Below are 112694 nucleotides of genomic sequence, written 5' to 3' on the forward strand. Positions count from 1 at the left end.
GGACGACAGTGGGCTCCCCCGCGCGCCGACGCCGCGCGGGCGGGAGGGGGACGACCATCAAGCCTCGCACGCCCGCGCGGCGTCGGCGCGCGGGGGAGCCCACTGTCGTCCGGTGTTCATCCGCGGAGTGGAGCACCGGCACGTCCGGGTCGCCGTGCCGGTCCTCCGAGCAGGCGCGGCGCCGGCTACCACAGCGCCGCCCGCCCGTGCACGGGGTGGCCCCGGAGGCGCGGCTCGCCTGGGATGGAGGGGAGCGGCCCGATCCGGGTGCCGCGGACGGAGGAGCCATGCCCGACCAGTACACGTTCACGAACCCCGCCACCCGGTACCCGGATGTGACTCCGCCGGTCCAGCAGCAGCCCGAGCCCGGGCTGCAGTCGCGGATGACCCCGGTGCCGGACCTCGGCGAGGAGAGCTACCGCGGCACCGGCCGGCTCGCGGGCCGCCGCACGCTCATCACGGGAGCCGACTCCGGGATCGGCGCCGCCGTGGCCATCGCCTTCGCCCGCGAGGGGGCCGACGTCGCCCTCGCCTACCTCCCGAGCGAGGAGGAGGACGCGCAGCACGTGATCGGGCTGATCCGTGCGGAGGGACGCACCGCCGTGCCGATCCCCGGCGATCTCACGAGTGCCGAGTACTGCACGCGGCTCGTGGCGGAGGCGGTCGAGGGCCTCGGCGGGCTCGACGCGGTGGTCAACGTAGCCGGGAAGCAGATATGGAAGGAAGATCTGCTCGACATCACCGACGAGCAGTTCGAGGCGACCTTCGCGGTCAACGTCTTCGCTCCGTCCCGGATCATCCGCGCGGCCCTCCCGCACCTGCCCGCGGGCGCCACCATCATCAACACGGCGTCGGCGGAGGCGCACAAGCCCGCCCCCGACCGCCTCGACTACGCGATGACGAAGGGCGCGATCAACAACCTCTCGAAGGGCCTGGCGCAGCAGCTCGCCGCGAAGGGCATCCGCGTGAACGTCGTGGCGCCCGGCCCGACGTGGACCGCCCTGCAGGTCAGCGGCGGCGTCGACCCCGAGAGCCTGCCCGACTTCGGCTCCAGCGAATCGCCGATGGGCCGTGCCGCGCAGCCCGCCGAGCAGGCCCCGGCCTACGTGTTCCTCGCGTCCGCCGAGTCGAGCTTCGTCGCCGGCGAGACCCTCAACGTGAACGGCGGCATGGTCTCGCCCTGACCCGCCGCGGCGCCGTCGCTCGCTGCTGGACCGCCGAGACGCCTTGGTCCTGCTCGAGACACGGGCTCGCGTCAACCCTCTCCCGAGCGGCGGGGGGCGCGAGGTGCCATGGAGGGACCACCACGAAGGAGCACCATGAGCACCACGACCGTCCTCCCCATCGAGACCTACTCCGACGAGCAGGGCTGGCACAACCGCATCGCCCACGCCCGGGTCCCGCTGAGCCACCACGAGTCGCGCCAGGAGGCGGAGGAGGTCGGCGAGGAGATCGCCGAGCAGCGCGGCGGGGAGCACGTCGTCCTCGGCTAGCGGCCGGCGCGGGGCGCGGCATGCGGTGCCCGATCGCGGAACGCCGCCGGCCCGCGGAACGCGCCCGGCCCCCTCCTCCCTAGCGTGGCCCGTCGTGCTCGCTCCCGAGCGCGCGACGAGAGGACGACATGGCCACCACGAGCGACGCCCCCGCGACCGGAGAGGCCGGCGGCACCTCCCTGCGCCGCCGCATCACCGGCCCGCTGCTCTACTTCTTCATCCTCGGCGACGTCCTCGGCGCGGGCATCTACGCCCTCATGGGTACGCTCTCGGCGGAGGTCGGCGGCGCCGTCTGGATGCCCCTCCTGCTCGCGCTCGGCCTCGCGCTGCTGACCGCCGGCTCCTATGCCGAGCTGGTGACCAAGTACCCGAAGGCGGGAGGCGCGGCGGTGTTCGCGCAGCGGGCCTTCAAGCGCCCGATCGTCTCGTTCCTGGTCGGCTTCGCCATGCTCGCGGCCGGTGTGACCAGCGCGGCCGGTCTGTCGCTCGCGTTCGCCGGCGACTACCTCGGCACCTTCCTCGACGTGCCGACCGTGCCGACGGCCATCGTCTTCCTGATCCTCGTCGCGTGCCTCAACGCGCGGGGCGTCGCGGAGTCGCTGCTCAGCAACACGGTGATGACCGTGATCGAGGTCGGCGGCCTGCTGATCGTGATCGGATGCGTCGCGCTGCTGGTGGCGGGCGGAGGCGGCGACCTCTCCCGCACGGTCGAGCTCAGCTCCGAGCAGGCGCCGGCGCTGGCGGTGCTCGGCGCGGCGATCATCGCGTACTACTCCTTCGTCGGCTTCGAGACCTCGGCCAACATCGCCGAGGAGATCCGCGACCCCAGCCGCGTCTACCCGCGCGCGCTGTTCGGCTCGCTGCTGACGGCCGGCGCGGTGTACGTCCTGGTCGGCCTCGCGAGCTCGATCGCGCTGCCCGCCGACGAGCTGTCCGGATCCTCCGCCCCGCTGCTCGACGTCGTGACGGCGAGCGGAGCCGGGGTGCCGGCATGGCTGTTCAGCCTGATCGCGCTCGTCGCGGTCGCCAACGGAGCGCTGCTGACCATGATCATGGCGAGCCGCGTCACCTACGGCATGGCGAAGGACGGCCTCCTCCCGGACGTGCTCGGCCGCGTGCTGCCGAAGCGCCGGACGCCGTGGGTGGCCATCGCGGTGACCACGCTGGCGGCGTGCCTCCTGACTCTGGTCGGCGATCTGGCGACCCTCGCCGAGACCGTGGTGCTGCTCCTCCTGCTGGTGTTCATCAGCACGAACGTCTCGGTGCTCGTGCTGCGGCGCGACAAGGTCGAGCACGACCACTTCCGCGTGTGGACGGCGATCCCCGTGCTCGGCGTCGCCTCGTGCGTGCTGCTCCTCAGCCAGCAGGACCCGATCGTCTGGCTCTACGCGGGGATCCTCCTCGTGGTCGGAGTCCTCGTGCACCTGGCGACCCGCCGCTCCTCCCGCCGCACCGCCTGATCCGCTGACGGTCCCGGCGGGGCCGCCGCTCCGCCGGACCGTCCCTCCCGACCGCCGCGCTCGCCCCGCGACCGGTCAAGCCCCTGGGCGGACGGCCGTCCGGGGCGTGGGATGGGGGGAACGGAAGGAGCACGAATGACCGACACACCCTCCCGCGAGGAGCTGCCGCTCCCCGACTGGAACGACATCCCGCTCGGCACGCTCGCGGAGCGCATCCGCCCGCTCGACGAGGCCGGCCTCGTCGTGCTGCTCGCCTACGAGGAGGCGCACGGGCACCGCCTGCCGGTGACGACGATCCTGCACTCGCGCCTCGAGCAGCTGCGCGGGGGAGCGGAGCCGGCAGGCAGCGTGCCGGAGTCGCTGCCCGAGGTGTCCCGCTCGTCGTCCGGATCGCCGGTCTCACCGGCGACGTCCGGTCCGCCGGTCAACCCGCCCTCGCGCGGAGTGCCGACGAACCCGGCTCAGCCGCGCTGACGGCGGCGGGCGGAGTCGCGGTCGCGGCGGCTCCGCCCCCGTCGCGTGCTGCCCAGGGCCTGCCCAGCGCGCACGGGCAGACTGTCCGGAGCCGATGACGGCGACCGGACGAGGGAGCAGTACCCGGAACGCGACAAGACTGACTCGTAGGAGCTGTCATGTCCTGGATCGTCCTCATCCTCTCCGGTGTCCTCGAGGCCGTGTGGGCCACCGCCCTCGGCAAGTCGGAGGGGTTCACCCGGCTCGGCCCGTCGGTCGTCTTCGGCGTCGGCGTCGTCGCGAGCATGGCCGGCCTCGCCTACGCGATGCGCGAGCTGCCCACCGGCACCGCGTACGCGGTCTGGGTCGGGATCGGCGCTTCGCTGACCGTGCTCTACGGCATGTTCTTCGGCGGCGAGGGCTTCTCGCTCGTGCGCACGCTGCTGGTCCTCGGGATCGTCGGCTGCGTCGTCGGCCTGAAGCTCGTGCACTGAACCGAGGCCCCGTCCTCTCCTCCGCGAGGCCGCTCCCGTGCGCGACACGCCGACGGAGGCGCACCGGACTGGCATCTCGCCGAGGGTCCGAGGCCGGTGGTTGCAGGACGCCGCGCGTTCCACCTAGGCTCGGCACATCAGGGGAGAACGATCGTTCTTCGGTTCTCCCCGCCCCCCAAGGAGGACTCATGCCCACTCGTACCGCACGCACCGCCTGGAACGGCTCGCTCGAGACCGGCGAGGGCCAGGTCGAGCTCTCGAGCTCGAAGATCGGCACCTACGACGTCTCGTTCCCCAAGCGCGCCGCCGACGACGCCAACGGCTCGACCAGCCCCGAGGAGCTCCTCGCGGCCGCCCACTCCGCCTGCTACGCGATGCAGTTCTCGGCCGTCCTCGGCCAGGCCGGCGGCACCGTCGAGGCGCTCGACGTCCGCGCCGACGTCTCGCTCGGCCCGGACTCGGCCGGCGGATTCAAGCTCACCGGCATCAAGCTCATCGTGAGCGGCGAGGTCTCCGGCATCGATGAGGCCGCCTTCCTCAAGGCCGCCGACGAGGCCAAGGAGACCTGCCCCGTCAGCAAGGCGCTCACCGGAGTCGACATCACGCTCGACGCCACCTTCGAGGGCTGAGCCCCTCCGCACGTCCCGAGTACCCCGTCGCGCATCGCGGCGGGGTGCTCGTGCGTCCGGCGCGGCCGCGGACCGGCCTGTGGAGACCCCCGCCCCCACCGGCCGCCCGGCGCCCCCTGTCGTCAGACCGCCGCCGGCGCGTAGCGGAAGCCGGCGCCGAGGTGCTCCTCCGGCAGCCGGTCGCCGCGGCCGTGCAGCTTCTGGCGGAGGCTGCCCTCGACGTACTCCTCCGGGTACGCGCCGCGGCTGCGCAGCTCCGGCACGATGAACTCCACCACGTCCTCGAAGGTGCCGGGCGTGATCGCGTAGGCGAGGTTGAACCCGTCCACGTCGGTCTCCTCGACCCACTCCTGGAGGTGGTCGGCGACCTCCGCGGGCGAGCCGACGACGAACGGGCCGAGCCCGCCGATCACGCTGAGCTTGGCGATGTCGCGGACCTTCCACTCCGAGCCGTCCTCGTTCGCCTCCTGGAAGTTGGCGACGGCCGACTGGATCGCGTTGCTCTTCACGTTGCCGATCGGCTCGTCGAGGTCGTACTGCGACAGATCGATGCCCATCCAGCCCGACATGAAGACCAGCGCCCCCTCCTCGCTCCCGTAGGAGAGGTAGTCGCGGTGCTTCTCGTGCGCGGCCTCGCTGGTCTCGGCGGTGATGATCGTCAGCAGCGTGTAGATCTTCGCGGAGTAGCGGTCGCGGCCGGCCGCCTCGAGGGCGTCGCGGATGCGCGAGACGGTCGCCTTCAGGCCGGCCTTCGTCGAGGACGCGACGAAGATCGCCTCCGCGTTGCCCGCCGCGAAGCGGATGCCGCGCGGCGACGCTCCCGCCTGGTAGATGACGGGGGTCCGCTGCACCGACGGCTCCGAGAGGTGGATGCCGGGGACGGTGAAGTTCTTGCCGCGGTGCCCGATCTCGTGCACCTTCGCCGGGTCGGTGAAGACGCCCGACTCGCGGTCGCGGACGACCGCGTCGTCCTCCCACGACCCCTCCCACAGCTTGTAGAGCACCTCGAGGTACTCGTCGGCGACGTCGTAGCGGTCGTCGTGCTCGAGCTGGTCCTCGTGGCCCATGTTGCGGGCGGCGCTGGGGAGGTAGCCGGTGACGACGTTCCAGCCCACGCGGCCTTTCGTCAGGTGGTCGAGCGTCGACATGCGCCGCGCGAACGGGTACGGGTGCTCGTAGGCGGTGCCCGCGGTGATGCCGAAGCCGAGGTGCTCGGTCGCGGCGGCCATCGCCGAGACGAGGAGGATCGGGTCGTTGACGGGGACCTGCGCGCCGTGGCGGATCGCCGCCTCGTTCGAGCCGCCGTAGACGTCGTAGGTGCCGAGCACGTCGGCGATGAAGATGCCGTCGAACGTGCCGCGCTCGAGCAGCTTCGCCAGGTCGGTCCAGTACGAGAGGTCCTTGTAGCGCCAGGACTGGTCCTGGGGGTGGCGCCACATGCCCGAGGACTGATGGGCGACGCAGTTCATGTCGAAGGCGTTGAAGCGGATCTGGCGGGTCATGGAGTCGATAGTGCCCAGAAGAGCAGCGAACGGGTACCGAGCGCGACGCACGGCGTCACAATGCGACGCCCGTCGAGGTGCCCGGCGGGTCTGGGAAGTCGGCGACGTCCTCGACGAGCTGGCCGACCTCGAGGACCGCATCGGCAGCGCGATGATCGAGAGTCGGAACGGGTGATGTGCCGGGGCGCACCGCCCCCGTCCGCCGACCGGGCGGCTCCTCCTCCTACGCCAGCTCGCGCCCCAGGAAGCGCACGTGCTCGCCGATCTGGAACGCCTCGCCGCCCTCGTGGCCGTTGAAGGGGTAGACGCGGATCTCGCGGGGTCCGGCATAGCGGTTGTAGGAGGCGTAGACGGTGGACGGCGGGCAGATGTCGTCGCGGAGCGCCACCGAGAACAGCGCGGGGGACTGCGCGTAGGGGGCGAAGGAGGTGCCGTCGAAGTACGAGAGGGTGTCGAACACGCGCGCCTCGGCGCCGCGGTGGGTGTGCAGGTACTGCACGATCTCGCCGTACGGCATCGTGTCGACCAGCCGCACGGCGTGCGGGATGTGGGAGAGGAACGGCACGTCGACGATCGCGGCGCGCGCCGACTCCGACTCGCCGAGCAGGCCCAGGATCCCGGTGACGGCGAGAGCGATCCCGCCTCCCTGGCTGCCGCCCGAGACGGCCACGCGGGAGGCGTCGACCGCGGGGTGCGCGCGCAGCACGTCGAGCGCGCGGACGGCGTCGGTGAAGACGCGGCGGTAGAAGTGCTCCGCGGGCGACTCGATGCCCTGCGTCATGAAGCCGGAGACGTGCGGCCCGCTGCCCACCGGGTCGGGCGTCGCTCCGGAGCGGTGCCCGGACCCCTGGCCGCGGGTGTCCATGACCAGGTGCGCGTAGCCGGCGGCCGACATCGCGGTCCACTCCGCGAGCTGCCCGCGGCCGCCTCCGTAGCCGATGAAGGTCACGAGCCCGGGGAGGGGGCCCTCGACGCCGCGGGGGAGGATCAGCCACGCGCGGATCGGGTGGCCGCCGAAGCCGGAGTAGGTGACGTCGAAGGTGTCGAGCAGTCCGAAGCCGGCGTCGACCCGCTCGAGGCGCGGCTCGGTCGCGACGGCCCTCGCCTCGGCGATCGTGTCGCGCCAGAACTCGGCGAACCCGGCGGGCTCGGCGATCTCGGGGGCGTACTGCTCGAGGAGGTCGAGCGGGAGGTCGTACTGCGGCATCACGGACTCCTTCTCGGGCAGCGGCGCCCGAGGATCGAGGCTACTGGAGGCACGGGCCCACCTGGGTGCGGCGTGGGAGAACGCCGCAGAGCGGAATGCCCGGGCACCCTCCGCGTTCTCCTCAGCATGACGACGTACGGAATCATCGGAGCAGGCAACATCGGCAGCCAGGTCGCACGGGCGGTCATCGCCCTCGGGGACGAGGTGGTCATCGCGAACTCGCGCGGCCCCGAGACCCTCGCCGACCTCATCGCGGAGCTCGGCCCGAAGGCCCGCGCCGCCACGGCACAGGAGGCAGCCGAGGCCGCCGAGATCGCCGTGGTGACGGTGCCGCTGAAGAACCTCGAGGAGGTGCCGGTCGCCCCGCTCGCCGGCAAGATCGTCCTCGACACGAACAACTACTACTTCGAGCGCGACGGCCGCATCGAGGCGCTCGACAAGGGCGAGACCACGACCAGCGAGATGCTCCAGCAGCACCTCCCGGAGTCGAAGGTCGTCAAGGCGTTCAACCACATCATGGCCGCCGACATCACCACCGACGGCACCCCGGTCGGCACGCCCGACCGCCGTGCCCTCGCGACGTCGAGCGACTACCCCGAGGCGATCCACTTCGTGACCGACCTCTACGACCGGATCGGCTTCGACACCGTCGCGATCACGCCGCTGAGCGAGTCGTGGCGCGTCGAGCGCGACCGCCCCGCCTACGTGGTGCGGCAGAACCGCGAGGAGCTCGAGGCCAACCTCGCGAAGGCCCCCCGCACGGTCTGATCCAGCCACTCGGAGGGGAGCGGAGCTGCGGCGCCGCTCCCCTTCTGCATGTCCGGACGGCGTCGGAGGCGCGCCCGGGACGGCTCCCTCGGCGCTCGCCGCCGCCGGGCCTGCGATAGTCGAGAGGACCAGCCACGCACCAGAGAGCCCCGATCGGGCTCCGAGAGGAGAGGCCTGCCATGCCCTCGACACCCCGTTCCGTCCCCTCCCGCTCCGGGCTCTCGCGCCGCAGCGTCGTGATCGGCGGTCTCGCGGTGCTCCCGCTGCTCAGCGCCTGCACGCCCGACTCCTCCGCTCCGGACGACGCCCAGCAGGAGGCGCCCCGCACCCGCACCGCGGCTCCGAGCGGGCCGGTGGCGCTCGCCCCGGACGCGCTCGCCGCGAGTGCGGCCCTGTTCGCCGCGGCTCCGCTGGTCGTCCTGGTCGAGGACGTCGCGGAGTCCCGCCTGCGCGCCGCCCAGGTGAGCATCGCCTGGGGCGTGCCGCTGCTGGTCGGCTCGGCGGGATCCGGAGCGACGGCCGCCCCGACCGCGGACGCCGCGGCCGCGGGATCCACGGCTTCCGAGACGCCGTCCGATCCGGGGGGCCCGTCCGACTCCGCGCCCGGATCCGCCACCCCGTCCGCCGCTCCGTCCTCCGCCGCTCCGACCTCCGACGCCCTCGCCGCCGAGTTCGCCCGCCTCGGCGTGACCCGCGTGCTCGCGATCGGCGACGTCACCGCGCCCGAGGGCGTCGACGTCGTCGCCTCCGCCTCCGACGCGGCCGCCCTCAGCGCTGCGTCCGGCCTGACCGTGACCGACCTGGCGCTCGCCGACCTCGCCGCCGCCGCGCCGTCCACCGCCTCCGACGCCCCCTTCGGCGCCCTCCCGGCCCGAGCCGACGCCCTGACCGGCCTGCACGCCCTCGCCCGCGCGCAGGACGCCGACGTCGCCGCACTGGCGACCGCCCGCGGGGCCGGCGTGCCCGTCACCGTGGTCGACGGCGACGACCTGCTCGCCTCGGGCCTAGCCGTGACCGCGATCGCCGAGGCCGACGCCTCCTGCACGCTGCTGCTCGGCCCCGTGCTCGCCGCCCAGCCCGAGCCCGAGTGGGCCGTGCGCGCAGCCGCGAGCGGCTGGCAGCTGCCGCGCGGCGGCCAGCGGATGTTCGGCGGGCACCTCTTCGTCGCGATCTACGGCACTCCGGGCGCTCCCGTCCTCGGCGTGCTGGGGGAGCAGGGCCTCGAGCCCACGATCGCGCGGGCGGAGGCGGTGGCCGAGCCGTACCGGGCGCTCACCGACAAGCAGGTCGTGCCGAGCCTCGAGATCATCACCACGGTCGCGGCGGGCGACCCCGGCAAGGACGGCGACTACTCCAACGAGCTCGACGCCGCCGACATCCGCCCCTACATCGACGCGGCGCAGGCGGCGGGGATGTACGTGGTGCTCGACCTGCAGTCGGGGCTGACCGACTTCCTCACCCAGGCGAAGCAGTACGCGGACCTCCTGTCGCTGCCCAACGTCGGCCTCGCGCTCGACCCGGAGTGGCGCCTGCTGCCCGGCCAGAAGCCGCTGCAGCAGATCGGGCGCGTCTCGGCCGCCGAGGTCGACAGCGTGTCGGAGTGGCTGGCCGACCTGGTGCAGAGCGAGGGGCTGCCGCCGAAGATGTTCGTGCTGCACCAGTTCCGGCTGTCGATGCTGCAGGACCGCGACAGCATCCGCCGCGACCGGCCCGAGCTGGAGTTCCTCATCCACGTCGATGGCCAGGGCTCGCAGCCCGACAAGCAGGCGACCTGGGACGCGCTGCACGAGGGCGCCCCCGAGGGCATCGGCTGGGGCTGGAAGAACTTCTACGACGAGGACGCGCCCATGCTCACCCCCGCCGAGACCATGGCCGAGGTGCGCCCCCTCCCCGACCTCGTCACCTACCAGTAGGCGGATCCCGAGGGCGGGCGTCAGCGGCGCAAGAGCTCGCCGGAGACGACGCCCGCCTCGACCTCCTCGAGGGCGCGGCCGCGGGTCTCGGGCACGCGCTTCCAGATGAAGACGAGCGCGAGCAGGCCGACGGCGCCGAACAGGAAGAACGTTCCGGTGATGCCGACGCCGGAGACGAGGGTGGGGAAGAACAGGCCGAGCACCGCGTTCGTGATCCAGTGGCAGAAGATCGCGATGCCGACGCCGACGCCGCGGATCCGCAGCGGGAAGATCTCGGACAGCATCACCCAGGTGACGATGTTGAGGAACGTCTGCATGCTCCCCACGAACGCGACGACCAGCACCAGGATCACGTACGGCCGCGCCGGGTTCCCCACGGGGAGCGCGACGGAGGCGATGCCGATCAGGAAGTGCATCGCGGTGGTCAGGGAGTAGCCGAGCAGGAGGGTCGTGCGGCGGTTCATCGTCTGCATGAGCCGCAGCCCGATCAGGCCGCCGATCACGGCGATCGCCCCGGGTGCGATGTTGGCGACGAGCGCGCCGTCGTGGTCGAAGCCCGCCTCCTTCAGCACCGACTGGCCGTAGTACATGATCGAGTTGATGCCGGTGAGCTGCTGGGCGACTCCGATCCCGATGCCGACCAGCAGGATGCGCACCGCCCAGCGCTCGCGCAGCGCCTGCAGCAGGGGGATCCTCGGGCCGTCCTTCGCGCCGATCGAGCGGGCGATGGTCTCCGCCTCCGCATGGGCCCGGTCGGGCGTCCGGATGGTCGTGAGCACGTCGAGCGCCTCGTCGCGGCGGCCGTGCGCGATCAGCCAGCGCGGCGACTCCGGGACCCGGGTCATGCCGAGCAGGAGCGCGGCGGCGGGGAGCGCGGCGACGGCGAGCATGATCCGCCAGACGCCGGGCAGCTCGCCCCAGACGGTGCCGATGACGGCGTTGGCCACGAAGGCGGCGAGCTGGCCGATCACGATCATCAGCTCGTTGCGGCCGGCGAGCGAGCCGCGGATCTCGGAGGGGGAGATCTCGGAGAGGTAGATCGGCACGACCACCGAGGCGCCGCCGACGGCCAGTCCGAGGACCGCCCGCCCGAGGACCATCGCGCCGAAGCCCGGCGCCACCACGCAGACCAGGGCGCCGACGAGGAAGAGCACGGCGAGCAGGCGGATCGTGGTCCGCCTCCCGAGGGCGTCGGCGAGGCGTCCGCCCGAGATCGCGCCGATCGCGGCGGCGAAGAGGAGCGAGCTGGTGACGACCCCCTCGGTCAGCGCGGTGAGGCCCAGCTCGGTCGACATTGGCTCCAGGGCGCCGTTGATGACGCCGGTGTCGTAGCCGAAGAGGAGGCCGCCGAGGGTCGCGATGAGCGCGATGAGGCCGAGACGCTTAGTCGGCGCCTCCAGGGAGGTGGTGGTCATCCGCTTACTCTGACGCATGGCCGCGCGGTGAGCGAACCCTGGACCGTCGGGGGAACCCGGTGTAGCGGGTCCCCTCGACGGCCCGGGGCCCCTCGGCGGCAGGGAGGGGGGAGGGAGCGTGCGGAGGGGGTGCTCAGGAGGAGACGCGCGCGCCCTCGCGCAGGCCCTCCTCCTTGGCCTGCTGCACCAGGGCGGCGATGCGGCGGCGCGAGCGCGAGCGCCCGGCGAGCAGCGCCGCGAGGATGAGGGCGACCCCGAGGATCACGAGCAGCTGCGGGACCGGCACGGCGGCGACCGTGATCGACTCCGTCACGGGAGCGGTGGCGACCGGCTCCTGATCGGCGGCGGCGACGGTCGGTGCGATGGTCAGGTCGGCGCCGACCCCGAAGAGGGGCCAGATGCCGTCGAGCTGCACCGAGACGCTGCGCCGGTCGCCGGGCAGCAGCTCCTGCTGGGGCGCGTCGGCCGCGACGACGGGGGCGGTGGCGCCCTGGGCGCTCGCCGTGCCGTCGAGCAGCAGGCGCACGTTGCCAGTGTTCACCACGTCGGCGACGAGCGAGAGGGAGCCGGGCTGGAACGGGTTCCAGGAGAGGCGGTAGTCGCTGGCCAGGTCCTCGACGGAGAAGGAGGGGGTCACCTCGCCGGTCACGCGGGTCATCACGCGGAAGCCGATGCGGCTCTCCACTCCGACGTTCGCGCCTCCCGCCTCGGTGCCCTGCGAGAGCACGGAGGCGGCGATGCCGGCGGCGTGGTCGCCAGGGGTGGCGTTGTCGGGGACCGTCACGGTGAACGGCACCACGCCGCTGCTGCCCGGATCGACGGTCACGGTCTCGGGGGCGGAGATCCACAGCCCGGCGTCGACCGACTCCTGGTCCGAGTTGAGCATGTTGAAGCGGCCGGTGTCGGTGAAGTAGCCGTCGGCGCTGGTGATGCTGAAGGTCACGGGCTGGTCGCTGAGGTTCCGCACGACCGCCTCGTCCGAGGCGCTCGCGCCGGGGGCGAGCTCGAGCTCGACCCACGCGCGCTTGTCGGGGACGCCGTCGGTGGAGGGGCTGACCGCCCAGGTGATCGCTCCGTCGGCCGCGACGGCCGCCGGAGCGACTCCCGCGCCGAGGAGGGCGACGATCAGCGCGAGCAGCGCGGGGAGGAGCGGGCGGCGGGGAGCGGCGGAGCGGCGCGGAGCAGTCATCAGAACCTCATGGTCGCACGGGGGAAGCACGACGCGGCCGGGCGGGCGGGCCCGGCCGCGTCGGCCGTGGTGGGATCGCGGCCGAGGGAGTGCGTCCCCCGGCCGCGACGGGTCACTCGAAGAGCGACAGGGTGATGGTGGACGAGTACGCGCCGGCGTCCACGTTCACGGGGGTGCGGAGGAAGAGGTCGGCGTCGGCGCTCCAGGAGCCCTCGGGGTTGACCTGCTGGGAGTTGCTGGCGACGATCGCGAGCAGCTCCTTGCCCTTCAGGCCGACGCCGTTGGCGCCGCCGTCGATGGCGGTGCCGACCTCATCGCCCGCGGCGACCTCGCCGAGGTCTCCACCGTCGACCAGGTCCGGGGTCCAGCCGAGGTTCTCGGCGCCGATGGTCGATCCGTCGGCCGACGTGAAGTCGCTCGCCGTGCCGATGACGTACCACGCGGAGTCGGGGGAGACGTCCGCGGCGTCACGGGTGTCGGTGACCGTGACGGTGGGCAGGGTGCCGGTGAACTGGCGGCGGACGTTGTCCGAGCCGGTCTCGGTCAGCGTCGTCGAGTCCGCGGCGACGGTCATCGAGAGGGCACCGTTACCGGGGAGGTCGGCGATCTCGACGTTGATGTCGACGTCATCGTTGCCGTAGTTGACCTCGGCGGCGAACGCCGTTCCGGCGACTCCGAGCAGGAGGACGCCTCCGGCCAGTCCAGCGGCTCCGCGGATCAGAAGGGATCGGGTGTTCATGTCGGGTGTTCTCCGTTCTCCGGCCGGCGTCGTCGCCGGCTCGATCTCAATGGGTGTGGGTCGTGCCCGCGGATCAGCTGCAGCTGGCCGCGGAGTAGGGGGCGGTCGCGGAGGCCGTGGCCGGCTTCCCGCTGATGAACGCGGTCGCCGTGGCGGTCGCGGATCCGTCGGTCACACTCGTCGCCCGGGTGGTGAAGGCGGCCGAGACGGTGGCGCCGGGAGCGACGTCGGCGAAGCTCTTGGAGCCCCACGTCGTGCCGATCACGATCTTCGCGGCGAAGGCGTTCGGGTTCGTGGCGGTCGCGGTGACGACGATCTTCCCGGCGGCGCAGCGCGTCGTGGAGGTCGTGGTCACGGCGATCGCGGGTGCCGAGTCGGTCACGGGACCGACGGAGGCGGAGGCCGTCGCCGGCGTCCACTGCGGCTTCGCGGCGGTCACGGCCACCGAGATCGTCGCTCCGCGGTCGGCGGCGGTGAGCGTGTAGCTCGACGCCGTCGCCCCGCTGATCGCGGTCCCACCGCGCTTCCACTGGAAGCCGGTCGCCGTCCACGGGGAGGAGGCGGAGGCGGTCAGCGTGCTGCCCACCGTCGCCTTCCCCGTGATCGAGGCTGCGAGCGGCGCGGTGTCGACGATCGTCTGCGCGGCGACGCTGGTGAGGGTCGGGACGACCTTCTGCATGAGCCCGGTCGTCTTGTCGAAGGTCACCCGGTCGATCGTCGTCTCGCGGTGCTGGCCGTCTCCGCCGGGGATGGCGAAGCGGTGGTAGGCGATGTACCAGTCGTCCGTGCCGGGCACGTTGACGATCGAGTTGTGGCCCGTGGCGAGGATGCCCTGCGAGGTGTCCTTCTCGAGGACCACGCCGCGGTAGGTCCACGGTCCGTCGACGCTCGTCGAGGTGGCGTAGCCGACCTTGTAGTTCTCCGAGCCGGTGTCGTCGATCGAGTAGGTGAGGTGGTACAGACCGTCGCGGTAGTTCAGGAACGCACCCTCGCGGAAGTCGGTCAGACCGCTGATCTTCTTGATCGTGCCGGTCTTGATCGAGAGCATGTCGTCGGACAGCTCCCCGTAGAGCGGGTCGCCGTTGCCCCAGAAGAGGTAGCTCTTGCCGGTCTTCGGGTCGGTGAACGCGGCGGGGTCGATCGCCTGGCCGGACCGCACGGACTCGCCGTTGGTGATCATCGCGGTCGGCTGCGCCGTGAACGGGCCCATCGGGCTGTCCGAGACGGCGACTCCGATCGTCTTGCGGTTCAGCGAGGAGTTCTCGCCGGAGAAGTAGAAGTAGTACTTCCCGTTCTTCTCGATGATCGTCGGCGCCCAGGCGTTGCCGGTCGCCCACGGCACGTTGCCGTTCGCGCCGTCGAGCGTCAGGAAGGGCTGCTCCGAGCGGGTCCAGTCGATGAGGTTCTTCGAGGACCAGGCGTAGAAGGTCTTGCCGCCCCAGCCGGCGAAGCCGTCCGAGGTCGCGTACAGGTAGTAGGTGTCGCCGAAGACCGCGATGTTCGGGTCGGCGTTCAGGCCCGCGAGGACCGGGGACTTCATGACGACGGCCTTCAGGGTCCAGGTGGTCGCGGTGCCGCCGGCGGCGGGCGTGAGCACGACCGTCTGCGGGGTGGAGAGGTCGCGGACGGTGCCGGAGGCGGGGCTCGCCGTGACGCCGGCCGCGGTGGAGAAGGTCGGGGTGAGCTTCGTCAGGTCGGTCCCCGGCTTCACCGGGAAGGTGACCGTCCTGCTCGCCGAGTCGACGATCGGGGCCGTCTTCAGGACGTCGCCGCTGAGCGACAGGTCGACCAGGGCCGACGTGTTGCCGGAGGCGGCGAGCACCTCGGAGGCGCTGAGGGCCCGGTTGTAGACCGAGAACTCGCGGATCTGGCCGCGGAAGCGGTTGTCGGCGTCGTAGTTCGAGCGCCCGATGTAGTTCGCCGAGGTGGAGCCGCCGCCGATGTCCTTCGGGTCGGTCGTGACGGTGCCGCTGGCGACCTTCACTCCGTCGAGGTAGATCGTGCCGGTGGTGCCGGAGAGCGTGTACGTCAGGTGCGCCCAGGTGCCGCGGGGGAGGGCCGAGCCGCCGGCGACGGTCTGCTCGGTGGTGTAGTTCCCGGTCGCGATGCTGGTGCGGTAGTTGTTGCCCGAGGTGAAGAGGTAGCCGTCGCCGGCGCCGTTCGTGGTGTTGCCCAGGCCGTAGAGGAAGTAGGCGCCGCCCTGCGCGGGGTCGATCCAGACGTCGGACTGGATGGTGAGGTCCGTCACTCCGGCGAGCAGGTCGTTCGGCAGCTTGACGTAGTCGTCGGTGCCGTCGAGCTGCAGGGCGCCGTCCTTCCAGGTGCCGCCCGAGGGGAGCGTGCCGTTCTGGTTGTTGCCCGAGCTGTCGCGCACCGTGGTGCCCGAGCCGCCGTCGAAGGTGTAGCGGAGGATCTCGCCCGCCGCGTTGATCGGCTTCGCGGCGGGGCCGGTGCTGCTGGTGCCGTAGGCGGCCGTCAGGCGCGCCTCCTCGGCGCTCGAGAGGCGGAGCACCGAGCCGTGGCGGAAGGGCTTCGAGAACGAGTACGTGTTCGCGCCGGTGGTGCCGACGGGCAGGGCCGTGAACCGCATGTCCGCGAGGGTGTCGGTGACGTAGGCGGAGTAGCCGAACGAGTCGCCCATGACGACCCAGCGGCCGTCGGGCAGCTGGTAGACGGTGAGGCCCTCGAGGTGGTCGGAGAGGCCGCGGGACTTCTCCTCGCCGAAGCCGATCACGCGGGTCCACGGGCCAGCGAGGCTCGGGGCCTTGTCGACGACCGTGCGCCAGTCGGCGGTGGAGAAGCGGTAGTACGTGTCCCCCTCCTTCGCGATGGTCGTGTCGATGATGCTGCCGCGGCTCCCGCCGCCGGCGGCGGGGTTCTCGTCCAGCCAGACCTTCGGGGTGGAGAAGCCGACGAAGTCGCGCGTGGTCGAGACGTAGACGCGCTGGGCGGAGGCCCCGCCGGTCAGCGTCTTGTCGCGGGCGGCCCAGTAGACGTAGTACTGGCCGGTCGCGTCGTCCCAGATCGCCTCAGGAGCCCAGACGTTGCCCGCGTCGGGGAAGCCGGCGAAGACGATGCTCTGATCGCTCCAGTTCACGAGATCCGTCGAGCGCCAGACGACGAGGTTCTTGCTCGCGTTGGTCTGGTCCCAGGTGCCGCCGGGAGCGGTGCCCTCGGCGTGCAGGTCGGTGCCGATGATCCAGTACTCGTCGCCGGTGGGGGAGCGCACGAGGTGCGGGTCGCGGACGCCGAGGGTGCCGCCGAGGTTGGCGAGCACGGCCTTGTCGTTGTTGAGCTTCGACCAGTGCAGGCCGTCGGTGCTGGAGCCGAAGTAGATCTTCTCGTAGTCGGTCGAGGCGAAGTGGGTCCAGAGGTAGCCCGCGTCGTACTCGGTGTCGAGGTCCGCGGGAGCCGCGGTCACCGTGACGGGCAGCTGCCGGGTCGCGGTCGTGCCGGCGATCGTCGCGGTGAGTGTGACGGGCGTGGCGGCGGACCGGCGCTTCACGACGCCGGTCGTGCTGAGCACGGCCGAGTTCGAGGAGGCCCAGGCGACGTCGTAGGAGCCGGCCTTCGCGGGCAGCGTCACATTGCCGCGGACGTCGCCGGAGTTGACGATCGAGAGGGCGTCCAGCGCCTTCTGGGCGTCGGCGTTCACGTCCTTGGCGGGCACGGTGGCGGTGAAGGTGCGGGTGGCCGTGGCCGAGCCGCGGGTGGTCGTGGCGGTCAGCTCGACCGAGGCGACCCCGGTCGCGGGCGGCGTGACGACTCCGCTGGTCGAGACGACCGCGGAGTTGCTCGAGGCCCAGGCGATGGCGGAGCCGTTGGGGCCGGTCGTCGGGAGGGTGAGGTTCGCGGAGACCGAGGAGAGGCTCCCGAGGTCCAGGGCGGCGGAGTCGCGGGAGACGCGCGTGCTGTCCGGGGCCTGGAGGGTCGCGACGTCGGCCGCGCTGAGCGCCGTGCTGTAGACGCGGAAGTCGCGGACCGAGCCGGCGAGGGTCTTGTCCGCCGTGTAGACGGAGCGGCCGATCGCGTTCGCGGTGGTGGTGCCGTTGCCGATCGCGGCGGGAGTGATGGTCACTCCTGTCTGCTGCGCGACCTGGGTGCCGTCGAGGTAGAGGCGTGCGGTGTCGCTCGCGTCGTCGAGCGTGTAGGTGAGGGTCTTCCAGACGCTGCGCGCGAGGTTCGCGTTGGAGTTGACGGTCTGCTCGGTGGTCCAGTTGCCGGTGGCGATCGAGGCCTTGTAGCCGTTGCCCGTCGTGTAGAGGTAGCCGTTCCCGGCGCCGTTCGTCGTGTTGCCGAGGCCCCAGATGAAGTAGGGCGTGCCCTGGTTCGCGTTCACCAGGACCTCGGTGCTGACCGTGATCGAGTTCAGGCCCGCGAGCAGGTCGTCGGGCAGCTTGACGTAGTCGTCGGTCCCGTCGAGGGCGACGCCCGCGGCTCCGCGAGGAGCGGCTCCGTTGACGAGCGTGCCGGTGCGGCCCTTGCCCGAGCTGTCGGCGACGGTCGTGCCGCTCGTCTCGTCGAGCGCGTAGCGCAGGACGAGGCTGTCGGAGGGAGCTGCGCTCGCCGACTGGGCCGTCAGAAGGGGGACGGTGAGGGCCACGGCCGTCACGAGGACGAGTGGTCGCAGGAAAGGCTTCATCGCGCTTTGCTCCAGGGTCGGCACCATTGCTGAGGGGAGGGAGTGTGCCGGCTTCGTACGCGGCAATGTTCACGGTAACACTATGTTGACGACAACGTGAAGAGCCTAACCGGATCATTTCCCGACACTCCAGAGGAGAGGCGAACCGGTTCGACGAATCCCGGGTGCATCCTGGAGCGACGCGTACGCCGATGTCCGGTCGGATCAGCCGCGGTCGACGTCTCGCGAACGGCTCAGCGCGCGGTCCATCGCCCTCAGCGTCCGGAAGCCGGCCCGCTCGGCCACGGCCGCGCGAGCCGAGGGCGAGAGCGACGGGCTCGCGGCGAGCAGCGACGCGGCGAGGTGCACGCGCCGCTCGCGGAGGGTCGCGGCCACGGTCGTGCCCCGGCGGTGGAAGGCGCGGTCCAGCGTCGCCCGCGAGACGCGGAGCCGCATCGCGAGAACGCCGGCGGTGAAGTCCGCGTCACCCGCCTCCGCATCGATGACGGCGATCGCGCGGAGGAGGACGCCCTCGAGTCCGTCCTCCGGACGGGCGGGCGGCAGGCTCTGCTTGATCAGGGCCGACGCGGTCGCCTCGAGCGCCCGGCGCAGCTCGCTGAAGCCGGGATCGCCCGCCGCGAGGTCCGCGTTGAGGGTCGCGTTGACGAGGGAGACGAAGGCGCCGCTGTAGCTGTCGGCGGCGAGCAGGGTGCAGGACGGCCCGTCGGACTGTGCGCTCGTGAGGCCGAGCCTGCCCCACGACGTCCTCAGCGCCAGCCAGGCGGAGTCCTCCTCCGCCCGGAACCGAGCGGAGTCGTCGCGTCGGAGGAGGGCGAGCCCGCCGGGCCGCAGACGAGCGGCCTCGAGAGGGCCGTCGACGACGATCTCGCCGGCGACCGGGACGATGAGGTCGACCTCGGCCCGGTCGGGGGCGGGGAGGGGCGGGTCGGTCCGGAGCGTGCCGGGTGTGTGCCAGAGGCGGCTCAGCCGGAAGCCGTCGACGGCGAGCACGTCCCCGGCGAGGTGCAGGGGCGGAGCTCCGTCGCTCGCCCAGCCGAGGCTCCTCAGCCACGCCTCCACGCGGGGACCGCTCAGCTGCAGCGTCTCGACGAGACCGCGCGGGGCGGCCGGCTGCTCGGAAGCGGTCACCGGGCTCCTTCGCAGCGGGGACGGGGTGCGCGGGCGGTGACCACGTTAGGCCGGGGGAGGGGCGCCGAGACGGGGTGGCGCGTTCCTCCTCGGACGAGGCGCCCGTCCTCGGCGGGAGGGCGGAGGCGGCCCTCCTCGCCCGCGGTCCGGCAGGACGCGGGCGGAGAGGGCCGCCGGGCGCGGATCAGCGGCAGTCGGTTCTCGCCTTGATCCAGTGGGGGTTCAACGCGCCGTCTCCCTGGGCGGTGATCCCGGCCGCATCGGGGCCGGTGCTGGCACCGGAGCCGATCTTGGTCCACGTGTTCTGCGCCGTGCTGTAGTACCAGATGTCGCCGTTCGCCTTCACGGAGACGTTCCCATCCGCTCCCTGACCGTAGGTGCGGACGAACCCGGAGTTCTCCGGAACGGTCGCGAGCCGGGTGCCGTACTGCAGGACCCCGTCCTTGATCCAGTGGATCTCGAACGTCCCGCCCGGCCGCTGGGTCAGTCCGGCGGCGCTCGGCTCGGTGCTGGCTCCGGTGCCGACGAGGTCCCACACGTTGCCCTGCGGGGTGTACCGCCAGATGTCGCCGTTCGACTTCACGGCGATCGTGCCGCGGGTGCCGAGGCCGTAGACGCGGACGAATCCGGAGTTGGTCGGCACCGTGGCCGCTGCGGTGCCGTACTGCAGGACTCCGTTCTTGATCCAGTGGACGTTCAGGGTCCCGGCCGGGTTCGCGGAGATGCCGGCCGCGCTCGGCTCGGTGCTGGCGCCGGTGCCCAGAAGGGTCCACTCGTCGGCCTGGCGGTTGTAACGCCAGATGTCGCCGTTCGCCTTGACGGAGACGTTCCCGTCCGCGCCCTGACCGTAGGTGCGGACGAATCCGGAGTTGTTCGGAACGGTCGCGAGCGCCTTGCCGTACTGGAGGACTCCGTCCTTGATCCAGTGCGCGTTGTAGGTTCCGTCCGGCTGCTGCGTGAGCCCGGACGTGCTGGGCTCCGTGGAGGCGCCCGTGCCGAGCTTCTGCCAGCCGTCCGACCGCCGGTACTGCCAGATGTCGCCGTTCGCCTTGACGGAGACGTTGCCGTTCACACCCTGCGAGGAGGTGTGGATGAATCCGGAGTTGTCGGGAACAGTGGCGAGGCCCGTGCTGTACTGCAGGTCGCCGGTCTGGCGGACCGGGAACGGGGCGTTCGTCTTCGCCGAGCCGCCGAAGGCGAGGGCCGAGCCGGTCGAGGGGCCCGCGATGACGCCGCCGACCGGGATGGTGGCGACTCCGTTCGCGTCGGTCATGAAGGTGTCGGTCCCGCTCCCTCCGAAGCGGAAGCCGGGCGGGGTGTTCACCCGCACAGGGACGTTCGCGACGTTGCCGCCGGTGAGGGTCAGCGTGATCGGCGCCGTGTTGGGCATGCACGCGATCATGGTCGGGATGGAGCTGAACACGAGGGTCTGCGTGGCAGAGGCGGCGGCGGCCGGGGTGGCCGTCGCTGCGGCGATCACGGGCAGGGACCAGGTGGCGCCGGCGACGACGGTGCGTCGCCTCAGCGGACCCTGCTCAGCGGGAGAGTTGTCGGAAGTCACAGTGAAGCTCCTCGGTCTGTCTTCGCGCCGGCGGCCTGCTCGGAGGACGGTCGTCGTCCGCTCGGCCGCTTCGGCGGGTACGACGGGCGCCGTACCGCTGGGGAGTCTTCCCGCGGGCGGTCGGTCGGCCCAAGCGCTCGGGGGCAGGTGAGGAGGAAGTGGCGCCGCCGTGAGGAGGGAGTGGTGTGCTCCGGCGCCGTTCCGAGTCGCGATCGCCCTCCTGACCCGGTGATCCCGTCGGTCGCACGCTGCCGCCGGGGCGCCGCCGGCGCGGTGAGCGGGAGCGTCGCCGTCCGCTGTGACCGATCCGGTGACAAACGGAGCACGCGCGGGCTGCGAATCACTCCCGTGGTGAGGCGTCAGCGTGCCCGCGAGGAGGGGGCGCCCGATGAGGTCGAGATCGGCCGAGATGTACCGGCGGATGGCCGAGCACTGGAACGGCGTGGAGGCCCGTTCTGGACTGCGGGTCGAGGCGACGGGCTCGCTCGGCTTCGAGATCGCCAGACTGTGGATCCCCGGTGGCTGCGTTCTCGAGCAGAAGCCGCAGTCGCGCTGCCCGCCGGGCGCGCATCTGCTGCTGGTCGTCGAGGGCGGAGGACGCATCCGACAGGACGGACGGACGCTCGAGTGCGGCAGTGGTGATCTGGTGGTCATCGACGCGGAGCCGCGGACCGGGGCGCGCTTCCCCCGCTCGACCGTGATCTACGCCTGGGTGCTCGGCGAGCGGGCGCGGGAGCAGCGCTGGCTCACGGAGCGCTTCGGCGAGATCCTGCCCGTCGCCGGCTGCTTCCTGGCCCCGGCGCGGGCGCTGATGAACGGTCTCCTCGACGGCGACCCCGCTCTGGCGGAGCAGCCTGCCGTCGCCCGGGCGGGCGAGGCCTTCCTGAAGGAGCTGGTCGAGAGCTCCGCGCCGCGCAGACGTCCCCGCGCCGAGGAGGTCTACGGGGAGGCCATGGCCCTCATCGAGGAGCGCCACCGCGATCCCGCCCTCACCGCCGCCCGGCTCGCCCGCGAGCTCCTGGTGTCGGAGCTGACGCTGGCTCGCGCGTTCTCCTTCCTCGGACGCACGGCGGACGACGAGCTCGAGCGGCGCCGGGCGGGGACCCTCCTGCTCCTGATCGGCGGGCGGTCCCTGGCGATCGCCGACTTCGCGCGCGCAGCCGAGGAGGCGGGCTTCGCCTCCGTGGGGAGCGCTCACCGCGCGCTGCGGCGGCTCTCCCAGCGCTGCTGACCGGGACGGTCCCCGTGGCCGTCCTCCCGGTCCGGCGACGGCGTGCGGCCGGATTCCGAGCGCGAGGCGCGGAGGCCTGGGAGATCCGTGCGAACGTCCGGCGGTGATCGACAGATGAGGGATTCTGTTCGTTCGACGCGGAGGAGGCGGGAGATGGGGGCCGCAGAGGAGCGGATGCAGGCGTTCGCTCGCGCAGGGGACGAGCGCGGGACGGGCGCTCCCGGTCTGCGGATGGACGCAGCGGACGGACCGGGACTCGCGCTGACGCGGGTGTGGGGGCCGAACGGGATCAGGGTCGCCCTCTCGCCGTCGGTCGACAGGGCGGACAGGCCGGTGGGCGTTCACATCTCCCTGATCGTCGAGGGCGGGGGCGAGGTCGTCCTCGACGAGGGCGTGCTCGAGGCGACGCCGAACAGCGTCCTGCTCCTCGACGCCAGGGTCCCGGTGCGCATCGACTACCGGCGGCCCACCCTCTCGTACACCTGGAGCTTCGACGCCGCCGTGCTCGAGCACCGGTGGGTCCGCGAGCGGATCAACGAGGTCGTGCTGGTGCGCGAGTCGGTCTGGACGCCTGCCCGTGCCCTCGCCAACAGTCTGATCGAGGGCGATCCGGCCGTGCTCGGGGCCGCCGGCGTGAGGCGGGCGAGCGAACTGCTGCTGGAGGGGATCGTCGAGCACAGCGCTCCGCGGGTCCGGACCCGGAGCGCCGACCAGGTCTACGCGGAGGCGATCCCGGTGATCGAGGCGCGCCACCGCGACCCGGCGTTCTCCGCCGCGGTGCTCGCCCGGGAGCTGCTCGTCTGCCCCCGCATGCTCGCGCAGGCTTTCGCGTTCCTCGGCCGCACGCCGGCGGAGGAGATCGAGACGCGCCGGGCGGGCACCCTCCGGCGCCGGATCGGCCTGCGGCGGCGGGGCCCTGCCGACTTCGCCCGCCTCGCCGAGGAGTGCGGCTACGCCACCCGCGAGCAGGCCGCGCTGACGCTCAGCCGCTCCGCCTCCTGAGGCCGGCGGAGCGCCCCGGACACGACGGCGCCCCCTCGTCCGCGGAGGGACGAGGGGGCGCCGGGGGAGATCGGGCGGGAGCCCGGTCAGGTCTTGCTGCGGGCCATGACGGCGCGCTGGAGGAGGACGAAGACCAGGAGGATGCCTCCGGTGATGATCGTGGTCGCCTCCGGCGGGATGCCGCCGTCGCGGGTGATCAGGACGTTCATCAGTCCGAGCACCAGGGCGCCGACCACCGAGCCGAGCACGAACCCGACGCCGCCGGTGAGCAGCGTGCCGCCGATGACGGTCGCCGCGATGGCGTCGAGCTCCCAGCCGGTGCCGGTGATGTTCTGCGCGCTGCCGAGGCGGGCGGTGTAGACCACACCGGCGAGACCGGCGAGCGTGCCGCTGATGATGTAGATGAACAGCTTGGTCCGCACGACCGGGAGGCCCATCAGGGCCGCCGACTGCTCGGAGCCGCCCATCGCGTAGACCGTGCGGCCGAGGCGGGTGCGGTGGAGCACGAAGAACGCGCCGGCCACGACGAGGATCGCGATGATCACGCCGGGGCTGATGACGAAGTCGTTGACCTTGGGGCCGTCGATCAGCTTGATCGGCGTGGCCAGGCTCAGCACGGCCGAGTCCTCGGGGAGGCGCTCCGGGACGGTGCTCAGCATGGAGGCGAGACCGCGGGCCAGGAACATCATCGCGAGCGTCGCGATGAACGGCTGCACGTTGAAGTACTGGATCAGGACGCCGGAGATCACGCCGAACAGGGCGCCGATCACGACCATCAGGACCATCACGAGCCAGGGGTTCCAGCCGGCGTTGATCAGGAGCACGCCGCTCACGCTGCTGAACGCGATCACCGCGCCGACCGAGAGGTCGATGCCGCCGGTGAGGATCACGAAGGTGAGGCCCACGGCGAGGATGATCAGGTGCGCGTTGTTGACCAGCAGGTTCGAGATCGTGCTCGCCTGCAGGATCCGGCCGTAGGCGGCCTCGCCGTAGACGATCATCCCGAAGAAGATGATCAGCGCGGCCAGGGTGGGCAGCTTGTCCAGGTGCTGGCTCAGCCAGCCGCGCGCCCCGGAGGTGCGCTTGGTGCTCGCCGGAGGGGCGGAGCGGGTCATCACGGCACTCATGCGGGGATCGCCTCTTTCTGCGGGACGCTGCGGTGCGCCTCGCGACGGGACTTGAAGGCGGAGCGGACGCGCTCGGACTGCAGGAGGCAGAGCGCGACGATGACGATCGCCTTGAAGGCGGGCGTCGCGGAGGACGAGACTCCGAGGAACACGACGGTCTTGTCGAGGGTGGCGATCAGGATCGCGCCCACGGCGGCACCGGTGATGTTGAACTTGCCGCCGGCGAGCGAGGTGCCGCCGATGACGACCGCGAGGATCGCGTCGAGCTCGAGCTGGTAGCCGGTGCGCGAGACGTCGACCGTCATCACGCTCGCCGTGGCGAACACGCCCGCGACTCCGGCGAGGATGCCGCTGCCGATGTAGGCGGTCATCAGCAGGCCCCGGCGGTTGATGCCCGCGAGGCGGGCCGCCTTCGGGTCCATGCCGATGGCCTCGATCATCAGGCCGAGGGCGCTGCGGCGCACCAGGACTCCGACGACCACGACGATGGCGATGGCGAGGAGGAACACGACCGGGAGCCCGAAGACGTACCCGTTCGCGAGCCAGCGGAAGGGCTCGTTGGTGGCGGCGGTGTTCTGGCCGCCGGTGATGACCTTCGCCAGGCCGCGGCCCGCGAGCATCACGACGAGCGTGCTGATGAAGGGCTGGAGGCCCACCACCGAGACGAGGATGCCGTTCACGGCTCCGAGCACGGCGGCCACCAGGAGGGCGACCGCGAAGGCTCCCGCTGCGGCGCCGAGCGAGTCGGGCGCTCCCGCGGAGTTGAGGAACTCCATCGAGACGGCGCCGGCGACGACCATGATCGAGCCGACCGAGAGGTCGATGCCCCCGGTCGCGACGACCAGGCACATGCCGACGGCGATCATCAGGATCGGAGCGGCGGCGCGGGCGATGTCGATGACGTTGCCGACGAGGTAGCCGGTGGTGGGGCTGACCGAGACGGCCAGGTAGCCCGGGTCCTTGACGACGTTGACGAGGAGGAGCAGGGCGATCGCCACGACTCCCCAGAAGTACTGGCGGCGGATGATCCCGCCGAGGACTGATCCCCGGGCGGGTCGGGTGTCGCTGCTCATGATGCGGCCTCCTGCGTGGCGCTCTCGAGGACGACGACGTCCTCGTCGACGACTCCCTCTGCGGCGATGGTAGTGACGATCGACTCCGCAGTGACAGCGGGACCGTTGAGGATCTCCGCGATCACGCGGTGGTCCTTCAGGACGATGATGCGGTCGCTGAGGCGGACGACCTCGTCGAGCTCGGACGAGATGAAGACCACGGCGACGCCCTCGCCGGCGAGGGCGACGACCTTCTCCTGGATCTCGGCCTTCGCTCCGACGTCGATGCCGCGGGTCGGCTCGTCAAGGATGAGGATCTCGGGGGCGGTGGCGAGCCAGCGGCCGAGGAGGACCTTCTGCTGGTTGCCGCCGGAGAGCTTGCTGATCGGGCGGTCGGGGTCGGCCGGGCGCACGTTGAGCTCGACGAGGTACTTGCCGACGATCTCGTCCTTCTCCTTCTTGGAGAGGGGGCGGGCCCAGCCGCGCTTGGCCTGCACGCCGAGGATGAGGTTCTCGCGGACCGAGAGGTCGCGGATGATGCCCTCGTCGCGGCGGTTCTCGCTCGAGAACGCGATCTTGTGGGCGAGGCCGGCGGTCGGCGTCGGGACGTCGATCTTCTTGCCGTGCATCGTGATCTCGCCGGTGTCGGGCTTGTCGACGCCGTAGATCAGGCGCGCGAGCTCGGTGCGGCCGGAGCCGAGGAGCCCGGCGAAGCCGACGACCTCGCCGCGGTGCAGCGTCAGGTCGGTGCTCTCGATGGAGCCCTTCTTGCCGATGCCCTTCGCGGTGTAGAGCGGGGCGTCGCGGTAGAGGTGGTCCTGGCTCTCGCGCTCGGAGTCGAGGGAGCGCAGCGCCGCGATGTCCTTGCCGATCATCTTCGAGATCAGCGAGGTGCGGTCGAGCTCGTGGGTCAGGTACTCGCCGACGAAGGTGCCGTTGCGCAGCACCGTCAGGCGGTCGCTGATCGCGTAGACCTGGTCGAGGAAGTGCGAGACGAAGAGGATCGCGACGCCCTCCGCACGGAGGCGGCGGATGACGACGAAGAGGTTCTCGACCTCGTTCGCGTCCAGGCTCGAGGTCGGCTCGTCGAGGATGAGCACCTTGGAGTCGCTCACCGTCGAGCGGCTGATCGCGACCAGCTGCTGCATCGCGATCGAGAGCGAGGCGAGCGACTGGCGCGTGTTGAGGTGGCCGAGGCCGAGCTTCTCGAGCGCGACCTTCGCGGCCTGGTGTGTGGCCTTCCAGTTGATGCCGAAGGGTCCGCGGACCTCGTAGCCGAGCATCACGTTCTCTCCGATGGAGAGGTTCGTGACCAGGTTGACCTCCTGGTACACGGTGGAGATGCCCGCGGCCTGCGAGTCGGCGGTGCCGGTCAGGCGACGGGTCTCCCCGTCGATCACGATGTCTCCGCTGTCGATGCGGTAGACGCCGGTGAGGGCCTTGATGAGTGTGGACTTGCCGGCGCCGTTCTCACCCATGAGGGTGTGGACCTCGCCCGGGAACAGGCGGAAGTCGACGCCGTCGAGGGCTTTCACGCCGGGGAAGCTGATCGAGATGTTCTTCATCTCGACGATCGGAGGCGAACCTGTCATGTCGCGTCGTTCCGTTCTCGAGCGGGGCGCAGCCGAACAGGTGCGCCGAAGGGTCGGAGCGACCGGGGCCGGCGGGTGGGCCGGCCCCGGTCGCTCCGGGGGAGTGGTGCCGCGTCGAGGAGGACGCCGGGCGACCGGTGGTGCTGAGCGACTAGAACTTGCGGTCGGGCAGCGCGGTGGTGGCGGCCTCGGGCGAGTCGAAGGTCTCGCTCGGGACGACGATCGAGGACTCGACCGTCTCGCCGGCCAGGGTCTTCTCGACCGCGTCGAGGGCGGTCTCGCCGAACAGCGGGTTGTACTCGGCGACGAAGCTCAGCTCGCCGTCGGCCAGCGCCTGCAGGGCGTTCTTGGTGCCGTCGATCGTGGCGATCTTGACGTCGGTGCCGGGGGTGAGGCCGGCCTCCTGGACGGCCTGGACAGCGCCGAGGCCCATCTCGTCGTTCTGGGCGAAGACCAGCTGGACGTCGTTGTTGTTCGACTTCAGGACGGTCTCGAAGACGCTCTTGGCCTCTTCGGTGGACCAGTTCGCGGTCTGCGCGCCGATCTTGGTGAACTTCGAGTCGGCGCCGATGACCTCGTCCCAGCCTTCGTTGCGCTCGTTGACGACCGAGACGCCCGCGGGGCCCTCGAGCGTGAAGTACTTCGCGCCGCTCGGGAAGGTGGTCTTGGCCCAGTCGGCGACCGAGGTGCTGACCGCGATGTTGTCCGGCGCGATGCGGGTCACGTAGAGGTCGGTGTTGTCCGGCTCGATGCCGCGGTCGATCAGGATGACCGGGATCTCGGCCTCCTGGGCGCGCTCGAGCGAGTCCTCCCAGCCGGAGCCCTCCGTGGCGGAGAGCAGGATGATGTCGACGCCCTCGTCCACGAAGGAGGTGAAGGAGTCGATCTGCGACTTCTGGTCTCCGTTGGTGGCGGGTGCGTACTTCAGGTCGAAGCCGGCGTCCTTGGTGAACGTGTCCTCGATGTTGGTCTCGTTCGCCTGGCGCCACGCGCCCTCGGGGCCGACGGCCACGAAGCCGACGGTGGTGAGGTCACCGCTCGAGCCGGAGCCCGAATCGGTGCCGGAACCGCCCGAGCAGCCCGCGAGTCCGAACGCGAGTGCGCCGACTGCTGCGAAACCCAGGAACTGGCCGATACGCCTCGTCTTGGACATAGATCTCCTCCTTGAGATCGCGGGCACGAAGAGAGTGCCCGAGATGGTGGACCCCGAAGGGCCTCGAATGCGGGCCTAGCGGCCCGAGGTGCGGTGAGTGCAGGATGTGCAGTGGGCGCCGGCCGAAGCAGCGCCACGTCGAAATGTTACCGTGAACAATTCTTGTGACGCAACAGCACGGCGGTGCGCTTCGGTAACGATCCGGTCGCGGGGCCCGCAGGGCCCGATGGTAACCCTCTGCCCGGTGGTCGGGCCCGGGAGTAGCTTCCCTGGCCATGATGCTCCCTCGATCGCGCTCCGTCCCCGCGACGGCCGCGACGGCGGCCCTCGTGCTCGCGCTCTGCGGATGCTCCGCGGACGGCACGGCGGCCCGCCGCGCGGCCGACGCCTTCCTCTCCGCGCTCGCCGACGGCGACGGCCGCGCGGCGTGCGCGCTGCTCACCGATTCCGCCCGCGAGGCCGTGGAGGACCGGTAGGGCGACTGCCCCGGCGGCGTGCTGGAGCTCGGGATCGCGGAAGACGGAGCAGGGGACGCCGAGGTCTACGGCCGGGCGGCGATCGTGCGCTCCGGCGGCAGCGCGGTGTTCCTCACCCCGGGCGACGACGGCTGGCTGGTGCGCGCGGCGGGGTGCACGCCGGTGGCGGACGCGCCCTTCGACTGCGTCCTGGACGGGAGCTGACGTGCGCACCGCTTCCGCCCTGTACTACGCCGTGATCGTGCTCGGCCTGATCGGGTTCTTCGCCGTCGGGATCCTCGGGAGGTGAGCCGGATGCGCCGCTTCCCGCGCGAGAACGGACTCTCGCTGTTCTTCCTCGCGATCTTCCTGCTCGCTCTCCTCGGGCAGTCGTTCGCCGGGCTCGCCGCGTACAACGACACCCAGGTCGCGGAGGGGCTGCGGGAGGTCGGCTACTGGCGCTTCGTCACCTCCTCCGACTTCGCGATCGACGTCGCCGAGAACTGGCAGTCGGAGTACCTCCAGTTCTTCCTCTACATCGGCGCGACCGTCTGGCTCGTGCAGCGCGGCTCGCCCGAGTCGAAGCGGGTGGGCGAGGAGGGCCTCGAGACCGACGAGCAGCAGAAGGCGGGGGCGTCCGCGGAGGACGACTCGCCGCCCTCGGCGTCCGCCGGCGGCCTGCGGCAGGCGCTGTTCTCGCACTCGCTGCTGCTGGTGATGGGGGCGGTGTTCCTGCTGTCCTGGGCGGCGCAGTCGGTGACGGGCGTCGTGGCCTACAACGAGGAGCAGCTGACGAGCCTGGAGGCGCCCGTCGACTGGCTCGGCTACGTCTCCTCCGCCGACTTCTGGAACCGGACGCTCCAGAACTGGCAGTCGGAGTTCCTCGCGGCGGGCAGCATGGCGGCGCTCGCCGTGTTCCTGCGCGAGCGCGGGTCGAGCGAGTCGAAGAAGGTGGGCGATCCGCACGGACGGACGGGGATCTGAGTGGTCAGGGTGCGTCGGATCGGACGCGGATCTCGTCGCCCTCGAGGGCGAACCGCAGGGACGTGCCGATCGGGAACCGCTCGCGCAGGGCCTCCGGCGCCGCCGACGTCACGGTGAACTGCGCGACCGCGGGGAACGCTCCGGCCGTGCAGCCCTGGAAGAACAGGCCGTCCTGCGGCTCGGCGGTCCGCACGATGGAGAGGCACGAGCCGGCGCTCGAGGAGCGGCGCTGCCGGACGACGGTGAGCCCCGTGTCGGCGGGCAGGCTCTGCCGCACGACGGTGAGCCCGCCGAAGTCCTCGGTGGTGACCGATCCGTCGAACCCCAGTCCCTCCCAGCCGGGGAGGTCGGTGCCGTTCGACAGCGGCAGCACGGCGACCTCGCGGCCGGGCTGTCCGTCCTCGGCGGTGGCGAGGAGGGTGGCCCCCGCGGCGACGGCGGCCGTCGCGGCCAGCGCGGCGGGGAGGAGGAGGCCGCGCCGACGGGAGCGGCGGGGCGGGACGTGGCCGAGGGGGTCGGACGCCTCGTCGGCGGAGGCGTCCGCGGGAGGTGCCGCGTCCTCCGGCGCCGCGTCCCCGGAGTCCGCGGGAACCACCGCGCCCGGCAGTGCGGTGCCGAGGGCGGGACGGACGCGGGCCTCGAGCGCGGAGAGCCGGGCGAGCGCGCCGGGGTCCCGCTCGATGTCGGAGCCTCGGCCGTAGGCGCGCCGCTGCAGCTCCGCGAGCTCGTCCGGTCGCTGATCGTCCACCCCCGGATCCTCGCAGGCCCGGCGCCCGAGCGGGACCCGCCGGCGCGCCGAGGTCCTGGCGGTCGAGCAGCCCGGACGGCTCATCGAGACCCGGTGGACGGTGCGGCCGCTCGGCCGGCGGGGGAGGTCAGTCGTCGTCGTCGAGGTCGTCGTCGCGGTCGGCGGCGATCATCTCGACGATCGTGTCGACGGTGAGCCAGGGGCCGTTGCTGACCTCGCCGATCTTCTCGCGGTCCTTGAAGACGACGATGCGGTCGCTGAGGCGCACCACCTCCTCCAGCTCGGACGAGATGTAGACGACGGTCACCCCCTCCTTCGCGAGCTGCGCGATGTGCGCCTGGATCTCGACCTTCGACGCCACGTCGATCCCGCGCGCCGGCTCGTCGAGCACGAGCAGCCGCGGACGGGTCGCGAGCCACCGCGCGAGGACCACCTTCTGCTGGTTGCCTCCGGAGAGGTACTTCACCGGGATGTCCGGGTCGGCCGGCGAGATGTTCAGCGCCTCGACGTAGGTGCGCACCAGGGTGTCGGTCTCGGCAGCCGAGAGCGGGTGCGCCCAGCCGCGCAGAGCCTGCAGGCCCAGCACGAGGTTCTCGCGGAGGGAGAGGTCGCCGATGATCCCGTCCTCGCGGCGGTTCTCGCTCGAGTGGGCGATGCGGTGGCGCAGGCCCGACACCGGGTCGGAGATGTGCGCGGGCTGGCCGTCGATCAGCACCTCGCCGGTGTCCGGCTTCTCGACCCCGCTCACCAGCGACGCCAGCTCGGTGCGCCCCGAGCCGCGCAGGCCCGCGAAGCCCACGATCTCGCCGCGGTGCAGCTCCAGATCGGTCGGACCCACGGCGCCGCGGCGGCCGATCCCGTGCGCGCGGTAGATCGCCGGGCCGACCGGCTGGCGGCGGTGCTCGCGGCGGTCGGAGCCGATCTGCCGCAGCGCATCGATGTCCTTGCCGATCATCTTCGCGATCAGCTCGGCGCGGTCCATGGTGTGCGCCGGGTACTCGCCGACGGTGCCGCCGTCGCGGAGCACCGTCAGCCGGTCGCTGAGGGTGAGGACCTGCTCGAGGAAGTGCGAGACGAACAGGATCGCGACGCCCTGGTCGCGCAGCCTCCGCAGCACCGTGAAGAGGCGGGCCACGTCGCTGAGGTCGAGGCTGGAGGTGGGCTCGTCGAGCACGAGCACGCGCGGACGGTCGACCATCGCGCGGCTGATCGCGACCAGCTGGCGGATCGCCGGCGAGAGCGAGCGCAGCGGCAGGTGCGGATCGAGGTCCTCCAGGCCCAGCTCGGCGAGCATCTCGGCCGCGCGGTGGTGGGTGCGCGACCAGGAGATGCCGAAGCGGCCGCGGACCTCGTGGCCGAGCATCACGTTCTCGCCGATGCTGAGGTTGTCGGTGAGGCGCTCGTCCTGGAACACGGCCGTGATGCCCGCTGCCTTCGCCTCCGCCGGGCCGCTGAAGCGCCGGGCGACGCCGTCGACGAGGATCTCGCCCGCGTCGGGCTGGTGGATGCCGGTGAGCGTCTTGATCAGCGTGGACTTGCCCGCGCCGTTCTCGCCCATCAGCCCGTGGATCTCGCCCGGCACCAGCCGCAGGTTCCCGTCCGTCAGAGCGGGTCCGGAGGCGAAGGAGACGCGGATGCCGGTCATCTCGACGACGGGTGCCGCGGAGCTCCGGGTCGTCCTCGATGAGATCGCCACGTGCCGTCCTCGGTTCGTGTGCGGCGCGCCGTCAGGGTCCGGCGTGCCAGGGGCTGCCGCCGATGATACGCGAGCGCATGCGGCGGGACGGGAACAGGAGGGTCACGATCGGGGAGCGGCCGTGGAGGAGCGGATCACCAGCTCCGTGGGGATCCGGGTGCGCTGCGGGATCTCCTGGCCGCGGATCCTCGCGTGGATCACCTCGGCGACCGTCGTCCCGAGCTTGTCGAAGTCCTGGCGGACCGTCGTCAGCGGCGGGAGGAAGTGGCGGGCGGTGGGCAGGTCGTCGAAGCCGACGATGCTCATGTCCTCGGGCACGCGGATCCCGCGCTCGACGAGGCCGTGGATCACTCCGAGCGCCATCTCGTCGTTCGCGACGACCATCGCGGTGAAGTCGGGCACCGACTGCAGGCTCGCGGCGAAGTCGTACCCGGAGTCCGGGGTCCAGTCGCCGATGACGATGGGGCGCTCGTGCATCCCCCACGACTTCGCGCGGCTGTGGAAGGCGCGCTCGCGGGCGCGCGCGTCGAGCCAGTCGAGGGGGCCGGAGAGGTGCAGCACGTCGCGGTGGCCGAGGTTCCCCAGGTGGTCGACGGCCTGGAACATGCCGGCCTGCTGGTCGACCGAGACGGTGAGGAAGCTCGGATCCTTATCGCTCTTCACCACGAGCGTCGGCACGCCGATCTCGACGGTGCGGAGGGTCGCCACGGAGGAGGAGCGCGGCGCGATCACGCAGAGCGCGTCGATCCCGAGGCCCATCAGGTGGGCGATCGCGTCGGTGGGGGTCATCTCGAGGTCCGGCCGCAGCGCGACGGAGGTGATCGAGTACCCCTTCTCGCGGGCGGCGCGCTCGATCGCGCGGAGGGTGCTCGACGGCCCGTACTCGGCGCCGCTCTCGATCATCACGCCGATGCGGTCGGTGCGCTGCGTGACGAGGGAGCGGGCGGCGATGTTCGGCCTGTAGTTGAGCTCGTCGACCGCCTCGAGGACCTTCTGGCGGGTCGACTCCTTGATGTTGGGGTGCCCGCTGAGCACGCGCGACACGGTCATGTGCGAGACGCCCGCGACCGCCGCGACATGGCGGAGGTTCGGCCGATCGGCCATGAGAGGACCTCCTCCGCTCCCCGGGCGGGTGAGTCGCGCCACCCCGGCGCGGACGAGGCTCAGAGGGCTCGGCTGCCGGGGGTGGCACCAGCATAGTCAGGCGGGGCCGACCTCCCGGTGGGCGCCTCCTGAGCGGGCGGGCATCGTCCGATCCGCTGCGGCATCCGCCGTGGCGCGGGGCGGGCGGGACCGTCCCGGACGCGTCGCTCCCACTGCGGTCCTCGATGATCGAGGGGGGTCCGGGGCGTCGTGAGCCCTCGCCAGAACACGTCGTGCAGGGAATGCTCGGCGACGAGCTCCGGAAGGATCGGGGCCGCGTCCGCTCCTCGTAGGAGGATGTCGTCCAACGAAGCGATGACGTCCACGACCGAGCGCGGAGTGAACTGCCCGGCGAGACGTTTCGCCTTCGCACGGACGTTGTTGGGCGTGGGGCCCGCATCGATCACGGAGTGGTTCCAGAGCCGGCTGTGGTGAGCGCACCGGTTGCGCAGGTAGACGAGTGCGCGGACCCGGTAGGCGAAACCGGCTCGGGCGACTCCCAGACCGGACGCGACGTCCCCCCGCAAGCGATCCTCGTGCCCCTCGCTCGATGCATCTCGACAGAGTTCCGAAGGACCAGGCCTCGACGGCCGACCACACCGGTAGCTCGCCGAAGGCGGCCGCGCCCCTGCCGCCGGGGAGCTCCGTGAAGCGGAGGACATGCCGTTCCCTGCTGCGCTCGATGTCGCGGAGGCACGAATCGACTGTCGATTCCGCGTTCGGAGACTCGGAGTAGAAGCTCTTCTCGAGAGAGCACTCGTGCGGGCCGTCCTCACGAGCGATGACATGAGCCGTACGGCTGCGGAGAAGGATCTCGGCACGGGCCAGTCGAGCACGCAGGCTCTGCCGCAGCGCTTCATCTGCGTCGCAGACCGCTCGGACGTCCTCGAACGAGACTCCGTCCGCGAACGAGTCGTCCCCGTCGTGCGGAGCCTGCTGGAACTAGCGGGCGTACCCGGAGAAGCGGTAGTGGTTCTGCGCGGCCAGGTAGCTCGTGCAGGCCTCCCCGTCGGCGATGCCGAGCCCGCGGTCTCGGAGGAGCTGGACCTGCTGCTTCCACGACAGGCTCGGTTTCCGTGCCATCGCAGTACCTCGGTGCCGAAGAAAAAGGCCCCTCCCATGTGAGCATCGCGGAGAGGCTTGGGAGGGGGTCGATCGGATCGAATCTACCAGGCGTCCCTCAGCCGTGGTCCCTGCGGCGCCACTCGACCAGCAGGTGGCACGAGTGCTGATCGGACCATCGCCGCAGGACGGAGAGGGCCGACCGCCGCGGCGCCGAACGCTGCGGGTCTTCGAAGGCGCGGGGCGGGCGAGTACTCTCGGGAGCCTCATGGCACGCGACAACGAACCGACCGTCACCCTCACCGATCCGCTCGAGGAGCGCCTGCGCGCGCAGGTCGCCCGCGAGGGGGAGCGCAACGTCGCTCTGCGATCCGCGGCCCTGCTCACCGGCGGGTACGAGGGCGAGTCCTTCCTCCTCACCGTGGGCGGCGAGCACGCCGACGGGATCCTCAAGGGAGCGCCCTCCCTCTACTGGCCCGAGCTCTGGGGCGCGCGCGCGCTCCTCTACGTCTGGGACAACGACGCCGCCGACGCGGTGACCGCCGGACTCGCGAACCCCTCCTGGCGCGTCCGCGAGATGTGCGCCCGCGTCTGCGCCGAGCGCGTGCTGGGCGGGCAGAAGAAGCTGTCCCGCCTGACCACCGACGAGCACCCCCGGGTCCGCGCGGCCGGAGCGCGCGCTCTCGTGGCGGCCGCTCTGGCGGGGATCTCCTCCGGTCGCGACGCGAAGGGCGAGTTCGCGGCGAGCGTCGAGGCCGTCCTGACGGGCATGCTCCGCGACCCGGACCGCGACGTCCGCCGCGCCGCGCAGCAGTCGGCCGACGCGCTGCGGGACGCCCGCTCGGCCTGAGCGGACCGCCCGCCGGCGGTCGAGGCGTCGCGAAGGGCTGCCTCCCGGCTCCGATGACGACCGTTCGTGACGCCTCGGAGCCCCGGGGGCTCAGCCGACCAGGTGCGTCGCGCGCTCGAAGGCGCGCTTCAGCTCGTCGCGCTTGCGGGGCTGGCTCATCGCCCGCTGGCCGGGGCTCCACGAGTCGATGACGGTCGGGCCGTCGACCAGGTACGGCTCGATGTTCTTCTTCCAGCCGCTGGTCGGCGCGGTCCCGGCGTTGACGACGACCCGCAGGTCGGGGAGCAGCGGCAGGAGCCGGCGCAGCTCCATCGCGCCCTGCCGCACCTCGTCCGCGTCGGGGGCGCCGTCGAGCTGCCACGGCACGATGTTCCAGACCAGGGTGCGGGCGTGCAGTCCGACCTGGTCGCGGAGGGTCCAGGTCGAGGCGGCGGTCGCGTCGTCGTTGTCGACCGAGACGAAGCCGGAGCCGTCGGGGCCGGTCGACATCGGTCCCGGGGCCTCCAGCACGATGAGCGCGCGCGCCTCGACGCCGGCCTCGGCCGGGTCGAAGTCGGGCACCACGGCACCCGGATGCCTGCGCATGCGCCGGGCGAGGAGCTCCTCGCGGAACGCCCGGAGGGGCTGCACCGAGGGCTCGTCCTCGAGCAGGGCCCGGCGCTCGTCGAGGGCGGAGCGGTCGCGGAAGCCGTACGGCTCGGTCAGGAACACCCTCCGAGGCTAGTCGCGATCGGCGCCGCCGCGGGAGGCGGGCCTGCGGGCGCCCTCCTGGGTGACCCCGGCAGGGCCTGGCTCGTGCCGCCCCCGGCTCCTACGGTCTGACTGCAGTCGAGAATCTGGACCGGAGGGGGTCACCGTGTCGGACGAGCCGTCAGTGAGCATCGGGGTTCCGTACGTCGAAGGGGGGTCGTCGCTGCAGGTGCTGGACGTGTACAGCAGGTCGGTGTCCCCGGCCGAGGACGCCGCTCGGCCGGCCGTCGTGCTGATCCACGGCGGCGGGTGGTTCCGGGGGGACAAGAGCAAGGAGCGGGCGCTCGCGACGATGCTGGTCGACGCCGGCTACCTCGTGTTCGCGGCGGACTACCGCGAGGCTCCGGACTCGGTCTTCCCGGCCAGCAGGGACGACGTGCTCGCCGCGGAGCGGTGGGCGGTCGCGTCCGAGTGGGCGTTCGACCGGAGCAGACTGGCGTTCTTCGGCGGATCGGCGGGCGGGAACCTGGTCGTGGAGGCCGCGATCGCCACCGGCCGGCCCGCCGTCAGCTGGTCGGGGATGTTCGACCTCCTCGGCATCGTCGAGGCGACCGACGACCTCCCGGCCACGCCGACGACGCAGGACCTCGACGCCATGAAGAGCGCCGACATCAACCAGACCGGCCGGAACGACGCCTTCCTGCGCTGGACGATCCTCAACGAGGTCGGGGGCGACCGCGGGCTGCTCACCGCCGCCTCCACGACGCGCCACGCCTCCCCGGACGGCGGGCCGGTGTTCCTGGCCAACTCGCTCGGCGAGTTCGTCCCCGTGAGCGACGCGCACGCCATGCAGGCGGCGCTCTCCGCGGTCGGAGTCGCCAGCACGCTGCAGCTGATCCCGGGCACCCGTCACGCCGAGGGGTACACGGAGGCGGCCATCGGCCCCTCGCTCGCCTTCCTCCGCGACGCCCTCCCGCCGGCCCGAGCATGACGACGGAGTTCGCCGGAGTCGGAAACGTCTTCTACTTCGTCGACGACCTCGACGCCGCGATCGCCTGGTACTCGGCGCGGCTCGGGCGCGAGCCCGTCGTCCGCGGCGGGGCGCTCGTGGCCTACGACCTGGACGGCACCCGCCTGACGCTGCACGAGCGGGACGAGCTGAACCGGCCCGGACCCGACGGCACGAGCCCGTACTGGACGGTCCCCGACGTCGACGCCGTCGTCGCCGACTGGACGGCGAACGGCGCCGTCGCCCACCGCGGTCCGAAGACGGTGTTCACGGGGGAGCGGCTGTGCCAGCTGCTGGACCCGTTCGGCAACCTCTTCTCGGTGCGGCAGGCCGTGCCCCGTGACTGAGGACGTCGCTCCGGCTCCCGCTCCCGCCGCCCCGGCGCAGACGTCCGCGCCGGCGCAGCCGTCGGCCTGGGCGCCCATGGCGATCACCGCCTTCCGCGTGCTGTGGTTCGCCCAGCTGGGCAGCAACATCGGCACCTGGATGCAGACCGTCGGAGCCCAGTGGTACCTGGTCGAGGCGGCCGCGGGCGCGGCGGTCGTCGCGCTCGTGCAGACGGCGAGCCTGGCGCCCTCGATCCTCGTCGCCCTCCCCGCGGGCGTGCTGGCCGACTCGCTCGACCGGCGGCGGCTGCTCATCTGGGGGTCGTCGGCCAGCGCGCTGCTGGCGGCCGCTCTGACGGTCGTGGCGGCGGTCGGCGCGCTGACGCCGTGGACGATCCTGGCCTTCACCTTCCTGCTCGGCATCACCTCCACCCTGACCTCGCCGGCCTGGCAGGCGATCCAGCCGGAGCTCGTGCCCCGGAACCTGATCGCGGCGTCGTCGGCCCTCGGCGGGGTGACCGTGAACGGCGCCCGCGCGGTCGGCCCGGCCCTGGCGGGAGTCGTCCTCTCGGCGTTCGGCGCTCCGGTGGTCTTCGGCATCAACGCCCTGAGCTTCATCGGCGCCGTGCTCGCTCTGCTCTGGTGGAAGCGGCCGGCGCAGACCGGCCTCGACGACCGCGAGCAGTTCGGCGCCGCGCTGAAGGGAGGGATCCGGTACGTCGCCTCCGCCCACCTCGTCCGCCGGATCCTCCTCCGCTCCGCGCTCTTCGCCCTGCCGGCCAGTGCGCTCTGGGCGCTGCTGCCGCTCACCGCGAAGCGCCTCCAGCTCGACTCCAGCGGCTACGGCTTCCTCCTCGGGGCCCTCGGTGCCGGCGCCGTGCTCGGCGTCTTCGCCCTGCCGCTCGCCCGCCGGAAGCTCTCGGACGACGTCGTGATCGGGGCGAGCGCCCTGCTGTTCGCGGCGGGGACGCTCGCGGCGGCCTTCCTGCCCCTCGTCCCGGCGCTGCTGCTGCTGGTCCTCGCGGGGCTGGCCTGGATCGGCACCCTCACCGTGCTGAACGCGGCGCTGCAGCTCACGCTGCCGCAGTGGGTGCGGTCCCGCGGAGCCTCGATCTACATCCTGGTCTTCATGGGGACCATGGCGGTCGGCTCGATCGGCTGGGGCCTGGCCGCGCAGGTGCTCGGCACCGCGCCCGCGTACGCCGCGGCGGCCGCTCTGCTCCTCCTCGTGGCGGCCAGCGTGCGGGTGCTGCCCCTGCTGCCGGGGACGGGCACCGTCGACCGCAGCATCTCGATGTCGTGGCCCACGCCCACGCTGGTGTTCGAGCCGGAGCCGACGGACGGGCCGGTGATGGTGCAGATCTCGTGGACGGTCCGCCCCGACTCCCTCGCGGACTTCCGATCGGCCATGCGGCTGCTGGAGAGCTCCCGCCGCCGGACCGGCGCCTCGCGGTGGGCGCTCTACCGGAGCGGGGAGGAGGCCGACGTGCAGCTGGAGACGTTCATGGTGCCCTCGTGGGGCGAGTTCCGGCGGCAGGAGACCCAGCGGCTGACCGGCCGCGACCGCGAGATCCGCGCGGCGGCGCTGACGCACGCCGACGGCGATCCCGTCGAGCGGCACTTCTTCCCGAGCGCGACGCCCTCCTCCTGAGAGAGGGAGCGGCGGCGAGCCGTCCCCGTGGTCGTCGAGACGCCGGCGTGCGAGCGGTGTCTCGGCGGATGTCTCGCCCCGCGTCCCGGGCGCGAGGGCGGAGGTACGCCGCGGTCAGCCGCCGACGGTGGAGCCGAAGCCGGACTTGCCGGAGGAGCCGAAGCCGCCCGAGAGGGTCGCCTTCGAGCCGACGGTCGAGCCCGCCGGCGCGCGCTGCACGACGTCGGGCTGGGTCGCTCCGCGGGCCGCGAAGCCACCGGACGCGACGGGCGCCCAGCTGGTCGCCCGCGTCGAGTTCCAGCGCGAGGACGCGAAGATCAGCGGGCCGAGCCAGAAGCCGCCGGCGTAGTGCCCGCGGTACTCGTCGGTGGCCTCGCACAGCTGCTCGGGGTCGTCGCCGACCTCCTCGCCCTGCGCCTGGAGCTGGGCGATCTGCTCCCGCACGTCGGCGAGGCAGTCCTCACGGCTCGCGTAGACGGGGCGCTCGGCGTTCTCGGGGATGACGTAGTCCTGGCCGTCGGCTCCCGTGGCGACGACGCCGTCGGTCGAGGGGCCGCCGTTCGCGAGGGCCACAGCGAGGCCGACCGCGCCGACCGCGACCGCGCCGCCGATGAGCAGGCCGCGGCGGTTCTTCGCGATGCCGCTGATGCCGACGCTCCGGGAGCGGTGGGGAGCGGTGCGGGTGGAGCCGTCGCCGCGGCCGGTGCCGCCGCTCGAGCCGCCGCTCGGCGTGCCGGAGCCCGCCGCGGGCTCGCGGCTGCCCCAGTCGTTCCCGGAGCTCGGCGTCCCCGAATCGCCGGGGGTGCGGTCGTCGTCCGTCATCGGGTCTCCTCGTCCTGCGGGCGGGCCGCGCGGGTGTCCTGCGGCCGGTCGTGCTCGGGGGCGCCGTACTCGGGCGCGGGGGTGCCGGGCGCGGGAGCGCCGTAGGCGGGGGTGGCGCCGTGCTCGGGGCGGGAGGCGGCCGACGCGGCGTCCGCGTCCGTCGCGGCCCCGTCGCTCCGTCCGCCCTCGATGTAGTGGGGGACGAACTCCGCCAGGTCGCCGGTGATCAGGCCGCTCGTCTCGCGCACGTCGATGCCGGCCGGGGTCTCGCCGACGATCCAGCTGCCGATGACGACGGTCTTCCCGTCGACCCGGGCCAGCTCGGCGCGCTCCTGGTGGATGAAGCCCTCGGCGCCGTAGCTCCCGCCGTTCTCGGCGACGACCGAGCCGTCGGCGTCGAGGACCGTCACGTTGGCGCCCTCCCGGCCCAGGCGCGGCTTGCGCACCTGGGCGGTGCCGGGCAGCGGATGCACGGAGGCGGGCAGCAGGTTCGGGTGGCCGCGGAACATCTCCCACAGCACCACCAGCAGCTGCTTGTTGCTGAGCAGGAGCTTCCACGCCGGCTCGACCCAGCGGGTGCGCTCGCGCCGGTCGAGGAGGAGGCCGCCGAACTGCTCGCCGAGCATCCACTCCCACGGGTACAGCTTGAAGACGTGGCGGATCGGCTCGCCGTCGCCGTCGAGGAAGCCGGCGCCGTCGAGCTCGTAGCGGATGTCCTCGACGAAGATCAGCTTGGGGTCGAAGCCGGCCTGCGCCGCGGTCTCGGCCATGTAGGCGACGGTGTCGGCGTCCTCGACGATCAGCTCGCCGTCTCCGGAGTCGTGCAGCGACGCGAGGTGCAGCCGGGCGCCCTCGTCGAGGCTCCAGCGCTCGAGGCGGAGGTGGCGCCACTGCTCGACGAGCTGCTCGTGCAGGCTGTTGAACTGGTCGGCGTCGGGACCCTTCGTCTCGACGAGCCACTGCCACTGGGCCGCGGCGGTCTCGACCAGCGAGGTCGGGGTGTCGGCGTTGAACTCGAGCAGCTTCACCGCGCCCGCGCCGTCGTAGGCGAGATCGAAGCGGCCGTAGACCGTGGGGTCGTCCTCGTCCCACGAGGTGCGCACCAGCTCGTGGAAGCGGGGCGGGATGCCGAACTCGGCGAAGCGGCCCTTCCGCACCACGAGCTCGCACGCCTCCATGCAGAGGTCGAAGAGCTCCGAGGTCGTGCGCTCGAGCAGGTCGATCTCGGCGGGCTCGAAGGAGTACGCCGCGGACTCGTTCCAGTAGGGGCGGCCGCCCTCGGAGGGGAGGTCGTAGAAGCTGAAGCCGATCTCGTCGCAGCGGGCTCGCCAGTCCGGTCGCGGAGTGAGGGTGTGTCTGCGCATGATGTCCGGCAAGTGTAGGTCGGGCGTCCGCGTGAGGGCAGGGGGTGGCGCCGTCCTCCGCGCTAGCCTCGACGGGAGCGAAAGGCCGTGCCATGACAGCACCCCTCCCGCTCGCGGGCGTCCGCGTCCTCGAGCTCGGCAACTTCATCGCGGCGCCCACCGCGGGCCGGCTGCTCGCCGACTTCGGCGCCGAGGTGATCAAGGTGGAGCGGCCCGGCACGGGGGACGAGCTGCGCCGCTGGCGGCTGCACGAGGGGTCCGAGACCTCGCTCCTCTTCCACACGATCAACCGCAACAAGCGCTCGATCGCGCTCGACCTGCGCACGGACGAGGGGCGCGACGCCGTCCGCCGCCTGGTCGCCGAGTGCGACGTGGTGCTCGAGAACTTCCGGCCCGGCACGCTCGAGCGCTGGGGGATCGGGCCGGACGTGCTCGACGAGGCCCGGCACGGCATCGTGATCGGACGCATCTCCGCGTTCGGGCAGACCGGCCCGCTGTCGGCCCGGCCCGGATTCGCGGCGGTCGCGGAGGCGATGGGCGGGTTCCGCGAGCTGGTCGGCGACCCGGACCGGCCGCCCGTGCGCGTCGGCGTCTCGATCGGCGACTCGATCGCCGGGCTGTACGCGGGCTACGGAGTGATGATGGCGCTGTTCCAACGCGAGACCCGCCGCTCCGCCGGGCTGGATCCGGCACCGCTGGCGGAGCGGGTCGTCGACGTCGCGCTCCACGAGGCGATGTTCTCGATGACGGAGTCGCTGATCCCCGACTACCAGGCGCACGGCATCGTCCGGGAGCGCGTCGGCGGGCGGATGGAGGGCATCGCCCCGACCAACGCCTACACCTGCGCCGACGGGGCGAGCATCGTGATCGCGGGGAACGCGGACGCGATCTTCCAGCGGCTGATGGCGGTGATCGGCCGCGCCGACCTGGGCGAGGACCCGGCGCTCGCCTCGAACGAGCAGCGCTGGGCCCGGCGCGACGAGCTGGACGCGGCGATCGGCGCGTGGACGGCGGGCCGCACCGCCGCCGAGGCGCTCGCGGTCCTCGACGACGAGGGCGTCCCCTCCGGCCCGATCTACACGGCCGCCGACATCAGCGCGAGCGAGCAGTACGCGGCGCGCGACATGATCCAGGCCTTCGACGTCGAGGACGCCGGCGGCACCCTGCGCGGCGTGGGCTTCCCGGGGATCGTGCCGGTGCTCGGCGGCCGCTCCCTCCCCATCCGCTCGCTCGCGCCCGACCTGGGCCAGGACACCGAGGAGGTGCTGGGGATGCTCCGGCGCACCGGTCCCGCTGCTCCCTCCGCCGGCGGGGCTGCTGCTGCGGCTCCGGCCGCTGCTGCTGCTCCCTCCGCCGCCGCTGCCGAGGAGGCCGGCCGGTGACCGCGCTCGCCTCCGCGCGCCTGCGAGACGTCACCCTCCGCGACGGCCTGCAGCTCACCGGCAAGCTCCTGACGACCGAGCGCAAGGTCGACCTCGCGCGCACGCTGCTCGCCGCGGGAGTGCCCGAGCTCGAGATCGGCTCGCTCGCGCGCGGCGACCTCGTCCCTCCGATGGCCGACACCCTCGACGTGATCGCCGCGCTCACTCCCGAGGAGCTGGAGCGGTGCTGGGTGTGGGTCGCGACTCCGCGCCACGTCGAGCGTGCGGCCGCCGCGGGGGCGCGCCGCTTCCAGTACTGCTTCTCGGCGTCCGACTCGCACAACCTCGCCAACGTCGGCAGGCCGACCGAGGCGAGCCTGGCCGCGATGCCGGAGGCGGTCGCGCTCGCCGAGAGCGTCGGCGGGCGGATCCAGCTGTGCATCGCCACCTCCTTCACCTGCCCGTTCGAGGGCCCGGTCGACCCGGAGCGCGTGCTCGCGATCGCGCGCGACCCGCGGGCGGAGGGAGCGGCCGACGTGGTCGTCTGCGACACGCTCGGGCAGGCGCACGCCGGCCAGGTGGCGTCGCTCGTCTCGCGCGTGGCGGCGGAGACCCCGCCTCGCGAGATCGTGTTCCATGGGCACGACACCTGGGGCTCGGGCGTCGCGAACGCGATCGCCGCCGTGCAGGCCGGGGCCGCGGTGGTCGACGGCGCGCTCGGCGGCCTCGGCGGCTGCCCCTTCGCACCGGGCGCCAGCGGCAACACGGCGACCGAGGACCTCCTGTTCGCCCTGCGCCCCGACTGGTTCACGCCCGGCGCGCTCGCGGTCCTCGTCGGCGAGTCGGAGGCGCTGCTCGCCGAGCTCGGCGAGCCCGGCCGCTCGAAGGCCGCGCAGGGCGCCCGCTCGAACGCCCCCGCGTTCCCCTGGGCGCTCTGAGCGGATCGTCCCCCGCCCGCCGGTCCGAAGCGTCGCGAACGGCCGCCTCCCGCCGCGGAGGACGACCGTTCGCGACGCCTCGACAGCGTCGTGCGGGTCAGCGCGCGAGTAGCGCGCCGAGGCGTGCGCGCTCGGCGCGGAGGACGTCGACCAGGAGGGACCCCTCGGGCGCGGCGAGCCAGCGCTCCAGGGCGAGGTCGAAGAGGGCGGAGGCCGCGAGGGCGGCGAGGGCCGCGTCCTCCGGCGCGACTCCGGCGTCGACGATGGCGGCGCGCATGCTCTCGGCGAGGGCGGCCGACTTCAGGAGCTCGCGCTCGCGCAGCTGCGGCTCGGAGCGCACGACGGCACGACGGGCGGCGATCGGAGCGCGCCAGGTCTGGAGGTCGCCCGAGGCGGCCGCCTCGAGGCCGTGCATCACGAGGTCCATCGGCGCGAGGCCGGCGGGGGCGCCGGCGAGCAGGCGGCCGACGATCTCGGGGAACTCGCGCTCGCGGAGGAATAGGACGTCGCGCTTGTCGGCGAAGTGGCGGAAGAAGGTGCGGGTGGTGAGCCCGGCGCGCTCCGCGATCGCGGGGACGGTGGTGCCCGCGTAGCCGTGCTCGGCGAAGAGCTCCATCGCCGCCTGCTCGAGGCGGAGGGCGGCGTCGGGAGCCCAGCGTGACATCCGCCCAGGATAGCTGACGACACGACGTGTCATCAGGAGTAGAGTGACGACACGTCCTGCCATCACTTCCGACTGGAGCCGCCCGTGCCCGAGAACGCCGCCGCCCTGCTGACCGCCCCGCGGGCCGACCTCGTCGTCCGCCCCGCTCCGATGCCCGTCCCCGGTCCGGGGGAGGTCCTGCTGCGCAACCGCGCCCTGGCCGTGAACCCGGTCGACGAGATGAAGCAGTGGACGGGCGATCTGATGTTCCGGTGGGTGCCGTACCCGGCGGTGCTCGGGGAGGACGTGGCCGGAGTGGTCGAGGCGGTCGGCCCTGGAGCGACGCGCTTCGCCGTCGGCGACCGGGTCGTCGCGTACGCGGTCGGGATGGAGCGCGGGCAGCGGAACCGCGACGAGGGCGCCTTCCAGGAGTACACGGTCGTGCGCGAGGACCTGGCGGCGCCGATCCCCGACCGGCTGGGCTTCGAGGAGGTGGCGGTGCTGCCGCTCGCGGTCTCGACGGCGGCGACGGCGCTGTTCCAGCGGGACCACCTCGCCCTGCCGCACCCGAGCGTGCCGGTCCGGCCGACGGGCAGGACGGTCGTGGTCTGGGGTGGGACGACGAGCGTGGGGAGCAACGCGATCCAGCTCGCCGTCGCCTCCGGGCACCGCGTCGCGACGACCGCGTCGCCTCGCAACCACGATCGGATGCGCGAGCTGGGCGCCGAGATCGTGCTCGACTACCGCAGCCCCTCCGTCGTCGCCGACCTGGTGGCGGCGCTCGCGGGCCACGAGGTCGCGGGGGTGCTCGCGATCGGGACGGGTTCCGGTGCCCCGTCGGTGGCGGTGGCCGCGGGCACCGGAGCGCGACGGGTCGCCCTGGCCAGCCCCTCCGTCTCGTTCGGCTCGCTCCCGCGCCGGCGCGGTGTCAGCGCCGCCTTCGTGCGGACGATGCTGCGCGTGGTCAGCGGCACCGCGGCGCTGCAGATCGCGGCCCGGCGCCGCGGCATCCGCGCCCGCTTCGTCTGGGGCGGCTCGCTGATGACGAACGAGGTGGGGCCGATGCTGTGGCGCGACCACCTGCCGGCGGCGCTCGCCGAAGGCCGTCACGTCTGCGCCCCGGCGCCCGAGGTGGTGGGGGAGGGGCTCGCCGCGCTGCAGCCCGCCCTCGACCGGCTGCACGAGGGTGTGTCGGCGGTGAAGCTGGTCGTCCGGCTCTGAGGGGCGGGCCGCCGCCCGCCCAGGCCGTGCCGCGGACCGGCCGCTCCGCCCGCAGCCGCCCAGCCCGAGCCGTGCCGCGGAGTGGCCGCCGCGCAGGGTCCTCGGTATCGTGGCGCGCTCCGACGCGACCCGAGGAGATCCCGTGATCCGCCGCACCGGCCCCGGAGCCGCCGCGCTCCTCCTGCTCGCCCTGACCGGCTGCTCCGCCGGGTCGTCGCCCGCGGCGTCCCCGTCCGCCACTCCGGAGCCCGTCGGCGGCCTCGGGGTCGCCGTCTCGGCGCTCTGCGAGCCCGGCTCCGATCCGCAGTGCGTCCCTGTCGGCGGGCAGGACGTCCTCGTCGATCCCGAGGACTTCACCCGCGCGGGCGTCGCCGCGGTCGAGGCCGATCCGAGCACGGGGGTCGTCGACGTCCGGTTCGACGAGGCGGGCGCCGCCCTCCTGCGCCGCGGCTCGCAGGCGGCCATCGACGAGGGGGCCGACGCCCGGCTCCTCCTCCGCGTGGGCGACCGGGTCGAGTCTGCGCTCTCCGTGATGCAGCCGATCGAGGGCGACACCGTGCAGATCGTTCCCGCGGAGGGCGACGCGCAGGGGCTGGTCGACCGGATCCTCGCCGGCTGACGCCCGCCTAGGATCGGCGCATGGCGAAGGGTTTCCGCACGGAGCGCACGCAGGCGCTCCTCCTCGCGCAGCCCTGGGCGCTCTCGCTGGTGAGCGCCGTCTTCGTGGCGGGGATGCTCTGGCTGGCGGCGGACGCGGGCTGGGATCTCGGCGCGGTCGTCGGCGGCGGACGCCGGCACGCGCCGCTGTGGCTGGTGCTCCTGCTCGGCCTGCCGCTGTTCGGCGCCGGAGTGGTGCTCGGCGCGGTCCGGCAGGTGCGGCTCCTGCGGCGGCCGGCGGCGCCGCCCGTCCCGAGTCCGGAGGCGGAGCGGCTGCGGCGCGAGGGCCCGGGCTGGCTCAGCCGGCGCGAGGACGAGCGAGCGGCGCAGGGCGGGACCGGGAGCGCGCAGGGCGGCACCGGCGGCACACCGGACGTGATCGGCAGCGCTCCCGACGGCACGGACGACCCGCGCGACGAGGCCCGCTGACCGCGCCTCAGAGGTGCAGCATCCCCCAGTCGATGATCACGGCCAGCGCCGTGTAGGCCGCGGCCACCGCTCCGACCGCCTTGCCCGCGCGGTCGAGGTCGGCCTGCGGGTCCGGACCGGCGTCGGCGACGACCCGGAGCAGCGCTCCGACCAGCGCGATCAGCGTGATCGCCAGGATCCAGACCTTGAGCGACGCGTGCGGATCGACGTGCGCGAGCGTCAGCGCGACGACCGGCACCGCCACCACGAGCACCGACGCCAGCACCAGGAGGCAGCCGCGCCGGGTGAGGCCGGTCGGCCCGAAGGAGCCGCCGCGCATCCAGGCCCGCACGCGCTGCCTCCGCGACGCGGGCGGACCGCCGGCGGAGTCCGCGTCGGTCGAGGGCCCCCAGTCCTGCGCGGTCGTCATCGCGCGGTGCCGGAGCGGTCGGGAGTCGGGCTGGGCCGCATCGGGTCCTCCAGGAGACGAGGGGGCACGTCGGACGGTGGTGCCGACCCCTCAGTCTCGGGAGCGCCTCCGGCAGCGGCAAGCGCCTCTTCCGGACATGTCCGGAAGAGGACGCTCAGGCCCGTCCCTGCAGGATCAGGTTCCAGTACACCCACGGCAGGACGCGGCGGTCGGCGAGGTAGGTGAGGCGCCGCTCCTTCGCCAGGCCCGTCCAGAAGGGGACGGTCGGCTTCGGGCGGTAGCGGTCGTCGAACTCGGCGAACACCACGCTCGACCGCGAGACCACGAAGGGGCAGACGGAGTAGCCGTTGTACACGCGGGGGAGCGGGCGGCCCTTCTGCGCGGCGACGAGGTTCTTCGCGAGCGTGGTGGTCTGCTGGCGCAGCGCTCCTCCGGACTTCGAGTTGACCGTGGCCGCCGCGTCGCCGAGCGCCCAGACGTCGGGGAACCGCGGGTGCCGCAGGGTCAGCGGGTCGACCTCGACGAAGCCGCCCTCGTCGCCCTCGGCGGCCAGCCCAGTGCCGGCCAGCCAGTCGGGGGAAGACTGCGGGGGCACGGCGTGCAGCACGTCGTAGGACAGCGTCTCGCGCGGGCCGTCGGTCGAGCGCCGCGCGCGGTCGGGGCCGGGGAGGGCGGTCGCGCGCTCGTCGACGGCGAGGACGACCCTCCGCTCGGCCGCGTCGACCTCGACCAGCTCGCGGCCGTAGCGGACCTCGATCCCGTACTCCGCCACCTTCCGCTCGAGCTCGGAGTCGATCAGCGGCATCCCGAACAGGGTGGGGGTCGGCACGACGAGCACGACGCGGATGCGGTCGAGGACGCCGGTCGCGCGCCAGTAGTCGCAGGCGAGGTACATCGGCTTCTGGGAGGCGCCGGAGCAGGTGCCGGGGCCGCCGGGCTGCGTGAAGACGACGGTGCCGGAGCGGACCTCGCGGAGCACCTGCGACGCCTTGCGGGCGTACTCGTACTCGTAGTTGGACACTCCGAACGGCGAGTCCATCGCCTCCTGGAGCCCGGGGACCGCGGCCCAGTCCTTCTGGATCCCGGGGCAGACGACGAGCTGCCCGTAGCCGACTATGCGGCCGGAGAGGAGGGTGACCGTGTGCGCGACCGGGTCGATCGTCTCGACGCGGTCCTGGATCCAGACGACCCCCTTCGGCGTCACCGAGCCCTGGGGCCGGGTCGCCGCGGAGGCGGGTGCTGTGCCGCCCGCGACGTGGGAGAGCATCGGCTGGTAGACGTGGGTCGACCGGGGCTCGATCACCGCGACGTCGTCCACTCCGGAGCGCCGCAGCCGTCCCGCGGTCGAGAGTCCGGCGTTGCCGCCGCCGATGATGAGGACGTCGTGGCGGGCCGCGCCGGGATCGGTCATGGCCTCACCCTAGGGGCGCGCCGGGGCGAGCGGACGGGCTTGCGCAGACCCGCGGAAGGGGGTGCGCTCGGAGTGCCCCGGGACGGTGATCCCGCACGGCCGCCCGGCTCGCGTCAGGCCGCCTCGAGCGCCTGGATCGCGGTCCTCGCGGTCGCGCAGGGGTAGGAGTCGTACCCGTCGTGGGCGTCGAAGGCGCGGCACTCGGCGCAGCGCAGCCGCACTCCGGCGCCGCCCGCGAGGACGCGCTCGGGGCGGTGCCCGTGCAGGATGACGGCGAGGCTCGCGACGAGGGGGTCGCTGCTCACCAGCGCGCTCCGCAGCGCCTCCGACCGGCGGCGGAGGTAGTCGTCCGCCACGGCGTCGATCGACTGCTCGGGGAGGTCCGGCTCGGGCCAGGAGGCGGGCCGCTCGACGGGCAGGTCGAGCTCGTCGAAGCCCATCGACCAGTCCGGGAAGCGGCGCTGCTCGTGCACGCTGGTCCAGACGGTGACCACTCCCTCGTGCCGCGGGTCGGCGAGGATCCGCGCGTAGAGCGAGCGCACGTCGGACTCCTCGCCCTCGAGCAGCTGCATCACGCGGCGGCCGCGGAAGACGAGCATCCCCGAGACGCCGTGCTCGACGTTGTTGCGGCGGCTCGTCTCGAGCAGCCGGCGGATCTCCCCCGAGCCCAGGTCGCGGTCGAGGGTGCTGACGTAGACGACGGTGAAGACGAGGGAGTCGCGCCGCGGCGAGTGCTCGACGAGGTGGAGCGTCGCGGGGGAGTGGGCGCCGGTCTCGGGGTCCATCAGGGCCGCGACCTCCGGGAACTCGAGCCAGATCAGGTCCTCCGGAGCGCTCGGCTCCACGGCGGTGACCGCCGGGACCGCGTCCAGCCACTGCGTCCGCTGGCGGAGGTCGGCGGCGACCGCCTTCTCGTCGAGCCCGGGCAGGAGGCCTGCGGCGCCGGAGACGAAGAGGCTCGTCGCGGAGTTGAGCAGCAGCGTCACGACCGTCGCGTGGCCGTCGCCGGCGAGCACGGGGAGCTCGACACTGTCGGTGCGGCCGTGGGCGGCGAGCCCGGAGGCGTAGGAGACGAGTGCGTCGGCGACCGCGTCCCCCACCTGGAAGGTCGCGCCGGCGTACTGGATCTGCTTCATGGCTCCACGATGCGCCTGCGGCGGATCCGCGGGTAGGGGTACCGGTGCCGGGTGGAGCGTGCAGGGGTCGCGGCTACTCCCGCCCGAGGAGCACGGAGCGGCGGGACCGCGCCCAGTCGGCCGTCGAGCGGGCCGGCGTCCCCGTGATCCGCTCGACCTCGTCGGTGAGCACGTCGACGCCGTCCAGGCCGCGGCGGGCGACGACTCCGAACTGCCGGCGGAGCCCCTCCGCCTGCCACGCGGACATGCCGGTGAGGCGCAGGACAGCGGCGAACACGCGGCTGGGCAGGTGCAGGTAGCGGACGCGACGGCCGAGCCCCGCGGTCAGCTCGCGGGCGGCGCCGGGCCCGTCGAGCAGAGCCGGTCCGGTGAGGACGGGCTCGGCGCCGGTGTGCCCTCCCGCCTCGAGGACGTGCGCGGCGACCCGGGCGATGTCGGCGGTGTCGATCCACGGGATGACGCCGCGCCCCATCGTCTGCGGGAGCAGGCCGCGCGAGATCGCGGGCGCCGAGGGCTCGAGGTTCGTCAGGAAGCCCGAGGCGTGGAGGATCGTCGCGGGCAGCCCGGAGGCGCGCACCCGCTCGTCGGTCCGCCAGATCGCGCGGCCCCAGGGGAGCGGCGAGTGCTCGGCCGCGTCGCCGCCGGAGAGCTGCACGAGCGCGCGGACGCCCGCCTCCTGGGCGGCACGGACGGCGGTGGCGCCGTGCTCGGCCTGGCGCGGGGTGGCGGCGGTGACCAGGAAGAGCTGGTCGGCGCCCCGGAGGGCGGCGGTCAGTGCGGCCCCGTCGCCGAGGTCGGCGATCCGCGCGTCGAGGCCGCGGGCCGCGAGGGCCGCCGCCTGCTCGGGCCGACGGACGATCGCGCGGACGGGCGCGCCGGCCGCCACGAGCCGCTCGAATGTCTTGCCGCCGACGTCGCCGGTGACTCCGGTGATCGCGATCACGTCGCTCATGATTCCTCCCAGGTATCAACTAGCTGATACTCGAAGACTACGCCGCTACGCTCGGTCCATGTCCTCGGAGTTCTCCCTGACCCGCGACGACGTCGACGCGATCGCCGCCTGGACGGTCATCCGCGCCGCCCGCGACCTGGCGAGGCGGGTCGGCGACGCGCTCGCGCCGGCCGGGCTCAGCCCGGTCGAGTTCGGCGTGCTGGCGCAGCTCTCGGCGGCCGACGGGCTGACGCAGGCCGACCTCGCCCGCGCCGTCGGCGTCCGCCCGCAGAGCATGACCGCCCTGGTCGCCGGGCTGGCGGAGCGGGGCCTGCTCGACCGGGGCGCCGAGCGCGGCCGCGGCCGTCACTCCCGGATCGCCCTGACCCCGGCGGGGCGCGACCTCCTCGAGGCCGCCTACCCGCTCGTGCGGGCCGGCAACGCCTGGTTCGGCGGCGAGGAGCGCGCGGACGCCGTCGCGACCGCGCTGCGCCCGCTGCTCGGCGGGCAGGCGGGCCGGGGGCACGAGGTCCCCTGAGTGGAGCGGGCGAGGTGGCTCGGCGGCGGGAGGGGCGGCTCCTCCTCCGAGCGCTCGTGCACACCCGGCCCCCTCGCGGGTGCCACCGGTACCCTGGTGCGGTGCCCCTGACCCTCCCTCCGCTGAGCCGCGCCCGCGCGCGCGCCGCCGCGGCGTACCCGACCCGGCAGCTGCTGACCAAGCGCGCCTCGGGCACGAATGGATGGCTCAGCTCGTGGGGGACGAACGCGCACGGCGAGATCGCCGGCTGCCCGCCGCCGCGCGGCTGACCCGCGACCGCCCCTCCTCCGGAGCCCGCGGCCGCGTCCCCGCGCACACCCACCCCTCCGGACGGAACCCCTCATGCCGCACCAGCCCCTGCCCGCCGATCAGGCCCCCCACTCGATCTGGCGGGGACTCCGCCAGACCCTCCAGAAGGACACGGTCGGCGGAGCGTTCCTGCTCACCGCGACCCTCCTCGCCCTGATCGTCGCCAACAGCCCCGCGTCCGCGCTCTACAGCGCGGTCCGCGACTTCCGCTTCGGCCCCGAGGCCCTGCACCTCGAGCTGAGCGTCGGGTCGTGGGCGGCCGACGGCCTGCTCGCGATCTTCTTCTTCGTCGTCGGGCTCGAGCTCAAGGAGGAGTTCGTCGCCGGCAAGCTCCGCGACCCGAAGACGGCGCTCGTGCCGATCGTCGCGGCCGTCGGCGGCGTGGCCGTCCCCGCCCTGATCTTCACCGCGGTGAACCTGCCCCGCGGAGGAGCCGCGCTGGACGGCTGGGCGATCCCCGCCGCCACCGACATCGCCTTCGCCGTCGCGGTGATCGCCGTGGTCGGCCGCTTCCTCCCGCCGGCGCTGCGGACGTTCCTCCTCACGCTCGCCGTGGTGGACGACCTCATCGCGATCACGATCATCGCCGTCTTCTACACCGCCGGCATCGACGTGCTGATGCTCCTGCTCGCGCTGGTGCCGCTGGCGGTCTTCGCGGTCTGCGTGCAGCGCGGCGTGCGCGCCTGGTGGGTGCTGATCCCGCTCGGAGTGGCGACGTGGGCGCTCGTGCACGCCTCGGGCATCCACGCCACGGTCGCGGGCGTGCTGCTCGGCTTCACCGTGCCGGTCGTCGCGACGAAGCGCGCCCGGGTGCAGGTGGGGTCGGACGCGGAGGGGCGCCCGGTCTACGACGGCCTCGCCGCCCACTTCGCCGATCGCTGGAGCGTCCTCTCGACCGCGGTCGCGGTGCCGGTCTTCGCGTTCTTCTCGGCCGGAGTGACGGTCGGCGGAGTCACGGGCCTGGTCGACTCGTTCCAGGACTCGATCGCCGTGGGCATCATCGCAGGCCTCGTGCTCGGCAAGCCGCTCGGCATCGCCGGGAGCACCTTCCTCCTGACCCGGTTCCGCGGCATCGGCCTGGATCCGTCGCTGCGCTGGGTGGACGTGATCGGCATGGCGTTCGTGGCCGGCATCGGATTCACGGTGTCGCTGCTGGTCGGCGAGCTCTCGTTCGGCGCGGGCAGCGAGTCCGACGACCACGTGAAGGTCGGCGTCCTGGCCGGCTCGTTCCTCGCGGCGGTGATCGGAGGCGCGATCCTCTCGGTCCGCAACCGCCACTACCGACGCCTGCAGGACTGACGGCCGACGGGATCTCGCGGCGCCCGCGGCCCGGGCGGCTCGATCGGCACGCGCCTCCTGCTGGTCGAGCAGCCGCCGCAGGCGCCCTGTCGAGGCCCGCGCGGCTCAGCCGTGCAGGCCGTGGACGACCGCGTGGCCGCGGCCGCGGGAGATGAGCAGGCGGTTCACCGGGGTCGTGACGACGAAGGCCAGGGCCAGGGCGCCGGCGAGCGAGCCCCAGAAGAGGCCGGACGAGAGGCCCGCGTCCATCGCTCCGGGGATCGCGAGCACCACCGTGTTGTCGACGACCTCCATCACGGCGATCGAGACGGTGTCGGCCGCCAGCGCGATGCCGACGGCGGCGCGCCACGTCACTCCGGAGCGGAGCACGCCCCGCAGCGTGAGCGCGTAGCCGAACACGAAGGCGAGGACGATCGAGAGGGCGACCGTCGCCAGGGTGGGCAGCCCCAGGGCGGAGCCGATCACCATGCCGAGGACCTCGCCGATCGCGCAGCCGGTCAGGCAGTGCAGGGTCGCGAGGGCGGCGACGCGCCAGGTGGTCGGGTGGTGGTGGGCGTGGTCGGTCATAGTGTCTCCTCCGGTTCGGTCCAGGGGAGTGCAACATACCCCCGGGGGGTATATTCCCGACCCGGCCGTCGGAGTCTCCTCCGGCTCCGCAGGCGCGCGAGCCGTTCGCCCGGGCGCGCTACCCTCGCCCCGTGCTCCTCCGAGCACCGCCCCTCGACACCAGGAGCCCCGATGGCCGCCCCCACCGTCCTCTTCGTCTGCATCCACAACGCCGGCCGCTCGCAGATGGCCGCCGGCTACCTCCGCGCCCTCTCCGGCGGCGCCGTCGAGGTCCGCTCCGGCGGCTCCGAGCCCGGCGACAGCATCAACCCGATCGCGATCGAGGCGATGGCGGAGGAGGGCATCGACATCTCGCAGGCCGTCCCGCAGCTGATGACCACCGAGCAGGTCCAGGCCTCCGACGTCGTGATCACGATGGGCTGCGGCGACGTCTGCCCCGTCTTCCCCGGCAAGCGCTACGAGGACTGGGACCTCGCCGACCCGAAGGGCCGGCCGCTCGAGGAGGTCCGCTCGATCCGCGACGACATCAGGGCCCGCGTGCAGGCGCTCGTCGCGGAGCTGCTGCCCGCCTGAGCCGGTCGATCCCGTCCGGCCGCGTCAGCGTTCGGCGGGAGGCGGGAACATCCGCCCGACCGGAGGCGGGCCCGCCGGGAGCGCCGCGCGCGCCCGGTGCAGGAAGACGGCGGTCATGACGACCCGGGCGCGGGCCGGCGACGAGTCGAGCGGGCCGATCAGCTCCTCGATCCGCGCGAGCCGGTCGTAGAGGGTCTGCCGGCCGATGCCGAGCGCGGCGGCCGTCGCCGTCTTGCTCCCCCACAGCGACGCGAAGGCCTCGAGGGTGGCGAGCAGCTCGCCGCGCTGGGCGCGCAGGGGCCCGAGCACCTCCTCGACGAGGTCGTCCGCCTCCGGATCGTCCTGCAGGGAGCTCGCGAACCGCTCCAGGCGGTACTGGCGCGAGTCGACGACTCCGCCTGCGGGCGCCCACTCGCGCGCGCCGCGCACCTCCGCCAGCTCCCGCGGCACCCGCTCCTGCCCGCCGAGCCCGCTGCCGACGCAGAGCAGAGCGTCCGAGTCGAGGGCGGCGCCGAGGCGCAGCAGCTCCGCGCGGCCCTCCTCCATCGCGGCGGCGGTGGCGAACGGCAGCAGCGCCAGCAGCTCGGAGCCGACCACGCAGAGCACCGGGCCGGGATCCGCTCCTGCGCCCGTCAGGAGGCGGAGCAGAGCGCGGAGCCGCCGGTCGTCGTGACCGGTGTCGGCCCGGACGCCGAGGTAGCGCTCCCGGGAGCCGGCGCCGAGGCGGCCGAGGAAGGCGTCGATCTGGAGGTCGGCCGCCGGGTCCGCGCGCTCGACAGATGCGATCGCGAAGAGCTGGGCGGTCAGCCGCTCGGTGACCGACGGCGGGCGGTGCCGGAGCACGGCGATCGCGAGGACGTCCGGCGCCCGGTCGAGCGCGACGGCGACGGCGTGGAGGTCGGCGTCGGCGTGGGCCCGCAGATGCAGGGTGCCCAGGAGGGAGTCGCCCGCGTGCAGCACGTTCGAGAACGTCCCGGCCGTCGGCTCCGTGTCGACGCCCGGCCCGGGCGAGGCGCGGGCGATCTCGTCGCCCGTGAGCGAGACGAGCGAGGCGGAGGCGCCCGTCGCGGAGGCGACGACCTGCAGGAGCTCGTCGACGCCCGCGTCCCCGGAGGCCGCGTCGGCCAGCAGACCGGACACTCTGTCCGCCAGTCGGATGCTCCGGAACTTCTGCTCGGTGAGGTGGGTGTTGATGCTCTCGCAGACCTGCACGAAGGGGACGCGCCGGGGCAGGGCGAGCACGGGGAGGCCGAGCTCGTCGGCCGCCGCGACGATCGGCGGCGGCACCGCGGGCAGGCGCGGCGAGAGCTCGAGAGCGAGGGCGCCGACTCCCGCGTCGACCAGAGACCGCACGTACTCGCGGCACTCCGCCGGGTCCTGGTCGGTCGAGAGGAGCGCGCCCTCCATCAGGAGCAGCTCGCCTCCGAGGAGGAGGGGCGCGATGTCGAGCTGCTCGCTCGTGTGGGCCCAGCGGATCACGGCGCGCTCGGCGGCCGCGTGCCCGGCGGCCACCACCGGGAGCATGGCGGCGAGGCGCGGATCCCGCATCGCGTCCGACAGCAGGTAGGCCATACAGAACGTCCTCTCGCGTCACGGCGAATTTACACGCGGACGCGCCGCCCGAAACGGGTCCGCACGAGAGTGGAGCCTCACCGGGCGCCCCGCCCTCCCCTTCATCCCCCTCCCCGAGAGGATCCGCCATGAGCACCGACACCCTGCACGGCACCGCCGACGCCGAGGACGCGCTGAGTCCCCTGCCCGACTCCCGGCGCACCGCCCGGCTCGACGGGCAGTTCTGGATCTGGGCCGGCGCCAACATCGCCCCCATCAACTGGGTGCTCGGCGCCCTCGGCGTGAACATGGGCCTCGGCCTGGCGGACACCGTCACCGTCCTCGTGCTCGGCAACGTGGTCGGGATGGCGGTGTTCGGCTTCTTCGTCCTCCTCGGCCAGCGGACGGGGGCGACCGGGATGCTCGTGGGACGGGCGATCTTCGGACGGCGCGGCAACTACGTCCCGGCCGCGATCCAGGCCGTGGTCGTGATCGGCTGGTGCGCCATCAACACCTGGATCGTCCTCGACCTGGTCATCGCGCTCCTCGGCTCCGTCGGCGTCGTCGACCCGGAGCAGGCGAACGTCGGCTGGAAGATCGCGGTGGCCGCGGTGATCATGGCGGTGCAGGTCGCGATCTCCTTCCTCGGCTACCGCGCGATCGCCGCCTTCGAGCGCTGGACCGTGCCGCCGACCCTCCTGGTGCTGGCGATCATGTCGGTCGTCGCCTGGTTCTTCCTCGACATCGACTGGTCCTACGCCGGCCCCGCGGAGGGCGCGCTCACCGGAGGCGACCGCATCGCGGCCATGTCCATCGTGATGACCGCCATCGGCATCGGCTGGGGCCTCACCTGGCTCGCCTACGCCGGCGACTACTCCCGCTTCGTCGGACCCCGCTCCTCGAAGCGGGGGCTCTACCTCGCCAGCGTCCTCGGCCAGTTCATCCCGGTGGTCTGGCTCGGCGTCCTCGGCGCGACCCTCGCGACGAAGAACGGCTCCGTGGATCCCGGGGAGCTGATCGTCGAGAACTTCGGCGCCCTCGCGATCCCCGTGCTGCTCCTGGTGGTGCACGGTCCGATCGCGACCAACGTCCTCAACATCTACTCGTTCGGCATGGCGACCCAGGCCCTCGACATCAGGCTCGGGCGCCGCGCGCTCAGCCTCATCGTCGGCGTGCTGGCCTTCGCGGCCGCGGTGTTCTTCGTGTTCCAGGACGACCTCGCCACCACGCTCGACGCGTGGCTGGTCGGCCTCGTCGGCTGGGTCGCCCCGTGGGGTGCGATCGTGCTGGTGCACTACACGGTGTTCGAGCCGCGCGTCCGCTCCTTCGGGCACCTGTTCGCCCCCGTCGGCTCGCCGCTGCTGCCGGACGTCCGCTGGCGGGCGCTGCTCTCCTTCGCGATCGGCGCGACCCTGACCTGACTGTTCATGAACGGCTCGGTGCCCGCCCTGCAGGGTCCGGCCGCGACCGCCCTCGGCGGCGTCGACGTCTCGTGGCTCGCGGGCGGAGTCTCGGCCGGCATCGCCTACCTCCTGCTCGGCCGGGACGCTCCCGCCCGGGTCGAGCGCCGGGAGTCGGCCGCGCCGGTCGCCGCGGAGCCCGAGCCCGTCCGCTGCTGAGCCCGAGCCCCTCCGCGGGCCGGCCCCCTCGCGAGCCGGCCCGCCCCGTCCCACCCCGCACCACGAATGGAACCGCCATGCCCCTCTTCCTCTCCGACGCCGCCGTGATCACCATGGACCCGGTCTCGGGCGCCGTCCCGATCACGGCGAGCATCCGCATCGTCGACGAGCTGATCGTCGCGATCGGCCCGGGCCTCGTCCCCGAGCCGGGCGACGAGGTGATCGACGGGCGCGACCGCCTGGTCGTCCCCGGCTTCGTCAACGCCCACACCCACTCGTGGGAGTACCTCTACAAGGGCCGCTACGACAACCTGCCGCTCGAGCTGTGGATGCTGCTGTCGTACCCGATCCTCGGGAACAGCCGCGTCGCTCCGGATCTGGTGCGGCTGCGCTCGTCGCTCTTCGCCCTCGAATCGCTCAAGGCCGGGGTCACGACCCTGGTCGACGACGTGCTCGAGAACCCGGACCAGGATGCTGAGCAGCTCGCCGCGGTCTTCGACGCGTACGACGAGATCGGAGTCCGCGCCAACATCTCGGGCCACGTGATCAGCAGGCCCTTCCACGAGACGATGCCGTTCCTCGAGGAGTACGTGCCCGCGGAGATCCTCGACCAGGCGCGGTCGGCGTCGCGCCCGACGACGGAGGGCTACCTCGCCTTCAGCCGCGAGGCGTTCGCGACCCAGCACGGGAGGGGAGGCGGGCGGCTGCGCTACATGGTCGCCCCGTCCGCTCCTCAGCGGTGCGGGCCCGAGCTGCTCGTGGGGGCGACCGAGCTGGCGCTCGAGCACGGGGCGGAGTGCCACATCCACGTCCTCGAGACGAAGACGCAGCTGGTGACCGGCGAGCTGTCCTACGGCTCGACCCTGGTCGAGTACATGGAGCGGATCGGCGCGCTCTCGCCGAACACGACCTTCGCCCACGGGATCTGGCTCACCGACTCCGACATGGAGCGGATCGCCGCCGCCGGCACGTCCGTCTCGCACAACCCGATCTCGAACCTCAAGCTCGGCTCGGGCATCGCCCCGTGGCGCGCGCTGCACGACGCGGGCGTGAACCTCGGCCTCGGCACCGACGGCTGCTCGAGCAGCGACTCGCCGCGCATGCTCGACGTCGTGAAGGCCGCGGCGCTCCTGCACAAGGTCACGGATCCGGACATCGCCACCTGGCCGACCGTGTCCGAGGTGCTCACCGCCGGCACGATCGGAGGCGCGCGCAGCGCCGTGCTCGACGACGTCACCGGCAGCATCGAGGTCGGCAAGCAGGCCGACCTCGTCGTCTACGACCTCGAGACGCTGAACTTCACCCCGCGCCAGCGGCTCGAGAACCAGCTCGTCTACTCCGAGAACGGCTCGTCGATCGACACCGTGATCGTCGCGGGCCGGATCGTCGTCTCGAAGGGCGTCTCGACCACCGTCGACGAGGCGGCCCTCCGCGCGGATCTCGCCGCGCAGCTGGGGGAGATCGTGGCCTGGCAGGACTCGCTGGACCGCACGAACGGCGTGCTCACCGAGCCGTTCCGGCGGATGTACGAGCGGGCGATGCGGCACGACGCCCCCATCGACCGCTTCAGCGGCCGCCGACTGGTCTGAGGGCGGTCCGGCTCTCGGCGGACGCTCGGCCGACTCCCGGCCCGGCACGCGGACGGGCGGGGGCGCGGCTCCAGTAGGTTGCGCACATGAGGTGGCGAGCGGGAGCGGTGGCGGTGCTCGTCCTCGCGCTCGCCGGGTGCACCGCGCCGGCCGACCCCGAGCCGACGACCGGGCCCACGACCGCCCCCGTCTCCGGGCCGGTGGTCGGCGGCTACGGCGACCTGCACGTCGCGCCCGACGGGTCGATGATGTTCTGCTACTCCGACCCCGACCCGGGATTCACGGGCGTCTGGCGGGAGTGCCAGGACGGGATCGGCACCGTGGGCGTCGACCCGGCCGCGATCGACGCGACCCTCGGGGAGACGGCGACGGCCGATCCGGGCGGGCATCGCTGGGTCGGCGCGGCGGCCGGGAAGCGCACCACCGAGGACGGCACAGACGTCTACACCGTCTTCCTCGCGGGGACCCGCACGGACGACGCCTTCACCGTGACCGCGGTCGGCGAGGGCTCCTACCGCGTGCCGTCCGAGTACCAGGAGCTGCAGCCGGGAGTGCCGGGCGGGTTCCTGGTGCGGCTCGAGCCGATCGGCTGAGCGGGGGCGCCGGCGCGGGCGGAGGAGCCGAGCGGGGTGCAGCGGCCGGGAGGGGCGGAGTCGGCGGACTCGCGCACCCCCCGCCCCTCACAGCGGGCGCGGCCGGTACCGCTCGATCAGCGCGTCGAACAGGCCGTTCATCCGCTCGTCGACCACGCGGCGCGACTCGTCGGCGTCGTACCACTCCACGATCTCGCGGGCGCCGTCGCTGAAGCGCACCGAGGGGGAGTAGGCCGGGACGAGGCGGCGGATCTTCGCGTTGTCGAACACCATCGAGTGCGCCTTGTCGCCGATGATCCCGGCACCGAGCTCGGGGTCGGCCGCGGCGATCGCGTCGGAGGCGACGTGCACGAGGCGTGGCTCGACTCCGGCCGCCGCGGCGAGGTCGCGGTGGATCTCGTCCCAGGTCGGCGTCTCGTCGCCGGTGATGTGGAACGCCTCGCCGATCGCGGCGGAGGCGCCGAGAAGACCGACCAGGCCGACAGCGACGTCGTCGGCGTGCGTGAGCGTCCAGAGCGAGGTGCCGTCGCCGAGGACGACCACCTCCTGGCCGCGGCGCATCCGGTCGACGACGGTCCAGCCTCCGTCGACGGGCAGCGCGGTCCGGTCGTAGGTGTGCGAGGGGCGGACGATCGTGACCGGGAAGCCGCTCGCGCGGTACTCGGCCACGAGCAGGTCCTCGCACGCGATCTTGTCGCGGGAGTACTGCCAGTAGGGGTTCCGGAGCGGAGTCGACTCGGTGACCGGGAGGCTGCGCGGCGGCTTCTGGTAGGCCGAGGCCGAGCTGATGAAGACGTACTGGCCCGTGCGGCCGGAGAACAGGTCGATGTCCTGCTGCACGTGCTCGGGCGTGAAGGCGACGAAGTCGATCACGGCGTCGAAGCTCCGGTCGCCGAGAGCGGCGGTGACGGAGTCGCGGTCGCGACCGTCGGCCTGCACCTCGCGGACGCCCTCGGGCAGCGGGCGGAGCGACGTCCGCCCCCGGTTCAGCACGGTCAGGTCGTGGCCGAGCCGCAGCGCCTCGCGGACGCAGGCGGCGCTGATGATGCCCGTCCCGCCGATGAACAGCACGCTGAGCGACATGGATCCTCCTCCGGCGGCGCCCGCGGCGGACGCCTCCCGATCCGATTCCCCCACATCGGGGCGCCGCACGCGAGTCCCTTGACCCGGCTACCGCTCGACGGGACGCCGTTGCTCGTCCTCCGGCTCGGGGGCGAGCAGCGCCTCCGGAGCGGCCGCCGCGGTCGGCGCGTCGGGCGCCGTCCGCTGCTCGAGGGAGCGGCCCCAGGCCGTGCCCGCGAGGATCAGCGCGATGCCGAGGAAGCCGACCGGCGCGATCGGATCGCGGGCGAGCGCGACTCCGACGACCGCGGCCCACACCGGCTCGGTGCCCAGCAGCAGGCTGACGCGGGAGGGCGAGGTGCGGCGGACCGCCCACGTCTGCACGAGGAAGCCGAAGACGGTGCAGACCAGGACGAGGTAGAGGAACAGGCCGGCGCCCACGGGGTCGAGCCCCGCGACGTACTCGGGGATCGGCACGCCGACGACGAGCGACGCGGCGCTGAAGACGACGGCGCAGGTGCCGAGCTGCACCGTGGTCAGGCGGAGGGAGTCCATCGGCGCCCGCGCCGAGAGGCGGTGCATCGACGTGACGTGCACGGCCCGCACGACGGCGGCGCCGAGGATCAGCAGGTCGCCGGGGGAGAGCGGGCGGAGGGCGCCGTTGCCCGCGAGCAGCGCGACTCCGACGACCGCCACGAGGCATGCGAGCAGGAAGCGGCCCGGGAGCCGGCGCTTCGAGACGGCGGAGTCGAGGATCGGCGTGATCACGATCGTCAGGCTGATGATGAGGCCCGCGTTGGTGGCGGAGGTGCCGGCGATGCCGTAGGTCTCGAGCGCGAAGATCGTGGCGAGCAGCGCCCCGATGGTCACGCCGACCCGCCACTCCGTCGCGGTGATCCGGTGCCGCCGCGCCGCGACGATCACGGCCAGGCACAGGGCGGCGAGGGTCATCCGCGAGCCGAGCAGCGCCATCACGCTCGAGTCGGTGACGAGCTCCTTCGCCGCGAAGTAGGTCGAGCCCCAGGAGGCGGCGACCACGAGCAGGAGGAGGTCGACCCTGAAGCGGGAGAGGAGAGCGCGCACGGCTCATCGTGGCGGCACGGAGACCCGCAGGACAAGACTGCATCTTCTTCGCCGACGCGTAAGTTGGAACTCATGGAACTCGGACAGCTCAGGGCTCTGCGGGAGCTCGGCGAGCGCGGGAGCATCGCCGCCGTCGCCGCCGCGATGCGGGTGTCCCCCTCCTCCGTCTCGCAGCAGATCAGCGCGCTGCAGCGCCGCACCCCGACGGCGCTGACCTTCCGCGACGGGCGCCGGACCGCGCTGACCCCCGCCGGCCGCGCTCTCGCGGCGGCCGTGGTCGAGGTGGAGGTGGCGCTCGAGCGCGCGGCCCGGGCGGTCGCGGACTTCGAGGGGGAGCCGAGCGGCACGGTCTCGGTCGCCGCGTTCCACAGCGCGGGGCTGGCGATGTTCGGCCCGCTGCTGGAGGCGCTGCGCGCACCGGGTCGGCCGGGCGTCGCGCTCGCCGACTTCGACGTGGCGCAGAGCGCCTTCGCCGGGCTGACCGCGGACCACGACCTGGTCGTCGCGCACCGGCTCGCCGGCAGCGCCGAGTGGCCCGGGACCGTGCGGTCGACGCCCCTCCTCTTCGAGCCGCTCGACCTCGCGCTGCGGCGCGATCATCCGCTCGCCGCGAAGGACGTCGTCCGCCCCGCCGACCTCCGCGACGAGGAGTGGGTCGCGGTGCACGAGGGCTTCCCCCTGGAGCGGGCGATCGACGCCATCGCGGTCCTCGCGGGCGGCGACGCGCGCATCCCGCACCGGATCAACGACTTCCTGGTCGCGGCGGCGGTCGTGTCGGCGGGCGACGGCGTCGCGCTGCTGCCGCGGTACACGACCGACCTGCGGCGCACGCCGGAGGTGGTGCTGCGGCCGCTCGGGATCCCGGGGCTCGGCCGCCACATCGACTGCCTCGCCCGGCCCGAGACGCTGGAGCGCTCGGCCGTGCGGGCCGTGCTCGAGCAGCTGACCGGGATCGCCGCGGGGCTCGCCGCCGCGCCGTAGCATCGTGCCGTGCACCGCCTGATCGAGACCACGGCCGGAGACCCGGCAGCCACGGACCTCTTCGCCCTGCAGGAGGCCGACCTCCTCGCCCGCTACGGCGGCGACGACACCGGTCCGCGCCCTCCCGCCGACGCTCCGACCCTGCTGCTCGAGGTCGACGGCGGGCTCGTCGGCTGCGTGGCGCTCGCGGTCGAGGACGGGATCGGCGAGATCAAGCGGATGTTCGTGGTGAGCGCCGCGCGGGGCCGCGGGCTCAGCCGCGTGCTGCTCGCCGGCGTCGAGCGGCTGGCGGCCCGCGAGGGCGTGGATCTGCTCCGACTGGTCACCGGCACGGAGCAGCCGGAGGCGATGGCGCTCTACGCGAGCGCCGGCTACGACCCGATCGCGGGCTACGGCTACTGGGGCGACGAGCCGAGCGCCCGCTGCTACGCGAAGCGGCTCGACCGCGAGGCGCTGCTCGCCGACGCGGGCTGACCCCGGGCTGGCGCTGGGCTGATGCCGGGCTGATGCTGGGCTGATGCCGGGCTGATGCCGGGCTGATGCCGGGCTGGCCGTTCGGCCGTCGGGGCGTGACGCCGGGCTGACGCCGGGCTGCCCGTTCGGCCGTCGCGGGCCGGCGACGGACTGACGTCGGGTTCTGCGCTCGGCCGTCGCGGGCTCTCCGGGCCGCTCGGTCCGGGGTGCTCGCGAGTCGGGCCGCCCGCTCGGAGGGTCCGGATCGGCGAGTCCGACGGGGCATCTGCGACGTCGTGCACGACTGGTCGGCGGTGCGGAGAAGCTGCTGAGGATGAGGCGCGGGAGGCGCGGCGCGCCGCCTCAGGGCAGGTTCGCGCCAGAGCGGCCTCGAGCGGCGTGCCCCGTCGCGGAGCAGGCGACTCTGTCGGAGCGGCACGGGCATCCTCCCGCGCCTCTCACCCGACTCTGCCCCCGATACCCAGGGGTGCACGATGACAGAAGGACTCCGATGCAGAACGAAGACACCAGCACGCCGACCGGCGCCCCCGATCGTCTGACCCAGCGCCGAACCGTGGTGAAGGGCGCCGCATGGGCGATTCCTGTTGTGGCCGCCTCGATCGCCGCTCCGATGGCGTCGGCCTCAACCGCCCCCCAGTGCGCCCTGCAGGACGCGCAGCGCATCGACGCCACCTCGACCACCGCGCTCGCGGCCCGGACGATCCCCGTGCCCGCGGGAACCCAGTGGGTCCGCTTCACGGCGGTCGGCGGAGACGGCGGCGGCGTCCGCACCGGGTCGGACGTCACCAGCGCCGGTGCGCGGGTGACGGGCACCATCCCCGTCGACGCGCTCGGCGGAGCGTCCGAGATCGTCATCACCGCGGGCTCGGGCGGCAGCAACCAGGCCGGCGGCCGGGGGCTCGGCAACGGCGGGGCTCCGGGCACTCCGGGCTACATCGGCTCCGGAGGAGGGGGCGGGGCCAGCGGGATCACCGCCGCGGGCTCCCTGCTCGTCATCGCGGGCGGCGGCGGCGGTAGCGCAGCCGGCTTCACCTCGAACGACTTCACCCGGTCCGCCCGCGTCGGGCCGAACGCGGGGTCCGGCGGCCCCGTCGGCGGCTCCGGCTACGAGAGCGCCGTCTCGCGCGCGGACAGCAGCACCGGCTCCACCGAGCAGGCTCCGAGCACCGGCGGAAGCCAGACCGGGCCGGGGCAGCCCGGTGTGACGACGGTGAACGTGACCGAGTCGGTTCTCGGCAGCCCGGGCTCCGGGCGCGACGGCGGTGCCGGCGCACCGAGGACGAACGCGAGCCGCCAGGTGACCTATGCGTCCGGTGGCGGCGGCGGCGGCTACTTCGGCGGTGCCGGCGGCGGCACCTCCCTGTGGGTGCGCGGTGGCGGCTCCTACGCGGCCAACGCGTCGACGGGCGCAGGAGGCAGCAGCTTCGCCGCGTCCGGCGTGACCGTCGAGAACTCCGACGTCGACACCCGTTCGCAGACGATGGGCTACGTGGAGGTCGCCTTCTTCGTCTGCGAGTAGCGCCTGCCCGAAGGCCAGGTGAGCCTCCGTGGTCGCCCGCTCCGGCGTGCGACCACGGAGGCTCGTCGTCGTCACCGTCCGCTCCACGTCGTCCCCGTCCTCCTGATGTCTCAGCACCATATCAGTATGGGGCGAGAGGCGCCAGCCCTCACTCCTCCTGCGGCTCCGCGCCGTCGTGCTGCAGGCGCACCAGGACGCGGCGGAGGTGCATCGCCGCGAGGACGCCGGGCCCGAGGGTCCGGGAGGTCGCGGCGGTCCGCTCGTCGACGACCTGCACGAGGTGCCGGATCGCGCGGGCCGCGCCCCCGATCGCCCGGTGCGCGGCGGGGGAGCCGGCGTCGTCGCGGTCGATCGCGTCGGCGACCGCCCGGCAGGCCTCGCTCAGCGGCGGGCCGAGCGCCGGATCGAACGGGAGCGCGCCCGGCCGCTCCCAGATGGTGTCCGCGAGGGCGCCGCTCAGATCGCGGACGTGGAAGAGGACCGCGTCGAGCGTCTCGAGGCGGAGGTGGTCGGGTCGGGAGTCGCGCCGGTGCAGCAGCGCGCGCGGGTTGCCCTTGCGGCTCTCGTCCGCGTCCGCGAGGGCCGCGCGGACCTCCTCCGCCGTCCGGGCCAGCTCCTCGCCGTTGCGCGCCCACGCCTCGTGCTCGGGCGGCCACGTCTCCTCGAGCGCGGCGGCCAGCTGGCGCAGGTGCTCCGCGAGCTCGCGCCGGAACGCGTCGACCCGGGCGGAGGCCGCCTCGACGGTGAGCCCGGGGGCGACGACCACGTTCACCAGCAGCCCCACCACCACGCCCACCGCCATCTGCACGAGGTAGCCGAGGGAGTAGTCCTCGGCGTCGGCCCCGCCGATGATGAGCACGAAGAGGGCCGCCATCGGCACGTACTCGCGGCCCGCGCCGAACCACCCCGTCCCCGAGAGGACCACGCCGATCCCGACGACGAGCGGGATCGTCCACCAGGTCGGTCCGACGGTGACGACCACGAGGGCGGCGAGCCCGATCCCCGCCGCCAGGCCGAGCAGGGTCTGCAGTCCGGTGCGGACCGAGCCCATCAGGGTCGGGTACATGCTGACCAGGGCGCCGAGCGGCGCGTAGTACGGGTACTGCTCCGCGACTCCGGGAGCGAGCGGCGCGACGGCCCAGGCGATGCCGACCGCCAGCGCCGTCTTGAGAGCGAGCATCAAGCGCGAGCCGGTGACCGCCTCCCGCCAGGCGAGGGCGGCGCGGGACGTCCGGGTGCGGGGCATCCCGGCACCCTAGGCGAGGGGCGCGGCCCGTCTCTCCCCTCTTGACAGCGGCGGCGGAGGCCCGAGCGACGGTGGAGGGCCGAGGGCGGCGGCTCGGGACGGCGGTGCTGATCACGACTCACGACGAACGTCCGATCCGGCCCACGTCGCCTGCGCCGTTCCACGGGGCGCCGCGGATCCTTCCTCCGTGACGAGAGCGACCGCGCGGACCGCAGGCGCCGTGAAGTGATGCCACCCCCGCTCACGGGGGCCGTTGAGTTTGCGCAGACGCCCTGTTACCGTGAACAAACCGTGCAGCTGGCGGCGTCGGAGGCCTCGAGGTGGAGGTCGCGCCGGATCCTGCGAGTCACGGCGAGTTCTTCTCCGAGGTCCACCGGGCCTCTCCCCTTGGCGCCCTCCGGCGCCTCTCCGCAGCCCCCCAGCCCCCGGGGGCGCGCCGCTCACGGTGCGCCTCCGGGCCCCACGCCGCCCCTTGACGATGGAGTCACGATGACGACCGCATCGACGCCCGTCGACGCCGAGCTCCCCCGATCCGCGGGGCTCCGGCGCCACCACACGGCCGGGCTGCTGATCCTCCTCGCCGCGGTGGCTCCGCTGCCCTACACCGCCGCCTCCCCGGCCGTCGCCCTCGGCGAGCCGACCTCCACCGACCCGATCGCGCCGGACACCGCCGACCCCGCGATCGAGTTCCACGACGGCGACTGCTCCATGGTCGCGACAGCCCGGGCAACCCCGTCGTGATGCGGAGGGCGCCCACCCTCGCGGCACTCGGCACCACCGCCCCGACCACCGGGTACACCGACATGAACCCCGGCGGCTGATCCCTCGTGCCGGTCGAGCGGCTGCCCCTCTCTGCCTGTCGAGCAGCCGCCCAGCGGCGTATCGAGCCCCTCGTGCTTCGCACACAGGTTCCGACACGCCCCTGACGGCGCTGCTCGACCGAGCAGGGCTCGGCACCCCGAGATCCTCTCCCCCTCCCCGAACCGCACCACTCCACCGAAGGAGCACCATGCCCCCCACCACCACACCCGCGCGGCGAGCGCCGCTGCGCGCAGCGCTCGCCGCGCTCGGCCTCGGAGCAGTGCTGCTCTCGGGCCTCGTCGCCCCGGCTCCGGCCGCGCAGGCGGCCGATGCCGTGATCCCGCAGCAGGGCCTCCTCGCCGACTACCGGTTCACGCAGACCACCGGCAGCACGGTCCCGAACACCGTGAGCGGAGGCGTGGGAGCCGCCACCGTCCGCAACGCGACCGACGCGCTCTGGACCGGCACGTCGCTCCGCCTCACCGGCGGCCCCAAGAGCAGCACCACCGCCCCCTGGGTGCAGCTGCCCGCGAACCTGCTGACCGGTCGCTCGTCGGCCACCGTCACGATCGAGACCCGCGCCGACGCGTCGATGCTCTCGAACTTCCACTTCCTGTGGAACATCGGCAGCGACAGCACGAACCAGTACTGGTTCGCGTCCGTCCGCGACCGGGTGCGCACCGCGATCACGACCAGCGGAGGGAACGGCGAGAACAACGCCCGCAGCGCCTCCGCCCTGACCGCCGACCGCTGGTACAGCCTCACCTCGGTGATCGACGGCAGCGCCGGCACGATCTCGTTCTTCGTCGACGGCGTCCAGGTCGCCTCGGCGCCCACCGCTCTGCGCCCCTCGTCGGTGGCGGACCAGTCGCTGAACACGATCGGCCGCGCACCGTACCCCGACCCGTTCTACACGGGCGAGGTCTCGGCGTTCCGCGTCTACGACCGCGCGCTCACCGGGGCGGAGGTGGTGGCCGTGTCGAGCGTCGACGCGAAGCCTCACGCCTCCACGTTCTCCCCGATCGCCGCCGCCGTGCTGGCCGGGGTCGCCCCGCTCACCGTCGACGACTCGACCACGAACCTGCCCGACTACGGGGGAGCGGTGACCTGGTCCTCCAGCGACCCGACCCTGCGCGTCTCGGCCGACGGCCGCACCCTCAGCGCCGACCGCCCCGCCGTGGGCCAGGCCGCGCGCGCCTCGACGCTCACCGCGACGGCGTCGATCCGCGGAATCGTGCAGACCCGCTCGATCGCCGTGACGGTCGAGCCGCAGGTCGGCGTCGACACCCCCTACGGCTACATGATGGTCCACTTCGTCGAGGACTCCCAGGGCTACGCCGAGAAGATCTACCTCGACGTCTCCCGCGGCGACGACCCGGAGAAGTGGGACCCGCTCAACGGCGCGAAGCCGATCCTGGCCTCCGACCTCGGCACCACCGGTGTCCGCGACCCGTACCTGACCTACAACCCCGACACGAAGAAGTACTACATCATCGCCACGGACCTCCGCGTCTTCGGCGGCGACCGGGGCCCCAGCACCTGCGACACCTGGTGCTACTGGACCACCAAGGGCAGCACGAAGATGAACGTCTGGGAGTCGAGCGACCTCGTGTCGTGGAGCGACGTCCGCCAGTTCGACGTGGCGCTCGACGCCGCGGGGACGAAGAAGCTCGAGGCCGGCATGATGTGGGCTCCCGAGGCCACGTGGGTGCCGGACTACGCGGGACCCGGCAAGGGCGCGTTCGTCGTCTACTGGTCCTCGACGGTCTACCCGACCGCGGCGCACACGCCGGGCACCGGATCCTCCCGCGTGCTCTGGGGAGCGACCACGGACTTCACGCAGGCCACCTACTCCTACGGCGGCACCTTCATCGACACCGGGGCCGACACGATCGACACCACGCTGATCCAGGACTCCGGCACGACCTACCGGATCTCGAAGGACAACGGCACCGGCAAGGGCATCTACATGGAGTCGACCACCTCGGCGACCTGGTGGCTGCCGACGACCTCGTGGACGCAGATCCAGTCGCGCATCGGCGCGGTGTGGTCCGGCGGCAACCCCGGTGGGGTCGAGGGCCCCGCGGTGTTCAAGGACCACGGCGAGGACACCTGGTACCTGTACGTCGACGTGATCCCCGCGACCGGCTACAAGCCGATGGTGACGAACGACCTCGACACGGGCTGGACCCAGCTCACCGACCCGGGCTTCTCGCTCGCCTCGTCGACCAAGCACGGCGGCATCGTCTCGCTGACCGCGGGGCAGTACGCCGAGGTCCGCTCGGCCGACGCCGCCTCCGCGGTCCGCTCGGACCTCGGCGAGGTGACGGTCGCCTCCGGCACCGACGCCGCGGCGGCTCTGCCCGCCCGCGCCGACGTCGTGCTCGCCTACAACCGGGGCACCGCCTCGCAGCCGGTCACCTGGAACACCTCCGCGGTGGCGACGGCGCCCGGCCGCTACTCCGTCACCGGAGTCGTCCGCACGATCGGTGCGAACGACAACCAGTGGGTGGGCGCGAACGGATCGACGGCCTACAACGCCGCCGACCGTCGGCTCTCGAGCTCCACGGCCGTCACGGTCACCGCGACCGTGGTGGTGACGGCACCGACCTCGACGCTCACCGCGTCCACCCGCTGCGTCGCGGGCAAGGTCGTCCTCACCGGAGTGGTGAAGAACACGGGCGCGACGCCCCTCTCGGTCGTCATCCGCTCGCCGTTCGGCGCCTCGCAGACGCTGACCGCCGCCCCCGGCGCCAGCGCCTCGGCCGCCTTCACCACCCGTCAGGCCTCGGTCCCGGCCGCCTCGCTCACCGCGGGCGCCCTGACCGCGGCCTACCCGGCGCGCACCTGCTGACGCACGCGCGCCGCTGACGCCGAGACGGCCCGCCCCCGCCGAGACACCGCCCCACCGCGGTGCCTCGGCCGGGAGCGGGCCGTCTCGGCGTCGAGCGCCTCGGAGCTCCGCGGCGGCCGCCCCACATCCCGGCACGGCAGGCTGTACGGATGAGCGCGCCTGGAACCACCGACCCCCTCGACCACGTCCGCGTGCGCGGCGCCCGCGAGAACAACCTCCGGAGCATCGACGTCGACGTGCCGCGCGACGCCCTCGTCGCCTTCACGGGGGTCTCCGGATCGGGCAAGAGCTCGCTCGCCTTCGGCACGCTCTACGCGGAGGCGCAGCGCCGCTACTTCGAGTCGGTCGCCCCCTACGCGCGGCGGCTGATCGACCAGGTCGGCGTGCCGGACGTCGACTCGATCGAGGGCCTGCCGCCGGCCGTCGCCCTCCCGCAGCGGCGCTCCGGAGGCTCGGCCCGCTCCACGGTCGGCAGTGCGACGACGCTCTCGAGCGTGGTGCGGATGGTGTTCTCGCGCATCGGCGCCTACCCCGAGGGCGCGCCGATGCTGCTCGCAGAGGACTTCTCGGCCAACACCGTGCAGGGCGCGTGCCCCAGCTGCCACGGCATCGGCCGGGTCTACGACGTCCCCGACGAGCTGATGGTGCCGGACGACTCCCTCTCGATCCGCGACGGGGCGCTCGCCGCCTGGCCGACCGCCTGGCACGGCAAGCAACTGCGCGACAGCCTGATCTCGCTCGGACACGACATCGACGCTCCGTGGCGCGACCTGCCCGCGGAGGACCGCGACTGGATCCTGCACACTCCTGACTCCCCGCAGGTTCCCGTGTGGACCGACCGCTCTCCCGCGGAGGTGCGCGCGGCCGTGGCGGCCGGTGACGAGCCGCGCTACATGAGCACGTTCCTCGGGGTGCGCCGCTACGTGCTCGACACCTTCGCCGGCTCGAAGAGCGCCCGGATGCGCGAGCGCGCGGCCTCGTTCGTCGTCAGCGTCGCCTGCCCGGTGTGCGGCGGCCGGAGGCTGAAGCCCGACGCGCTCGCCGTCACCTTCGAGGGGCTCGACATCACCGAGCTGTCAGCGCTCCCGCTCGAGGAGCTGGTCGTCGTCGCGCGGCGCGTGCTGGAGCCCGGCTGGACCCCGGCCGACGGCGCTCCGCAGACCCGCCTGGCCGCGCAGCGGCTGGTCGAGGACCTCGTCGCCCGCCTCGCGCCGATCGTCGACCTGGGCCTCGGCCACCTCTCGCTCGACCGCTCCACGCCGACGCTCTCCTCGGGGGAGCTCCAGCGGATGCGCCTCGCGACGCAGGTGCTCTCGCGCCTCTTCGGCGTCGTCTTCGTGCTCGACGAGCCGTCCACGGGCCTGCACCCCGCCGACACGGAGGCGCTGCTCGGCATCCTGCGGACCCTGCGGGCGACCGGCAACACCGTCTTCTTCGTCGAGCACTCCCTCGACGTCATCCGCGAGGCCGACTGGATCGTCGACATCGGCCCGGGCGCGGGGTCGGGGGGCGGCACCGTCGTCTACTCCGGCCCGCTCGACGGCCTGCCGGGCGCCCGCGACTCCGTCACCCGCCGCTACCTCTTCCCCGAGGGCGACCCGGCGCCGCTGCGCTCCCGCCGCACCGCGGAGCAGTGGATCGAGCTCGCCGGAGTCTCGCGGCACACCCTCGGCGACCTCTCCGTCGCGTTCCCGGTCGGGGTGCTCACCGCGGTCACCGGCGTCTCCGGATCGGGCAAGTCGACGCTCGTGAACCAGGCGCTGCCCGATCTGCTGCGCGCCTCGCTCCGCGCCGACGTCGCCGAGGACGCGCCGGCCGAGGAGGGCGGGGAGGCGGACCCGCTGCTCGACGCGGCCGCGGCGGCGACCCGCGGCACCGCCTCCGGGCCCGCGGACCGCCTGCGCCGGGTGGCGCAGGTGACCCAGACCCCGATCGGCCGGACCTCGCGCTCGAACGTCGCGACCTACACGGGTCTGTTCGACCGGGTGCGGACGCTCTTCGCGGCCACCCCGGAGGCGAAGCGCCGCCGCTTCTCGGCGAGCCGCTTCTCCTTCAACCTGCCCAGCGGGCGCTGCCCCGTCTGCAAGGGCGAGGGCTCCGTGGAGGTGGAGCTGCTGTTCCTCCCGACCGTCGAGGCGCCCTGCACGGCGTGCGGCGGCACCCGGTACAACGACGAGACCCTCGAGGTCACCCTCGGCGGCCGGACGATCGCCGACGTCCTCGCGCTGAGCGTCGCCGACGCGCGCGAGGCCTTCGCCGAGGACCGCGAGGTCGCCCGCCACCTCGACGCTCTGGTGGACGTGGGGCTCGGCTACGTCTCGCTCGGCCAGCCGGCGCCCGAGCTGTCCGGGGGAGAGGCGCAGCGGGTGAAGCTCGCCTCGGAGCTGCGTCGCGCCCAGCGCGGGGACACGCTCTACCTGCTCGACGAGCCGACGTCGGGCCTGCACCCCGCCGACGCCGACCGCCTGCTCGAGCACCTGCAGCACCTCGTCGACGCGGGCAACACGGTGATCGTCGTCGAGCACGACATGCGCGTCGTCGCCGACGCGGACTGGGTCGTGGACCTCGGCCCGGGGGCGGGCCGGGCCGGCGGCTCGGTGGTCGCGACGGGCACTCCGGAGGAGGTCGCCGAGGCCGCGGGCAGCCGCACCGCTCCGTACCTCCGGGCGGCTCTGGACCGGCGCCGCTGAGCGCTCGAGGACCCTGTCAGTCCTCTCACCGAAACCTCACCGAAAACTATTGTTAACGGTAACATTCGAGGCGGCCCGCCCCCCTGGGCCGGATTTCTCAACGACGAGAGGCCTCACGAATGAGACGACGACTCCCCCTGGCCACCGTGGCGGTGATGGCGCTGACGGCGGGTCTCCTGTCGGTCGGCCCCACGGCCCAGGCCGCCCCCACCACCTCGCTCGACGCCGCGAAGGTGCTCGAGCTCCCGTTCGACGGGTCGCTCGCCGACACCAGCGGTCGTGGTACCGCCCTCGGGATGCAGAAGGGCACCGCCTCCTACGGCACCGGCCTGAACGGCCGGGCGTTCGAGTTCACCGGATCGAACGCGATCTCGCTCGGCACTGCGGCGGCGCTGCAGCCCGCCGACCTCACCGTCTCGTTCTGGTACAAGCCGACCAGCGCGATGACCGGTGAGCAGGTCTTCACCTGGAACAAGACCGCCTACAACTCCGACGGCTGGTACCTCACCTCCGAGGGCGACGGCACTCCGCTCGCCCTCTCGATCGGCCCGTCCGGCGGTCAGCCGTACAAGGTCGCCGTCGAGACCGCCCGCTCCGGCTTCTTCCCCGCGGGGGAGTGGACGCACGTGGTCGCCACGTACGACAAGAGCACCAAGGCCGTCGCCTTCTACCGCAACGGGGTGAAGCAGACCGCCGTCGTCAAGACCGCGCCGTCCTCCTCCGCATCAGGCGTCCTCGGCTCCGAGAGCACCTCGACGAAGACCCTCGGCTTCAACGGCCCCCAGTACAACGGCGCGCACCTGCGCGGCCTGCTCGACGACTACGCGCTCTACAACGGCGTCGCGACCACCACCGACGTCGTCGCCCTGACGAAGGCCGGCAACCCCTCCTTCGACCCCGCGAGCATCGCCCGGGCCGACCTCGAGCTGGTCGCCCCGCCCGCGAGCACCAGCACCGGCTTCACCCTGCCCACCGTCGGCGCGAAGGGGTCCGCCCTCAGCTGGACCTCCTCCGACCCGGCGACCGTCGCGATCAGCGGAGGCACGGCCGCGGTCACGCCGCCCACCGGCTCCGCGACGCAGGTCGTCCTCACCGGCTCCGCCACCTACGGGGGCAGCACCGCGGTCACGAAGACCTACACTCTCCAGGTGCAGCCCCGGGGAGTGAAGACGTCGAACTACCTTCTGGAGGCCGGCCTGTCCGACGTCTCCGTGCAGGACCCCTACCTCGAGAACGGGGAGCAGCAGACCGTCGAGTACCTGCTGAGCCTCGACCCCGAGATGTTCCTCTACTCCTTCTACCGCGAGGCCGGGCTCACGCCGACCACCAGCGGCGGATACGGGGGTTGGGAGCGCGAGAACGGCACCCGGTTCCAGGGCCACTTCTTCGGCCACTACCTCTCGGCGCTCTCGCAGGCCTACGCGACCGAGGAGGACGCGGCCACCAAGGCGGCTCTGCTCGCGAAGCTCACCGCTTCCGTCGACGGTCTGAAGAAGGTCCAGGACGCCTACGCGCTGAAGGACCCCGCGAACGCCGGCTACGTCTCGCCGTTCCCGACCCGCTACCTCCCCTCGGGCGGCGACGGCCTGCTCGTCCCCTTCTACAACCTGCACAAGGTGCTCGCAGGCCTCCTCGACGCCCACGACCAGGCGCCCGACGCCGTCTCGCAGAAGGCGCTCGTCGTCGCCGGCGGCTTCGGCAGCTGGATCACCGCCTGGGCGGGCCGCCAGGCCAACCCCGGGCAGCTCCTGAACACGGAGTACGGCGGAATGAACGAGGCGCTCTACCGCCTGTACGAGACCACGCACGACCCGGCGCACAAGCGCGCGGCCGAGTACTTCGACGAGACCGCGCTGTTCCAGAAGCTCGCGAACAACGAGGACGTCCTCAACGGGCTGCACGCGAACACGACCGTCCCGAAGCTGATCGGCGCGCTGAAGCGCTACCGCGTCTTCACCGACGACCCGGCGCTCTACGCCACGCTCACCGCCGCGGAGAAGTCGGATCTCGACATGTACCGCCGTGCCGCCGAGAACTTCTGGCGCATGGTCGACGAGACCCACACCTACGCCAACGGCGGCAACAGCCAGTCCGAGCACTTCCACGCACCCGGCACCCTGTACGAGTACGCCACGAACGGCCAGACCACCGGCTACGGCGAGAACTCGACCTCCGAGGGCTGCAACATCTACAACATGCTCAAGCTCACCCGGGCGCTGTTCCAGGTGACCGAGGACGTGAAGTACGCCGACTTCTACGAGGAGACGTTCATCAACGGCGTCCTCTCGGTGCAGAACCCGGACACCGGCATGGTGACCTACTTCCAGCCGCAGACCGCGGGCTACGCCAAGGTCTTCGGGCACGAGCTCGACGAGTTCTGGTGCGACCACGGCTCGGGTATCGAGAGCTTCACCAAGCTCGGCGACTCGATCTACTTCGAGAAGCCGAAGACCGTCTTCGTGAACCAGTTCCGCTCCTCGGTCCTCCGCTCCTCCGCGAACAACCTCCGGCTGACCCAGACGGCGGACATCCCGAGCACGGACACGGCGACCCTGAGGGTCGAAGCGCTGGCCGGAGGAGCCGTGGCCGCGGACACGACCCTCAAGCTGCGCGTGCCGTCCTGGATCGACGGAGCGCCGACGCTCACCGTGAACGGTGCCGTCCGTGCCGTCACGGCCCAGGCCGGATACGTCTCGGTCGCCGTCGCCGCCGGTGACGTGCTGACCTGGAAGCTGCCCGCCGCGGTCAGCGCGGTCGCGGACACGGAGAACCCCGACTGGACCGCGTTCCGCTACGGACCGGTGCTGCTGGCGACCGAGCTCAACCGCTCGAACGTCGAGGCGTCCTACGTCGCCGGCGTCCTGGTGCGCATGGGCACGGCCGACAAGTCCGTGAACTCGAACGTCGTCGTCGCGGACTCCGCGGCCTGGAAGTCCGCGGTCCGCGGCAACCTGGTCCGCCTGCCCGACGGCGCGGACGGCAACGGCCGCACGACGATGCGCTTCGGCATGAAGAACGTCGACGCCGCGTCCGCCGCCCGGGTGTTCACTCCGTACTACAGCCTCTACAACGCCCGCTACGCGACCTACATGACCCTGATCGAGCCCGACTCGGCCGCGGCCCAGGCGCTGATCCGGACGCAGAAGGAGCAGCTGCGCGTCGACGAGACGACGATCGACTCCCTCACCTCCTTCGACAACAACAACAGCGAGGCCGACAAGAACTACAAGACCGCGCGGTCCTCGGTGGGGACCTGGCGCGGCGAGGGGTACCGCGACGGCGAGCGCTCGGCGGAGGCGTACTTCCAGTACGACATGATCGTCGACCCGGCTCTGCCGGCGAACTACCTCGGGGTCCGCTACTACGGCGGCGACGCGGGACGCACCTTCGACGTCTACCTCAACGACGTGAAGCTCAAGACCGAGGTGGTCTCGGGAGCGGCCGGAGCGACGAGCTGGTACGTCCAGTACGACCGGATCCCGGCGTCGATCCTCAGCGGTCTCGCCGCGAAGGACAGCTACAAGCGCGACCAGAGCGGGAAGTACGTGCTCGACGCGAAGGGGCAGAAGATCCCCGTCGTCACGGTGCGCTTCCAGGGCACCGGATCCAGCTACGTCGGCGGTGTCTTCGGGGTCTACACGACCGAGTCGACCACCTACGCTGCGGACCCGGAGCTGACGAAGCTCTCCTCCGACGTCGGGACGCTCTCGCCGGCTCTCGCCGCCGGGGTCAGGGACCACACGCTCACGGTGCCGGCCGGCACGACGAGCGTCTCGCTCGACCTGGACCCGGCCGTGCCCAGCGGTCTGGTGAAGGTCGACGGCGTGCTGATCGACGACACCCTCCGCCGCACGGTGCCGCTCGCGGCGTCGGGCACGACGAGCGTGGTCGTCGAGTCGTCGGCGCAGGACCACACGACGACAGCGACCTACCGCCTCTCCATCGTCCGCGCCTCCGCGGCGACGGTACCGACGACCGTGGCGGCCACCAGCCGCTGCGTGGCGGGCAAGGTCGTGGTGACGGTCACCGCTCGGAACGATGCGAAGGTCCCGGCGGGGATCACCCTCGGCTCCGCCTGGGGCTCGAAGGCGTTCACCGGGATCGCTCCCGGGTCGAGCGCCTCGCACGCCTTCACCACCCGCGCCGCCTCGGTGGCCGCGGGCTCGGCGACGGTGACCGCGACGGCGACCGTGGACGGAGCATCGGTGACCACCACGAAGCAGGCCGCGTACTCCGCTCTCACCTGCAAGTGACGTGACGACGACGGCCGCCGGGGATCGCCCCCGGCGGCCGTCGTCGTCAGTCGGAGGTGCGGTAGAGGCCCTGGAGCAGCCCGATGACGTCGCCCAGGAGGGGCGGCGGGTCGCTCCGGATCCACGCGGCGTGCACGGGGACCGGCGGGGCGTCGCGGACGACCCGGTAGGCGAGGCCCTGCCGTCGGTACTGGCTCACCGTCGATTCCGCGGTCACTCCGCGGGCGGAGCCGCTGCTGATCACCGTGAGCCAGTCATCGACGTCGGTCGTCGGGACGGTGATCCGCGGCCGGTCGTGCTCGGGCCAGAGGTCGAGCCGGGTGCTCCCGGTCCGGTCGTCGAGCGCGAGCGGAGCGGTCGCCACCTGGGCGAGCGTGACCGTGCGCTTCGCGGCGAGCGGGTCGTCGACGGACAGGGCGCAGTAGCGCTTCTCGGTGCCGATCAGAGCCGACTCGACGTCCGCAGCCGGAGATCCGCGCCGGAGGATCGCGAGGTCGCTGAGGCCCTCCGCGAGCCCCGCGGTGGGGGTGTTGGAGCGGATCAGCCGCAGCTCGTGGCGGGGGAGCGCCGCGGCCCAGCGGCGCTGGAACTCCTGGGTGTGCTCGCCGAGAGCCGACCAGGCGTAGCCGATCCGGATCGTGTCCGTTCCGGCCGCCGCCTCCTCGCGCAGATCGTCGACGACGGCCAGGACGCGGCGGGCGTGCCGCAGCACCCGCTCGCCCGCCGGCGCGAGCTCGACGCTGCGGGTCGTCCGGTGGAGGAGCCTTCGTCCGAGGACGGACTCGAGCGCCGCGACGTTGCGGGAGACCGCCGTCTGGGAGATGCCGAGGTCGATCCCCGCGTCGGTGAAGGTCCCGGCGTCGACGACGCCGACGAACGACCGGAGGTGGCGCAGTTCCAGATCCATGACCGCATCCTATTCATGCGGTTCCCGCATCGATCGGACCGGTTATGCATTGTGAGCCGGGGCCGGACGGCTCGCAGACTTCCGGCATGACGAAGCAGCTCCCCGGCGACGGACGGACCGTCGGCGTCGCGACCGCCCTCGCGAGCGCCCTCTCGAATCAGCTCGGGGCGGCCTCCGGGACTCTGGCCTTCCCGGTCCTGGGATCCGTCGGAGTGGTCGCCGTCCGGCAGATCGTCGCCGCGCTGATCCTCCTCCCGGTCGTGCGGCCGCGGATCCGCGACCTGACCCGCGCGCAGTGGTGGCCCGTCCTGCTCCTCGCCGTGGTGTTCGGAGCGATGAACCTCACGCTCTACGCGGCCATCGACCGCATCGGGCTGGGGCTGGCGGTGACCCTGGAGTTCTGCGGGCCGCTGGCGGTCGCGCTCCTCGGCTCCCGGAGCAGGACCAGCGCGCTCTGCGCCCTCGTCGCCGGAGCGGGCGTCCTCGCGATCGCCGGGCCGAGGCCCTCGTCCGACCAGCTGGGGATCGCGCTCGGTCTCGCGGCCGCGTGCTGCTGGGCCGCGTACATCCTGCTCAACCGGATCATCGGACTCCGGCTGCCCGGAGCGCAGGGGACCGCCACGGCGACCGGGATCTCCGCCGCCGTCTTCCTGCCCGTCGCCGTCTGGACGCTCGTCACGACGCGCCCCGACGCGGGCACCGTGCTCCTGGCGGTCGGCGCCGGCGTCCTGGCGACGGCCGTCCCGTTCGTGGCCGACGTGATCGCGCTCCGGAGGCTCCCGGCGAGCGTGTTCGGGACGCTCATGAGCGCCAACCCCGTCCTGGCCGCCCTCATCGGCGCGGTCGTGCTCGGGCAGGACGTCGGCGCGGCCGGATGGATCGGCATCGCCCTCATCGTCACCGCGAACGCGGCGGTCCTCCGGCGGGGGCGTCGCGCGCGGTGAGGCCCGGCGGCGGGTCGAGCGAGAGGTGATCCCGTCGAGATGCCGCCGCTGTGCGTTACCTGTTCGTTATGAAAAAGGCGCCTACACGACCAAACCAGGGACACCCTGGGAAACAGCAGGTCGCGGGAGAAAACTCTCCTCCATGAACCAGACAGCGGCACCCGTGCGCGAGCATCGAGCTCTCTACTTCCTGCTCGCCGCCCTCGCGGGCATCGTCACGGGCGGAGTCCTCCTCGCCGTCGCCGAGCTCATCGCCCTCGCGGTCGCCCGCACCGCGAGCCCCGTGCTCGCGCTCGGCGCCTTCATCGTCGACATCGTCCCGCGCCCGCTCAAGGAGTTCGCGATCGAGACGTTCGGCGAGAACGACAAGACCTTCCTGCTCGGCAGCGTGGGCGCCGCGGTCGTCGTCGCCGCCGCGATCGCCGGAGTGCTCCAGCTGGTCCGCCCGCCGCTCGGCCAGGTGCTGCTCGTGATCGCCGGCGGCCTCTCGATCGCCGCCATCGTGACCCGCACCGGAGCGTCGCCGCTCGCCGCTGTGCCCACGCTGGTCGGACTCGTCGTCGCCGTCGTCGTCATGCACCTCCTCTTCACACGCCTGCGCGGCTGGCGCGCGGCCCGGGCCTCGGAGGCCAGGGGAACATCCTCCGAGGCCCGTCCGGGCGCCCTCGAGCGCCGCGGATTCTTCCGCATCGCGCTGATCTCCGCCGTCGGCGCGGCCGTCGTCGGCACCGGAGCCCGCCTGGTCAACGCGGCCACCTCCTCCCTCGCCGGCGTCCGCGACGCCCTGCGCCTGCCGTCCCCGGGCAGCACCGTCTCGGTCCCGGCGGGCGCCGAGCTCGACATCGAGGGCATCACCCCGCTCTACACGCCGAACGCCGACTTCTACCGAGTCGACACCGCCCTCACCGTGCCCAACCTGGACCCGTCGGCCTGGTCGCTGAAGATCACCGGCATGGTCGACCGCGAGGTGACGCTGAACCTCCAGCAGATCTTCGACATGGGCCTCGACGAGTACGGCATCACCCTCACCTGCGTCTCGAACCAGGTCGGCGGCAACCTCGTCGGCAACGCCAAGTGGCTCGGCGTCCCCCTGCGCGACGTGCTGAAGATGGCCGGCGTGCAGAGCGGAGCCGACATGCTCCTCTCCACCAGCAGCGACGGCTACACGGCGTCCACCCCGATCACCGCGGTCACGGACGAGAACCTCGACGCGATCCTCGCCGTCGGCATGAACGGCGAGCCCCTCCCGTTCGAGCACGGCTTCCCAGTGCGGATGATCGTGCCCGGCCTCTACGGCTACGTCTCGGCCACCAAGTGGCTCACCGAGCTCAAGGTCACCACCTTCGAGGCCGACCAGGCCTACTGGACCCCGCGCGGCTACTCCGCCGAGGCCCCCATCAAGATGTCCTCGCGGATCGACACCCCGCGGATCGGCGTCCCCGTCACCTCGGGCGCTCTCAAGATCGCGGGCGTCGCCTGGGCGCAGAGCATCGGCATCGAGAAGGTCGAGGTGAGCATCGACAACGGCGACTGGCAGGAGGCGACGCTCTCGACCCCGGTCAACCTCGACACCTGGGTGCAGTGGTTCGTCGACTGGGACGCCCAGCCCGGCTCGCACTACGTCGCGGTCCGCGCGGTCGACAAGAACGGCATGGTCCAGATCGAGGACCGCGCGCCGGTCGCGCCCGACGGATCCTCCGGCTGGCAGCGCACGCTCATCAACGTCACCTGACGCCCTGCGGAGGCGCCGATCCCCGGGGGTCGGCGCCTCCGGTGCGTCCGGCGTCCGTCGCGACGACGCCCCCGCAGTGCGGACGGCCCTGACGCGACGTCGCCTTGGCGGCAGACACCGCGGCACGTCCCGGCCCGGCGCGCAAGCCTCCGCGGCGGCGCGGCCCGCGAGGAGGCGCCGCTCTAGCCTTCGAGGATGCGCTCCCGGCTCCTCCATCTCCGCGAATCCTTCTGGTTCCTCCCGGCGCTGTTCGGCGTCCTCGCCGTCGGGCTGGCGCTGGGGCTGGTCGAGGTCGACCATCTGCTGGTCCGCGCCGGCGTCAGCGACATCCCCCTGATCGAGGACCTGTCGCCGACCGGCGGCCGGGCGATCCTCTCGGCGATCGGCGGGACGATGCTGGGCGTCGCCGCGACCTCGTTCTCGATCACGATCTCGGTGCTGGCGACCACGTCCTCCGCCTACGGGCCCCGGCTGGTCCGCAACTTCATGGCCGACCGCGGCAACCAGGTCGTCCTGGCGGTGCTCACGTCCACGTTCCTGTACTCGCTGATCGTGCTACGCGCGGTGCACACCGAGGAGGACGCGTCGCTGACGTTCGTGCCGGTGGTGGCCGTCTCGTTCTCGGTGCTGCTCGCGGTGGGCGACGTCGCGGTGCTCGTCTACTTCATCCACCACATCGCGCTGTCGGTGCAGGTGACGACGCTGCAGCAGCGGGTGCTCGGCGAGCTCGTCGACGTGATCGAGCGACTGCATCCGGAGGACGGTGAGGAGCCGGTGGACGCGGAGGAGGCCCTGCTCGCGGAGGAGGCCCTGCCGCCGGCGGGGCGCGAGCCGGTCGTCCTGCGGGCGGTGCGGGGCGGCTACGTCGAGCAGCTCGAGGTCGAGCGGCTGGTCGCCCTGGCCCGCCGCGGCGACGCGCGGCTCCGGGTGCTCGCGCTGCCCGGCGACCACGTCCTCGTCGGCGACCCGGTGCTCGAGGTCCGGGAGGGGTCCGTCGCCCAGGAGGAGGCGGTCGCCGCGGTCGTCGTCGCCGACGCGCGCACCCCGCACCAGGACCTCCGCTACGCCGTCCAGCAGGTGGTCGAGATCGGAGTCCGCGGGCTCGCGACCGGCACCAACGACCCGTACACCGCGGTCGGCGCCGTCGAGGCCCTGACCAGCGCGCTCGTCGACCTCTGCGGCCGGCCGGAGGCGCGCGGCCGCTACTCCGACGCCGACGGAGTCGTCCGCCTGGTCGTCCCGTGGCCTCGAGCGGGCGAGCTTCTGGCCGACGTGTTCCTCGCCCTGCGCTCGTACGCGATGGAGCAGCCGCTCGTCGTCCGCGCCGGCGTGCGCCTCGCCGAGCGGCTCGCGGTCGTCGCCCGCGGCGGGACCCGCGTCGAGCTGCACCGCCAGGTCCAGGCGTTCGCCGCCGCGCACGCCGCCGCCGACGGCGACGCCCTCGAGGCGCCGGCCCTGCGCGCGTCGCTCGCCGCGCTCGAGGCGCGTCTCGCGGCCTGACGCTCGGCCTGCCCGGCGCTCCAGGAAGCCACGCCGCCCGAGGAGTGCTCGAATCGATTCGAGTAGGCTCGGCGCATGACAGAGAACACCACTGAGCTGCGCGTGGGGGTCGTCGGCCTCGGCTTCGCCGGCACCACCCACCTCGATGCCTTCCAGTCCCTGCCCGGCGCCCGCGTCGTCGCGCTCGCCGGCCAGGAGGAGGCGCGCCTGCACGAACTCGGCGCGACCCGCGGCGTCCCCGACCTCTACGCCGACTGGGAGGACCTCGTCGCCCGCGACGACCTCGACGTCGTCTCCATCGGCGTCCCGAACCACCTGCACCACCCGATCGCCGTGGCCGCGCTCGAGAGCGGCAAGCACGTCTTCTGCGAGAAGCCGCTCGCCACCACCGCCGAGCTGGCGGCCGAGATGGTCGAGGCCGCCCGCACGAACGACCGGGTGCTCGAGATCGCGTACAACCACCGCCGCCGCGCCGACGTCGCCTTCCTCCGCGACTACCTCGACGACGCGCCGCTGGGCGACGTCTACCACGCCCGCGCGAGCTGGCAGCGGCGCACCGGCATCCCCGGCATCGGCTCCTGGTTCACCAGCAAGGAGCTCGCCGGCGGCGGCCCGCTCATCGACCTCGGCTCCCACGTGCTCGACATCGCGCTGCACCTGCTCGACGAGCCGCGCGTGACCAGCGTCTCGGCGGTCGCGTACGGCGAGATCGGCCGCTCCGGCCGCGGAGGGCGCCCGCACGGCGTCGCCGCCACCGGCACGCACGCGTTCGAGGTGGAGGACTTCTCGAGCGCCCTGCTGCGCCTCGACAACGGCCGCTCGCTCCAGCTCGACGCCTCCTGGGCCAGCTACTCGAAGGTCGACGAGGACATCGAGGTCGAGCTGCTCGGCTCGGCCGGGGGCGCGCGCCTCCACATCGCCGACTACGCCACGAAGGGGACTCTGACGCTCTACTCCGAGGTCGCCGGAGCGCCGACCGTCTCGCACCCCGACGTGAAGGTCCCCGCCGGGCACCACCGCTCGGTCATCGCCGAGTTCCTGGAGGCGATCGCCTCGGGAGCCGACGCGCCCGCGGGCGGCCCCCGCTACTCCGGCCACTACGGCGAGTACGCGCTGCACCGCAGCCGGGTGGTCGACGCGATCTACCGCTCCGCCGCCGAGAAGCAGGAGGTGGCGGTCGCATGAGCGCCCCGATCGAGGTCCTCGTCTGGAACGAGTTCCGGCACGAGACCCGCGGCGACGAGACCGTGCTGCGCCATTACCCGGACGGCATCCACCGCGTCATCGCGGACGGACTCGCGGAGTCGCTCGGCGACGCCGTCTCGGTGCGCACCGCGACGCTCCCCGAGCCCGAGCACGGGCTCACCGAGGAGGCGCTCGCGACGACGGACGTGCTGCTGTGGTGGGGGCACATCGCGCACGAGGAGGTGTCGGACGAGGTCGTCCAGCGCGTCCTGCGGCACGTGCAGGAGGGGATGGGGATCCTGGTCCTGCACTCGGGCCACTACTCGTCGATCTTCAAAGCGCTCATGGGCACGACCTGCTCGCTGAAGTGGCGCAACGACCGCGACCGCGAGCTGGTCTGGACGATCGCGCCCACCCATCCGATCGCCGAGGGCGTGCCCAGCCCGCTGATCATCCCCGAGCAGGAGATGTACGGCGAGTACTTCGACATCCCGGTGCCGGAGGAGACGGTGTTCCTGTCGACCTTCACCGGCGGCGAGGTGTTCCGCTCCGGCGTGATCTACACCCGCGGCCTCGGGAAGGTCTTCTACTTCTCGCCCGGCGACCAGGACTACCCCGTCTACCACCACCCGGACATCCGGCGCGTGCTGGCGAACGCCGTCCGCTGGGCCCGCCCGACCCGGCCGCGCACGCCCCTCACGGCCGACCACCACCCCCGGGGCTGGTTCGAGTCCTGACGCGAGCTCCCGCGCCCTCCCCTCCCTTTCCGCGAGATGCCGCTCCGGTACGCGACACGCCGTGCCGGGCGCACCGATGTGGCGTCTCGGGGGAGGTACTGGGGGGATGCAGCAGTCGGAGGGGCGCGAGCCGGACGAGGTGCGCCGGTACGGGGAGGCTCCGGAGCAGATCGCGGACGTCTTCCGCGGGGCGCCCGGCGAGGCGCGCCGGCCGGTCGTGCTCGTGCACGGCGGGTTCTGGCGGGCGCGGTGGGACCGGCGGCACGCCCGGCCGCTCGCGGCGGCACTGGCCGACCGCGGGCACGACGTGCTCCTCCCCGAGTACCGGCGCACGGGCGACCCGGGAGGCGGCTGGCCGGGCACCGGCGACGACGTCCTGGCCGTGCTCGCGGCGCTCCCGGCACTGCTGCCCGGCGCCGGACCGGTCACCCTCGTCGGCCACTCCGCCGGCGGCCACCTCGCCGTCTGGTCGCAGGCCGCCTGTCCGTCGCCGCACGTCGCCGCTGTGGTGGCACTGGCGGGCGTGCTCGACCTGGCCGCCGCCTCCGCCGACCGCCTCAGCGACGACGCCGTGGGGGAGCTCCTCGGCGGCGACCTCGCGCTGCTCCCGGGCGCCGACCCCGCGCAGCTGCCCGCGCCGCCGCAGCCGATCACGCTGATCCACGGCGTACTCGACGAGGACGTCCCTGTCGTCTACAGCCGCCGGTACGCCGACCGGCACCCCGCCGTGCAGCTGCACGAGCTCGCCGACGCCGACCACATGGCGCTCGTCGATCCGACGACGCCCGCCTTCGCGATCCTCCTCGCCGCGCTCGGCTGACGCGCGCCGGGAGCGGGACTGCGACGCTCCGCCCGCCGAGGCGCGACGGGAACAGGCCCCCTACAGGACCGGCGGGTACAGGAAGAGCGGGACCTGGGCGGTGGGGAAGGTGCGGGTCACGTAGCTGTGCTTGCCGCCGTAGTTGTACTCCTCGAGGAGCACCGTGCCGTCGTCGTTGACCTTCTGCACGTACGAGACGTGGTTGTAGGTCCACCACGCGACGCAGCCGACGATCGGGACGCTGCTGGTCGCCCAGCCCTTCGCGGCCCAGTTGTCCGGCCACTCGTAGGCGCTGCCGCCGAGCGGGGTGATGTTCCCCCACGTGTACTTCCACGGCGCGGAGGTGCGACCGGCGTCGCGGTTGAGGCGCCAGGCCACGAAGTCGACGCACTCGCGGTAGTAGTAGCCGAGGGGCGAGAGTCCGCCGCCGTCGTCGTCGATGGTCTCGTAGGGCCACGGGTAGTCGTCGCCGACCGCGCGGGTCTGCACGGTCGAGAACTCGCCGCCGTTGGATCCGGAGAGCACGGCCGCCTGGCGGCTGGCCTCGTCGAGCTGCGCCTGGGTCGGTGCGGCGAAGGCGTCGCGGACGGCGGTCTGGCCGGCGGCGTCGGAGGAGACGGTGAGGTTCTGGAGGCCGACCCGGTTCGCGGCGGCGCGGCCGGTCGCGGTGGCGGAGGAGCTGCGGGCGCCGTACGCGGGGATCGCGGCCGTGGCGAAGAGGCCGCCGACCACCGAGAAGGTGCCGAAGGCCAGGGCGCGGCGGCTGAGGCCGCGGGCCCGGGCGGGCTCGGCGGCGCGGGGAGCGACCGGGCGGGAGGCGGACGCGCGGCGCGGTGAGGCCGGGATCGACCGGGAGGCGGGGGAGGCGACGGCGGGGACCTCGACCGAGACGGTCGGAGCGGTCGCCACGGCCGTTGCGGCGTCGACGGCGGTGGGCGTGGAGTCGCCAGCGCCTGCGGAAGCGGCGGAGTCGTCCGATCCGCTGCCCTCGACCGCGGTGCCGGCGGTCGCCGCGCCCGTCTCCGTCTCGGCCCGGGCCGCACGGCGCTCGGCCTCGCGGGCCTCGCGCCGGGTCAGGGGTGCAGTGGTCGGGGTGCCGGCACTCTCCTCAGGGGTGGGAATGCCTGGCTTCGACACGCGTGCGTTCTCCTCGGATGACGGTGGTGACGGGGGGTCGGGGGCCGGTGGGGATCCGGCGACGAGCCACTCTAGCCCGAGGCCCGCGCATAACGGAACGATCACGACGGATCCGGCACGGATGCTCCGACCGCTCGCGCCCGTGCGGTGCCAGGATGGGGCGCAACCGGGAAGGAGCTCCTCATGACCGCACCCACCCCCACCGGGCCCGTCCTCGTCGGCATCGTCGACGGCCAGCGACCCGAGGTCCTGCGCACCGCCGCCCGCGTCGCCGCCGACGCCGGAGCCGCCCTGCTGCTCGTGTCCGTCTCGGCCGATCCGTACCTCGTCGGCGAGTACGTCGATCCGATGACCGGCGGCATCCCGCTCGGCTTCGTCGGCGCCGCGGCCGACCGCGGCGAGGGCCCGTCCCTCCCGCCCGGGCTCCGCGAGACGGTCGAGCACGAGCTGCACGGCAGCACCGTGCAGTGGTCGCTGCGCGCGGCGCGGGGCGAGCCCGCCCTGGCGCTCGCCGAGGTCGCCGAGGAGGTCGACGCGCGGATGATCGTGGTCGGCACCCGCGACGCGGGCGTGCTCGCGAGCATCGCCGAGTTCCTCAGCGGGAGCGTCGCCGCCCACCTCGCGCACCGTCAGCACCGCCCCGTGCTCGTCGTCCCGCGCGCCGACCGCAACCCGTCGCGCCCGGCGCCCTGGGACCTCGCGGAGTGACGCGACCCCTCCACCTGCGCCCCTCCGCGATCCTCCTCGTCGCGGCGGGCGGAGCCGTCGGCACGGCTGCCCGCGCCGCGATCGGCGCCGCACTTCCCCCGTTGGGCGTCGTGCCGGTCGCGACGCTCGCCGTCAACCTGCCGGGCGCGTTCCTCCTGGGCCTCCTGCTCGAGGCGCTGGCACGGCGCGGGCCGGACGAGGGCGGGCGCCGCACCCTGCGCCTCCTGCTCGGCACCGGCGTGCTGGGCGGATTCACGACCTACAGCACCTTCTCGCTCGACACGGTCGCGCTGCTCGAGGGCGGCCACGTCGTGGAGTACCTGCTCTACGCCGGCGGCACGCTCGTGCTGGGCGTGCTTGCGGCGGCGCTGGGCATCGCGGTCGCGGGGCGGCGGAGGGCGGCGGCGTGACGCCCGGCCTGCTGCTCGCGGTCGCTGTCGCGGGCGGAGTCGGAGCGGCCGCACGGCTCGTCGTCGACGGGGTCGCGCGGTCGCTCGTGCCGGCGCGCTGGCCGGTCGGCACCGCGCTGATCAACGTCAGCGGGTCGCTGCTGCTCGGAGTCGTCACCGGGCTCGTGCTGGCCGGCGTCCTCGACCCGGTGTGGCGGGCAGTGCTCGGGACGGGCGTGCTCGGCGGCTTCACCACGTTCAGCACGGCGAGCGTCGAGACCGCGCGGCTCTTGCTCGACCGGCGCTGGGCGGCCGGCCTGGGGTACGGCGTCGGCACGGCGGCACTCGCCGTCGCGGCGGCCGCCGCGGGCCTCGCCCTGACGGGCGTCCGGCTGTCCTGAGCGGCGTGGCGGGCGAACCGGAGCGGCGTGCGGCTCCGCTCCTCACCGCCCTTCCCGGAGCCCACCCCACGCCCCTCCGCACCCGCCTCATCGACCCCGCCCCGTCACTCCTGATCCCCCCGCTCACGGGGCAGGCGCCCGCCGCCGCCCGCGAGCCGACGCGGATCCTCGCGCGGTGACCCCCGGTCGAGGGACGCCTCGACCTCCGGAGCATGGGTGAAGATGGGCGGATGACATCCGTGGGGGGCGTTCCGGAGCTCAGGCTGGCCGTCGTCGACGACCAGCCCCTCTACCGGCACATGCTGTCGTCGCTGCTGCGCGCGGTGCCGGGCGTGCGGAGCGTCGTGGAGGCCGGATCCGCCACGGAGGCGCGGTCGGTGCTGCGGCCCGCGGAGCTCGACGTGGCGATCCTCGACATCGAGCTCGGCGACGGGGACGGCATCGAGCTCGGGCGCCGGCTGCGGTCCACCGCGCCGGGGCTGGGCATCGTCCTGCTCTCGGCCGTCGACGCGATGCACCGCTTCCTCCGCCTCGACCGCGCCGAGGCCCGCGGCTGGAGCTACCTCTCGAAGACCTCCTCCCTCTCCGCCCCCGCCCTGCTCGCCTCCGTCCGCGCGACGGCGGACGGCCGCACCGTGCTCGATCCGGCGCTGGTCGCCGCCCGCGCGGCCCGCCGCGACTCCCCGGTCGCCGCGCTGAGCCCGCGCCAGTACGAGGTGCTCTCGGGTCTCGCATCGGGGCTGACCAACGCCGCGATCGGCGAGCGCCTCGGCATCGCGGTCCGCTCGGTCGACAACAACGTCAACGCCGTCTACGCGTCCCTCGGCGTCCGCTCGGACGGCGAGCGCAACCCGCGGGTCGACGCGACGCTCCTCTTCCTCGAGCACACCGGATGAGCGCCGGCCCGAGCGATACGCGCGAGGACAACCGCATCGTCCTCGGAGCGATGGCCCTCCTCGGCGGCGTCCTCTCGCTGCTGGCCGCGCTCCAGGCCGTCTTCGCGCTCGGGATGCTGTCGCGGACGCTGCGGGGGGTCGATCCGGGGCCGCTGCTCGACGTGACGACGCGCGTCCTGGTCAACGTGTCGACGATCGGGCTCGCGATCGCCCTGGTCGCGGTGCTGCGTCCCGAGCGCTCGACCGGCAGCGGCCGGGTGGCCCGGACGGCGGTCATCGCCGTGGGGATGGGACTCCTCCGCTGCTGCCTCCAGGTGCTGACCGGCGTCTACCCGCTCTCGGCCCTCCCCGCTCTCGCGGTCGAGCTGGTCGTCGGATCCACGGTGATCGCGCTGATCACCGCCTACGGCTACCTGCTCGTGCGCGCGGCGCGGCGGGTGCGCGAGAAGGAGCGGGAGCACGCCCGCGCCTCCGTGCAGGCGCTCGAGGCGGTGCAGGCCCTGCAGCGGGAGGAGCTGCGGGTGAGCCGCGACGTCGCGCAGAGCCTGCACGGCGGCCTCCAGAACGGACTCGTGGTGCTGACCGCCGAGCTGCACGCGGTCGCGAGCGCATCCGACGAGGCGGCCTCGGAGCGGCTGCTCGCCATCGCCGCCCGGCTCGACCGGCTCCGCGAGGACGAGGTGCGCGCGGTCGGCCACGCCCTCTAGCCGGTCGAGATCGACCACGGCCTGGTCCCCGCCGTCCGCGACCTCGTCGCGCGCCTCCCTCCCGAGATAGCCGTCGACCTCGACCTCGGCCGCATCCCGGCGCTCGCCGCCGAGGGTGCCGAGCCGCCGCTCGACCAGCGGATGCTCCTGGTCCGGTTCCTGGAGGAGGCGGTCACCAACGCGCTGAAGCACGGCGGCGCCTCCTCGCTGCGGGTGCGCGGCGACGAGGAGGCGGGCGTCGTGGTGCTCACCCTCGACGACGACGGCCGCGGACTCGTCGAGGGGTCGACGCGCTCGGGCCTGGCGCGGCTGGAGCGGCAGCTCGCGGTCTACGGTGGCTCGTTGGAGCTCTCGGACTCGCCCGTGCTGGCGGGGGCGCGGCTGAGGGCGCGGCTCCCGCTGTCCGACGCGGACGGCGGCGCGGCGGAGTAACGGGACGGGCGCTCCCGCCGTCCCTCGCATCGAGCACAGGGCGGTCCGAGGGACGGATTCACACCGGATGGCGAGCCGTCTCCTCGTGCCCGCCCCTCACGCCGGGTAGACCAGCAGATCCTGCGGAGCGACGGTGAAGCCTGCCTCGCGGCCGGGCGCGAGGTCGAGGCGCGCCGCGTCGGCCGCCGGGACGTCGGCGGTCAGGAGCGCGCTGCGCACCCGCACCGCGTCTCCCCGCTGCTCCACGTCGGTGATCACGGCGCGGAGGCCTCCCTCTCCGACGGAGACGGCGGAGGGACGGACCGCGGCGAGCACCGCGGCGCCGACCGCGACCGGCTCGGCCGCGACTCCGGACAGCTCGTGCCCGTCGGCGGTGCGCAGACCCGTCGCGGTGCGGACGCCCTCGAGCAGCTCGAGCCCGGCGAGCTCGGCGGTGAATGCGGTGCGCGGGCGCGTGAGGACGCGGGCGGTCGGCCCCTCCTCGACCACCCGGCCGCCGTGCAGCACCAGAACCCGGTCGGCGAGGGTCCAGGCGTCGAGCACGTCGTGGGTGACCACGATCGCCGAGCGGTCGGCGAGCACCTCGCGGAGCATCCGGCGGAGGACCGGGGCGGTCCGGGCGTCGACCGCGGCCAGCGGCTCGTCGAGCAGCAGGAGGCGCGGGTCGGTCGCGAGGGCCCGGGCGAGGGCGACCCGCTGCGCCTGGCCGCCGGAGAGGCTCCCCGGGCGCCGGTCGGCCAGGTCGGCCACGCCCGCGGCGGCCAGCTCGCGCTCCGCCCGCTCGCGGGACCGCGCCCGCCCGGCGCCGGCGCTGCGCGGACCGAACGCCGCGTTCTCGCGCACGCTGAGGTGCGGGAACAGCAGCGGATCCTGCGCCAGCAGGGCGACGGGGCGCCGGTGCGGAGGAGTCCACCGGCGGTCGTCGAAGAGCAGCTCGCCGCCGGCGGTCGCCCGCCCGGAGTCGGCACGGACGAGGCCGGCGATCAGCTCGAGCACGGTCGACTTGCCCGCGCCGTTGGGCCCGAGCAGCGCGATCGTCTCGCCCTCGGCCACGTCGATCCGCACGTCGATCCCGCGCGCCGCGAGCCGCGCCTCCAGCAGCAGGCTCACCGCGGCACCCCCCGGGCGGAGCGGCCGTGCGCGAGACCGATCACGAGCACCGCGACCACCACGAGCACCAGCGCGAGGGCGACCGCCGCGTCCGGATCGCTCTCGCGCTGCAGGTAGATCTCGAGCGGGAGGGTGCGCGTCGTGCCCTCGAGGCTGCCGGCGAAGGTCAGCGTCGCTCCGAACTCGCCGAGCGCCCGCGCGAACGAGAGGATCGCGCCCGAGGCGAGGCCCGGCAGGATCAGCGGCAGCGTGATCCGCCGGAGCACCGTACCGGGGGAGGCGCCGAGCGTCGCGGCGACCGACTCGTACCGCGCGCCGGCGCTGCGCAGCGCGCCCTCGAGCGTCAGCACCAGGAACGGCAGGGCCACGAAGGTCTGCGCGATCACGACGGCGGTGGTCGAGAACGCGATGCGGACGCCGAGGGCCTCCAGCGCGCCGCCGAGCAGGCCCATCCGCCCGAAGGTGAAGAGCAGCGCCAGCCCGCCGACCACCGGCGGGAGCACCAGCGGCAGCAGCACCAGCGAGCGGAGCAGGCGCTGGCCGGGGAAGGCCGTGCGGGCGAGCACGAGGGCCATCGGGGTGCCGAGCAGCAGGCACAGCAGAGTGGCGACGGCGGAGGTGCGCAGGCTCAGCAGGAGCGCGGCGACGGAGGAGTCGGAGGTGATCAGCGGCAGGAACTGCGGCCAGTCGACGCGGGCGAGGATCGCGGCGAGCGGGAGCAGCACCAGCAGGGCGCCGAGCGCGGCGACGGCCACGACCCAGCGCGGCAGGCCGGACCCGGTGCGCATCAGCCGCGGGCGAGCGGCGTCTCGACGATGACCGTGGTCGCCTTGACCACCGCCACCGCGGGAGACCCGGGCTCGAGCCCGAGCTCGCGGACCGCCTCGCTGCTCATCAGCGAGACCACGCGGTGCGGACCGCACTGCAGCTCGACCTGCGCCATCACGGTGTCCATCACGATGCCGGTGACGATCCCGACGAAGCGGTTGCGGGCCGAGCGCGCGACCGGGGACGGATCCTCCGGCAGCACGGCGTTCGCGCGGGCGAGCCGGGCGACCTCGAGGCCGTCGACGACGCGTCTCCCGGACGCGTCCTTCGCGCTCTCGAGCGTCCCGTTCTCGATCCAGCGCCGCAGCGTGTCGTCGCTCACGCCGAGCGCGGCGGCGGCGTCCCTGATCCGTATCTGCGGCATGGAGTCGATCCTACGTCCGCGGCTGAGCCTGTGCCGTGTCCCTCTCCTCTCCACGAGGCGCCGCCGCGGTGCGCCTCCTCCGGCGCGCCGCGTACCCGCACGGCATCTTGTGGAGAGGGAGGAGAGGAACGCGGAGGAACGGGCGCTGGGGATCCCGGGCCGCGCGCGCAACCCCCTGGAGGACCGGCGGGAGCACGACGCACGCTGAAGGGACGACGACACAGGAGGCGGCATGCGCGCGATGGTCTACCGGGGCCCCTACAAGGTCCGCGTAGAGGAGAAGGACCGGCCGAGGATCGAGCACCCGAACGACGCGATCGTCCGGGTGACGCTGGCGGCGATCTGCGGATCCGACCTGCACCTCTACCACGGGCTGCTCCCGGACACCCGGATCGGCCACACCTTCGGCCACGAGTTCATCGGCGTGGTCGACGAGGTCGGCTCGTCGGTGGAGAACCTCAGCGTCGGCGACACGGTGATGGTCCCCTTCACCATCTACTGCGGCTCCTGCTGGTTCTGCTCCCGCGGCCTCTACTCCAACTGCCACAACGTGAATCCGAACGCCACCGCGATCGGCGGCATCTACGGCTACTCGCACTCGGCGGGCGGCTACGACGGCGGGCAAGCGGAGTACGTGCGCGTCCCGTTCGCCGACGTGGGTCCGACGAGGATCCCCGAGTGGCTGCCGCACGAGGACGCCCTGATGCTCACCGACGCCTTCTCGACCGGCTACTTCGGCGCGCAGCTCGGCGACATCGTCGAGGGCGACACGGTCGTGGTGCTCGGAGCCGGACCGGTCGGCCTGGCCGCCGCGCGCTCCGCCTGGCTGATGGGCGCCGGCCGCGTCATCGTCGTCGACCAGATCGACTACCGCCTCGCCAAGGCCCGCGACTTCGCCTTCGCCGAGACCATCGACTACACCGAGGAGGACGACCTCGTCGTCACCCTCAAGAAGACCACCGGCGGGCTCGGCGCCGACGTCGTGATCGACGCGGTCGGCGCGGAGGCCGACGGGAACCTCCTCCAGCACGTCACCGGCGCCAAACTCAAGCTGCAGGGCGGCTCGCCGATCGCGCTCAACTGGGCGATCGACGGCGTCCGGAAGGGCGGCGCCGTCTCGGTGATGGGCGCCTACGGGCCGCTCGCGAGCGCCGTCAAGTTCGGCGACGCCGTCAACAAGGGCCTCACGCTGCGGATGAACCAGGCCCCCGTCACCCGCCAGTGGCCGCGCCTGTTCGAGCACATCCGGGCCGGGCACATCACGCCCAGCGACCTGATCACGCACCGCATCCCGCTCGAGCACATCGCCGAGGGGTACCACCTGTTCTCGTCCAAGCTCGACGGCTGCATCAAGACCGTCGTCGTCCCGTAGGAGGATCCCGTGCCGTACACCGCCGACCGCCCCGTCCGCGTGCCGACCGCCGAGGAGCTGCGCGCCCGCATCCCCGGCTGGGGCGCCGACCTCGATCCCGCCGACCGGCCCGCCTTCCCCCGCGAGCGCAGCGACCTCGTCTCGGGCGCGCACTGGGAGCGCCCGGAGAGGATGCGGACGCACGGCCGTCGCGAGAAGAGCATCGAGCACCTCGAGCTGCCCGCCGTCTTCGGCACGGCGCAGCCCCTCCACGGGATCTCGGGCGCGATCCGCCGCTACGCCTACGACCGGTTCAGCGAGGGCCGCCACGCGCACTGGCTGCTGCTCGTGCTGGGCGACCGGGTGGAGTCGACCGGGGCGCACCTCCGCTCGCTGCTCACGACACGGCCTGACGATCCGATCACCGAGACCGGTGTGCTGGCCGAGGCGCACGCGCACCCGATCGCCTCGCGCCGTGGCCGGACCGACGTGCGCCACCAGATCCTCGACCCGCTGGTCGTCGGCGGTCCCTGGGTCCTCGCCGCGCTCGGCGCCGTGGCCGTCGCCCGCCGCCTCCTGCGCTGACGCCCGTTCCCCCTCTCGTGAGCGGCCGCTCCGGTGCGCCTCCGTCGCGTGTCGCGGACCGGAGCGGCGTTTCGCGGAGGAGGACGGGGGTTCAGCGGCTGCGGGGTGCGGCGCCCGCGGTCGGCGCGGTGCGGGTGTCGACGCTCGCCGTGAGTGCCGCGGAGTAGCCGGACGCCGGGCTGCCGGTCATCGTCGCGAGCTGCAGGGCTCCGCCGTCGTCGCCGAAGACGGAGTCCGAGTCCAGGCCGACCCGGGCGAGGTTCGCGGCCGAGCCCGCATAGGCGTCGAGGGCGTAGACCGCGGTGCACGCCTCCTCCTGCAGGGCGACCTGCGAGGTCGCGATCGCGTTCGACGCGTCGGTGATCGAGTCCACTCCCGGGTACACCTCGAAGTGGATGTGCGGCCATCGGCCGGAGTAGCAGGCCGGGACGATCGAGGCGAAGGAGACGACGCCCGACGCGTCGGCGACCTGCACGCCGCGGAGGTACGTCTCGTCCTCGACGCCGCTGGAGTACATCGAGTAGTCCCCGTGCGCGTCGCAGTGCCAGACGTACACGGCGGCTCCGGCGAACGGCACGTCCCCGTTCGCCGCGTCGAGGATCGTCAGAGTGAGCGCCAGGGGGACCCCGTCGGCCGTCGCGCCGCCGCCGATGCTGGTCCGCAGGTCGCTGCGGACGATCCCGGAGCGCTCGAGGATGTCGACCCCGTTCGAGCCGTCGCCCGGGTAGGGTCCGGCCGTCTCGTCGGGGATCTCGCCGGCGACCGCGGTGGCGGCCCCGGCCGTGGCGGTCGCGGTGGGAGTCACGGTGGCGGTAGCGGCGGCGGAGGAGGCGGATCCCGATCCTCCGGTGGCGCATGCTGCGAGCCCGAGGGTCGCCGCCCCCGCACCGACCAGCGTCAGCACGCCGCGCCGCGAGAAGAGGGTCCCCACGTCGAACGGGAGGCCCTGGTCGACCACCTCCTCCTCGGGGCGGTCGAGCCGGCGGCCCTCGTAGGCCGGTCCGTCGGGCGTGCTGCGGGGCTCCGGGATGCGGGTCATGGTCGTGCTCCTCGTCGATCGTGGTGTCCGTCGCGAGCAACCCTGGCGGCCGGGGCTCTGCGCCTCCGATGACCGTCCTACGACCCTCCTATGACCGACCTGCCGACCGCCGTGCAGGCCTCCTCCGACGCCGCGACGCCTCTCACGGCGCTCCGAACCCGGCCGCCGCGAGCGCCGCGCGCCCGGCGTCGGAGGCGACGTACGCGACGAAGGCCGCCGCCGTGGCCGGGTCGCCCGCTCCGGTCAGCGCCGCGATCGGGTACGTGTTCACCGCCTCCGAGGCCTCGGCGAAGGGGATGCCGGTGACCGAGCCCGCGGCCCCGCGGACGTCGGTCGCGTAGACGAGCCCGGCGTCCGCTTCGCCCGAGGACACCTTGCCGAGCACGTCGGTGACCGACGACTCCTCGCTCACGGGGGAGATGTCGACCCCGGCGGCCTGCTCGACGGCGGCGGCCGCTGCTCCGCACGGCACCTGCGGCGCGCAGACGACGGTGGCGGTCCCGGGCCGGGCGAGGTCGGCGAGCGAGGCGACCTGCGCCGGGTTGCCGGGAGGCACGGCGATCTCGAGCGTGTTCGTGGCGATGTCGACCGGGTCCCCGTCGACGAACCCGGCCTCGGCGACGGTGGACATGGTGCGCTCATCGGCGGAGGCGAAGACGTCGGCCGGGGCGCCGTTGACGATCTGCGTCGCGAGGTCGGAGGAGCCGGCGAAGGAGAGCTCGACCTGCGCGCCGGGCTCGGCGGCCTCGAACCCCGTGGCGAGCTCGGTGAACGCGCCCTTCAGCGAGGCGGCGGCGAAGACCGTGATGGAGCCGCCGACCGAGGACGTCGCGCCGCCGGTGGCCGTATCGCCGGCGGGGGTCGACGGAGCGGAGCAGCCGGCGAGCAGGAGGAGCGCGGCAGCGGCCGGGACGAGGGGGAGCAGGCGACGATGCACGGGGACCTCCGGATCTGGGGTCCGCAGATGCGGCGGACAACTGATCCTAGGACCTCAGGTGCGGAGGCGGGCTGGGAGGAGGGCCTCACGCGCGGCGGAGAGACGATCCGAGGATCGGACCGGCCGGGCGACGCGCCTGCGCGAGGACCGACGGGCCGCGCGACGCACAGCGGCGGGCGGACCGCAGCCCTCCGGCTCCGGCCCGCCCGCCGCTCGTCGCGGCCGCCTCGACGGCGGTCCTCCGCTCAGCCCTGCGGCGGCGAGTAGAACTGGAGGTCGTTGCCCTCCGAGTCCTTGAAGGGGAGGATGCGGCCCCACTCGTGGTCGCTGATCTCACCCTCGATCGACGCGCCCCGCGCCGTGAGGCGCTCCAGCTCGTCCTCGATCGAGCCCTCGGGCTGGAACGAGATGACCGCCCCGCCCTGCTCCGCGACCGTGGCCGATTCGCGGGCGTTCAGGCCGATCATCAGCCCGCCGGCGTCCAGCTCCGACCAGTCGGCCGAGGTGTCCTTGACCTCGAGGCCGAGCGTGTCGCGGTAGAACGCGACCGCCCGCTCCATGTCCGTGACGGGGACCCAGACCGTTGCGACTCCTGATGCCATGTCGTGCTCCTTCGCTCGATGATGCCGATCCTCCGACGCTAGGTCGGGGACGCCCGGAGCGGGGGCCCTTGCGCCGACGCGCGGAGGCTGCTCTCGCGCGGCGCCTCTCCGCCGAGCTGCCGTGCTCACGCGCCCGGCAGCGGTGAGGCGCCGGCTTCCCGCTGCCCGTCAGTGCCGAGACACCGCCCCGCGCCGAGACACCGCCCCTCGCCGGCGTCCCGGCGCGCAGCGGGACGTCTCGGCCCGGCCTCCGCGCGCGAGCGCTCCCCGCCGACGTCACCGACGACGCGGCCGCCGAGGCGGGCGTCGCCTGGATCGAGGAGGCGGTGGGCCCGCTGCGCATCCTGGTCAACAACGCCGGCGTCCAGCACCGCGTGCCCCTGCTCGAGCTCGAGGTCGCCGACTGGGAGCGGGTGCTGCGCACGAACCTCACCAGCGCCTTCGTGGTCGGCCGGGCGGCGGCGAAGCGGATGATCCCGCGCGGCGCCGGGAAGATCGTCAACGTCGCCTCGGTGCAGGCCGATCTCGCGCGGCCGACGATCGCGCCCTACACCGCCTCGAAGGGCGGGATCCGCAATCTCACCCGCGCGATGACGGCGGAGTGGGCGCAGCACGGCATCCAGGTCAACGCGATCGCTCCGGGCTACATCCACACCGAGATGACGCAGGGCCTCGTCGACGACGAGGCGTTCGACAGCTGGATCCTCGGCCGCACGCCCGCCGCGCGCTGGGGCCGCGTCGAGGACCTGATCGGCCCCGCCGTCTGGCTCGCCTCCGACGGCTCGGACTACGTCAACGGGCAGGTCGTCTTCATCGACGGCGGCATGACCGTCGTCGTCTGAGTCACCCCTCGACCCACCGAACGGAACCCGTATGACCGCGCTCGTCCCCGCCTCCACCACCCGCGTCGTCGTCCACGCCGCCGGCGACCTCCGCGTCGAGGAGGCGCCACTCGCGCCGCGCGGCCCCGGCGAGGCCCTCGTCGCCGTCGCGTACGGCGGGATCTGCGGCTCCGATCTGCACTACTGGACGCACGGCGCCGCGGGCGAGTCGATCCTCCGCGAGCCGCTGACGCTCGGCCACGAGGTGGTCGGCACGGTCGTCGAGGCAGCGGCGGACGGCTCGGGACCCCCGGTCGGCGCGGCCGTCGCCGTGCACCCCGCGACCGCTCGCGGCGAGTGGCCCGACGGGCGCCCCAACCTCGCGACCGAGGGCACCTACCTGGGCAGCGCCGCGCGGATGCCGCACACCCAGGGCGCGTTCGCCCGCCACGCGGTGCTGCCGGCGCGCATGCTCCGCGAACTGCCCGCCGTCCTCGGGCTCCGGGAGGCGGCGCTCGCGGAGCCGGCGAGCGTCGCCTGGCACGCGGTCTCGCGAGCCGGAGAGGTGGCGGGACGTCGCGCGCTGGTGATCGGCAGCGGCCCGATCGGAGCGCTGATCGTCGCCGTGCTGAAGCGGGCGGGGGCGGCCGAGATCGTCGCCGTCGACCTGGCCGAGGAGCCCCTCGCGATCGCCCGGGCGGTCGGCGCGACCCGGACGATCCGCGCGACCGACGCCGACGCGATCGCCGAGGTCGCGGCCGACGTCGTCTTCGAGTCCTCGGGCAGCCCGCGCGGCCTCGCCTCGGCCGTCCGGGGCGCCGCCCGCGGCGGCACCGCCGTGATGGTGGGACTCCTCCCCTCAGGCGAGCAGCCGGCCCTGATCTCGCTCGCGATCACCCGGGAGCTGCGCCTGATCGGCTCCTTCCGCTTCGTCGACGAGATCGACGAGGTGCTGGCGGCGCTCGCCGACGGGAGCCTCGCGGTGGCGCCGGTGGTCACGCAGGTGCTGCCGCTGGAGCGCGCGCTCGAGGCCTTCGAGCTCGCCCGCGACGCCTCGCGCTCGAGCAAGGTGCTGCTCGACTTCACCCCGTGACGGGCGCTCGAGGCGCCTCCGGAGGGTCGGGATCGCCCGAGCGTTCGGGGTTCCCTCGGACGGCGGCGCCGCCGGAGCACTACCGTTGCACCATGGCGTCCACCGATACCCCCGATTCCGCCCCCGAAGCCGACACCGCTTCCGAGAGCGCCCCCACGCTCACTTTCTCCGACCTCGGTCTCTCCGACCCGGTCCTCAAGGCCCTCAAGGAGGTCGGCTACGAGACGCCCTCGGCCATCCAGGCCGCGACGATCCCGTCCCTCCTCTCCGGCCGCGACGTCCTCGGCGTCGCCCAGACCGGCACCGGCAAGACCGCGGCGTTCGCGCTGCCGATCCTCTCGCGCCTCGACGTCTCGCAGAAGACGCCGCAGGCCCTCGTGCTGGCCCCGACCCGCGAGCTCGCGCTGCAGGTCTGCGAGGCGTTCGAGCGCTACGCGTCCGGCCTCCGCGGCGTCCACGTCCTCCCCGTCTACGGCGGCCAGGGCTACGGCACCCAGCTCTCCGCGCTCCGCCGCGGCGTCCACGTCGTCGTCGGCACGCCCGGCCGCATCATGGACCACCTCGAGAAGGGCACCCTCGACCTCTCGCAGCTGAAGTTCCTGGTGCTCGACGAGGCCGACGAGATGCTCAAGATGGGCTTCGCGGAGGACGTCGAGACGATCCTCGCCGACACCCCCGTCGAGAAGCAGATCGCGCTGTTCTCGGCGACGATGCCCGCGCAGATCCGCCGCATCTCCGGCAAGTACCTGAAGGAGCCGGAGGAGATCACGGTCAAGAACAAGACCACGACCTCCGTCAACACCACCCAGCGCTACCTGATGGTGTCGTACCCGCAGAAGGTCGACGCCCTCACCCGCATCCTCGAGGTCGAGAACTTCGAGGGCATGATCGTGTTCGTCCGCACGAAGAGCGAGACGGAGACGCTGGCCGAGAAGCTGCGCGCCCGCGGCTACACCGCGGCGGCGATCAGCGGCGACGTGGCCCAGGCCCAGCGCGAGCGCACCGTCGAGCAGCTGAAGTCCGGCAAGCTCGACATCCTCGTCGCGACCGACGTCGCCGCCCGCGGCCTCGACGTCGAGCGCATCAGCCACGTCGTCAACTACGACATCCCGATCGACACGGAGTCGTACGTCCACCGCATCGGCCGCACCGGTCGCGCGGGGCGCAGCGGAGCGGCGATCAGCTTCGTCACGCCGCGCGAGCGCCGCCTCCTCGCCGCCATCGAGAAGGCCACCCGCCAGCCGCTGACCGAGATGCGGATGCCGAGCGTCGAGGACGTCAACGTCACCCGCCTCTCGCGCTTCGACGACGCGATCACCGCGGCGCTCGCCGACACCGAGCGCCTGCAGCGCTTCCGCGACATCATCGGCCACTACGTCGAGCACCACGACGTGGTCGAGTCGGACGTCGCCGCCGCACTGGCCATCGTCGCGCAGGGCGAGGAGCCGCTGCTGCTCTCGCCCGACGACCCCCGCTTCGCCCGTCGCGAGCGCGAGGACCGCGACTCCCGGCCCGACCGCGGCGACCGCCCCGAGCGCGGCGACCGCTTCGACCGCGGCGGCGACCGGGGCGAGCGTCCCGAGCGCCGTCAGCGCCCGGCGAACAGCAACCTCGCCTCGTACCGGATCGAGGTCGGCCGCCGCCAGCGCGTCGAGCCCCGCCAGATCGTGGGCGCGCTCGCGAACGAGGGCGGCCTCAACCGCGGCGACTTCGGGCACATCGACATCCGCCCGGACTTCTCGATCGTGGAGCTGCCGGCCGACCTGCCCCAGGACGTGCTCGACCGCCTCGCCGACACCCGCATCAGCGGCCAGCTGATCGAGCTGAAGCCGGACCGCCGTCCGAGCCGCGCCGGCGCCGACCGCGGCGGACGCCCCAGCGGCCCGAGCCGCTCGAGCGAGCGCCCGGAGCGCAAGCCGCGCTACTGACGCCTCCCGCCCCGGCGGACGGGCTTCCACGAGACGCCACTCCGGTACAGCGACCCTTGCGTGTCGCGAACCGGAGTGGCGTCTCGCGTTGGTGCGGGGGGCGGCCTCAGCGGCGCAGGATGCGCCGGGCCAGCACGTTGCCGAGCAGCTGCACCAGCTGCACGATCACGATGATCACGAGCACCGCGGCCCAGGTGACGACCGGCTCGAACTGCCGGTAGCCGTACTGGATCGCGAAGTTGCCGAGCCCGCCGGCGCCGATGTATCCGGCGACCGCCGACATGTCGATCACGGCGACGAACACGAACGTGTAGCCGAGGATCAGCGGACCGAGCGCCTCCGGCAGCAGTACGGTGCGGACGATCCGGAACCGGCTCGCTCCGACCGACCGCGCCGCCTCGATCACGCCGGGCTGCACGGTCAGCAGGTTCTGCTCCACGATCCGCCCGATGCCGAAGGCGGCGCCGAGCGAGAGGGTGAAGACGATCGCGTCCGTGCCGATGCCGGAGCCGACCACCAGCCGGGCCAGCGGCTGGGCCGCGGCGATGAAGATGATGAACGGGATCGGCCGGAACACGTTCACGATCACGTTGAGCAGTCCGTAGACCACCCGGTTCGCGTAGAGGGCGCCGCCGCGGGTGAGCGCGAGGCCCAGTCCGATCAGAAGTCCGCCGAGCCCGCCGAAGAGGAGGCTCAGCGCGACGATGTAGAGCGTCTCGCCGGTCGCCTGGACGAGCTTGGGCAGGAGCGGGATCAGCTCGTTCATCGGGGCACCTCCGTGAGGGCGACGCGTCCGCCGAGGCGGGCGAGGAGGGGGTCGACGACGCCGTCCGGCGCGTCGAGGGCGACCGTGAGGTGGCCGAAGGCCCGCCCGCGGACGTCGGTGATGCCGCCGTAGACGAGCTCGAGCGGCACGCCGGCCGCCGCGACCTCGGCGAAGACGTCGCCCTGGGAGGCGGAGTCGTCCGAGAACGAGAGCGTGACCAGCCGGCCGCGGTGGCGCGTACGCAGCACGGCCGCCTCCGCGGGCGAGGGCACCGAGCGGACGACCGTGGAGACGAAGCGGCGGGTGACCGGCTCGCGCGGGGCCGAGAACACGTCGAAGACGGGCCCGCGCTCCACGATGCGGCCCGACTCCATCACCGCGACCTTCGTCGCGAGCTGCTGGACCACGTCCATCTCGTGGGTGATCACGACGATGGTGACGCCCAGCTCCTCATTGATGCGGCGGAGGAGGGCGAGCACCTCGCCGGTGGTGTCCGGGTCGAGCGCGCTGGTGGCCTCGTCGGCCAGCAGGATGCGCGGGGAGGCGGCGAGGGCGCGGGCGATGCCGACGCGCTGCTTCTGCCCGCCCGAGAGCTGCTCCGGGTGGCTGCGCGCCTTGTCGCTCAGGCCGACGAAGCGGAGCATCTCGTCGACGCGGGCGCGCTGCTCCGCCCGCGGGACGCCCGCGACCTGCAGCGGGTAGGCGACGTTCTGCCCCACGGTCTTCGAGCCGAACAGGTTGAACTGCTGGAAGATCATCCCGATGCCCAGGCGCAGCCGACGCAGCTCGCGCTCGGGCAGCCCCATGGTCTCGCGGCCGTCGATCTCGATGCTGCCGCTGGTCGCGGGCTCGAGGGCGTTGACGAGGCGCGCGAGCGTGCTCTTGCCGGCGCCGGAGTAGCCGATCACGCCGTAGACGTCGCCCGCCTCGATCTCGAGGCTCACGCCGTCGACGGCCGCGGTCGGGGCGGCGCCGCGCCCTGCGCCGGGGTACACCTTGCGCACGTCGGTCATGCGGATGAGCGGCACGGGGCGCCCTTTCTGTTGCGGGGGAGGCGCGGGACCGCGCCGGTGGGGAGCTCCGCGAGCGGAGGACCCGACCGGCGCGGTGCCGCGGGTGCCGGAGTCAGGAGGCGGCGGAGATGTCGGTCTCGGCGGACTCGAGCGAGGTCTCCAGCTCGGAGGCCGGGGTCTTCAGGAAGACCGCGGTGCCGCCGGACTGCTCCGAGACGCCGTCGAGCACGTCCTGGCTGTCCTGGTAGATCGAGACGAGCTTCGTGTAGGTCTCGTTCCCGGCGTCGTCGGCCCGGGCGGCGAAGATGTTCGTGTAGAGCAGGGAGGCGGGGTCGCTCGGGTCGTCCTGGGCGATCGCGTCCGAGGCCTTCAGGCCCGCGTTCTCGATGAAGTCGTTGTTGATGATCGCGGCGGCCACGTCCGGGAGCGACGTCGGGGTGAGGGAGGCCTCCAGCGCGGTGACCTCCACCTTCGAGGAGGACTCGACGTCGTCGACGTTCGAGAGCACTCCGCCGCCGTCCTTCAGCTCGACGAGCCCGGCCGACTGCAGCACCAGCAGCGCGCGCGCCTGATTGGTCTCGTCGTTGGGGATCGCGACGGTGGAGCCGGCGGGGATGTCCGCGACGTCGTCGTACTGCGAGGAGTAGAGGCCGAGCGGGTAGATCGCGGTCGCGCCGATCGGCACGAGATCCGCGTCGGCCGAGGTGTTGTACTGCGCCAGGTAGGCGATGTGCTGGAACTGGTTGAGGTCGATCTCGCCCTCGGTGAGCGCCGGGTTGGGCTGGTTGTAGTCGCTGAAGTCGACGATCTCGACGTCGATCCCGGCGTCGGCGGCGGCCTTCTCGTAGGTGGCCCAGTAGGGGTCGCTCGCGCCGACCACGCCGATGCGGACGGTGTCGTCGCCGCCGCCCGCGCCGGAGCAGCCGGCGAGGAGGAGGGCGGCGGAGGCGGCGATCGCGGAGGTCGCGAGGAGTCGGGTGCGCAGGGTCAAGGCTGTGGGGATCCTTCCGTGGAGAGGATCCGGCCACTCGGCGCCGACCGGGCGGTGCTGGTCACCGCCGGCGCTGCGACCGGCCTCCGGTCGCTCGGCGCCGCGACTGCGCGGATCCCGGGGATCACCATACGAAGGCGGTCGGACCCGCGCGGAACCCGCGCGTAACACGGCGACTCGGAGGCAGCGGAGGCGCGCGCTCACCGCCTGAGCGCGCCGTGGCGGCCGCTCAGCTCGCGAGCGCGCCGTCCTCGCCCGCCGACGCCTCGTGCTTGGCGATCCTCTTCGCGATCGCGTCGCGCTCGGCCCGGAGCGACGCGATGGTCGGCTTGTCCAGGCGGGGGTCGGCCAGATCGGCGAAGGGGCTCGCGGCGCCGGTGCGCGCGGACACGAGCGCGGCGTACGCCTTCGTCGCGGCGCGGAGCTCGGCTCCGGCCCGTTCGACCTTCCGCGGCTTCGACTCCTTGTCCGAGACGAGTCGGGCGTGCTTGTCGAGGGCCTCTACCAGCGCGCGATGCGCAGCGTCAATCTTCTTGCTCATAGGCGCATTATGGCGCAGGATCGGCGCACGGCGCCGACTGTGACTCCCCGCGCCCGCCGCCCCCTTCCGTGAGACGCCGCTTCGGCACGCGACACGCCGGGGGAGGCGTACCGGAGCGGCATCTCGCGGGGAGGGGACGGTCGGGTCAGCGGGCGACCGGCGTGGAGACGGACGACGCGCCGGCGCTGGTGGCGACCGCGTCGAGGACGCGCTGCACGTCGAGGGCGTCGGCGAACGTGGGCGTGACGGGGGCACCGCCGGCGATCGCCTCGACGAGGTCGACGACCTGGTGGGTGAAGAGGTGCTCGTAGCCGATGCCGTGCCCGGTCGGCCACCAGGCCGACATGTACGGGTGCGCCGGCTCGGTGACCTGGATGCGCCGGAAGCCCTGCGCCTCCTCGGGATCGCGGGCGTCGTAGTACTCGAGCTCGTTCATTCGCTCGAAGTCGAACGCGATCGAGCCGAGCTCGCCGTTCACCTCGATCCGGTTGGCGTTGCGGCGGCCGGTCGCGACGCGGGTCGCCTCGAAGACGCCCAGGGCGCCGCCCTCGAAGGAGGCGGTGAAGGCCGCGGCGTCGTCGACGGTCACGGCGCCGCGCGGGGCGTCGGCACCGGCGCGGCCGCCGAGGCCGACCTGCTCGCTGAGCACGGGGCGCTCGGTGGTGAAGGTGCGCAGCGTCGCCGAGACCGAGGTGATGCCGCGGCCGGTCAGCCACTGGGCGGTGTCGATGCTGTGCGCGCCGATGTCGCCGAGGGCGCCCGAGCCGGCGCGCTCCTTCTGCAGGCGCCAGGTCAGCGGCGCCTCGGAGTCGGACAGCCAGTCCTGCAGGTACTGGGCGCGCACGTGCCGGATGTCGCCGAGGCGGCCCTCCTCGATGAAGCGCTTCGCGAGGGCGAGGGCCGGGGTGCGGCGGTAGCTGAAGCCGCACATCGCCACCTTCCCGGAGGCGGCGGCCGCGGCGACCATCCGCTCCGCCTCCTCGACGGAGTTGGCCAGGGGCTTCTCGCACAGCACGTGCTTGCCGGCCTCGAGGGCCGCGATGGCGATCTCGGCGTGGGTGTCGCCCGGGGTGCAGATGTCGACGAGGTCGATGTCGTCGCGGGCGATGACGGCCCGCCAGTCGGTGGAGGCCTCGCTCCAGCCCAGCCGCTCGGCGCGCTCGGCGGTCGAGTCGGGGTTGCTCCCCACGAGCACGGCGAGCTCGGGGCGGAGAGGGAGGGGGAAGAAGCGGGAGGCGGTGCGCCAGGCGTGCGAGTGGGTGCGGCCCATGAAGGCGGTCCCCACCATCGCGACGCGCAGGGCTCGGTCGTTCGACATCGTCGTCCTTTCGTCGGCCGTACGACCCTGCCACGGGTCGGGGCGCGGGCGCTACCGCGCTCGGCGAGGCCGCCTCCGGGGCGACGCGCCCGGGCTGCACGGACATGAGCGCGTTCATAGGGTTCGGAGAGCGCTCTATCACAGACGGAATGTCTCAACCGCCGCCGTCAGACGTCGCGTAATCCCGCGGATCCCAGCCCTGACGCGGTAGCAGGAAGCCCTCGGGGCGACTGGGCGATCACTCGAACCGCCTTCGAATCGGTTCAGAACTTTTGCTTGACCCGCGACGTAAGTGGAAGTAGCTTCATCCGCATGGTCACCGCAGACCCCCGCAGCACTGCTGCACAGCCTCTTCCCCGCACCTCCGACGAGTCTCAGCAGCTGCTTCTGCAGATGCGCGGCATCGTGAAGGTCTTCCCCGGCGCCCGTGCTCTCGACGGCGTCGACCTCGATGTCCGACCCGGTGAGGTGCACTGCCTCCTCGGCCAGAACGGCGCCGGCAAGTCCACCCTCATCAAGACCCTCGCCGGGGCCCACCAGCCCACCGAGGGCGAGATCCTCGTCGACGGGAACGTCGTCACGATCCCGTCCCCGACGGCGGCCCTCGCCCTGGGCATCGCGACGATGTACCAGGAGCTCGACGTCGTCGACGGCCTCTCCGTCGCCGAGAACATCTTCCTCGGCCACGAGCTCTCCCGCGGCGGCTTCACCGCCCGGGCGAAGGCCACGAGGATCACCCGCGAGCTGATGGAGCGCCTCGGCCACTCCGAGATCTCGCCGAACCGCGAGGTCGGCACGCTCTCCGCCGCCGGCAAGCAGATCGTGCAGATGGCCCGCGCCCTCTCGCACGACGCGCGGGTCATCATCATGGACGAGCCCTCCGCGGTGCTCGACTCCGAGGAGGTGGAGAACCTCTTCCACGTGGTGCGCCAGCTCACCGCCTCCGGCGTCGCCATCGTCTACATCTCGCACCGCCTCGACGAGATCCGCGCCATCGGCGACCGGATCACCGTGATCAAGGACGGCGCCACCGTCGCGCAGAACCTCGCGGTCGCCGACACCCCCACCTCGCAGCTCATCACCCTGATGACCGGCCGCGCCGTCGAGTACGTGTTCCCGGACCGCCAGGAGCTCGACGTCGAGGCCGAGACGCTGCTGAAGGTCGAGAAGCTGGGCCTGCAGGGCTCCTTCTCGGACGTCTCCCTCGAGATCCGCGCCGGCGAGGTCGTCGGCCTCGCGGGGCTGGTCGGCTCCGGCCGCTCCGAGATCCTCGAGACCATCTACGGGGCGCGCCGCGCCAGCACCGGGACGGTCAGCGTGGCGGGCAAGCGCCTGCGCGCCGGATCCGTCACCTCGGCGGTCGACGCCGGCATCGGCCTCTGCCCGGAGGAGCGCAAGAGCCAGGGCCTGCTCCTGGACGAGCCGGTCTACCGCAACATCACCCTCTCGACCTTCGACCGCTTCGCCAAGCGCGGCTTCCTCGACGAGCGCTCCGAGCGCGCGGCGGCGGCCGAGCAGGCGGTCTCCCTCGACCTGCGGCCCTCCGGGGTCGACCGCGACGCCCGCACCCTCTCCGGAGGCAACCAGCAGAAGGCGCTCCTCGCCCGCTGGCTCGTGCGCGGCTGCCGCGTCCTGCTGCTCGACGAGCCGACCCGCGGGGTCGACGTCGGCGCACGGGCCGAGATCTACACCCTGATCAGGGACCTCGCGACCAACGGCGCCGCCGTGCTCGTGGTCTCCAGCGAGATCGGCGAGGTCCTCGGACTCTCCGACCGAGTGCTCGTGATCTCCGACGGCGCCGTGGTCCACGAGGGCCCGGCCGATTCGATCGACGAGCACCGCGTGCTCGATCTCGTCATGGAAGGAAGTGCAGCGTGAGCGGACAGCTCGACACCGCGTCGCCGTCGATCGGCGGTCCGCAGGAGGACGCCGCCCGTCACGCGTCGGCCGCGACGGGAGGCTCCTCCGGGGGCGTGCCCTCGAAGGACTCCCGCTCCGGGATGGCCCGCCTCATGCAGGGCTCCCTCGGCCGCAACGTCGGGCTGCTGCTCGCGCTGGTGATCCTCTGCATCGTCGGATTCGCGACCGCGGGGGAGCGCTTCGCCAGCGTCGACAACGTGCTCACGATCCTCCGCCTCGCCGCCGTCATCGGCGTGCTGAGCATCGGCATGACCTTCGTCATCACGTCCGGCGGCATCGACCTCTCGGTCGGCTCCGTGATGGGGCTCGCGACGGTCTGGGCGAGCACGGTCTCGACCCAGTACTACGCGGCGAACACCTCCTGGCTGGTGATCGTGCTCACCGCGGTCGTCGTCGGCCTCGTCTGCGGCCTCATCAACGGCGCGCTGATCGCCTACGGCCGGGTCGTCGCCTTCATGGCGACCCTGGCGATGCTCGTCGCCGCCCGCGGCTTCGCCGAGCTGATCTCGAACCGCCAGACGCAGGTCGTCACGGTCACGCCGTTCCTCGACTTCTTCCGCGCCGACGTGCTCGGCATCCCGGTGCTCGTGCTGATCTTCGTGGTCGTCGCCGTCGCCGGCTGGATCCTGCTCAACCGCACCACCTTCGGCCGCCGCACCATCGCGGTCGGCGGCAACCCGGAGGCGGCCCGCCTCGCCGGCATCAAGGTCCGCCGCCACACCATGTACGTCTACGGCCTCGCCGGGCTCACCGCCGGCATCGCCGCCGTCATGATGCTCGCCCGCACCACCGCCGGCAGCTCGACCAACGGCCTCCTCTACGAGCTCGACGCCATCGCGGCGGTCGTCGTCGGAGGCACGCTGCTGGCCGGCGGCCGCGGCACCATCGTCGGCACCGTGTTCGGCGTCCTCATCTTCACGACCCTGACCAACGTGTTCACGCAGAACAACATGTCGACCTCGACTCAGGCCGTCGCGAAGGGCGCGATCATCGTCGCCGCCGTCCTGCTGCAGCAGCGGTTCGCCGCCCGCGGCAGGAAGTCCTGACCCCGGGGCTCCGGCCCCGCTCCTCCACACACAGCAACCCACCCGACCACTCAGGTCACCTCTCCGCAGGACACGTGTGCCCTCGGACCCCTCGGATCGATCGAAGGAGATCACTTCCATGCCCGCACGCCCCTTCACCCGCAGCCGCCTCTCCCGCACCGCCCGACTCGGCTCGGCCGGCGTCGCCTTCGGCGCCGTCGCGCTGATGCTCACCGGCTGCATCTCGAACGCCCCGGTCGAGACCGGCAACGCCGCCTCCGGCGGGACCGCCGCCGCCGTGGCCGCCTCGGACAACGACGCCTCCGGCGACAACGTCGTCATCGGCTTCACCGCTCCCGCCGCCGACCACGGCTGGATGGGCGCGGTCAGCCGCGCCGCCATCGCCGAGGCCGAGAAGTACGACGACGTGGAGCTCCGCACCGCGGAGGGCACCAACGACGTCAACCTCCAGATCAGCCAGGTCGAGACCTTCATCAACGACGGCGTCGACGCGATCGTGCTCCTGCCGATCGACGGAGCGGCGCTCACGCAGGTCGCCACCCAGGCGATGGAGGCGGGCATCACCGTCATCAACGTGGACCGCGAGTTCTCCAGCCCCTTCGCCGCCCGGTCGACCATCCTCGGCGACAACTACGGCATGGGCGTCAGCGCCGGCACCTACATCTGCGAGGAGCTCGGCGACAACCCCGACGCCGTCGTCGCCGAGATCGCCGGCATCGACTCCCTCCCGCTGACCCAGGAGCGCAGCCAGGGCTTCTCGGACGCGCTCGAGGGCTGCGGACTCGACGTGGACAACCGCGTCGCCGCCGACTTCACCGTCCAGGGCGGAGAGCAGGCCGCGGCCAACCTCCTCCAGGCCGCGCCGAAGATCGACGCCATCTGGAACCACGACGACGACCAGGGCGTCGGCGTCCTCGCGGCGATCGACACCGCCGGACGCGACGAGTTCCTCTTCGTCGGCGGCGCCGGCTCGGCCAACGTGATGCGCGCGATCGAGGCCGACGACTCCGTCGTCAAGGCCACGGTCGTCTACCCCTCGACCCAGGCCGCGGACGGCATCAAGCTCGCCCGCCTCGTCGAGCAGAACAAGTCGATGGCCGACACCAGCTCGCTCGGCGTCCCGCGCCAGATCCAGCTCTTCGCGCCGGTCGTCACCAAGGACAACGTCTCCGAGTACCTGCCCTCGGCCTTCGAGTCCTGATCGGCCCCACCAGCCCGGGTCGGCGCGGGAACCATCCCGCGCCGGCCCCCACCTCGGCGCCGCCCCGGGATCACTGACGACCCGCAGCGCAGCGCCACCGGCATCCGCGAGAGGAGGAGGAGTGCAAGACACCGGCCCCAGGGCCGGACAGGAGGAGACCGGATCCGCTCAGTCGTGCGGACAGCGACGGACCCGGCCTCTGCGATGAACACCTCATTGAAGGAATCACATCACGCATGAATGGTAAGCGATCCTCGAGAAGAAGCATCAGGCGTCTTCTCGCACTCGGCATCGCCGGGATGGTGACGGTCTCCGGACTCACCGCCCTCGGCCTGCCCGCCTCGGCCCACGACGGAGTGGACCACGGTTCCGAGGGCGGAGCATCCGCTCTCGACTGGAGCAACTACGAGAAGGTCCTGCTGACGAAGAACGTCGGCGAGCCCCTCGACCTGGCCGTCCTCCCGGACAAGTCGGTCCTCCACACCGCTCGGAACGGCGAGATCCGCCACACCGACCCCAAGACCGGCACCACCCGTGTCGTCAACACGATCCCCGTGTACCAGAACTCGGAGGACGGGCTGCAGTCCGTCGGCATCGACCCCGACTTCGCCGAGAACAAGTGGGTCTACCTCGTCTACGCGCCCCCCGGGAACACCCCGACCGGTGCGGCTCCGAACATGCTGCCCGAGGGCGCGACCGACAGCTACTGGGACCAGTGGAAGGGCATCAACCGCCTCTCCCGGTTCAAGTGGACCGGCTCGGGCCTCGATCTCGCGAGCGAGCAGAAGATCATCGACATCGAGACCCAGCGCGGGCAGTGCTGCCACGTGGGTGCCGACTTCGACTGGGACGCCGACGGCAACCTGTACCTCTCCACCGGCGACAACACGCCGGCGAGCGCTCCGGGTGCCGCGGGCTTCGCGCCGAACAACGACGCGCCCCGCATGAACCCGGGCTTCGACTCGCGTCGCGGCGCCGGCAACACGAACGACCTCCGCGGCAAGATCCTCCGGATCACCGTGCAGGAGGACGGCTCGTACACGATCCCCGACGGCAACCTCTTCCCGGTGGGAACCGAGAAGACCCGCCCCGAGATCTTCGTGATGGGCGTCCGCAACCCGTTCAAGATCGACGTCGACGCCGAGACGAACACCCTCTCCTGGGGCGACTACGGCCCCGACGCCACGAAGGCCGCTGCGGCCGACGGCGTCCGCGGCCCGATGGGCCTCGTCGAGTGGAACGCGACCGGACTGGACGAGCCGCACAACTCCGGCTGGCCCTACGTCCACGGACCGAACGCGCCGTACAACGAGTGGAACTTCGAGACGTCGACGCCCCGCGGCTTCTTCGACCCGGAGAACCTGAAGAACAACTCGCGCTGGAACACCGGCCTCGTCGACATCCCGGACGCCAAGGCGGCGACCCTGTACTACGGCGACAACCCCGGCGACCAGCCGTTCGACGAGCTCGTCAACTTCGGCACCAGCACCGGCCAGGGCCCCATGGGCGGACCGGTGTACCACTTCGACGCGGACAACACCTCGACGTCGAAGTTCCCGGAGTACTGGGACAAGAAGACCTTCTTCGGCGAGTTCTCGCAGGACTACATCGCGGCGTTCACGCTCGATGAGGACCGCGCGGTCACGCACATCGAGGACTTCCTCCCCAACGCGGCGCTCAGCCAGGCCGCGCAGCCGATCCACGACAACCCGATGGACATGGAGTTCGGCCCCGACGGGTCGATGTACGTGATCGAGTACGGCGACGGATTCTTCCGCGCCAACCCCGACGCGGGCCTGTACCGGATCGACTACGCCGAGGGCAACAAGGCGCCGCAGGCCCGCTTCACCGCGACCCCCCTGTCCGCCTCGCAGACCCCGCTCGAGGTCACGTTCGACGCCAAGGGATCGACCGACCCCGAGGGCGACGCGCTCACCTACGACTGGGACTTCGACGGCGACGGCACCTTCGACGCCACCGGAGTGACCGTCAAGAAGACCTACACCGAGCTCGGACAGTTCACGGCCCGTCTGCGCGTCACCGACGCCAAGGGCAAGTTCAGCCTGACCTCGCGGGTCATCTCGGTCGGCAACCAGGCGCCGCAGATCCAGATCCAGACGCCCGGCAACGGCTCGTTCTTCAGCTGGGGCGACGCGATCCCCTACCAGGTGACCGGCAAGGACGCTGAGGACGGCGACCAGATCGTCAGCAGCCGCGTGGGCTGGACCTACGGCCTCGGCCACGACGAGCACGCCCACCCCGAGGTCACCGGCACCGGTGCCAAGGGAGCGTTCCCGACGTCCAAGGACTCGCCCGAGCACGGCCCCGGCGCGCTGCTGTACGGCACCGTCGTCGTGACCTACACGGACGGCGGCTTCAACGGCCTGCCCCCGGCTGCGGCCGAGGCGACGCTGCGGCTGAACCCGAAGACGCAGGAGGCGGAGCACGCCGCCCGTGAGGGCGTCCTGCCCTACGCGGACACCACCGCCAGCGGCGGCAACGCCGTCAGCGGACTCGGTGCGGGATCCTTCCTGCGCTGGGACCCGGTGAACTTCGCCAACCTGACCGGCGTCGTGGTCCGCGCCACCGGTGAGGGCACCGTCGACCTCCGCTGGAACGCTGCCGACGCAGCGCCCTTCGGAACGGCGACCATCCCCGCGGGAGCCGGCTGGAAGGACGTCCTCGTCCCCTTCGGCACCAACGTCCCCCGCGGCACCGGCTCGCTCTACGTGACCTCGCCCAGCGGCCTGTCGCTCGACTCCCTCACCTTCCAGGGTGTCGGCGCCGGTGACAAGACGGCTCCGACCGTCGCGGCGACCCTCGACCCGGCAGCGCCTGCGGGCGTCGGCGGCGTCTACAACAAGCCCGTGACCCTCGGCCTCACCGCCACGGACAACGGAGCGCTCTCCACCGTCCAGTACTCCGCCGACAACGGCACGACGTGGACCACGGTCCGCGCCGTCAACGGCGCGTACACGGTCCCGTTCACCACGAACGGCGCCCGGACGATCCAGTACCGCGCCACCGACACCGGCGGCAACGTCTCGGCGGTCGGCACGGTGAAGTTCACGATCGACCTGGCCGCGGCGAACGCCCCGACCGCCGCGTCGACCACCACCGTGGCGCTCTCGGCTCCCCGCGTGACCTTCGGGGCACCGGGCGAGGCGACCGTCACGGTCACCGGTCAGGGTGGGAACCCCGGCGGAGAGGTCGTCCTCTACGAGGGCGCCACCGAGCTGGGCCGCGCGACGCTGAAGGACGGCAAGGCGACCTTCGCCCTGCCGAAGACCCTCGGCGCCGGCACCCACACCCTCCGTGCGGCGTACGGCTCGGACGCCACCTTCAAGGCCTCGGAGGGCACCGCCCGCCTGATCGTCTCGAAGGCCGCCTCGGAGCTCACCGCGACCGTCTCGCCCAACCCGGTCAAGCCGGGCGCCAGCGCGCAGGTCACGGTCGACGCGAAGTCCTCGACGGGTGTCGCCGGCACCGGTCAGGTGAGCGTGATGGTGAAGAGGAACCTCTCCACCGTCGCGATGCTCACCGGGACCCTCGACGAGAACGGGCACGTCGTGGTGACGCTCCCGAAGCTCGCGGCGGGCAGCTACAAGCTGACCGTCACCCATATCGCCACGGCGGACACCAACGCCGCGTCGGCGCTGCTGAACCTCACCGTCCAGCAGTAGCCCCCGCGCAGGGGCCGGCCGGCTCGACCGGGCCGGCCGGCCCCCCACCCCCTGCACCATCTGCCATTTCGAAGGAGAAATGATGCACCACCACCACGCATCCATCACGGCCAAGCCGATGAGCCGGCGCTCGCTGATGACGGCCCTGGCCGCATCGACCGTCGCGGTCGGCGTCGGAGCGGGAGCCCTCGCGGCGCCCGCGACGGCCGCCCCCGCGCCCTCGTCCGGATCCACGCGCCTGGTCCCGATCAACCGCATCGGCATCCAGCTCTTCAGCGTCCGCGACAAGGTCTCGTCGCTCGGCTTCCGGGCCGTCTTCGAGGAGCTCGGCCGCATCGGCTACAGCGAGATCGAGTTCGCCGGGTACACCCAGGGCAACGTCGGGGCGATCACCCCGCAGCAGATCCGCCAGCTGCTCGACGACAACGGCCTCCGCGCCGTCGGCTCGCACGTCGGCACCAACCTCCTCCGCTCGGAGCTGGGCAAGCAGATCGAGATCGCGCAGATCCTCGGCACGCCGCACCTCGGCACCGGCAACGCGCCCACCAACGTCAACACCAAGGCGGGCTACCTCGCCGCGGCGGAGGAGTGGAACAAGTGGGGCCAGCAGGTCTCGGCCGCGGGCATGAAGCTCTACCAGCACAACCACGCCGGTGAGTTCGGGTTCGCCACGGACGACCCCAAGACCCGCCTGTACGACCTCTTCTACGACAACACCGACCCGCGTCACGTGTACCTCGAGATGGACGTCTACTGGGCGTACGTCGGCAAGAAGCTCTACCCGGGCTTCGAGCCGCTCGACTACATCAAGCGCAACCCGCGCCGCTACCCGATCCTGCACCTCAAGGACGGCAAGACGAACAACGCCAACACCAACGGCTACGACATCGTCGAGTTCGGCGCGGGCAACCTGCCCTACCAGGCGTTCCTCTCGGAGCTGCGCGACCGCGGCCAGCGCTTCGGCGTCTGGGAGCAGGACACCGCTCCCACGCTGGCGACGCCGCCGAGCACGGGGAACTCCCTCGAGGCCGCTTCCCGCAGCTACTCCGCGATCGCTGCGCTCCGTGGCTGAGCGCACCTCGCGCCGCGCGCGCCGCACCGACAGCACCACCACCAGCACGACGCGCACGAGCGCACCGAGGAGAACCCCCATGAAGTGGAAGACGCCCACGGCGGTCCTCGCGGCCGCCTCCCTCGCGATGGTCGCCGCACCGTCCGCCTTCGCGGCGACGACGGACTGCACCACCGAACTCGGGAACCAGACGATCACCGGAGACCTCAACGTCGGCGCGGGCCAGACCTGCGTGCTCGGCAACGTGACCGTCACCGGCAACGTCATCGTCGGCGACGACGCCTGGCTGGACGCCACCTCGGCGACCATCGGCGGCGACGTCATCGGCACCGACGCGTACGGCATCTCGATCGACGGCACCAGCGTCGGCGGAGACGTCGTGTCGTTCTCGGACGGCAGCCGCAACGGCTTCCTCTACCTGCGCGACCTCACGGTCGGCGGCATGGTCGAGGCCGGCGGGATCGACGTCGAGTTCAGCGACCTCTCGGTCGACGGCTCGGTCAGCACCGACGCGGCGAACTACGTCGACGTCGACCGCACCAGCGTCGGCGGCGACGCCACCTTCGCCGGCAGCGACTTCGGCGTGAACGTGCAGGGCGCCATCGTCGGCGGCTCGCTCGCCGTCACCGGCTCCTCGCGCGGCGTCCTCCTGGGCGCGAACGAGGACGGCTCGGCCTCGGCCCTCGGCAACACGGTGGGCGGG

At 73.0% G+C, this 112694-nt stretch carries 102 protein-coding genes, 1 pseudogene and 1 riboswitch (1 of these 104 running past the window's edge); of the genes and pseudogenes, 60 read left to right on the plus strand and 43 right to left on the minus strand.

Going from position 1 to position 112694, the window contains the following annotated elements:
- Window positions 1-287 precede the first annotated feature (287 nt).
- From C5C29_RS03630 to C5C29_RS03655, 6 genes are all read left to right on the plus strand, one after another.
- The gene (locus C5C29_RS03630; protein WP_104307959.1) at window positions 288-1184 is read left to right on the plus strand and encodes an SDR family oxidoreductase; all 897 of its coding nucleotides are present in this window, start codon (window positions 288-290) and stop codon (window positions 1182-1184) included.
- 135 nt (window positions 1185-1319) lie between these two features.
- Window positions 1320-1493, plus strand: a complete 174-nt coding sequence (locus C5C29_RS03635) for a DUF2188 domain-containing protein (protein ID WP_159940661.1) — start codon at window positions 1320-1322, stop codon at window positions 1491-1493.
- 128 nt (window positions 1494-1621) lie between these two features.
- Window positions 1622-2953: an APC family permease gene (locus C5C29_RS03640; protein WP_104222375.1), complete on the plus strand. Its 1332-nt coding sequence runs from the start codon at window positions 1622-1624 to the stop codon at window positions 2951-2953.
- A gap of 135 nt (window positions 2954-3088) precedes the next feature.
- Window positions 3089-3427, plus strand: a complete 339-nt coding sequence (locus C5C29_RS03645; RefSeq protein ID WP_104222376.1) for a hypothetical protein — start codon at window positions 3089-3091, stop codon at window positions 3425-3427.
- Window positions 3428-3512: 85 nt separating this feature from the next.
- Window positions 3513-3576: riboswitch (guanidine-III (ykkC-III) riboswitch) on the plus strand.
- Window positions 3577-3585: 9 nt separating this feature from the next.
- Entirely contained in the window at window positions 3586-3900 is a 315-nt protein-coding gene (locus C5C29_RS03650) for a multidrug efflux SMR transporter (RefSeq protein ID WP_104222377.1), read from the plus strand.
- 188 nt (window positions 3901-4088) lie between these two features.
- On the plus strand, window positions 4089-4529 hold the full coding sequence (locus C5C29_RS03655; protein ID WP_104222378.1) for an OsmC family peroxiredoxin: 441 nt from the start codon (window positions 4089-4091) through the stop codon (window positions 4527-4529).
- 122 nt (window positions 4530-4651) lie between these two features.
- Here C5C29_RS03655 and C5C29_RS03660 read toward each other — a convergent pair whose 3' ends face one another.
- Both C5C29_RS03660 and C5C29_RS03665 read right to left on the minus strand, forming a co-directional pair.
- Window positions 4652-6031, minus strand: coding sequence for an LLM class flavin-dependent oxidoreductase (locus C5C29_RS03660; protein ID WP_104222379.1), 1380 nt, complete (start codon window positions 6029-6031; stop codon window positions 4652-4654).
- A gap of 223 nt (window positions 6032-6254) precedes the next feature.
- Window positions 6255-7238, minus strand: a complete 984-nt coding sequence (locus tag C5C29_RS03665) for an acetylxylan esterase (protein WP_104222380.1) — start codon at window positions 7236-7238, stop codon at window positions 6255-6257.
- Between the two features lie 126 nt (window positions 7239-7364).
- Here C5C29_RS03665 and C5C29_RS03670 point away from each other — a divergent pair, with 126 nt between their 5' ends.
- Both C5C29_RS03670 and C5C29_RS03675 read left to right on the plus strand, forming a co-directional pair.
- Window positions 7365-8006 carry an NADPH-dependent F420 reductase gene (locus C5C29_RS03670; protein WP_104222381.1) on the plus strand — a complete coding sequence of 214 codons (642 nt, stop codon included), beginning with the start codon at window positions 7365-7367 and terminating at the stop codon, window positions 8004-8006.
- 179 nt (window positions 8007-8185) lie between these two features.
- Entirely contained in the window at window positions 8186-9919 is a 1734-nt protein-coding gene (locus C5C29_RS03675) for a hypothetical protein (protein ID WP_104222382.1), read from the plus strand.
- A gap of 20 nt (window positions 9920-9939) precedes the next feature.
- Here C5C29_RS03675 and C5C29_RS03680 read toward each other — a convergent pair whose 3' ends face one another.
- From C5C29_RS03680 to C5C29_RS03705, 6 genes are all read right to left on the minus strand, one after another.
- Window positions 9940-11334, minus strand: coding sequence for a sugar porter family MFS transporter (locus C5C29_RS03680; protein ID WP_258062148.1), 1395 nt, complete (start codon window positions 11332-11334; stop codon window positions 9940-9942).
- Window positions 11335-11467: 133 nt separating this feature from the next.
- Window positions 11468-12523, minus strand: a complete 1056-nt coding sequence (locus tag C5C29_RS03685) for a WxL protein peptidoglycan domain-containing protein (RefSeq protein ID WP_104222384.1) — start codon at window positions 12521-12523, stop codon at window positions 11468-11470.
- A 112-nt stretch (window positions 12524-12635) separates the two neighbouring features.
- Window positions 12636-13262 carry a hypothetical protein gene (locus tag C5C29_RS03690; protein WP_104222385.1) on the minus strand — a complete coding sequence of 209 codons (627 nt, stop codon included), beginning with the start codon at window positions 13260-13262 and terminating at the stop codon, window positions 12636-12638.
- Between the two features lie 73 nt (window positions 13263-13335).
- On the minus strand, window positions 13336-17904 hold the full coding sequence (locus C5C29_RS03695; RefSeq protein ID WP_181065494.1) for a family 43 glycosylhydrolase: 4569 nt from the start codon (window positions 17902-17904) through the stop codon (window positions 13336-13338).
- 204 nt (window positions 17905-18108) lie between these two features.
- Entirely contained in the window at window positions 18109-19032 is a 924-nt protein-coding gene (locus tag C5C29_RS03700) for a helix-turn-helix domain-containing protein (RefSeq protein ID WP_104222387.1), read from the minus strand.
- 184 nt (window positions 19033-19216) lie between these two features.
- On the minus strand, window positions 19217-20593 hold the full coding sequence (locus tag C5C29_RS03705; protein WP_104222388.1) for a hypothetical protein: 1377 nt from the start codon (window positions 20591-20593) through the stop codon (window positions 19217-19219).
- A gap of 388 nt (window positions 20594-20981) precedes the next feature.
- Here C5C29_RS03705 and C5C29_RS03710 point away from each other — a divergent pair, with 388 nt between their 5' ends.
- Window positions 20982-21824, plus strand: a complete 843-nt coding sequence (locus tag C5C29_RS03710) for an AraC family transcriptional regulator (RefSeq protein ID WP_104222389.1) — start codon at window positions 20982-20984, stop codon at window positions 21822-21824.
- Between the two features lie 153 nt (window positions 21825-21977).
- Window positions 21978-22826 carry a hypothetical protein gene (locus C5C29_RS03715; protein WP_104222390.1) on the plus strand — a complete coding sequence of 283 codons (849 nt, stop codon included), beginning with the start codon at window positions 21978-21980 and terminating at the stop codon, window positions 22824-22826.
- A gap of 86 nt (window positions 22827-22912) precedes the next feature.
- Here the strand turns inward: C5C29_RS03715 and C5C29_RS03720 are convergent, their stop codons facing one another.
- From C5C29_RS03720 to C5C29_RS03735, 4 genes are all read right to left on the minus strand, one after another.
- Window positions 22913-23953: a sugar ABC transporter permease gene (locus tag C5C29_RS03720; protein ID WP_104222391.1), complete on the minus strand. Its 1041-nt coding sequence runs from the start codon at window positions 23951-23953 to the stop codon at window positions 22913-22915.
- Window positions 23950-25026 carry an ABC transporter permease gene (locus C5C29_RS03725; protein ID WP_104222392.1) on the minus strand — a complete coding sequence of 359 codons (1077 nt, stop codon included), beginning with the start codon at window positions 25024-25026 and terminating at the stop codon, window positions 23950-23952. The genes C5C29_RS03720 and C5C29_RS03725 overlap by 4 nt, the downstream gene beginning before the upstream one ends.
- Window positions 25023-26597: a sugar ABC transporter ATP-binding protein gene (locus C5C29_RS03730; RefSeq protein ID WP_104222393.1), complete on the minus strand. Its 1575-nt coding sequence runs from the start codon at window positions 26595-26597 to the stop codon at window positions 25023-25025. The genes C5C29_RS03725 and C5C29_RS03730 overlap by 4 nt, the downstream gene beginning before the upstream one ends.
- A gap of 151 nt (window positions 26598-26748) precedes the next feature.
- Window positions 26749-27750 carry an ABC transporter substrate-binding protein gene (locus tag C5C29_RS03735; RefSeq protein WP_104222394.1) on the minus strand — a complete coding sequence of 334 codons (1002 nt, stop codon included), beginning with the start codon at window positions 27748-27750 and terminating at the stop codon, window positions 26749-26751.
- Window positions 27751-28025: 275 nt separating this feature from the next.
- Between C5C29_RS03735 and C5C29_RS03740 the strand changes: the two genes are divergently transcribed.
- The 3 genes from C5C29_RS03740 to C5C29_RS03750 all read left to right on the plus strand — a co-directional run bounded on the left by C5C29_RS03740 (window position 28026) and on the right by C5C29_RS03750 (window position 29189).
- Complete coding sequence (locus tag C5C29_RS03740; RefSeq protein WP_104222395.1) at window positions 28026-28226, plus strand: hypothetical protein; 201 nt, start codon at window positions 28026-28028, stop codon at window positions 28224-28226.
- Between the two features lie 18 nt (window positions 28227-28244).
- Window positions 28245-28430: a hypothetical protein gene (locus C5C29_RS03745; protein ID WP_104222396.1), complete on the plus strand. Its 186-nt coding sequence runs from the start codon at window positions 28245-28247 to the stop codon at window positions 28428-28430.
- A gap of 90 nt (window positions 28431-28520) precedes the next feature.
- On the plus strand, window positions 28521-29189 hold the full coding sequence (locus tag C5C29_RS03750) for a DUF6766 family protein (protein WP_104222397.1): 669 nt from the start codon (window positions 28521-28523) through the stop codon (window positions 29187-29189).
- A 4-nt stretch (window positions 29190-29193) separates the two neighbouring features.
- On the opposite strand, the gene C5C29_RS03755 is transcribed toward C5C29_RS03750, so the two are convergent.
- The 5 genes and pseudogenes from C5C29_RS03755 to C5C29_RS17375 all read right to left on the minus strand — a co-directional run bounded on the left by C5C29_RS03755 (window position 29194) and on the right by C5C29_RS17375 (window position 33859).
- Window positions 29194-29937 carry a hypothetical protein gene (locus tag C5C29_RS03755; protein WP_104222398.1) on the minus strand — a complete coding sequence of 248 codons (744 nt, stop codon included), beginning with the start codon at window positions 29935-29937 and terminating at the stop codon, window positions 29194-29196.
- Between the two features lie 127 nt (window positions 29938-30064).
- A complete protein-coding gene (locus C5C29_RS03760) occupies window positions 30065-31582 on the minus strand; it encodes a sugar ABC transporter ATP-binding protein (RefSeq protein ID WP_104222487.1) in 1518 nt (505 codons plus the stop codon).
- A gap of 153 nt (window positions 31583-31735) precedes the next feature.
- Window positions 31736-32737 carry a LacI family DNA-binding transcriptional regulator gene (locus C5C29_RS03765; protein ID WP_104222399.1) on the minus strand — a complete coding sequence of 334 codons (1002 nt, stop codon included), beginning with the start codon at window positions 32735-32737 and terminating at the stop codon, window positions 31736-31738.
- A gap of 96 nt (window positions 32738-32833) precedes the next feature.
- Window positions 32834-33640, minus strand: a pseudogene (locus tag C5C29_RS03770) (Abi family protein); the annotation flags it as partial.
- 78 nt (window positions 33641-33718) lie between these two features.
- Window positions 33719-33859, minus strand: a complete 141-nt coding sequence (locus C5C29_RS17375; RefSeq protein WP_181068391.1) for a hypothetical protein — start codon at window positions 33857-33859, stop codon at window positions 33719-33721.
- 247 nt (window positions 33860-34106) lie between these two features.
- Here C5C29_RS17375 and C5C29_RS03775 point away from each other — a divergent pair, with 247 nt between their 5' ends.
- Window positions 34107-34688 (plus strand): HEAT repeat domain-containing protein, encoded by a 582-nt coding sequence (locus C5C29_RS03775; protein ID WP_258069455.1) that lies wholly within the window; start codon window positions 34107-34109, stop codon window positions 34686-34688.
- Between the two features lie 90 nt (window positions 34689-34778).
- On the opposite strand, the gene C5C29_RS03780 is transcribed toward C5C29_RS03775, so the two are convergent.
- Window positions 34779-35399 carry a hypothetical protein gene (locus C5C29_RS03780; RefSeq protein WP_104222400.1) on the minus strand — a complete coding sequence of 207 codons (621 nt, stop codon included), beginning with the start codon at window positions 35397-35399 and terminating at the stop codon, window positions 34779-34781.
- Window positions 35400-35562: 163 nt separating this feature from the next.
- On the opposite strand from C5C29_RS03780, the gene C5C29_RS03785 reads away from it, so the two are divergent.
- Genes C5C29_RS03785 through C5C29_RS03795 form a run of 3 tightly spaced genes read left to right on the plus strand, consistent with a single transcriptional unit; the run spans window position 35563 to window position 38364 of the window.
- Window positions 35563-36369: an alpha/beta hydrolase gene (locus C5C29_RS03785; protein ID WP_181128733.1), complete on the plus strand. Its 807-nt coding sequence runs from the start codon at window positions 35563-35565 to the stop codon at window positions 36367-36369.
- Entirely contained in the window at window positions 36366-36734 is a 369-nt protein-coding gene (locus C5C29_RS03790) for a VOC family protein (RefSeq protein ID WP_104307961.1), read from the plus strand. Before C5C29_RS03785 ends, C5C29_RS03790 begins: the two co-directional genes overlap by 4 nt.
- Window positions 36727-38364, plus strand: a complete 1638-nt coding sequence (locus C5C29_RS03795) for an MFS transporter (protein WP_258069456.1) — start codon at window positions 36727-36729, stop codon at window positions 38362-38364. The genes C5C29_RS03790 and C5C29_RS03795 overlap by 8 nt, the downstream gene beginning before the upstream one ends.
- Window positions 38365-38478: 114 nt before the next feature.
- Here C5C29_RS03795 and C5C29_RS03800 read toward each other — a convergent pair whose 3' ends face one another.
- Both C5C29_RS03800 and C5C29_RS03805 read right to left on the minus strand, forming a co-directional pair.
- Entirely contained in the window at window positions 38479-39186 is a 708-nt protein-coding gene (locus tag C5C29_RS03800) for a hypothetical protein (RefSeq protein WP_104222404.1), read from the minus strand.
- On the minus strand, window positions 39183-40550 hold the full coding sequence (locus C5C29_RS03805) for a glutathionylspermidine synthase family protein (RefSeq protein ID WP_181128735.1): 1368 nt from the start codon (window positions 40548-40550) through the stop codon (window positions 39183-39185). Before C5C29_RS03805 ends, C5C29_RS03800 begins: the two co-directional genes overlap by 4 nt.
- Before the next feature lie 92 nt (window positions 40551-40642).
- On the opposite strand from C5C29_RS03805, the gene C5C29_RS03810 reads away from it, so the two are divergent.
- Both C5C29_RS03810 and C5C29_RS03815 read left to right on the plus strand, forming a co-directional pair.
- Window positions 40643-41932, plus strand: coding sequence for a CaiB/BaiF CoA-transferase family protein (locus tag C5C29_RS03810; protein WP_104307962.1), 1290 nt, complete (start codon window positions 40643-40645; stop codon window positions 41930-41932).
- On the plus strand, window positions 41929-42849 hold the full coding sequence (locus tag C5C29_RS03815; protein WP_181127749.1) for a hydroxymethylglutaryl-CoA lyase: 921 nt from the start codon (window positions 41929-41931) through the stop codon (window positions 42847-42849). Before C5C29_RS03810 ends, C5C29_RS03815 begins: the two co-directional genes overlap by 4 nt.
- Window positions 42850-42946: 97 nt before the next feature.
- Here C5C29_RS03815 and C5C29_RS03820 read toward each other — a convergent pair whose 3' ends face one another.
- A complete protein-coding gene (locus C5C29_RS03820; protein WP_181128737.1) occupies window positions 42947-43513 on the minus strand; it encodes a TetR/AcrR family transcriptional regulator in 567 nt (188 codons plus the stop codon).
- An 84-nt stretch (window positions 43514-43597) separates the two neighbouring features.
- Between C5C29_RS03820 and C5C29_RS03825 the strand changes: the two genes are divergently transcribed.
- The 3 genes from C5C29_RS03825 (at window position 43598) to C5C29_RS03835 (ending at window position 45799) form a co-directional block, all read left to right on the plus strand.
- Window positions 43598-44713, plus strand: a complete 1116-nt coding sequence (locus C5C29_RS03825) for a zinc-binding alcohol dehydrogenase family protein (RefSeq protein ID WP_104307964.1) — start codon at window positions 43598-43600, stop codon at window positions 44711-44713.
- A 142-nt stretch (window positions 44714-44855) separates the two neighbouring features.
- Complete coding sequence (locus tag C5C29_RS03830; RefSeq protein ID WP_104307965.1) at window positions 44856-45332, plus strand: hypothetical protein; 477 nt, start codon at window positions 44856-44858, stop codon at window positions 45330-45332.
- A 20-nt stretch (window positions 45333-45352) separates the two neighbouring features.
- On the plus strand, window positions 45353-45799 hold the full coding sequence (locus C5C29_RS03835; protein ID WP_104247793.1) for a hypothetical protein: 447 nt from the start codon (window positions 45353-45355) through the stop codon (window positions 45797-45799).
- 7 nt (window positions 45800-45806) lie between these two features.
- Here C5C29_RS03835 and C5C29_RS03840 read toward each other — a convergent pair whose 3' ends face one another.
- From C5C29_RS03840 to C5C29_RS03855, 4 genes are all read right to left on the minus strand, one after another.
- Window positions 45807-46208, minus strand: a complete 402-nt coding sequence (locus C5C29_RS03840; protein WP_104226999.1) for a hypothetical protein — start codon at window positions 46206-46208, stop codon at window positions 45807-45809.
- Window positions 46209-46362: 154 nt separating this feature from the next.
- A complete protein-coding gene (locus C5C29_RS03845) occupies window positions 46363-47619 on the minus strand; it encodes an NAD(P)/FAD-dependent oxidoreductase (RefSeq protein WP_104307966.1) in 1257 nt (418 codons plus the stop codon).
- A 113-nt stretch (window positions 47620-47732) separates the two neighbouring features.
- On the minus strand, window positions 47733-48755 hold the full coding sequence (locus tag C5C29_RS03850) for a BLUF domain-containing protein (RefSeq protein WP_104307967.1): 1023 nt from the start codon (window positions 48753-48755) through the stop codon (window positions 47733-47735).
- A gap of 73 nt (window positions 48756-48828) precedes the next feature.
- The gene (locus C5C29_RS03855; protein WP_104307968.1) at window positions 48829-49707 is read right to left on the minus strand and encodes an NAD(P)H-binding protein; all 879 of its coding nucleotides are present in this window, start codon (window positions 49705-49707) and stop codon (window positions 48829-48831) included.
- Window positions 49708-49765: 58 nt separating this feature from the next.
- Between C5C29_RS03855 and C5C29_RS03860 the strand changes: the two genes are divergently transcribed.
- The 3 genes from C5C29_RS03860 to nhaA all read left to right on the plus strand — a co-directional run bounded on the left by C5C29_RS03860 (window position 49766) and on the right by nhaA (window position 51832).
- Complete coding sequence (locus C5C29_RS03860) at window positions 49766-50224, plus strand: MarR family winged helix-turn-helix transcriptional regulator (RefSeq protein ID WP_181068090.1); 459 nt, start codon at window positions 49766-49768, stop codon at window positions 50222-50224.
- A gap of 101 nt (window positions 50225-50325) precedes the next feature.
- A complete protein-coding gene (locus tag C5C29_RS17035; protein ID WP_181027217.1) occupies window positions 50326-50493 on the plus strand; it encodes a hypothetical protein in 168 nt (55 codons plus the stop codon).
- Between the two features lie 73 nt (window positions 50494-50566).
- Window positions 50567-51832, plus strand: a complete 1266-nt coding sequence (gene nhaA, locus C5C29_RS03865) for a Na+/H+ antiporter NhaA (protein ID WP_104307969.1) — start codon at window positions 50567-50569, stop codon at window positions 51830-51832.
- Window positions 51833-51937: 105 nt separating this feature from the next.
- Here the strand turns inward: nhaA and C5C29_RS03870 are convergent, their stop codons facing one another.
- A complete protein-coding gene (locus C5C29_RS03870; protein WP_104307970.1) occupies window positions 51938-52399 on the minus strand; it encodes a DUF4396 domain-containing protein in 462 nt (153 codons plus the stop codon).
- A 171-nt stretch (window positions 52400-52570) separates the two neighbouring features.
- Between C5C29_RS03870 and C5C29_RS03875 the strand changes: the two genes are divergently transcribed.
- Window positions 52571-52972 carry an arsenate reductase ArsC gene (locus C5C29_RS03875; protein ID WP_104222419.1) on the plus strand — a complete coding sequence of 134 codons (402 nt, stop codon included), beginning with the start codon at window positions 52571-52573 and terminating at the stop codon, window positions 52970-52972.
- A gap of 24 nt (window positions 52973-52996) precedes the next feature.
- Here the strand turns inward: C5C29_RS03875 and C5C29_RS03880 are convergent, their stop codons facing one another.
- Window positions 52997-54544, minus strand: coding sequence for a PucR family transcriptional regulator (locus C5C29_RS03880; RefSeq protein WP_104307971.1), 1548 nt, complete (start codon window positions 54542-54544; stop codon window positions 52997-52999).
- A 128-nt stretch (window positions 54545-54672) separates the two neighbouring features.
- On the opposite strand from C5C29_RS03880, the gene C5C29_RS03885 reads away from it, so the two are divergent.
- The 4 genes from C5C29_RS03885 (at window position 54673) to C5C29_RS03895 (ending at window position 58324) form a co-directional block, all read left to right on the plus strand.
- Window positions 54673-55944 (plus strand): purine-cytosine permease family protein, encoded by a 1272-nt coding sequence (locus C5C29_RS03885; RefSeq protein ID WP_374953984.1) that lies wholly within the window; start codon window positions 54673-54675, stop codon window positions 55942-55944.
- Window positions 55945-55950: 6 nt separating this feature from the next.
- Window positions 55951-56142, plus strand: a complete 192-nt coding sequence (locus C5C29_RS17635; RefSeq protein ID WP_374953985.1) for a hypothetical protein — start codon at window positions 55951-55953, stop codon at window positions 56140-56142.
- A gap of 77 nt (window positions 56143-56219) precedes the next feature.
- Complete coding sequence (locus C5C29_RS03890; protein ID WP_104307972.1) at window positions 56220-57731, plus strand: amidohydrolase family protein; 1512 nt, start codon at window positions 56220-56222, stop codon at window positions 57729-57731.
- 86 nt (window positions 57732-57817) lie between these two features.
- A complete protein-coding gene (locus C5C29_RS03895; protein WP_146083452.1) occupies window positions 57818-58324 on the plus strand; it encodes a hypothetical protein in 507 nt (168 codons plus the stop codon).
- A gap of 87 nt (window positions 58325-58411) precedes the next feature.
- On the opposite strand, the gene C5C29_RS03900 is transcribed toward C5C29_RS03895, so the two are convergent.
- Both C5C29_RS03900 and C5C29_RS03905 read right to left on the minus strand, forming a co-directional pair.
- A complete protein-coding gene (locus C5C29_RS03900) occupies window positions 58412-59407 on the minus strand; it encodes an SDR family oxidoreductase (RefSeq protein WP_104307973.1) in 996 nt (331 codons plus the stop codon).
- Between the two features lie 87 nt (window positions 59408-59494).
- The gene (locus C5C29_RS03905) at window positions 59495-60469 is read right to left on the minus strand and encodes a DMT family transporter (RefSeq protein WP_219813762.1); all 975 of its coding nucleotides are present in this window, start codon (window positions 60467-60469) and stop codon (window positions 59495-59497) included.
- A 72-nt stretch (window positions 60470-60541) separates the two neighbouring features.
- Here C5C29_RS03905 and C5C29_RS03910 point away from each other — a divergent pair, with 72 nt between their 5' ends.
- The 3 genes from C5C29_RS03910 to C5C29_RS03920 all read left to right on the plus strand — a co-directional run bounded on the left by C5C29_RS03910 (window position 60542) and on the right by C5C29_RS03920 (window position 63443).
- Window positions 60542-61450: a LysR family transcriptional regulator gene (locus tag C5C29_RS03910; RefSeq protein WP_104222489.1), complete on the plus strand. Its 909-nt coding sequence runs from the start codon at window positions 60542-60544 to the stop codon at window positions 61448-61450.
- Between the two features lie 9 nt (window positions 61451-61459).
- On the plus strand, window positions 61460-61924 hold the full coding sequence (locus C5C29_RS03915; protein ID WP_104307974.1) for a GNAT family N-acetyltransferase: 465 nt from the start codon (window positions 61460-61462) through the stop codon (window positions 61922-61924).
- 490 nt (window positions 61925-62414) lie between these two features.
- Complete coding sequence (locus C5C29_RS03920) at window positions 62415-63443, plus strand: hypothetical protein (RefSeq protein ID WP_146083453.1); 1029 nt, start codon at window positions 62415-62417, stop codon at window positions 63441-63443.
- 148 nt (window positions 63444-63591) lie between these two features.
- Here C5C29_RS03920 and C5C29_RS03925 read toward each other — a convergent pair whose 3' ends face one another.
- Window positions 63592-64689 (minus strand): aromatic acid exporter family protein, encoded by a 1098-nt coding sequence (locus tag C5C29_RS03925; protein ID WP_104307976.1) that lies wholly within the window; start codon window positions 64687-64689, stop codon window positions 63592-63594.
- 489 nt (window positions 64690-65178) lie between these two features.
- Between C5C29_RS03925 and C5C29_RS03930 the strand changes: the two genes are divergently transcribed.
- From C5C29_RS03930 to C5C29_RS03945, 4 genes are all read left to right on the plus strand, one after another.
- Window positions 65179-65430, plus strand: coding sequence for a hypothetical protein (locus C5C29_RS03930; RefSeq protein ID WP_104263513.1), 252 nt, complete (start codon window positions 65179-65181; stop codon window positions 65428-65430).
- A gap of 268 nt (window positions 65431-65698) precedes the next feature.
- Window positions 65699-68344, plus strand: a complete 2646-nt coding sequence (locus C5C29_RS03935) for a LamG-like jellyroll fold domain-containing protein (protein ID WP_104307977.1) — start codon at window positions 65699-65701, stop codon at window positions 68342-68344.
- A gap of 149 nt (window positions 68345-68493) precedes the next feature.
- Window positions 68494-71034, plus strand: a complete 2541-nt coding sequence (locus C5C29_RS03940; RefSeq protein WP_104307978.1) for an excinuclease ABC subunit UvrA — start codon at window positions 68494-68496, stop codon at window positions 71032-71034.
- A 119-nt stretch (window positions 71035-71153) separates the two neighbouring features.
- Window positions 71154-75287: a beta-L-arabinofuranosidase domain-containing protein gene (locus C5C29_RS03945; RefSeq protein WP_104292559.1), complete on the plus strand. Its 4134-nt coding sequence runs from the start codon at window positions 71154-71156 to the stop codon at window positions 75285-75287.
- Window positions 75288-75333: 46 nt separating this feature from the next.
- Here C5C29_RS03945 and C5C29_RS03950 read toward each other — a convergent pair whose 3' ends face one another.
- The gene (locus tag C5C29_RS03950; protein ID WP_104222432.1) at window positions 75334-76194 is read right to left on the minus strand and encodes a LysR family transcriptional regulator; all 861 of its coding nucleotides are present in this window, start codon (window positions 76192-76194) and stop codon (window positions 75334-75336) included.
- Between the two features lie 86 nt (window positions 76195-76280).
- Here C5C29_RS03950 and C5C29_RS03955 point away from each other — a divergent pair, with 86 nt between their 5' ends.
- The 6 genes from C5C29_RS03955 (at window position 76281) to C5C29_RS03980 (ending at window position 83112) form a co-directional block, all read left to right on the plus strand.
- Window positions 76281-77138, plus strand: coding sequence for a DMT family transporter (locus C5C29_RS03955; RefSeq protein ID WP_104222433.1), 858 nt, complete (start codon window positions 76281-76283; stop codon window positions 77136-77138).
- A gap of 142 nt (window positions 77139-77280) precedes the next feature.
- A complete protein-coding gene (locus C5C29_RS03960) occupies window positions 77281-78870 on the plus strand; it encodes a molybdopterin-dependent oxidoreductase (protein WP_104222434.1) in 1590 nt (529 codons plus the stop codon).
- 195 nt (window positions 78871-79065) lie between these two features.
- Window positions 79066-80370, plus strand: coding sequence for a DUF2254 domain-containing protein (locus C5C29_RS03965; protein WP_104222435.1), 1305 nt, complete (start codon window positions 79066-79068; stop codon window positions 80368-80370).
- A gap of 75 nt (window positions 80371-80445) precedes the next feature.
- Window positions 80446-81555, plus strand: coding sequence for a Gfo/Idh/MocA family protein (locus C5C29_RS03970; protein ID WP_104222436.1), 1110 nt, complete (start codon window positions 80446-80448; stop codon window positions 81553-81555).
- A complete protein-coding gene (locus C5C29_RS03975; RefSeq protein ID WP_104222437.1) occupies window positions 81552-82292 on the plus strand; it encodes a ThuA domain-containing protein in 741 nt (246 codons plus the stop codon). Before C5C29_RS03970 ends, C5C29_RS03975 begins: the two co-directional genes overlap by 4 nt.
- A gap of 106 nt (window positions 82293-82398) precedes the next feature.
- Complete coding sequence (locus C5C29_RS03980) at window positions 82399-83112, plus strand: alpha/beta hydrolase (protein ID WP_104222438.1); 714 nt, start codon at window positions 82399-82401, stop codon at window positions 83110-83112.
- Between the two features lie 60 nt (window positions 83113-83172).
- Here C5C29_RS03980 and C5C29_RS03985 read toward each other — a convergent pair whose 3' ends face one another.
- Window positions 83173-84249 (minus strand): CHAP domain-containing protein, encoded by a 1077-nt coding sequence (locus C5C29_RS03985; RefSeq protein WP_181074890.1) that lies wholly within the window; start codon window positions 84247-84249, stop codon window positions 83173-83175.
- 183 nt (window positions 84250-84432) lie between these two features.
- On the opposite strand from C5C29_RS03985, the gene C5C29_RS16780 reads away from it, so the two are divergent.
- The 6 genes from C5C29_RS16780 (at window position 84433) to C5C29_RS04010 (ending at window position 87782) form a co-directional block, all read left to right on the plus strand.
- Window positions 84433-84957, plus strand: a complete 525-nt coding sequence (locus C5C29_RS16780) for a universal stress protein (protein ID WP_146083455.1) — start codon at window positions 84433-84435, stop codon at window positions 84955-84957.
- Window positions 84954-85367, plus strand: a complete 414-nt coding sequence (locus C5C29_RS03990; protein ID WP_104222440.1) for a CrcB family protein — start codon at window positions 84954-84956, stop codon at window positions 85365-85367. The genes C5C29_RS16780 and C5C29_RS03990 overlap by 4 nt, the downstream gene beginning before the upstream one ends.
- On the plus strand, window positions 85364-85747 hold the full coding sequence (locus C5C29_RS03995) for a CrcB family protein (RefSeq protein WP_104222441.1): 384 nt from the start codon (window positions 85364-85366) through the stop codon (window positions 85745-85747). The genes C5C29_RS03990 and C5C29_RS03995 overlap by 4 nt, the downstream gene beginning before the upstream one ends.
- Before the next feature lie 230 nt (window positions 85748-85977).
- A complete protein-coding gene (locus C5C29_RS04000) occupies window positions 85978-86643 on the plus strand; it encodes a response regulator transcription factor (protein WP_104222442.1) in 666 nt (221 codons plus the stop codon).
- On the plus strand, window positions 86640-87350 hold the full coding sequence (locus C5C29_RS04005; RefSeq protein ID WP_104307979.1) for a hypothetical protein: 711 nt from the start codon (window positions 86640-86642) through the stop codon (window positions 87348-87350). Before C5C29_RS04000 ends, C5C29_RS04005 begins: the two co-directional genes overlap by 4 nt.
- A gap of 141 nt (window positions 87351-87491) precedes the next feature.
- A complete protein-coding gene (locus tag C5C29_RS04010; RefSeq protein ID WP_104222444.1) occupies window positions 87492-87782 on the plus strand; it encodes an ATP-binding protein in 291 nt (96 codons plus the stop codon).
- 96 nt (window positions 87783-87878) lie between these two features.
- On the opposite strand, the gene C5C29_RS04015 is transcribed toward C5C29_RS04010, so the two are convergent.
- The 3 genes from C5C29_RS04015 to C5C29_RS04025 are packed head-to-tail and all read right to left on the minus strand — an operon-like array spanning window position 87879 to window position 90084.
- The gene (locus tag C5C29_RS04015) at window positions 87879-88892 is read right to left on the minus strand and encodes a sulfate/molybdate ABC transporter ATP-binding protein (protein ID WP_104222445.1); all 1014 of its coding nucleotides are present in this window, start codon (window positions 88890-88892) and stop codon (window positions 87879-87881) included.
- Window positions 88889-89680 (minus strand): ABC transporter permease, encoded by a 792-nt coding sequence (locus C5C29_RS04020; protein WP_104222446.1) that lies wholly within the window; start codon window positions 89678-89680, stop codon window positions 88889-88891. Before C5C29_RS04020 ends, C5C29_RS04015 begins: the two co-directional genes overlap by 4 nt.
- Window positions 89680-90084 carry a molybdopterin-binding protein gene (locus C5C29_RS04025; protein ID WP_104222447.1) on the minus strand — a complete coding sequence of 135 codons (405 nt, stop codon included), beginning with the start codon at window positions 90082-90084 and terminating at the stop codon, window positions 89680-89682. The genes C5C29_RS04020 and C5C29_RS04025 overlap by 1 nt, the downstream gene beginning before the upstream one ends.
- Window positions 90085-90316: 232 nt before the next feature.
- Between C5C29_RS04025 and C5C29_RS04030 the strand changes: the two genes are divergently transcribed.
- Both C5C29_RS04030 and C5C29_RS04035 read left to right on the plus strand, forming a co-directional pair.
- Window positions 90317-91456, plus strand: a complete 1140-nt coding sequence (locus C5C29_RS04030) for a zinc-dependent alcohol dehydrogenase (protein ID WP_104222448.1) — start codon at window positions 90317-90319, stop codon at window positions 91454-91456.
- A gap of 9 nt (window positions 91457-91465) precedes the next feature.
- On the plus strand, window positions 91466-92020 hold the full coding sequence (locus C5C29_RS04035) for a hypothetical protein (protein WP_104222449.1): 555 nt from the start codon (window positions 91466-91468) through the stop codon (window positions 92018-92020).
- A 91-nt stretch (window positions 92021-92111) separates the two neighbouring features.
- On the opposite strand, the gene C5C29_RS04040 is transcribed toward C5C29_RS04035, so the two are convergent.
- The 3 genes from C5C29_RS04040 to C5C29_RS04050 all read right to left on the minus strand — a co-directional run bounded on the left by C5C29_RS04040 (window position 92112) and on the right by C5C29_RS04050 (window position 94598).
- Complete coding sequence (locus C5C29_RS04040; RefSeq protein WP_104222450.1) at window positions 92112-93059, minus strand: intradiol ring-cleavage dioxygenase; 948 nt, start codon at window positions 93057-93059, stop codon at window positions 92112-92114.
- Between the two features lie 142 nt (window positions 93060-93201).
- Window positions 93202-93996: a molybdate ABC transporter substrate-binding protein gene (gene modA / locus C5C29_RS04045; RefSeq protein WP_104222451.1), complete on the minus strand. Its 795-nt coding sequence runs from the start codon at window positions 93994-93996 to the stop codon at window positions 93202-93204.
- 245 nt (window positions 93997-94241) lie between these two features.
- Window positions 94242-94598, minus strand: coding sequence for a VOC family protein (locus tag C5C29_RS04050; RefSeq protein ID WP_104222452.1), 357 nt, complete (start codon window positions 94596-94598; stop codon window positions 94242-94244).
- Between the two features lie 161 nt (window positions 94599-94759).
- Between C5C29_RS04050 and C5C29_RS04055 the strand changes: the two genes are divergently transcribed.
- The 3 genes from C5C29_RS04055 to C5C29_RS04065 all read left to right on the plus strand — a co-directional run bounded on the left by C5C29_RS04055 (window position 94760) and on the right by C5C29_RS04065 (window position 98440).
- Window positions 94760-95440 carry an SDR family oxidoreductase gene (locus tag C5C29_RS04055; RefSeq protein WP_104222453.1) on the plus strand — a complete coding sequence of 227 codons (681 nt, stop codon included), beginning with the start codon at window positions 94760-94762 and terminating at the stop codon, window positions 95438-95440.
- A gap of 31 nt (window positions 95441-95471) precedes the next feature.
- Window positions 95472-96512: an L-idonate 5-dehydrogenase gene (locus tag C5C29_RS04060; protein WP_104222454.1), complete on the plus strand. Its 1041-nt coding sequence runs from the start codon at window positions 95472-95474 to the stop codon at window positions 96510-96512.
- A 92-nt stretch (window positions 96513-96604) separates the two neighbouring features.
- Window positions 96605-98440: a DEAD/DEAH box helicase gene (locus tag C5C29_RS04065; protein WP_104222455.1), complete on the plus strand. Its 1836-nt coding sequence runs from the start codon at window positions 96605-96607 to the stop codon at window positions 98438-98440.
- A gap of 106 nt (window positions 98441-98546) precedes the next feature.
- Here C5C29_RS04065 and C5C29_RS04070 read toward each other — a convergent pair whose 3' ends face one another.
- From C5C29_RS04070 to C5C29_RS04090, 5 genes are all read right to left on the minus strand, one after another.
- Window positions 98547-99206 (minus strand): methionine ABC transporter permease, encoded by a 660-nt coding sequence (locus C5C29_RS04070; protein WP_104222456.1) that lies wholly within the window; start codon window positions 99204-99206, stop codon window positions 98547-98549.
- Window positions 99203-100234: a methionine ABC transporter ATP-binding protein gene (locus C5C29_RS04075; RefSeq protein WP_258062154.1), complete on the minus strand. Its 1032-nt coding sequence runs from the start codon at window positions 100232-100234 to the stop codon at window positions 99203-99205. The genes C5C29_RS04070 and C5C29_RS04075 overlap by 4 nt, the downstream gene beginning before the upstream one ends.
- A gap of 97 nt (window positions 100235-100331) precedes the next feature.
- The gene (locus C5C29_RS04080) at window positions 100332-101204 is read right to left on the minus strand and encodes a MetQ/NlpA family ABC transporter substrate-binding protein (protein ID WP_374953250.1); all 873 of its coding nucleotides are present in this window, start codon (window positions 101202-101204) and stop codon (window positions 100332-100334) included.
- A 235-nt stretch (window positions 101205-101439) separates the two neighbouring features.
- Window positions 101440-101751, minus strand: a complete 312-nt coding sequence (locus C5C29_RS04085; RefSeq protein ID WP_104222458.1) for a hypothetical protein — start codon at window positions 101749-101751, stop codon at window positions 101440-101442.
- 145 nt (window positions 101752-101896) lie between these two features.
- Window positions 101897-103069: a Gfo/Idh/MocA family protein gene (locus C5C29_RS04090; RefSeq protein ID WP_104222459.1), complete on the minus strand. Its 1173-nt coding sequence runs from the start codon at window positions 103067-103069 to the stop codon at window positions 101897-101899.
- 393 nt (window positions 103070-103462) lie between these two features.
- Between C5C29_RS04090 and C5C29_RS04095 the strand changes: the two genes are divergently transcribed.
- The 6 genes from C5C29_RS04095 to C5C29_RS04120 form a co-directional block, all read left to right on the plus strand.
- Window positions 103463-104947 carry a sugar ABC transporter ATP-binding protein gene (locus C5C29_RS04095; protein WP_219812904.1) on the plus strand — a complete coding sequence of 495 codons (1485 nt, stop codon included), beginning with the start codon at window positions 103463-103465 and terminating at the stop codon, window positions 104945-104947.
- Window positions 104948-105069: 122 nt separating this feature from the next.
- Window positions 105070-106035: an ABC transporter permease gene (locus C5C29_RS04100; RefSeq protein WP_104222491.1), complete on the plus strand. Its 966-nt coding sequence runs from the start codon at window positions 105070-105072 to the stop codon at window positions 106033-106035.
- A 118-nt stretch (window positions 106036-106153) separates the two neighbouring features.
- Window positions 106154-107236 (plus strand): substrate-binding domain-containing protein, encoded by a 1083-nt coding sequence (locus C5C29_RS04105; protein WP_104222461.1) that lies wholly within the window; start codon window positions 106154-106156, stop codon window positions 107234-107236.
- Window positions 107237-107472: 236 nt separating this feature from the next.
- Window positions 107473-110919 (plus strand): PQQ-dependent sugar dehydrogenase, encoded by a 3447-nt coding sequence (locus tag C5C29_RS04110; protein WP_181128740.1) that lies wholly within the window; start codon window positions 107473-107475, stop codon window positions 110917-110919.
- 82 nt (window positions 110920-111001) lie between these two features.
- Window positions 111002-111991, plus strand: coding sequence for a sugar phosphate isomerase/epimerase (locus tag C5C29_RS04115; protein ID WP_219813837.1), 990 nt, complete (start codon window positions 111002-111004; stop codon window positions 111989-111991).
- A 79-nt stretch (window positions 111992-112070) separates the two neighbouring features.
- Window positions 112071-112694 carry the 5' end (the start) of a hypothetical protein gene (locus C5C29_RS04120; RefSeq protein ID WP_104222462.1) on the plus strand. The gene runs 645 nt beyond the window's last position, so only the first 624 of its 1269 coding nucleotides appear in the window; the start codon lies at window positions 112071-112073; the stop codon falls past the right edge of the window.

Origin of the sequence: Rathayibacter sp. AY1H2, from assembly GCF_002931985.1 — a bacterium.
Lineage (GTDB): Bacteria > Actinomycetota > Actinomycetes > Actinomycetales > Microbacteriaceae > Rathayibacter.

Excerpts from the sequence above, each read along its gene's own strand:
- C5C29_RS03630 (WP_104307959.1), top strand. The coding sequence starts at position 288 with ATGCCCGACCAGTACACGTTCACGAACCCCGCCACCCGGTACCCGGAT.
- C5C29_RS03635 (WP_159940661.1), top strand. The coding sequence starts at position 1,320 with ATGAGCACCACGACCGTCCTCCCCATCGAGACCTACTCCGACGAGCAG.
- C5C29_RS03640 (WP_104222375.1), top strand. The coding sequence starts at position 1,622 with ATGGCCACCACGAGCGACGCCCCCGCGACCGGAGAGGCCGGCGGCACC.
- C5C29_RS03645 (WP_104222376.1), top strand. The coding sequence starts at position 3,089 with ATGACCGACACACCCTCCCGCGAGGAGCTGCCGCTCCCCGACTGGAAC.
- C5C29_RS03650 (WP_104222377.1), top strand. The coding sequence starts at position 3,586 with ATGTCCTGGATCGTCCTCATCCTCTCCGGTGTCCTCGAGGCCGTGTGG.
- C5C29_RS03655 (WP_104222378.1), top strand. The coding sequence starts at position 4,089 with ATGCCCACTCGTACCGCACGCACCGCCTGGAACGGCTCGCTCGAGACC.
- C5C29_RS03660 (WP_104222379.1), bottom strand. The coding sequence starts at position 6,031 with ATGACCCGCCAGATCCGCTTCAACGCCTTCGACATGAACTGCGTCGCC.
- C5C29_RS03665 (WP_104222380.1), bottom strand. The coding sequence starts at position 7,238 with ATGCCGCAGTACGACCTCCCGCTCGACCTCCTCGAGCAGTACGCCCCC.
- C5C29_RS03670 (WP_104222381.1), top strand. The coding sequence starts at position 7,365 with ATGACGACGTACGGAATCATCGGAGCAGGCAACATCGGCAGCCAGGTC.
- C5C29_RS03675 (WP_104222382.1), top strand. The coding sequence starts at position 8,186 with ATGCCCTCGACACCCCGTTCCGTCCCCTCCCGCTCCGGGCTCTCGCGC.
- C5C29_RS03680 (WP_258062148.1), bottom strand. The coding sequence starts at position 11,334 with ATGACCACCACCTCCCTGGAGGCGCCGACTAAGCGTCTCGGCCTCATC.
- C5C29_RS03685 (WP_104222384.1), bottom strand. The coding sequence starts at position 12,523 with ATGACTGCTCCGCGCCGCTCCGCCGCTCCCCGCCGCCCGCTCCTCCCC.
- C5C29_RS03690 (WP_104222385.1), bottom strand. The coding sequence starts at position 13,262 with ATGAACACCCGATCCCTTCTGATCCGCGGAGCCGCTGGACTGGCCGGA.
- C5C29_RS03695 (WP_181065494.1), bottom strand. The coding sequence starts at position 17,904 with ATGAAGCCTTTCCTGCGACCACTCGTCCTCGTGACGGCCGTGGCCCTC.
- C5C29_RS03710 (WP_104222389.1), top strand. The coding sequence starts at position 20,982 with ATGAGGTCGAGATCGGCCGAGATGTACCGGCGGATGGCCGAGCACTGG.
- C5C29_RS03715 (WP_104222390.1), top strand. The coding sequence starts at position 21,978 with ATGGGGGCCGCAGAGGAGCGGATGCAGGCGTTCGCTCGCGCAGGGGAC.
- C5C29_RS03720 (WP_104222391.1), bottom strand. The coding sequence starts at position 23,953 with ATGAGTGCCGTGATGACCCGCTCCGCCCCTCCGGCGAGCACCAAGCGC.
- C5C29_RS03725 (WP_104222392.1), bottom strand. The coding sequence starts at position 25,026 with ATGAGCAGCGACACCCGACCCGCCCGGGGATCAGTCCTCGGCGGGATC.
- C5C29_RS03730 (WP_104222393.1), bottom strand. The coding sequence starts at position 26,597 with ATGACAGGTTCGCCTCCGATCGTCGAGATGAAGAACATCTCGATCAGC.
- C5C29_RS03735 (WP_104222394.1), bottom strand. The coding sequence starts at position 27,750 with ATGTCCAAGACGAGGCGTATCGGCCAGTTCCTGGGTTTCGCAGCAGTC.
- C5C29_RS03740 (WP_104222395.1), top strand. The coding sequence starts at position 28,026 with ATGATGCTCCCTCGATCGCGCTCCGTCCCCGCGACGGCCGCGACGGCG.
- C5C29_RS03750 (WP_104222397.1), top strand. The coding sequence starts at position 28,521 with ATGCGCCGCTTCCCGCGCGAGAACGGACTCTCGCTGTTCTTCCTCGCG.
- C5C29_RS03760 (WP_104222487.1), bottom strand. The coding sequence starts at position 31,582 with ATGACCGGCATCCGCGTCTCCTTCGCCTCCGGACCCGCTCTGACGGAC.
- C5C29_RS03765 (WP_104222399.1), bottom strand. The coding sequence starts at position 32,737 with ATGGCCGATCGGCCGAACCTCCGCCATGTCGCGGCGGTCGCGGGCGTC.
- C5C29_RS17375 (WP_181068391.1), bottom strand. The coding sequence starts at position 33,859 with ATGGCACGGAAACCGAGCCTGTCGTGGAAGCAGCAGGTCCAGCTCCTC.
- C5C29_RS03775 (WP_258069455.1), top strand. The coding sequence starts at position 34,107 with ATGGCACGCGACAACGAACCGACCGTCACCCTCACCGATCCGCTCGAG.
- C5C29_RS03790 (WP_104307961.1), top strand. The coding sequence starts at position 36,366 with ATGACGACGGAGTTCGCCGGAGTCGGAAACGTCTTCTACTTCGTCGAC.
- C5C29_RS03800 (WP_104222404.1), bottom strand. The coding sequence starts at position 39,186 with ATGACGGACGACGACCGCACCCCCGGCGATTCGGGGACGCCGAGCTCC.
- C5C29_RS03805 (WP_181128735.1), bottom strand. The coding sequence starts at position 40,550 with ATGCGCAGACACACCCTCACTCCGCGACCGGACTGGCGAGCCCGCTGC.
- C5C29_RS03810 (WP_104307962.1), top strand. The coding sequence starts at position 40,643 with ATGACAGCACCCCTCCCGCTCGCGGGCGTCCGCGTCCTCGAGCTCGGC.
- C5C29_RS03820 (WP_181128737.1), bottom strand. The coding sequence starts at position 43,513 with ATGTCACGCTGGGCTCCCGACGCCGCCCTCCGCCTCGAGCAGGCGGCG.
- C5C29_RS03835 (WP_104247793.1), top strand. The coding sequence starts at position 45,353 with ATGGCGAAGGGTTTCCGCACGGAGCGCACGCAGGCGCTCCTCCTCGCG.
- C5C29_RS03840 (WP_104226999.1), bottom strand. The coding sequence starts at position 46,208 with ATGACGACCGCGCAGGACTGGGGGCCCTCGACCGACGCGGACTCCGCC.
- C5C29_RS03845 (WP_104307966.1), bottom strand. The coding sequence starts at position 47,619 with ATGACCGATCCCGGCGCGGCCCGCCACGACGTCCTCATCATCGGCGGC.
- C5C29_RS03850 (WP_104307967.1), bottom strand. The coding sequence starts at position 48,755 with ATGAAGCAGATCCAGTACGCCGGCGCGACCTTCCAGGTGGGGGACGCG.
- C5C29_RS03855 (WP_104307968.1), bottom strand. The coding sequence starts at position 49,707 with ATGAGCGACGTGATCGCGATCACCGGAGTCACCGGCGACGTCGGCGGC.
- C5C29_RS03860 (WP_181068090.1), top strand. The coding sequence starts at position 49,766 with ATGTCCTCGGAGTTCTCCCTGACCCGCGACGACGTCGACGCGATCGCC.
- nhaA (WP_104307969.1), top strand. The coding sequence starts at position 50,567 with ATGCCGCACCAGCCCCTGCCCGCCGATCAGGCCCCCCACTCGATCTGG.
- C5C29_RS03870 (WP_104307970.1), bottom strand. The coding sequence starts at position 52,399 with ATGACCGACCACGCCCACCACCACCCGACCACCTGGCGCGTCGCCGCC.
- C5C29_RS03875 (WP_104222419.1), top strand. The coding sequence starts at position 52,571 with ATGGCCGCCCCCACCGTCCTCTTCGTCTGCATCCACAACGCCGGCCGC.
- C5C29_RS03880 (WP_104307971.1), bottom strand. The coding sequence starts at position 54,544 with ATGGCCTACCTGCTGTCGGACGCGATGCGGGATCCGCGCCTCGCCGCC.
- C5C29_RS03885 (WP_374953984.1), top strand. The coding sequence starts at position 54,673 with ATGAGCACCGACACCCTGCACGGCACCGCCGACGCCGAGGACGCGCTG.
- C5C29_RS17635 (WP_374953985.1), top strand. The coding sequence starts at position 55,951 with ATGAACGGCTCGGTGCCCGCCCTGCAGGGTCCGGCCGCGACCGCCCTC.
- C5C29_RS03890 (WP_104307972.1), top strand. The coding sequence starts at position 56,220 with ATGCCCCTCTTCCTCTCCGACGCCGCCGTGATCACCATGGACCCGGTC.
- C5C29_RS03895 (WP_146083452.1), top strand. The coding sequence starts at position 57,818 with ATGAGGTGGCGAGCGGGAGCGGTGGCGGTGCTCGTCCTCGCGCTCGCC.
- C5C29_RS03900 (WP_104307973.1), bottom strand. The coding sequence starts at position 59,407 with ATGTCGCTCAGCGTGCTGTTCATCGGCGGGACGGGCATCATCAGCGCC.
- C5C29_RS03910 (WP_104222489.1), top strand. The coding sequence starts at position 60,542 with ATGGAACTCGGACAGCTCAGGGCTCTGCGGGAGCTCGGCGAGCGCGGG.
- C5C29_RS03920 (WP_146083453.1), top strand. The coding sequence starts at position 62,415 with ATGCAGAACGAAGACACCAGCACGCCGACCGGCGCCCCCGATCGTCTG.
- C5C29_RS03925 (WP_104307976.1), bottom strand. The coding sequence starts at position 64,689 with ATGCCCCGCACCCGGACGTCCCGCGCCGCCCTCGCCTGGCGGGAGGCG.
- C5C29_RS03930 (WP_104263513.1), top strand. The coding sequence starts at position 65,179 with ATGACGACCGCATCGACGCCCGTCGACGCCGAGCTCCCCCGATCCGCG.
- C5C29_RS03935 (WP_104307977.1), top strand. The coding sequence starts at position 65,699 with ATGCCCCCCACCACCACACCCGCGCGGCGAGCGCCGCTGCGCGCAGCG.
- C5C29_RS03940 (WP_104307978.1), top strand. The coding sequence starts at position 68,494 with ATGAGCGCGCCTGGAACCACCGACCCCCTCGACCACGTCCGCGTGCGC.
- C5C29_RS03945 (WP_104292559.1), top strand. The coding sequence starts at position 71,154 with ATGAGACGACGACTCCCCCTGGCCACCGTGGCGGTGATGGCGCTGACG.
- C5C29_RS03950 (WP_104222432.1), bottom strand. The coding sequence starts at position 76,194 with ATGGATCTGGAACTGCGCCACCTCCGGTCGTTCGTCGGCGTCGTCGAC.
- C5C29_RS03955 (WP_104222433.1), top strand. The coding sequence starts at position 76,281 with ATGACGAAGCAGCTCCCCGGCGACGGACGGACCGTCGGCGTCGCGACC.
- C5C29_RS03960 (WP_104222434.1), top strand. The coding sequence starts at position 77,281 with ATGAACCAGACAGCGGCACCCGTGCGCGAGCATCGAGCTCTCTACTTC.
- C5C29_RS03965 (WP_104222435.1), top strand. The coding sequence starts at position 79,066 with ATGCGCTCCCGGCTCCTCCATCTCCGCGAATCCTTCTGGTTCCTCCCG.
- C5C29_RS03970 (WP_104222436.1), top strand. The coding sequence starts at position 80,446 with ATGACAGAGAACACCACTGAGCTGCGCGTGGGGGTCGTCGGCCTCGGC.
- C5C29_RS03975 (WP_104222437.1), top strand. The coding sequence starts at position 81,552 with ATGAGCGCCCCGATCGAGGTCCTCGTCTGGAACGAGTTCCGGCACGAG.
- C5C29_RS03980 (WP_104222438.1), top strand. The coding sequence starts at position 82,399 with ATGCAGCAGTCGGAGGGGCGCGAGCCGGACGAGGTGCGCCGGTACGGG.
- C5C29_RS16780 (WP_146083455.1), top strand. The coding sequence starts at position 84,433 with ATGACCGCACCCACCCCCACCGGGCCCGTCCTCGTCGGCATCGTCGAC.
- C5C29_RS04000 (WP_104222442.1), top strand. The coding sequence starts at position 85,978 with ATGACATCCGTGGGGGGCGTTCCGGAGCTCAGGCTGGCCGTCGTCGAC.
- C5C29_RS04005 (WP_104307979.1), top strand. The coding sequence starts at position 86,640 with ATGAGCGCCGGCCCGAGCGATACGCGCGAGGACAACCGCATCGTCCTC.
- C5C29_RS04010 (WP_104222444.1), top strand. The coding sequence starts at position 87,492 with ATGCTCCTGGTCCGGTTCCTGGAGGAGGCGGTCACCAACGCGCTGAAG.
- C5C29_RS04020 (WP_104222446.1), bottom strand. The coding sequence starts at position 89,680 with ATGCGCACCGGGTCCGGCCTGCCGCGCTGGGTCGTGGCCGTCGCCGCG.
- C5C29_RS04025 (WP_104222447.1), bottom strand. The coding sequence starts at position 90,084 with ATGCCGCAGATACGGATCAGGGACGCCGCCGCCGCGCTCGGCGTGAGC.
- C5C29_RS04030 (WP_104222448.1), top strand. The coding sequence starts at position 90,317 with ATGCGCGCGATGGTCTACCGGGGCCCCTACAAGGTCCGCGTAGAGGAG.
- C5C29_RS04040 (WP_104222450.1), bottom strand. The coding sequence starts at position 93,059 with ATGACCCGCATCCCGGAGCCCCGCAGCACGCCCGACGGACCGGCCTAC.
- C5C29_RS04050 (WP_104222452.1), bottom strand. The coding sequence starts at position 94,598 with ATGGCATCAGGAGTCGCAACGGTCTGGGTCCCCGTCACGGACATGGAG.
- C5C29_RS04060 (WP_104222454.1), top strand. The coding sequence starts at position 95,472 with ATGACCGCGCTCGTCCCCGCCTCCACCACCCGCGTCGTCGTCCACGCC.
- C5C29_RS04065 (WP_104222455.1), top strand. The coding sequence starts at position 96,605 with ATGGCGTCCACCGATACCCCCGATTCCGCCCCCGAAGCCGACACCGCT.
- C5C29_RS04070 (WP_104222456.1), bottom strand. The coding sequence starts at position 99,206 with ATGAACGAGCTGATCCCGCTCCTGCCCAAGCTCGTCCAGGCGACCGGC.
- C5C29_RS04085 (WP_104222458.1), bottom strand. The coding sequence starts at position 101,751 with ATGAGCAAGAAGATTGACGCTGCGCATCGCGCGCTGGTAGAGGCCCTC.
- C5C29_RS04090 (WP_104222459.1), bottom strand. The coding sequence starts at position 103,069 with ATGTCGAACGACCGAGCCCTGCGCGTCGCGATGGTGGGGACCGCCTTC.
- C5C29_RS04095 (WP_219812904.1), top strand. The coding sequence starts at position 103,463 with ATGCGCGGCATCGTGAAGGTCTTCCCCGGCGCCCGTGCTCTCGACGGC.
- C5C29_RS04100 (WP_104222491.1), top strand. The coding sequence starts at position 105,070 with ATGGCCCGCCTCATGCAGGGCTCCCTCGGCCGCAACGTCGGGCTGCTG.
- C5C29_RS04105 (WP_104222461.1), top strand. The coding sequence starts at position 106,154 with ATGCCCGCACGCCCCTTCACCCGCAGCCGCCTCTCCCGCACCGCCCGA.
- C5C29_RS04110 (WP_181128740.1), top strand. The coding sequence starts at position 107,473 with ATGAATGGTAAGCGATCCTCGAGAAGAAGCATCAGGCGTCTTCTCGCA.
- C5C29_RS04115 (WP_219813837.1), top strand. The coding sequence starts at position 111,002 with ATGCACCACCACCACGCATCCATCACGGCCAAGCCGATGAGCCGGCGC.